Below are 111174 nucleotides of genomic sequence, written 5' to 3' on the forward strand. Positions count from 1 at the left end.
CGTGCCGATCCGCCGCACCAACGCCTTCGCCGATCCGGGCCTGGGCGCCAGCCCGGTGTGGCACGCCTTCGCGATCGACCAGACCGGTATCGCGTTCACCGATCAATTCGGTGTCGTCGGCGATCAGCGCATCCGGATCGACCTGTCCGCGCTGCGTCGTCTCGGAGACGGCTTGGCGTGGGCGCCGGGCTCGTTCTTCGATCAGGACGGCACGGAAGTTCCGGAGTGCAGCCGCGGAACGCTGCGGCGCATCGAAACCGCACTCGCCGCGGCCGGCCTCGAGGCGATGGTCGGCCACGAGATCGAGTTCCTGCTCGTCGCACCGAACGGTCACCGGCTGCCCCCGACCGTCTGGTCCCAGTACGGGCTGGCCGGTGTGCTGGAGCACGAGGCCTTCGTGCGCGACGTCATCGCCGCCACGTCGCTGTCCGGGATCGCGCTCGAACAACTACACCCCGAGTACGGGACCAACCAGTTCGAGATGTCACTCGGGCCGCAATCACCGGTCGCCTCAGTCGACGAGTTGATCCTCACCAAGATCGTCGTCAGCCGTGTCGCCCGGCGCTATGGGATGCGGGTCAGTTTCTCCCCGGCGCCGTTCGTTGACGGCGCCGGATGCGGCGCCCACCAACACTTCTCGATGACAACGGCGGCCGGGCCGATATTCTCCGGCGGTGCGGGCGCCCGCGGGATGACGAGCAAGGGTGAGAGCGCGGTCGCCGGATTGGTACGCGGTCTGGCCGAGGCCCAAGGCATGTTGTGCGGTTCGATCGTGTCCGGATTGCGGTTGCGTCCCGGCAACTGGGCCGGCACTTACGTCTGCTGGGGCACCGAGAACAGGGAAGCGGCGCTGCGTTTCGTCGTCGGCGGTCCGGCCAACCCGCACGGCGGCAACGTAGAGGTCAAAGCTGTCGACCCGTCAGCCAACCCGTACTTCGCGACCGCCGCCATCCTGGGGTTGGCGCTGGACGGTATTCGGGCCACACTGCCGCTGCCAACCGAGATCACTGTCGATCCAGCGACCTGGAGCGAGAACGACCGACGCCGCGCCGGCCTCGCGTCGCTGTCGACGTCGCAGGCGCACACCATTGCAGCGCTGGACGAATCCCGACGGCTACGTGACATCCTCGGCGACCCTGCCGTCGACGCCACAGTCGCGGTACGCCGCTTCGAGCAGGAGCACTACGCACACCTCAACCGCGAACACCTGGCCGACAAGTTCCGGATGGCGTGGAGCGTGTAGTGGAGTCGGCACTGGCGCGGCACATCGCGGCCGTGACGCTGATCGACCAGCACACGCACGGATGCTGGACGGAGTCGGGGGACCGCCGTCGGTTCGAGAACGCACTCAACGAAGCCAACACCGAACCGCTGGCCGAGTTCGACTCCGGATTCGACACACAACTCGGCTTCGCCATCCGCGCACACTGCGCGCCGTTGCTGGGTCTGCCCAAACACGCTGAAGCACAAGACTACTGGCGTCACCGGAGCCAGCACACGGAGGCGGAGCTGGCCCGGTTGTTCCTGGGCGCGGCGGGCGTCGGCGCCTGGCTGGTCGACACCGGCTACGCGGACGGCGTCGCGGACGTCGCGCAGGTCTGCGAGTGGTCCGGCAACCGTGCCCGCGAAATAGTCCGACTGGAACAGGTGGCGGAGCAGGCCGCGGCCGCACCCGGCGACTACGCGTCGTCATTTGAGAACATCCTGCAGCGGCGAACGGCCGACGCGGTCGGCACCAAATCAATACTGGCCTACCGCGGCGGATTCGCCGGCGACCTGAGCGAGCCGACCAGCGCCGAGGTCGCCACTGCTGCGGCAAGCTGGCGCGACAGTGGCGGCGTGCGACTGACCGACCGGGTGCTGCTGCGCTTCGGCCTGCACCAGGCGCTGCGCGTGGGCAAGCCGCTGCAATTCCACGTCGGCTTCGGCGACCGGGACTGCGATCTGCGTGACGCCAATCCGCTGCACCTGCGTGAATTTCTGCAGTGCTCCGGCCAGACGCCGATCGTCTTGCTGCATTGCTATCCCTACGAGCGCGAGGCGGGTTATCTGGCCCAGGCGTACAACAACGTCTACGTCGACGCCGGCCTGAGCATCAATCACCTGGGCGCGCGGGCACCGGAACTCATCGCTCGATTCCTGGAACTCGCCCCGTTTCGCAAGATTGTGTACTCCTCGGACGGATTCGGCCCGGCCGAACTGCATTATCTCGGCGCGGCATTGTGGCGCAACGGGATTCACCGCGTGCTGGGCGGCTTCATCGAGAACGGGCAGTGGAGTCTCCACGACGCCATCCGGGTCGTCGACCTGATCGCTCACGAGACGTCAAACCGCATCTATCGCCTCGGCGAGGTGTGACGCAGGTCAAATCCGGGTACAGCCGCGCTATGGCGACGACGCTGGGCGGGATCAAGGACTGGGTGCGAGAGCAGGTCGCGTCCCGCGTCCCCAAAGCCGACCTGGACCAACGCGACCCCGACTACATTCGCGATCAGCTGCCCAGAACGTGGCTGCTGGCCTCGCTGTACTTCCGCGCCGACGTCCAGCACCTGGATCGGATCCCTGCCGAGGGTCCCGTTCTGCTCGTCGGCAACCACAGCGGCGGCAACGTCCCGCCGGACACCTTCGTCTTCACCCTGGCGTTCTGCTCGTACTTCGGTGTCGAGCGGCCGTTCTATCAGTTGGCCCACAACCTGGTCGTCTCAGCGCCACCGCTGGGGTGGTTGCGCAAATTCGGCACCGTCGCCGCCAACCCCGACAACGCTCGACTCGCGCTGGAATCCGGGGCGGCCCTGCTGGTCTATCCCGGCGGCGACTACGAGGTCTTCCGACCGTCGTGGGAACGCCACAAGGTCGATTTCGACGGGCGGATGGGCTACGTCAAGTTGGCCCGGGAAGCCGGCGTCCCGATCGTGCCGGTGGCCAGCGTCGGCGGCCAGGAGGCCGCGTTGTTCATCTCCCGCGGGCAGTGGCTGGCGAAGCTGCTGATGGCGGATAAGCTGTTGCGGCTCAAGAGCATTCCGATCTCGCTGGCATTTCCGTGGGGCCTGAACGTGAGCGACCTGGCCGGGCATATCCCATTGCCCACCAAGATCGCGATCGAAGTGCAGCATCCCATCGAGGTCGACGGCGACGACCAGGCGGTGCACGACAAGGTGATGGCCAGCTTGCAGGACGGCGTCGACCGGCTCGCCTCGCGGCGGCGATTCCCGGTGATCGGCTGATGCGCGTCGACCGCAGCAGCGTCATCGCTGCTGACCGTGACGTGGTGTGGAAGATCGTCAGCGATCCAGACCGCTATCCGTCGTTCATGGCTCGACTGGAGCGCTGGGAGAGCGCCAATGATCAGGCGCTCGGCATCGGTGCCCGCTACAACGTGCACTGGAAGATCGGCTCCGTGCCGGTCGGTGGCCTCATGGAAGTGGTGGAGTTCGACGAGCGGCGCGACCTCGCCTGGGTCGGCATCACCGGAATCACGTTGCGCGGTCGAATTCGGTTGCGCGACGCGGGCAACGGCCAGACGAAGGTGACGTTCCGGCTGTCCTACCAGGCGCCGGGTGGGATCTGGGGTTACATCGCCGACCGGGTTGCGGTGGGACAGGTGAACCGGATCGTGGGCGATACGCTCAAGCGGCTCAAACAGATCGCCGAACTCGGCGGCTAGACCGATCGCGGGGGAGCCGCCGCGATTCTGGTCCGCCTTCACGACCGCACCGGTCGACGATCGATTCAGCTGCGGATCAGGTGCGCGCAGCACATCAACGCTCCAGCCACCAGCTTTGACCCGCTCCAGAGTTCATCAGCATTTGCTGACGACCGTCATTGACGATCGTCAGCAATTGGGCGTAGCGTGACCACGTGCCCACCTCGAGCGCGTCGCCTACGGCCGAGTCGTCCGCCGCGTCGGGCGTTCGCGAGGTGCGCCGACGTGAAACCCGGAGACGCCTGTTCGATGCCGCGCTGACCGAGATCTCGCGGCGCGGCTTGGCCATGGCCGATGTTGCTGCCATCGCGGCCTCTGCGGGCGTGGTTCGGGGAACGTTCTACTTCCATTTCCCGACCAAGGAGCACGTCTTGGTCGAGTTGGAGCGCAACGAAGAGGCCCGCATCGTTGCCGAACTCGGCGACACCGACGGCGACCTGACGTCGGTGCTGTCACAGCTGATAGGTCATGTGCTCAGCGCTCAGGACCGCTTGGGTCCGAACGTTTTTCAGGACATGTTGGGCCTGCACTTCTCCTCGACGCGTCCCGGCGAAGACGAGCTGGCCCAGCACCCGCTTGCCGAGCACTTGGTCGAGGTCCTCGACCGCGCTCGATCGACCGGCGAAATCGACGCCGGTGCGGATGCGCGGGAGCTCGCGACGTTCTTCCTTACCGGGCTCTTCGCGTTGCTGGCCACCGGCGTCGATGACGCCGCGCTGTTAAGTCGTTACGTGACAACGATTGTCAAAGGAATGGAGAACCGATGAACGGCACGGTCGAAGGCTACCGGGAGTTTCTTGCCCAACGCGACGGGGAAGCCGATCTACTCAACAGGCAACTGGCCAACCGCGAGCAATTCTTTCACGACCTCGAGGCGAACCCAGTCCGTTCGGCACGTCCGGCAGACCGGCAAGTGTTCCTACGCAATCTGCGCCGCCGCCGACCCGAGTCCGGCTTGGACGACAAGATGCTGTTCCTGCTGGCGACCGCGAAGTTGAATCAGGCCGAACGGTTCGGGGTCGGACTCGGAGAGACCTACGGACGTAACAGCGACGAGAATCTGCCGCCGGAGAACGTCTACCTGGAGCTCGAGGAGCATTACCACACCCGTCTGCTGGCCTACGCGCTCGACGTCTTCGATCTGACTTTTCAGGTAGTGCCGCCGCCGTTTGTGATGCGGCAATTCGTCAAGACGGGCGTGTTCATCCCGCCGCGCCTGGGGTTCCTATTCGTCGGGGCCGCAGAGATGGCCGGCTGCATTATGTTCGACGAATTGCGACGCGTCGGCCTCAGGCTGTTCGCCGACGAGCCGGCGGTCTCCGAGCGCATCGAACTGCTCTACAGCGAAATCCTCACCGACGAAATCGGACACGTGGGCTACTGCGCTTCACGCTGCACCGCCGCGGAGCGGGCGGCCATGCGGCGGATATATCCCTACATCGGAAGGCTTTTCGCCCGCCAGACCGCGGAAATCAGCCTGCTGATAGACCCCGTCGCTTTACGCGCACGACTGGACCGGCCATTCAGGATCGAAGACCTCTCCAAGGGCCTTGCCAACGAAACGTATTGCGTCACTCATCCGTGAGCCCGCGGTTCGGCTGAGGCTCAGATCAGCCCGGTCGCGTCGAAGATCCAGGACGTGTCCGCTTTCCCGAGGTCTTCCATCCACGTCGCGGGGGCGTGGTTGGTCAGGCCACCCATGTCCCAGTAGTCCTTCCACAGCGTCACTTTGCCGCCATCCACCCGGTGCACCGAAACGAATTGCAGCACAGCGGTTTCGCCGCTGGCCCAGTTCCACGTCTCGGAATGCTCGTACATCACGTCGGAGCCGTTGGACAGCAGCACACCGTCGTGGTTCTCGTATCCGGCCAGCGGTTCGAGCCCGACCTTGAGTCGCTTGACGATGTCGTCGGGTCCGCGCGCGGCCAGCGTCGGCCCCACCGGCATATCGACGTAGACGCAGTCATCGGACAAGTACGTCTTGACTCCGTCCCAGTCGCGGCCCGAGAGGGCTTTCCAGAGACCGAGCACCGCTTCGTCGACCGACATGAACCAAGGCTGACAGGCAACCCCCGTGCCAGGCAAGGATTCGCGCCTCTTTACAGTCTGCCCAGGCAACGAGGCGCGCCAGGAGGTAGGGATGCCAAGGCTGCGATCACGACGCAGACGAGCCCGCGAGACCAGCGCGTCGCCGTTCTCGCCGGACTGGACACCGAGAGCGGCGCACTACGGCGTGGGCATCCGCCACAACGTCGCGGTGCCGATGAGCGACGGCGTCCAGCTGCGGGTGGACATCCATTACCCCACCGACCGCGACTCCGGCGAGCCCGCGTCCGGACCGTTCCCGGTGTTGATGTCGTTGACCCCGTACGGCAAGAAGGCCCCGCCGCCGGCCGCCCAGATCGGCGGTGGCCCGACCCCGTTTCTGATCAAGCGGGGCTACATCGAGGTGATGGTCGACGTCCGCGGCTGCGGCGTCTCCGAGGGCGCGTTCCAGATGTTCGGCGAACGGCAGGCCCAGGACGGGGTAGAGCTGGTCGAATGGGCCGCGAAGCTGCCCAACGCCAACGGACGGGTCGGCATGTTCGGGGTGTCCTATCTCGGGATCAACCAGCTGTTCACCGCCGCCGCTGTCGGGCCGAATTCGCCGCTCAAAGCGATCTTCCCGGTGATGGCCGCGCGTGATTTCTACCGCGACGCGGCCGCGATGGGCGGAGCGCCGCACCTGCGCACGGTACGTGCCTACGGCGGGGTGTACCGGCTGCTCAACGTCGTCAACCCGGCGCTGGAGGTGATCAATCGCGGCAAGCATGCCCGGCCCCGGGCTGGCGGTATCGCCGGGGTTCGCCGGCGTGGACGCGCGCAGCGCGGTTACTTCCGCCCGTTGATCGCCGACGCGGTCGCCGGCGGAGAGACAGCGTTCGACGAGGAATTCTGGGAGGCGTTGCGGCCCGCCACGGTGCTCCCGCAGATTGTCGCCAACAAGGTGGCGGTCTTCCTGGTCGGCGGTTGGCATGACGCTTTTCAGCGCGGCGTTCCGCTGAACTATGCCGCGCTGCAGCGCGCCTTCGCGGGCCATCCCGACGAGCAGCCGATGCAACCCGGGCAGCCGGTCTCGGAGAATCTGCGGCTGCTGATGGGCCCCTGGTATCACGTTTCCAATTACGGTGGCCTGCATCTCCAGTCGATACAGTTGCGCTGGTTCGACCACTGGCTGAACGACGACGCCGATGCGGAGATCTCCGGCGCTCCCTTCACCTTCCAGCCCGTCGGTAGCTCGCGTTGGTTCCACGTCCGCAACTATCCGTTGGACCAGGCGACCCCGACCCGGTTCTTTCTGTCCGAGGGGGGCCACCTCACCGCCGACAGTTCGGCGGAAACCTCTACGGCCACAGTGAAATACGTCGGACGCGGTCCGGTGGCCGGCCGGAGCGTGGAGCAGTGGACCCTCGGGATGGCCAGCTTCATCCGCAGCCAACGAGGCAAGAACATCCGCTACGACCAGGACAACCGGCGGTTGCAGCGTGGCGCGCTCACCTACACCACCGAGGTCTTCGCGACGCCGACGCTGATCGCCGGGCCGATCACCCTGACCTTGCACGCCACCGCCGACACCTCCGAGTCGCTGTGGGTGGCCCATATCGACGACGTCGCACCGGACGGCTCCTCGCGACCGCTGACCCAGGGCGCGCTGCTGGGCTCGCATCGCGAGCTGGACCCGGATCGCACCTGGTATCTACCCGACGGCACGGTTCTCAAGCCGCATCACATCAGCACTCGCGCTGCGGTCAAACCCGTCGTCCCAGGCGAGCTCACGCGGTACGACATCGAAGTCTTCCCGACCGCGGCCATGCTCGAATCCGGTCACCGGTTGCGGTTGACCGTCACCACTTTCGACTTTCCGCACCTCGTGCCGACCGTGCCCGCGCGCCGCGCCCTGGCGGGAGGCACCTACCGACTGCACCAAGGCGGCGCGACGCCGTCGCATCTGCTGGTCCCGGTCGCCGACCCGAGCGGCGTCGACTGACGCAGTGCGGCAGCGTCATCCGCGCGCGATGGCAGGTTTTGGCGCATACTCGCGTTGATGACGTCACTACAGCGATACATCGCCGAAGAGATCGCCACCGACCACGTCGATGGGTTGCTGACCAGACGCGAAGCCATGCGCCGGCTGGCACTGCTCGGGCTCGGCAGCAGTGCCGCGGCCGCGTTGATCGCCGGCTGCACCGATCACGAAACCCGACCGCTGCATTCGAGTTCCGCCGAGGGAATCGAGGCGCCGGGAGCAAAACAGGCGCTGCCCACCGAGCCGATCACCTGGGACGGACCCCGCGGAGAACTGCGGGGTGCGTGGGCGCAGTCGCACAACGCCCGCCGCGGAGTGTTGGTGATCCATGAGAACAAGGGCCTCACCGATTGGGTCCATTCGGTCGCCGAGCGGTTCGCCGGGGCGGGTTACTCGGCGCTGGCCATCGACCTGCTGTCCGAAGAAGGTGGCACCGGCACGTTCACCGATCCTGCCAAGGCCACCGCGGCGCTGGCCGCCGCGCCGCAGGACCGATTCCTCGCCGACCTGAACTCCGGCATCACGGAGCTGCAGAACCGCGTTCCGGGCGGCAAGATCGCGGTCGTCGGTTTCTGCTTCGGCGGGGGGCTGGTGTGGCAGTTGCTGGCCTCCCACAACGCCCGGCTGTCGGCGGCGGTCCCGTTCTACGGCCCGCTGCCCGACAGCCCCGACTTCAGCGGCGACAAAGCCACCGCGGTGCTGGCGTTCTACGGCGCGCGAGACAAACGCGTCACCGATTCGGAGCCGACGGCACGGGCCGCGCTCGAGCGCGCCGGCCTGATCCACGACATCGTGATCGAACCGAACGCCGACCACGCGTTTTTCAACGACGGCGGACCGCGCTACAACGCCGCCGCGGCCGCGGACGCCTGGCATCGGGTGCTGGAGTGGTTTGGTCGCTATCTGTCTTAGCGGCATGATGCGTGCGTGACCTCTCCGCCCGTCATCACGCTGCGCCAGATCCTCGACTCGCTCGATCTCGAGCAAGTCAACGCGGAGTTCTTCGTCGGACAGCAACTCGACGAGATCGCGCACCACATCTCCGGTGGGCACATCGCGGCTCAGGCGCTGATGGCGGCCGGCCGAACGGTGACCGACCGCTTGCCGCACAGCATGCACATGTATTTCCTGCGGGCCGGCGACGCCCGGCGGCCGGTCGACTTCGAGGTCACCACGCTGCACGACGGCGGCACGTTCTCGGCGCGACGGGTGACGGCACGCCAGTTCGGTTCGATCCTGCTGGAGGGGGTCGTATCGTTCAGCAAATCCGTCGAAAGCATTGTCTACCAGCAGCTTCCGCCGGATCTTCCGGATCCTGAGTCGGTGCCGGACTTCGCCGAGCAACACCGCGGCATCGCAGACGAGCGCGATGGCTGGTGGGTCCGGGAGCAACCGATCGACTACCGGTACGTCGACCCGTCGGCCCGCCTCGCCGCGGACGTCGATGAGCCGCCGCCCGCGCGCCTTCGAATGTGGTGGCGTCCCAACGGGGTCGCCCCGGCAGACCCGGTGGTCGCCGACTGTCTGGCCGCCTTCGTCGCGGGTCGCACGCTGTTGGAGTCGGCGATGATCGCACGCCGCACCACACCATTGGGACCGGGCTTCTCAGCCCTGATGGATCTGGCGATGTGGTTTCACCATCCGCCTGATCTGTCGGATTGGCTACTCTACGAACAGCATTCACCCAGCGGTATCGGTGGTCGCGGATTGGCGCAGGGGACCATGTTCAACCGCAACGGCCAGCTGGTGTGCACCACGGCGCTCGAATGCTACTTCGGCGGCAACAAGAGCGGCTAGCGCGCGGCCATCGACCTGGCCTGCCCCAGCGCGACCGGCAGAGCCGACCAGCCGTGCAACACCCGGGTGTCGCGTCGACTGCCCGCCCCGGCGGAGCGCACGTCGGGGAAGCGATCGAAGAACGCCCGCAGCCCCACTTCGCCTTCGGCGCGCGCCAAGGCCGCACCCAGGCAGAAGTGCCGACCACCGGAGAACGCCAGGTGTTTGCCGGCGTTGTCCCGTTCGATGTCGAATGCGTTGGGATCGGCGAAGACCGCCGGGTCGCGGTTGGCCGCGGCGACGTAGATGATCACCAGCTCGCCCCGGCCCACCGGTCGGCCCGCAACCTCGGTGTCGCTCAGCGCTATTCGCGCGGTGAGTTGGACGGGGGACTCCAGCCGCAGGATCTCCTCGACGGCGGTCGGCCACAGCTCGGGGCGCTCGCTGAGCGTGTGTAGGTGTTCAGGCTTGTCGAGCAACATTCGGATTCCGTTGCCGAGCAGGTTCACCGTCGTCTCGAATCCTGCCGCCAACACCAAACCGGCGACCGCTCGCAGCTCGTCATGGTCGAGATAGGTCTCCGGCGAACCGCTTTCGGCCTTGCGGATCAGCTGGCTCATCAGGTCGTCGCCGGGGTTGCGACGTAGCTTGTCCAGGTGCGTGTCAAGCCAGAAGTTGAACCCGATGAGACCCCGTTGCACACGCTGATACTGAGGCCAGGGGAGTCCGAAATCCAGACTGGGCGCTGCCAATTCACCGAATTCGAGAATGCGCTGCCGGTCGACTTCGGGCACGCCGAGGATGTCGCTGATGATCGCCACCGGCAACTGCGAGCAATACCGGTCGACGATGTCGACGACACCCGGCTCGTGAGACAGCTCGTTCAGCAACGACTCGGCGGTCTGTTCGACCCCGTCGCGTAGCGCGCCCACCGCCCGATGGGTGAACACCGACGACACCGTCTTGCGGTAGCGGGTGTGGTCGGGCGGCTCGACAGCCAGCAGAGACGGCGGGCGCAGCGGGTGCAGCAGTTGGTCGCGGGTTCGCAGCTCGAGCCAGTTCAGCGGCGTGGGCAGATTCGACCCGATCGAGACCACCCGGAATTCGTCGGATCGCAGCAGTTCGTGCCCGATCGCGTGGTCCGCGGTGATGTGGCCGAGGCGGGTTCGCACCAGCGGGCCGCGGGACCGCACCTCCTCGTAGAACGGCACGGGATTCGCTTTGACCGACGGGTCGGCGATCAATCGGGCCTGCAGATCACCCCGCCGTGCGCCGAGCGACGCGGCACCGCGGACGAAGCCGTGCAGCGACAGCCAATGCAATCTCTGTTTCAGTTCGATCGCCACGGTCAGGCCTCCGCATCGTTCGGGCAGTGCTGGCGCCCAGCCTACGACCCGGCGCGGCGGTGCGCCGTCAGCCCAGCTCCCACTTCATGGTGTTCGCGAACGCCAGGGCGTCGTCGGTGGCGGTGCCCATTGCGTGACTGCGCTCGACGTACGAGCGCACCATCGGCAGGAAGTTCATCGGGTTGTAGGCGTCTTCCTCGTAACTCCAGAGGTTGTCGCCGGCGTATTTGAGCACCGACAGATTGGCCGCCTGGTGGACGCTGCCGTCGCCGGGGTCGCGCATCCGGTTCTGGAATTCACAGAACACCCAGCCGCGGTCGACATCGATGGAGTGCCAGGACGTCGGGTAGAACGGCATCTCGCTACCGGGAAAGACGCTCATCGTCGACACGATCCAGTCGCGAATCTGCTCGCGGCCGTGCAACGTGCCGTAGGTGTGCTCGACGTAGGTCGCTTCCTCGGTGAACTGGTCGGCGAACCGCGACCAGTCCCAGCTGGAGCCGATCTCGACGACGACTTGCTTGTGGTGTTCGAACGCCGAGTCGATCTCCTCGCGCGACCACTGTCCGCTCATGCCTCAGCCACGTCCTTGATCCGGTTCAACGTCTTGGTCATGTCCCGCACATTGCGCCGCTGCCTCAGCCAGCCGCCGAACAGCCAGTAGTAGACGCCGACGAACGGCGACGACGCCATCCGGAACGACTCGGTGACATCGGTCCCGTCACCGGCGGGCGCCAGCCGGTAGTGCCAGTTGTTGACCGCCCGGTCGCCGACGAGCACCTCGAAGCCGAACTCGCGGCCGGGCTCGCAGGCGGTGACACGGCAGACCGTCCAGTACACCGGGCCGAGCTCGTTGCGCTTCACGTGGCCGCGGAAACGGGCGCCGAGCGTGGGTCCGCCGGCGCCGTCCAGCCATTCGGCTTCGAACACTTCGGGGGAGTAGCGGCCGATGCTGTCAACGTCGGTGATCAGTTCCCAGATCTGATCCGCCGGTGCCGCCATGTGAACTGTCGCAGAACCCTGCATGGGCTGATCCAAGCATGTCCGCGGGCCGGCGGTGCGCGGAAACGACGATGTTCAGCGGGTCGCTGCGAGCAGCTCCTCCAGGGCGGCCGGCACGTTGTCGGCCAGGTCCCAGATGTCGGGGAGCAGGTGCGGGCAGCACACCAAGCCGATGTCGAGGCTGCCGTTGAGCGACATCATGCTGACGTTGAGCCCGACTCCGTTGAACGGCGGCCCCAGCGGGTACATCGCGATGATCCTGCCGCCCATCAGGTATCGCTGAACAGGGGAGAGCGGCACGTTCGAGATCGACATGTTGTAGGGCGGCCGGCGCTCGCTGAGTGCGCTGCGCGCGTAGAGGCCCATGATCGTGCCGAGAACGCCGGGCGCGACGTAGTTTGCCCAGTCCTGCAGCAGGGTGGTGCGGCGCTCCGCGCCGTGCTCCTTGCCGATCGAGGCGGCCTCGGCGATCGCCTTCAACCGGTGTGCCGGGTCGGCGATCTCGGTGTGCAGCGGGGTGAACATCGCGGTCATGTTGTTGCGGCCCATGTCGTCGGCCGTCTCCAACACCGCCGCGATGGGCGCCATGGCGATCAGTGACTGCTCGGGAAGGGCGCCGCGCTCGACGAGGTACTTCCGGACCGCGCCCGAGACCACCGCCATCGCCACGTCGTTGACGGTGACCCCGAACGAGTTCTTGACGGTCTTGACATCCGCGAGGTCGAGCTTGACGTAGCCGACGTTGCGGGGGCCGTGCACCTTGCCGTTGAACGAGGCCTTCGGTGCGGTGAACGTGCGCGGCATCGCCCGTCCCGACGCGGTGCGTCGAATGGCTTGGGCGGCAACCCGAAAGTGTGCGGGCAACACCTTCGTGAGCAGGTACCAGGGTCGCAGCACAAACCTCAGCAAGCCGTCGAGCACGATGTCGCGTCGACTGATCTGGGGAAAGCCGGGGAGCGGCTGCGGATCGGGCGCATCGACCTGATCGCTGCTCAGGCGCAACCACATCGCCGGCCCGCTGGTTCCGTCGAGGACGGCATGCTGCATTTCGAAGAGCACGACGATCGCACCGCCGTCGCGCGGATCGACATCCGCGACGCCCTCCAGCACCCACATGCGCCACAGCGGCTTGTCTCGATCCATCTGTGTCGCGATGAGTTCACCTGCAAGAGCGGATATTTCGCGTCGCGTGCCCGGCGAGGGTATGCGAGCGCGCCGTAGATGGTTGTCGATGTCGAACGCGCCGTCCTCGACCCACACCGGAGTGCCGAGGTTCAACCTGCTGTCGGCCAGCTTCGCGCGGAGTTCCGGGATCGCCGTGAGCTGGCGCCCGAGGTGATCCCGGAATCGCTCGAAGCTGTACCCGTCCTTCATCGTCGTGGTGTCCACCTCGATGGCCCCCGCGACATTCATCGGCACGTCCGGTGTCTCAAGGTGCAGCAGGCTGGCATCGAAACCGCTGAGGCGCTGCGTCGTGGTCTTCATCCGCGGCGTCGCTCCATCTCCAGCAGCGCACCCCGGCGCGGCTCGGGGGTGATTCCCCGATAGCGACGACCCTCGTCCGGCGCGGTGGAGGCGCGAATGTTGATCTCACGCAACAAGACCCGCAGTGTCACGTTCTGGTGCATGTTGGCGAACACCGCGCCCACACATCGCCGGACTCCGGCACCGTAGGCCAGCCACGAAACGCTTTCCGGCGGGCTTCCGACGAACCGGTCCGGGTCGAACTTCTCGGCGTCGGGGAAGCTCCGCTCGGCAGCATGTGCGCCTGCGATGTCGACCAGAATCATCGAGTTCTCCGGAATCACCCAGTCGCCCAACGTGATCGGAGCCAGCGTGGTGCGAGCGATCATCTCGATCACCGGACGCGTCCGCTGCACCTCCCAGATCGTCGCCTGGCGCAACTCGTGGCCGTCGGCGTCGCCTTCGGCCACCAGCCGGGCCAGCACATCCGGATGCCGACGCAACCGCTCCACCGCCCAGGAGATCGAGGCCGAAGTGGTCTCGTGCCCCGCACCGAGGAGCGCGAACAGTTCGTCGGCGATGTGCGCATCCTCGATGGGAGTGCCGTCTTCGTATCGGGCCTGCAGCAACGTGCCCATTACGTCGCTGCGCTCCGTCAGGCCGGGATCGCGGCGGGCCGATGCGGTCAGCGACGCGATGATCTCCTCGTAACGTCTTTTGTCCCTCTGCAGACGGCCCCATGGGCTGCGCGGTCCGAGATCGCGGCGGACGGCGGGCGGCATGACCGCAAGGCGCGACGTCCAGAGTGACAGCCGGGGAATGATCTCTCGAAGCTCGTCGAGATCGCCACCTTCGGCGTGGAAAACGGCCCGCAGCAACGCATTCAACGTCAGTCGTCTGATCGAGGGCGCACAGGCGAATTCGCGGCCCTGCGGCCATGCGGCGATCTCCCGCAGCACCTCTTCCTCGATCATCGCCTCGTGATTGCGCATGCGGCGTCCGTTGAACGAGGGGGCGAGCAGTTTGCGCCGCCGGCGGTGCTCGTCCCCGTAGAGCCGCACCATCGAACCTGCCGGCAGCACCGTGTCCAGACCCGACGAATTGTCGACGAGCTCACTGTTGGTGGACAGCAGTTCCTTGATCAGCTTGCCGTCGCCGAGCACCAGCACCTTGCCCCAGACCGGCACGTTCGCCGAGAAGCACGGGCCGTACCGCCGGTGCGCCGCCGCCAGCGCTTTGTGCCGGCCCGCCACGAAGACGAGGCCCTGCACCAGCTTTGGCGCGCCGGGACCCGCCGGAAAACGCGCCGGATCCGTCGCGACGCCGTGACCCACGTCCACCCCCGATTGTCGGCTAGTCCGACTACCAATCGAAGTATGCTTCGGGCGATGAGTCAACCGCCGAGCGTCGTCATCACGGGCGCGTCGCGCGGCATCGGCCTGGCCTGCGCTGTCCACATGTACCAGCTGGGGTGGCGCGTGGTGGCCGCGGTCCGCTCACCGGATGCCGCACGTGCGGCGTTGCAAACAGCGACCGGCGCGCGCAGCGACGACCCCCGCATCAGCGTCGTTCACCTCGACCTCACCGACGCTCCGACCATCGTTGCCGCCGCCCGTTCCATCGAAGCGGCGGTGGGCCCGCCGGACGGCCTCGTCCACAATGCGGGCATCGCCGCCGCGGGATGTTCCGAAGAACTGCCGATGGCGGTGTGGCAGCAGATGTTCGCCACGCATGTGTTCGGGCCGGTGGCGCTGACCACTGAGTTGCTGCCGGGGATGCGCGCAACAGGGCGTGGTCGCATCGTCGTGGTCTCCAGTCAGGCCGGGGCACGGGGACTGCCGGAGACCACGCCGTACTCGGCCGCCAAGAGCGCGCTGGAGCGCTGGGCGGAGGGGCTCGCGAACGAGATCGCTCCGTTCGGCCTGGGCGTGACGGTGTTGGTGGCGGGAACGTTCGACACCGACATGGTCACCGACGCGAGCCCGGTGTATCGCGACGAGACCGGGCCCTACGCCGACCTGCACGTCCGGATCGACCGCAACGGTCGCCGTGCCGTCCGGCTGCTCAAGCGGCACCCTCGGCGATTCGCACCACGGCTGGCCCACGCCCTCACCGAGACTGCCCCGTTCGCGCGGCACGGCGTCGGCCTCGATGCCCGAACGAATCTGATCGTCAACCGGCTGCTGCCGGTGCCGCTGTTGCACCAGGTGGGCCGGCTGTCGCTCGGCCTGCCGCGGCACGGATCCCTGCGCGATGGCACCATCGCGGACTAGCTACCACTGACGATTGAGATGGGAAGTGCGAGTTGGACTTCGACCCGTACTCAGCTGAGTTCCTGGCCGACCCGTACGAGGTCTACCGGCAGCTCCGCAACGACTCGCCGGTGTACTACAACTCCGAGCTCGACTTCTACGCACTCACCCGCCACGCCGACGTAGCGCAGGCCTACCGCGATCACGGCACCTACTCGTCCGCACGCGGCTACGACCTCGCCATGGTGAAGTCCGGCGAGGTGCCGCCCAATCTGATCCTGTTCATGGATCCGCCGGATCACCGACGGATGCGTGCGCTGGTCAACCGGGCCTTCACCCCGCGAGCGATCTCGAACCTGCGTGCGGCGGTCGTCGGCATCGTGCGGAAATACCTCGATGCCGCGGAGCCCGGCCGATTCGACGTGGTCCGCGACTTCTCCGCGCCGTTTCCGGCGGAAGTCATCACCCAGATGGCCGGGGTCCCGGCGGAGTCGGCGCAGCGGGTGCGGCTGCAGGCCGAACAGACGATGAGTTCTCGCGCAGGCGACGAGGACTTCACGACAACGCTGCTGGAGGTGTTCGGCTTCTATCACAATCTCGTTCAGGAACGCCGGCTGCAGCTTGCCGACGACATGATCAGCACCCTGATCGGCGCCGAGGTGACGCGGGACAACGGCGAGGTGAGCAATCTCGACGACCTCGAGATCGCGAGCTTCGTCATGCTGCTGGGCGGCGCCGGCGCCGTCACCGTCACCAAGCTGATCGGCAGCATGGTCGCGCTGCTGGCACGGAACCCTGACCAGTGGCAGCGATTGCTCGACGACCGCTCGAAGATCGGTGCGGCGGTGGAGGAGGGGCTCCGGTTCGACGGACCCATTCTCTACAACGTCAGGTGCACGCTCAATGAGGTGACGCTGCACGGGGTGACGATTCCGCCGAACAAGCCGGTGTTGCTCTGTAACGCCGCGGCGAACCGGGATCCCGAGGCGTTCAGCGACCCGGACACCTTCGACATCGACCGCGACAGCACCCAGGCTCAGCATCTGGGCCTCGGATACGGCGTGCACAGCTGCCTGGGCGCCGCCCTCGGGCGACTGGAAACCGCCGTCGCGTTGGATCACCTTCTCGATTTCATGCCGCGCTACGACGTCATCTGGGACGACTGCGTTCGGATGAACCTGTCGAATGAGGCCGGCTGGTCTCAGCTGCCGGTCAAGGTGTTGTGACAAGGGCGAAACCTTGTCCGGAGGATCGATCCGCGCTAGCGTTTTAGCGTTTCGAAGCCTTCACAGTCACCGTTCAGACGGAGTGATCACCATCGACGATTACCACAGCACGAAGCGGTCCAAGAACGACGGCGGACCGGATGACGGCGAAGCGCCCGTCATCGTCAGCTTGGTCGAGGCGGCGATGCAGATGTTCTCCGCCGCCATCGACGCACTGCCCGACACCAGCGACCCGGAGTTCACCGGTCGCGCCAACGTGATCCTGTCCGGTCTGCGCAAGCTGCAGACCGCACTGACCAAGGCGGCGACGCGCGGTCGCGCGACACCGTCGGTCATCGTGTCGCTCAGCGGAGTTCGGACCCGTTATGACGACCTGATGGCGCTGGCCTCCGAGGCGCCGGGGGCCACCTTGGGTCAGCAGCTCTACGTCGTGCGGCGGCGGGCGAAGCTTTCTGCACAGGAGACCGCCAACGGCGCCGGGCTCACACCCGAGCTCCTCGACGCCATCGAGGCCGAGGAAACCCCGACCGACGACGAAGCCGCCCGGATCAAAGAGCTGCTCGCGGCGCTCGGGGGCTGAGGCCGGCACGGCGCTCACCCGGTGCGGGACCGACCATGAATGACCCGCCGTCGGAACCGCGCTCACCGGCAGGACGGGCCCTGACCGTCGCCCTGTTGTCGACGGCCGTGCTCATCGGCGGCGTGTACCTGGCGATCGACCGGTTGCACGCCTCGGCGAACGACGCCGTCGAGCACCCCGGCCCGCCGGCCAGCGACGCGCAAACCCAAGCCGAAGTCGTCGAGCAGGCTCGCGACGTGGTGGCGATCACCGACCTGCGCCTGCCCTCGGCGGGCTACCTGCTGATGTCGTGCAAGAACCGCGACGATCCGCCGTATCAGGGCGCGGTCTACATGAACTTCCAGTTACCGTCCGACGTCACCGCCGACCAGTACCTGCGCGCCGCATCCGCCGCGCTGGCCGCCCATGGCTGGCGGGAGGGACGGCCGTCGAATCAGCACCTCGTCGAACGGAACCTGTCGAAGGACGGCGTCAACGCGATCCTGTATTCCGATGCCGACACTCCGACCCGGGGTGTGGCGCGCATCTACGGCCGGTGTCGCGACGTCACCGATCACCGCGGCACGAAAGCCGGGTGGACCGACGTCACCGACCGCCTGCACTGAGCTGCTCCACACAAAATACTGCGCCCGACGGGATTCCGTCGGGCGCAGTATTTGTCAGATGTCTAGCTGGAGTGCGCCCCGAGGGTGCCCTGCAGATCACCCTTCATGGCGTTCAGCTGCTGGCCCCAGTACTCCCAGCTGTGTGTGCCGGAAGGCGGGAAGTTGAAGACGGCGTTGTGACCACCGGCCGCGGTGTACGCATCCTGGAACTTCTTGTTGCCGCCGATCATGAAGTTGCTCTCCAGGAACTTGGCGGGCAGGTTGTCGCCACCCAGTTCGTTCGGCGTGCCGTTGCCGCAGTACACCCAGAGCCGGGTGTTGTGGGCGACCAGCTGGCCGACATTGACGGTGGGGTCGTTGCGCTGCCACGCGGGGTCGCTGTCCGGCCCCCACATGTCTTCCTTCTTGTAACCACCGGCGTCACCCATCGCCAGACCGATCGCGCCCTGCCCGGTCGAGGGGCTCAGGTAACCGGACAGCGAACCGGCGTAGATGAACTGCCCCGGGTGGTAGATCGCCAGGTTCATCGCCGACGACCCCGCCATCGAGATGCCGACCGCGGCGCTGCCGTTGGCCTTCACGCTCTTCTGCGCGGACAGATATCCCGGCAGTTCGCTGGTCAGGAACGTCTCCCACTTGTACGTCGAACAACCGGCCTTTCCGCAGGCCGGGTTGTACCAGTCGGTGTAGAAGCTGGACTGACCACCGACCGGCATGACGACCGAGAGGCCCGAGTTGTAGTACCACTCGAAGGCCGGGGTGTTGATGTCCCAGCCGTTGTAGTCGTCCTGGGCCCGCAGTCCGTCCAGCAGGTACACCGCCGGCGAACCGCTGCCACCAGTCTGGAACTGGACTTTGATACTGCGACCCATCGATGCCGATGGAACCTGCAGGTACTCGACAGGAAGCCCGGGCCGGGAGAATGCACTGGCCGTCGGCGAATCGCCGATCAGGCCAATCAGCCCTGGTAGGGCGGCTGCTGTTGCGGCGGCGACCATAAGTCGTCGCGCCCAGCCGCGCATCTTGTCGCTTACATATGCCATATCAGGCCCCTTGTCGACGGCGTCACGCACTACGGCGAAATTTACAGTGCGGCTGTCGATATGTCGATCAGGACGCAAAGGTGTGGCGGATTCGCAGCAACGCGCGCGACCTGCGCAGAGCCCGCGCCAGCGGCGAAAATCGGTCCGTTCTGGCAACACTCGACGGAACTGGGCCCTGGTTCAGCCCCCGGTCCCCGGGTCGCAAAAGCCCGTGTTGACCGCGTAGGGTGACCCGAGGTTAGACCGACGAGACCACGCAGTCCCGGTCCTTCCGCCGCCCGCGAGCCAGCGTTTTGATTCTCATGGTCGCCGGCTGCGGCGCTCGGGCTTCGGGCCGCGATTGAGGTGCAGATTTGGATACGGTAGTTGGACTGTCGCTGACATCGACGTCAGTCGGATGGGTCTTGGTGGACGGCCACGAGGCCGATGGCGCCATCCTCGACCACGACGACTTCGACGTTCACCCCACCGCCGGCTTACAAGCGGTGTACACCTCCGAGCAGGCCAGCGCCGCGGTGTTGGACGCGCAGTCCGCGGCCGCCGGGTTGGACCAACACCTGCACGTCGTTGGCGTGACCTGGAGCGATGAATCCGCCGCCGAGGCGGCATTGCTGGTGGAGTCGCTGACCGACGCCGGATTCGACAACATCGTTCCCGTCCGCTTGCACGATGCGTGCGACATGCTGGCCCGTGCCATCGCCCCGGTCGTCGGCTACGACCAGGCTGCGGTGTGCGTCCTGGATGGCGACTCGACGATCGTGGTGATGGTCGACGCCGAAGACGGCGAGCCGCAGACGGCGATCAAGCAGTTGAGCGGCGGGCCCGGGCATCTGATCCACTGGCTGAACGCGCTGTTCGACCGAAGCTCCTGGCAGCCGGGTGGCGTCGTGATCGTCGGCGCCGGCGACGAGGTCGGCGCGCTGTCGGCGCAACTGCAGTCGTTGCCCGTTCCGGTGATCACCCAGGTGGGCGCCGAGTTGGCATTGGCGCGGGGAGCCGCGCTCGTGTCGGCGCAGAGCACCGAGTTCACCGACACCGAAATGCTCGAGACCGTCAACAGTTGGCGGCAGGACCACGAGGCGGCCCGGCGTCGTTCCTATGCCGGGGCAGTGACGATGTTGGCCGCCGGCGCAGTCACGTTCGTGGCATCGCTGTCGCTGGCGCTGGGCCCGCACCTGGTGCCCCGCCACGCATCAGACCCGGCCCGCCCGGTGGCGCACGCCGCTCACGCACCGATCGCCGAGGCTCCCGCTCCGCCCCCGGCCGCACTTCCCAAACCCACCGCCCGCCCGGCGCCGCAGCCGGTACCCGTGCAGGAGCCGGTCGTCGAGCAACCGGTTGTAGCGCAGGCGCCGGTCCAGGTCCCGGCTCCGGTTGCGCCTGCGCCCGTGCCGCCGCCGGTGGCACCGCCGCCGCCCGAGCAGCCCAACCCGCACCCCCTGCTCACCAAGCTGCTGCAACGCCTACATGGACAGGACCCAGACCAGCAGCCGCCTCCGCCGCCCGGAGCACCGGCTCCCTAACTCGGGAATTCCGCGGCGATGTCGGCCGCGGCGGTCAACACGCCGAGATGCTGGTCGACCGAGGCCAGCCCGGCGTTCATGGTGTTGATCGCGACATGCGAAGCGCCCGCGCCGGCCCACGCCCGCAGGCCCTCGGCGAGATCCTCGGTGCGGCCGTTCCACAAAACCTGACCCTGCATACCGATCAGCGCAGGGTCCCGGCCCACCTCGGTCGCCGCCTGTGCCACCAGCTGCCGGGCCTGCTCGAGCTTGGGTCCGGGACCCACCATCGGAAACCAGCCGTCGCCGAGTCGGCCGGCCCGCCGGAACGCCCGCGGTGAGGAGGCCCCGAACCACACCGGAATCGGCCGCTGGATCGGTAATGGCGCGATACCGGCGCCGGTCACCTGGTGATAGCGGCCGTCGACGGTGACGCTCGGCTCGGTCCACAGCTTGCGCAACAGCTCGACCTGCTCGTCGCAGCGCCTGCCGCGCGTCGAAAAGTCTTCTCCCAGAGCCTCGTACTCGACCGCGTTCCAGCCGAGGCCGACACCGAGGCGCAGTCGTCCGCCGCTGAGCAGGTCGACTTCGGCGGCCTGCTTGGCAACCAGCACGGTCTGACGCTGCGGCAGGATCACGACTCCGGTGACCAATTCAAGGGTGCTGGTCACCGCCGCGAGGTAACCGAACGTCACCAGCGGCTCGTGAAAGGTGTCGTGCATGTCGTACGGCCCGGTCCAGCCCGGGTGCACCGACGTATCGGCACCCACCACGTGGTCGTAGGCGAGCAGGTGGGCGAACCCGAGCCCCTCGACCTGCTCGGCGTACGCCCTGACCGCGCCCGCGTCGGCGCCGATCTCGGTCTGCGGGAACACCACTCCGATCCGCATCGAGATCCCCTTCCGTCACGCCCGCTTGGCACGTTTCGCGGTGAGGGCCACCACGACGTCATCGGCGACCTTGAGCGAACCCAGCAGTTGCGAGTACGGCTTGATCCCGAAATCCGACTGCCGCACCGAAGTCTCGCTGGACAGCCACCAGTTGACTCCCTGGTCGTCGGTGTGCACGTCGACGACCTGCTCGCGGGACGTGCCATGGATGGTCAGCGTTCCGGTCAACCGGTAGCCGTCTCCGGTCTTGTCAATAGTGTTGGCCTCGAACGTGATTCGAGGATGAAGTTTCGCGTCCATCGATCGCAGCGCGTTCTTGCGCACCAGGATCTTCTCCGGCCCGGACAGTGGGGTGACACCGCCCTTGCCGCGGACGACCGCCAGCGAAGCGGTCTCGACGGTCAATTCCGCGCCCACCAGCTCGTCGGCCGCCCACCGCGCCGTCGCGCGCCAGTGCCGCATCGTCAGCGTCAGCCGATGTCCTATCGCGGCGGCCGGGCCCGCGACGCCGGTGCGGATCAGCAGGTCGCCGTCGGAGCCGTCGAGGCTCCATTCGACGTTGGGGACGCCTTCGGTCACACCGTCAGCACCGTGCGGTAGTGCGCGCGACCCTCTTCCAGCGCCGCGTACCCCTCGGCGGCCTGCGACAGCGGAAGCTCCTCGATCCAGGCCCGCACCCCGGTCTGCACCGCGAAATGCATGGTGTCCTCGATCTCGCTGGCAGTGCCCGACGGGTGACCGACGATGCTGAGCCCCGGCGTGATCAGCTGCAGCGGGCTGATCGGCAACGGCTCGGGCGTGACACCGATGGTGATGAGCTCGCCGAAGGGAAGTAGGCCGCCGACGGTGGCGGCCATCGCCTTCGAGGCTCCGGCGGTGCCCAGCACCACCGCCACGCCACCGAGGTCGTTGAGCGCCTCGGCAACATCACCGTCGGTCGCGTCGACGTAGTGGTGCGCGCCGAGTTCGAGCGCATCCTTCTGCTTCGCGGTGCCGCGGTTGATCGCGATGGTCTCGAAACCCATTGCGCGGGCGAATTGAATCCCCAGGTGGCCGAGACCGCCGACACCGAGGATCGCCACCCGGTCGCCCGGCAGCGCCTTGGTGTGCCGCAGCGCGTTGTAGGTCGTCACACCGGCGCAGCCCATCGGCGCGGCCTCGGCGTCGGAGAGCTCCGCGGGGATGCGGGCCAGCGCGGTGGCGGGAACCGTCGCCGACTCCGCGTATCCGCCGGGGTAGTGCCAGCTCGGCACCTTGCCGTTCAGGCAGGTGATGAACTGGCCCTTACGACACTGGGCGCAGTGGTTGCAGTTGCCGCCGAACCAGCCGACAGCGACACGGTCACCGACGGCGAATTCCTGGACATCAGGCCCGATATCGGCGATGGTGCCGGCGATCTCGTGTCCCAGGGTGAGCGGCCAGGACAAGCCCGGAAAATCACCGGAGACGAAGTGGGCGTCGGTCCCGCAGATTCCGCAGGCTTTGACGCTGATGCGCACTTCGCCGCGGCCCGGCGGTGTTGTCTCGACCTCCGCGAGCTCCAACGCTGCGCCCGCGGATTTGACGTGAACTGCTTTGTGTGACGGCATATCCGTAGCCTAGTGCGCGACAGGGTGTTTGGCCGCGGCATCGCTGTGGTAGTCGACCTGCCAGTGTTTGATCCCGTTCAGCCAGCCCGAGCGCAGCCGCTCCGGTGTGCCGACCGACTCCAGATCGGGCATCGCGTCGGCGATCGCGTTGAACATCAGGTCGATCGTCATGCGCGCCAGGTTGGCCCCGATGCAGTAGTGCGCACCGGTCCCGCCGAAGCCGACATGCGGGTTGGGGTCGCGCAGGATGTTGAAGGTGAACGGGTCGTCGAACACCTCTTCGTCGAAATTGGCTGAGCGGTAGACCATTACGACCCGCTGGCCCTTCTTGATCTGCACTCCGGATAGTTCGTAGTCCTGCAGCGCGGTCCGCTGGAACGACGTGACCGGGGTGGCCCAGCGCACGATCTCGTCGGCGGCGGTCGCGGGACGCTCCTTCTTGTAGAGCTCCCACTGGTCGGGGAAGTCGGTGAAGGCCATCATGCCCTGGGTGATCGAGTTGCGGGTGGTCTCGTTACCGGCGACAGACAGCAGGATGACGAAGAAGCCGAATTCGTCGTCGGAGAGTTTGTGGCCGTCGACGTCGGCCTCGATCAATTTGGTGACGATGTCCTCGCCGGGATTCTCGGCACGGTCGGCGGCCATCTGCATCGCATACATGATCAAGTCGACCGACGCGGTGATCGCGTCATTGCTCTCGAATTCCGGATCCTGGTCGCCCACCATCTGATTGGACCAGTGGAACAACTTCATCCGATCTTCCTGCGGCACTCCCAGCAATCCGGCGATGGCCTGCAGGGGCAGCTCGCACGACACCTGTTCGACGAAATCGCCGGACCCGTGCGCGGCCGCGTTCCGCACGATCTGGTGGGCCCGCTCGCGCAGGTCGTCGCGGAGTTGTTCGACCGCCCGGGGCGTGAAGCCGCGGGAGATGATCTTGCGCAGATGGGTGTGCTGCGGTGCGTCCATGTTGAGCAGGACGAACTTGCCCCGCTCGATCTGCTCGCCGACCGTGCCGTCCTTGTAGCGCGGCAACGCGGTCTTCTGCAGGCTGGAGAACACATCGCTGCGCCGCGAGATCTCCTTGACGTCCTTGTGTTTGGAGACCACCCAGTAACCGCCGTCGTCGAATCCGCCCGCGCCCACCGGCTGCTCGTTCCACCAGATCGGGGCGGTCCGTCTCAGCTCGGCCAGCTCCTCGACCGGGAGGCGTTCGGCATGGACGTCGGGATCGGTGAAATCGAATCCGTGCGGAAGATTCGGAGTCGGCATCGGTGGCACTCCTAGGGTGAGAACGGCTTGCGATACGAGGCGTTCTGGCTCAGTAAAGCACCGTGACCGCCGAGACGGAACGGCTCTCGGCCGATTGCCGAGGGATGGATTGGAACGTGTTCTCGTAACCGTCTGCGATGACTTTCGACTCGGTTCGCGGTCTGAGTTACTGCCGGGTAAAGACCAGGAAAGGCCGCACGCATGCGCATAGTCATCAGCGACTTCATCAGCCTCGACGGAGTGGTGCAGGCACCCGGCGGTCAGGGGGAGGACGACGACGGCGACTTTCGGCACGGCGGGTGGTCGATGCCGTACTTCGACCCGGACACCATGGGTCCCGCGGTCGGCGAGCTGATGGACGCGACCGAGGCGCTGTTGTTCGGCCGACGGACCTGGCAGGCGATGGCGGCGGCATGGCCGGAGCGGGCGGGTGACCCGTTCGCCGACCGGATGAACGAGATCCCGAAGTACGTCGCGTCCCGGACGTTGAGCGACGACGACCTGAGCTGGCCCCACTCGACACTGCTTCCGGCCGACGACACGATCGGCGCCATCCGCGACCTCCGGGCGCGCGACGGCGGAGTGATGCAGGTGATGGGCAGCCCGTCGCTGGCCGCGCAATTGGTGGCGGACGACCTCGTCGACGAGTACCGGCTGATGATCGAACCGATCCTGCTGGGTGGCGGCAAACGACTTTTCCCGGACGACGGCGCCGCCCGTGCGCTCGAGCTGGTCTCCACGACGACCACCGCCACCGGCGTCCTGATCTGCACCTACCGGCCCTCTCGCCGCTGAGCGGACCGTCGCGCGAAACGGCCTTGTGGCACCCGGGGTACTGACTATGCTTGCGTCCAGTCGCGGGCCCGCGGAATGGCCCGGTGACGCAACACCGAAGGTGGGTCATGATTCGCGAACTGTTCGTCGCCGCTGCGATCACCGGCGCCACCGTCGGCTCGGTCCCGGTTGCCCTGGCCGACAACGGGCACTTCGACGGCGATGTGCCGGGGATGAATTACGACGCGACGCTCGGCGCGCCCTGCGACAACTACGAGCGGTTCATCTTCGGGCGCGGCCCCGGCGGCCAGGCCGAGGCGTGCCACTTCATCATCAACCAGTTCCCGGCAGCGCAGACGGGATACTGGGTGATCACCTACCCGCTCTACGGAGTGCAACAGGTCGGCGCCAAGTGCGACAACCCGCGCGGGTCCTCGGCTCAGAGCCCCGATGGGCAGCCGATGCTCTGCACCGAGCACGGGTGGCAGATCGGTCAGCTGACCGGCGGTGGGGCCCCCAACGGGCAGGGCGGCGGGTTCCCGTCCGACACGAGCATCACGCACTTCCCCTAAACACTCAGGAGACAGCCATGGCCATCAGGCCGAAAGATGCGATCGACGCCGCCCGCGACATCGTCACCAACGCGGTCGAGCGGTCCGCGGACATCGTCGAAAACGCCGGCCACATCATCAAAGGCGACATCGCCGGCGGTGCCGGCGACATCGTGCACAACTCGATCGACATCGCCACCTACGCGGTCGAGCGCGCCAAGGAAGTCATCACCGGCGCCGTCGACGACGAGTAATCAGACCGACGCGGCCTCGTTCAGTTCGTCGAGCTTGTTGGTCGCTTCGAGGTACTCCTGCACCCAGCGTTCGATGACGGTCGACGTCTTCTCGACCTTGGAGAACTGCCCGACCACCTGACCGACCGGGTTGAACGCCACGTCCACGGACTCGTTGGGGTAGCGGTTGGTCGCCCGTACCGCCATCCCGGAAACCATGTACTGCAACGGCATTCCGAGCGGCTTCGGGTTGTCCGGCGCCTCCCACGCTTCGGTCCAGTCGTTGCGCAACATCCGGGCCGGCTTGCCGGTGAACGAGCGGCTGCGCACGGTGTCCCGGCTGCCGGCCTTGACGTAAGCCTGTTGCTGCACAGGGGTATTCGACGATTCCTCCACCATCAACCACTGCGAGCCGGTCCACGCACCCTGGCAACCGAGCGCCAGCGCCGCGGCGATCTGCTGGCCGCTGCCGATGCCACCCGCGCCCAGCACCGGGACCGGCGCGACCTCCTTGACCACCTGCGGCCACAACACAATCGAGCCCACCTCGCCGCAGTGACCACCGGCCTCACCGCCCTGGGCGATGATGATGTCGACGCCGGCGTCGGCATGCTTGCGGGCCTGCGACGGAGAGCCACACAACGCGGCGACCTTGAGTCCCGCTTCGTGAATGTGCTTGATCATCTCCGGCGGCGGGGTGCCCAGCGCATTGGCGATCATCTTCACCTTGGGGTGTGTCAGCGCCACCTCGACCTGCGGGGTGGCCGTCGCCTCGGTCCAGCCCAGCAACTGCAGGCTGTCGCCATCGCTGTCCTCGATCGGCACACCGTGGTCGGCGAGAATCTTCTTGCCGAAGTCCAGGTGATCCTGCGGCACCATCTTGCGCAGCGATTCGGCCAGATCCTCGGCGGACAGGTGGGAGTCCATGCCCTCGTACTTGTTCGGGATAACGATGTCGACACCGTAAGGGTGATCGCCGATGTTCTCGTCGATCCACTTGAGCTCGATCTCCAGTTGCTCAGGGGTGAATCCGACCGCGCCCAGCACGCCGAAACCGCCGGCCTTACTCACCGCGACGACGACATCGCGGCAGTGCGTGAACGCGAAGATCGGAAACTCGATGCCGAGTTCGTCGCAGAGGGAAGTGTGCATGCGCGAGATCCTTACCTGGTTGCTTACAGCGGCGTAGGCGAACTGGAACGTGTTCTAGTTTAGTACGGAACCGGCTCTCTGGACCACCCGGGTGAAAGTGAGCATTTACCGGGACCTGATTGCCCGAAGGTGGAACAGGTTCTAACCGCCGAATCGGCTGCTGTAGCGTGACGCGGCATGGGACGCGTGGACGGAAAAGTTGCACTGATCAGCGGTGGCGCTCGGGGGATGGGCGCCGCCCACGCCCGGGCCCTGGTGGCCGAAGGCGCCAAGGTCGTCGTCGGCGACATTCTCGACGATGACGGCAAAAAACTCGCCGACGAGATCGGCGAGGCCGCACGCTACGTCCACCTCGACGTCACCCAGCCCGACGAGTGGGAAGCTGCGGTGGCCACCGCGGTCAATGATTTCGGCAAGCTCAACGTCCTGGTCAACAACGCCGGCATCGTCGCGCTGGGCCAGTTGGGCCAGTTCAATGTGGACAAGTGGAACAAGGTGATCGACGTCAACCTCAACGGCACCTTCCACGGCATCCAAGCCGTCGTCGAGCCGATGAAGGCCGCGGGCGGGGGCTCGATCATCAACGTCTCGTCGATCGAAGGACTCCGCGGCGCCGTCATGGTGCATCCCTATGTCGCGTCCAAGTGGGCCGTCCGGGGACTGACCAAATCCGCCGCCCTGGAGTTGGCATCGCAGAACATCCGGGTCAACTCGATCCACCCCGGGTTCATCCGCACCCCGATGACCAAGCACTTCCCGGACGACATGGTCACCGTGCCGCTCGGCCGCCCCGGTGTCTCCGAAGAAGTCGCCAGCTTCGTCCTGTTCCTGGCCAGCGACGAGTCGTCGTACTCCACCGGCGCCGAGTTCGTCATGGACGGCGGCCTGGTCAACGACGTCCCGCATAAGTTCTGACCGCCGACTAGCGGCACTTCGCGATCACGGTGTCGGCGAACCGCTCGATGGCGGCGCGGCAGCCGTCCCGGTTGCCCGGCTCGACGCCGTCGCCGATCCAGGGAGCACACATCACCGCGGTGATGCCGAGATCTTCGGCGCGCCGGAAGAGGTCGACGGACGGCACCTCGAGCAGCGCCAGCATGATCTCGAAAGGCTCACTGCCGCGGCCGTATTCGCGCCGCAGCGCCGCCAGCTTCTGCACGTAGCGGACCGCGTCGTCCCACCCGTAGGCGGTGCCGACCCAGCCGTCGCACAACCGCGCGGCGCGGCGCAGCGCCGACTCCGATTCGCCGCCGCACAGAATCGGTACCGGCGACGGTGGATGGGGCTCGAGCATCAGCTCGGGCACCTGGTAGTAGTCACCGCTCCACGACACCCAGCCACCCCGCCACAGTTGCCGCAGCGCCGGGATCATCTCATCGAGCCGCTTGCCGCGATTGCCGAAATCTTGCCCCAGCAGGTCGAATTCCTCGCGCATCCAGCCGGCGCCGACGGCCAGCGACACTCGGCCCCCGGAGATCACCGATGCGGTGGCCACCTGTTTCGCCACTTCGACGAGCGGTCTGGACGGCGCGACATAGATGGCGTTGGAGAAGCGCAATTGCCTGGTGGTCGACGCCATCGCACCGATCATGATCCACGAATCGGGCCACGCCGTTTCGGGCTGCCACGGCGGCACCCCGGCCGGTGACGGGTAGGGCGAGGCCAGGTTGCGTGGGTAGATCAGGTGATCGGCACAAATCACCCCGTCGTAGCCGGACTCGTCGAGCATTCGGGCGATCGCCAACGCGTCGACGGTGTCCATGAACGGTGTGCCGGACCAGAATTGCATCAGGCACCTCTCGATGCCGAACGGGTCGCGCTGACGTACTCCGAATGCATGATCGCGTCGAGTTCCATGTCGACGCGAGACGGCGTGCGGCCGTATTCGCGTTGCAGTTCCGGGTTGGTCCGCACCGGATCGACCGCCCAGCCTCGAGCGGTAAGCGATTGCGCGGGACTGGTTTTCGTGGTGTCGTCGTAGGTCAACGTGGAGAAGTTGACGTCGCCGGAAACGTTGAGCCCGGGATAGCTCTCCTCCAGCGCCGTGAGCCGTTCCTGGTCGAGGCGGGAGCCCAGTGCGCCGATCGCCACCCGACTGCCCGGCGCCGAGAGTTCGGTGATGCGGCGCAGCAGGGTGTCCTGCGCATCGCCGGTCAGGTAGGGCAAGATGCCCTCCACCGACCAGGCGCTCGGCTGGGTAGCGTCGAAACCCTGTTGCCGCAACGGTATCGACCAGTCACCACGCAGGTCCGCGGCGACGTCCCGCCGCTCGGCAGCGGGCCTTACCGCGTGTTCCTTCATCACCCGAGCCTTGAACTCGAGGACCCTCGGCTGATCGATCTCGAATACGGTTGTGCCGTCCGGCCACTCGAGTCGATAAGCCCGCGAGTCGAGGCCGGCCGCCACGATCACCGCCTGCCGGATGCCTTGGTGCGCGGCGGCGTCGAAGAACTCGTCGAAGAACCGCGTCTGGACTCCGTACAGCCGGGGAAAGGTCGCGGCGCCCTCGGAAGGGCCCGGGTCGGCGAGAGCGTTGTTGAGAAACGAGTCGCCCGACGCCACGATGAAATGCCTCGCGTAGTCGTCGCGCACCAGCGGCCGGTCGCCGGCCGCGTGCAACGCCCGCCACCCGGCCACCAGTAATGCGGTGTAACCCACGCCGGTGACGATGTCCCAGGTGTCGTCGTCGGTGCGGTCGCCTGCCCACTTGTCAGTCATCGAATCTCCTTGTCACAGTTCGAGAAGAACGGTCACCGGCCCGTCGTTGACCAGTTCGACCCGCATGTCGGCACCGAAGAGCCCGGTTTCGACGTGGGCGCCCAGACCCCGAAGCGTCCGCGCGAACTCCTCGACCAGCGGCTCGGCCAGCGCTGCCGGCGCGGCGGCGTTCCACGACGGTCGCCGGCCCTTGGCGGTGTCGGCGTAGAGGGTGAACTGACTGACCACCAGGATCGGCGCGTCGATGTCGGAGGCGGACCGCTCGTCGTCGAGCATTCGGAGTTGCCAGAGCTTTTCAGCCAGCCGGCGAGCTTTGGCCGCGTCGTCGTCATGCGTCACCCCGACGAGTGCCAGCAGGCCCTGGGTGGCGGGCCGGATCGCGCCGACCACCCGGCCGTCCACCGACACGCTTGCCGATGCGACCCGCTGCACCAGAACCCGCATGGCCCGATGCTGCCATGGGACCCGCACCGCGGGGCCGTGGGTACGCTCGCCTGATGTCTGTGCTGGTCGCGTTCTCGGTCACGCCGCTCGGAGTCGGTGAGGGTGTCGGCGAAATTGTCGCCGAAGCCGTCCGGGTGGTCCGGGCCTCCGGGCTGGCGAACAAGACCGACTCGATGTTCACCGTGATCGAGGGCGACAGCTGGGGTGAGGTGATGGCCGTCGTCGAGCGCGCGGTCGAGGCGGTGAAAGCCCGGGCCGAACGGGTGAGCGTCGTGATCAAGGCGGACTGGCGATCCGGCGTCAGCGATGCGATGACGAGCAAGGCCGCGACGGTCGAGCGGCACCTGGCCACGGAACCGGACGGTCGCGCCTAAGGTCGTAGCAGTGAGCGCACGCGCAGGCATTGTCGTCACCGGAACCGAGGTCTTGACCGGGCGGGTGGCCGACCTCAACGGTCCGTGGCTTGCCGACCAGCTGCTCGAGCTGGGCGTCGAGCTCGCCCACATCACCATCTGCGGCGACCGCGCCTCCGACATCGAGGCTCAGCTGCGCTTCCTGGCCGACGAGGGTGTCGACCTGATCGTCACCAGTGGCGGGCTCGGACCCACCGCCGACGACATGACGGTCGCCACGGTCGCGCGGTTCTGCGGGCGCGAACTGGCGCTGGACGTCGAGCTGGAAAACACCATCGCCGAGATTTTGAAGAAGCTGATGTCCCGCCTGGGTTCCGGCGATTTCGAGTCGATCCGCGCCGCCAATCGCAAGCAGGCGATGGTCCCCGTCGGCGCCGTGGTGATGAAACCGGTCGGCACCGCGCCCGGCGTCGTCATTCCCGGCACACCAACCATCGTCGTCCTGCCGGGTCCGCCGCGCGAACTGCAGCCGATGTGGAAGACCGCCGTCCAGGTCCCCGAAGTGCAGCAGGCGATCGCCGGCCGCACGGTCTACCGCCAAGACACCGTCAGAATGTTCGGACTGCCGGAGTCCGGACTGGCCGAGACCCTGCGGCAGGCCGCACACGATGTGCCCGAGTTCGCCGCGTTGGAGATCACCACCTGTCTGCGCCGCGGCGAAATCGAAATGGTGACCCGTTACGAGCCCGGCGCCGCCGACGCCTACCGGCAACTGATCGAGCTGCTTCGCGGGCGTCACGGCGCGCAGATTTTCTCGGAGGACGGCGCGCGGGTCGACGACCAGATCGCCCAACTGCTGACCGGACGCCGGATTGCGACGGCCGAGTCCTGCACGGGAGGCCTGCTGGCGGCTCGACTCACCGAACAGCCGGGCTCCTCGGTCTATGTGGCCGGGGGACTGGTGGCCTACGCCAACGAAGTGAAAGCCGAGTTACTCGGGGTGGATCCAGCACTGATCGAGGCGCATGGCGCGGTGTCCGAACCGGTGGCCGAGGCCATGGCCACGGGAGCGCTGCACCGCTTCGAGGCCGACACCGCGGTGGCGATCACCGGGATCGCCGGGCCGGGTGGCGGAACCGAGGACAAGCCGGTCGGCACCGTCTGCTTCACTGTCGCGCTGGCGGGCGGCGCCCCCACGACCCGAACACTGCGGCTGCCGGGGAACCGCAACGACATCCGGGAACGATCCACGACGGTCGCCATGCATCTGCTGAGAGAAGCGCTGAGTAAGGCCGCCGGACACCGTTAACATGGCCGAGTGTCCTACCTGCTTCGGCCATTTGCGCTGGCGTGGAGGTATTGGCCGCAGATAGCGGCGTGCTATCTGGTCGGGATGCTGGTCCGTAAGGGTGCGGTCGAGTGGGCCGCCTATGTCGGCCACGACCACGCGTTCTGGGCCGCGATGATCATGCCGTTCGCCGGGCTGGCCACGCTGGGGTCGTACGTGGCGATGTTCCTGGTGGTCCGCCGGGGAGTGCCGGTGCTGGCCGATCTGCCGAGCCCCTCGCTTCGCGGCGCTGAGCTGTTCTCGTCGATCGTCGCGCCGTTCTTCGCGATCTACCTGGCGTGGCAGCTGTTCAAGGAGGACTGGCTGGCGTACATGGCGCGCTCGCTCGACTACCAGATAGAAGAGGCGTTCAGCGGCGTGGCAACCCACGCCTTGCAAGTGCCCAAGACCACCTTCTTCGTCATCGGCGGTGCACTGATCGTCCGCTACCCGCTGCGCTACTTTGCCGGCCGGCTACCGCGCTGGCTGACCGCGGTACGCCTTTACATCGACTCGCTCTGGGTCTTCCTGGTGCTGAGCTATTCGCTCTCGGCCGGATTCACCTTCTTGGTCAACCCGGCCGGCTGGCTGGCCAAACGTCGAATCGTCGTGTGGTTCACCAGCACCCGCGCCGAGCTGTTCAGCCACGTGAAGCCGCTGCAGGTCGGCTGGCACGGCCTCACCTGGGCGGTGAAGACGGCGTTCGGCGGCGCCGGGGTGCCGCTGATGTGGCTGGCCGTCATCGGCATCGTCTACGGGGTCTCGACGCAAGCCGACTGGCGCGCCGCGGCACGCCGAACGGTGGGCGAGCGGAGCACGGCATTCCTCGAGAGGATGTTGCCGGCGCGACGGTTCGAGCGACGTTGGTCGGGCATGCCGACGTCGTTGCGCGGCAAAGTGTCTGATTACGCGAAGTCGAAGACCGGGCGGTATCAGCCGATTGTCGACTCGGCCAAGCTGATCCTGCACGGCGGTCCGATCGCGCTGGCGTGCTACGTGCTCGCGTATGTGGTGCTGGCCTGGCTCGACGTGGTGGGCAGCTTTTACGGCCCCTCTAACAATCACGGCTACCTGGTCCGCGGCATGGAATGGGTGATCGGCCCGCACGATTGGGGGTTTTGGACGGCGTTCATGCCGACCCTCGACCTGATATCCCAACTCATTGTGGTGCCTCTGCGAATAGCGTTGATTGCCACGGCTTTCGGCTACTGCTGGACACATGCCACCCGGGCGCAGCTGGCCGAGCAGAACGCGCGCCTAGAGGGTGATGCGCAGCAGGATGGCCGAGTTCGCGTCGGTGATGTCGACGGCGGTGGGGGTGGCGTCGCTGGGCAGCAGGAAGTTGAACTGCACCGGGCCGGGCTGGCTACAGAATGGAGTGGCACCTCGGCTGACGGGGTAGGAGACCCCGGAGTTCGTCTGGTCTCTCCACCGCCGCCGCCCGTCGGTGAGGAAACCGACGCACAGTCGGGGGCCGGGGCTACCCGTCCGCTCGATCGTGACGACGGTTAGCACCGCGCCTTTCGGTATCGACGGCCTGTAGAGGCTTTTCGGCAGGGTGCCGGTGCGGTGGACCGCACCGAGATGCCAGGACTGCCCGGACAGTTCCGCGCTGCCGCCGCGTCCGATGACGCGCTCCGGCTCGACGGTTCGCCGATACGACGACCACTCCGGGTACAGCTCGACCACGCACAGCACGACCAGCGCGGCGACGACGACCGCGAGACCGATCAGGTTCCGGACCCAGAGTCGGCTCATTCGGCCGTACCGATCACGGAGGGCTTCACGGTGACGAAGTCAGCACGGGCCGGGGGTTGGCTGTCGAGATCGACCACGATGCGACTGGTCAGCCGTTCCTCAGCGTCGGGCCACACCCGCAGTTGAAACGGCTTGGCAACCGACGGCTGGATCAGCTCGGGCGCCACCTCGAACACCCAGTAGCCGTGCTGCGGTAGGCCCGGGTCGATCCGGACAGCGAAGCCAGCCGCGGGGCGCAGGGACACCGAATAGGTGTTGGTGCCCAGCACCAGATCGGCCGAGACCAGGGTCGACGACCTGTCCGCCGAGACTGTCGCCTCGACCACCAACCACAGTCCCGCCGCCGACATAGTGGTCGTCGAATGCGGTCCGAGCGGGAATTTGGCCTTCGGGGCAATCCGCACATCGGTGGCGGTGACGGCCAGTGCGCGCCCCCGCACCTGGCTACCCAGCTTGCCGTGTACGTCGAACGGCGCGTAGATCTGGGTCGGAACCGGCAGGTGGTGCCACAACATCGCGGCAGCGGCGACCAGTACCGCCGTCAGCGGCAACACCGCCCGCCGCGCGATCCTGTCGCGAACGCTGCTCATCGCTTCACCACCGGCAAGGTGATCTGCGCGTAGCTGGTCTCGCTGGACAACCAGTCCTTGCCGTACGTGACGATCATCTCCCTTAATTCTTTCTTCCAAACCCGCAGTGTCACAGAGGAACCGGGCTTGACCTCACCGTTCGGCAGCTTCCAGACGAACAACAGATCGTCGGATATCTTGGGGCCCAGAGACGAGACGATCGACGCGTCGGCGATCCGGAATGCCCCGACGTACTCCTTGTGCGGCTCCCGCAGGTCGAACTCTTCGTCGCGCGCGCCCATGCTCAGTCCGCCACGGATCGGTCCGTCGTTGCGGACGGTGCTCGCCACCGCGAGGTAGTTGTATCCGGGCTTGGCCGCTGCGACCACGTGTTTGCCCGCGCGAATCTCGTCGAACAGCAGCGCCTTCTTGACCGTGAGGGTGAACTCGCCGTCGCTGTAGGACTGGCCGACGTTGAACACGATCGGTTTGGCTTCCACGTCATCCAGGCCGCCGAACAGTGCGGCCACCGCGATGACCGCACCCGCGACCAGGTGCCACAACTGCGGAAGTTTCAGCGCGGCCAGTTCGCCGCGAATGAAGCCTGTGAGCCCGCCGGACATACCGCTGAGCCTATCGGCCGTCCACCACCGCGGTCGCGCTACTTTCGCCACTGCCGAACCGGATTCCGGTGGCGTCTTTGCCGATCGCCGTCAACACAGCGACGGCGATCAGCACGGGTCCGATGGTCGCGGCCAACGCGAAGGGGTAGCCGTGCGTCTCGGCCAGCCGCTCCTGAATCGGCAGGTTGAACGCCGCCAGCAGGTTGCCCAGCTGGTAAGTGACACCGGGATAGAAGCCGCGAATCGCATCCGGCGACATCTCGGTCAGGTGCGCGGGTATGACACCCCAGGCGCCCTGCACGGCGAACTGCATCAAAAACGAGCCCAGGCACAGCATCGCGGCCGAATGCGAGTAGGCGAACAGCGGCACGATCGGCAACCCCAGCACCGCGCAGAACACCACGGTGTGGCGCCGCCCGTAGCGCTGCGACAGTGAACCGAAGATCAGCCCGCCGATGATCGCACCGATGTTGTAGGTCACCACAATCCACTTCGCGGTCGCATGCGACAGTCCCGCGCCCGCGTCGTGAGTGGCGGACAGAAACGTCGGATAGACGTCCTGGGTGCCGTGACTCATCCAGTTGAACGCCGCCATCAACAGCACCAAATACACGAACCGCCGGACCACGGCGGCGTTCCGGAGCACATCGCGAATCCGGGTGCGCGTCAACTTCATTCGGTCCTGCTCAGCTTCCCAGACTTCCGATTCCTGCACCCGGTAGCGGATGATCAGGCTGATGAACGCCGGGATGATGCTCAGCCCGAACAGCCAGCGCCAGGACAGCCCGAGCTGATCGACCACGAGCAGCGACGCCACCGTTGCCAGCAGGTACCCGAACGCGTAGCCCTCTTGCAGTAGGCCGGAGAAAAATCCCCGGCGCTCCACCGGCACCTTTTCCATCGCAAGTGCGGCGCCCAAGCCCCATTCGCCACCCATCCCGATGCCGTAGAGCAGTCGCAGGACGACCAACACGGTGAAGTTCGGGGCGAATGCGCACAAGAAACCGACCACCGAATAGAAAATGACGTCGACCATCAGCGGAAGGCGCCGACCGACCCGGTCGGCCCAGAGCCCGAACAGCAAGGCACCCACCGGGCGCATCAGCAGCGTCGCGGTGGTCAGGAACGCGACTTCGGCTTTGGTGTGGTGGAACGTCTTTGCGATGTCGGCGTAGACCAGAACCACCAGGAAGTAGTCGAAGGCGTCCATCGTCCAGCCCAGCAGTGCGGCGATGAATGAGTTGCGCTGGTCTTTGGTGAGCGGCTGGTTGGCAGGCACTCGCACCGTTTACCACATGGCGTGCGACAGCGTGACTCGCACGCGGGAATTCACTTCTTTTCGATGCTGTCCCACAACTCGATCATCGAGCGCAGGATTTCCTCGGCGAAACCGAGTCCGGCGAGATGACTTTCACCCGGCAGCGTGTACAACTCGGCGTCAGGCAGCCCGCTGACGACGTGCTGTCCATGGGCGAACGGCACGATGTGGTCGCGGTCGCCGTGCCACCAGCGGACCGGGATCTTCACTTGGTCGAGCCGGAAGCCCCAGTCCTTGGCGAACACAACGATGTCGGCGAACGGTGCCGCCAGCTGTTTGCGCGACCCGTTGAGCAGATCGTCGAGGAACATCGCCTTGAACTCCGGCCGCACCAGCAGCCGGCGATCACCCACCGGCGATACCCCGGCGTAGAGGTACAGCGCGGGCTCGGCGACAGGCTTCAGCAGCCGGATGAAACCGGCCGCAGCCAGCCGGATCGGAAGCCCGGCAACGGACAACAACGGCGCGACGTAGGAGCCCAGCGCCATCAACCCGCCGCCGATGGCTTCGGGACCGACAGTCGGGGCCACCCCACCCAGCACACCGACGGCGATCACCCGCTCGGGCATCGCCGCGGCGCACGCCAGCGTGTAGGGACCGCCCCCGGACAAGCCGATCACCGTCATCTTGTCGATGCCGAGAGTGTCGGCGGCGGTCCGCAGATCGTCGGCGAAGGCGAGAACGTTCTCGTATTGATGGGGGGTGGACGATCCGATGCCCGGCCGGTCGATGCCGATCAGCCGGATGTGGTTGTCCTCGGCATAGGAGCGGGCCTCGGCCGGAATCTGTCGGCGGGCGCCGGGAGTGCCGTGCAGCCAGAAGATCGGCCGCCCCTGCGGATCGCCGAATTCGGCAAACCCCAGCTGCCGATCGTCGCCGACCGCGATGTTGCCCTCCAGCTTGGGGCGAGCAATCGAATATGCCATTACGGCAGTGTTACACGGGCCCGCCGCACTGATTCGGGTTACCCGCGTTCTGGCACTCACCGAGGTAGACCTGCCGGACAACTGGGAGCGAACTACTGTTGTCGAGTCAACGCTGTTACCCATAACCTCTTCCGAGCAGCCGTCGGAGCGGAAGCGGTGGCAGCCTGTCGCGGACTGAGCGACCACCGTCGAAGAGTTGAGGGGTTATGGGCGAATTCGATCAGCACGAAGGCGAAGCGCAGACCATCGTGAATCTCGCCGACGCGGCGATGCACATGTACCGGGCGGCGATCGACTCGCTGCCTTTTCCGGAAGACAAGAAGTTCCACAAGCGCGCTGAAATCGTGCTCTCCGGCATGCGGAAGCTGCGGGCCGCTCTGACCGAGGCGGCCAGCCACAGCAGGCCCACCCCGACCGTGATGATGGCGCTCAGCGACGTCCGTCGCCGCTACGACGACCTGATGGAGCGCGCGGCCGATGCCCCCGGATCGACTCTGGGACAACAGCTTTACAACGCCCGCGTGCACGCCAAGCTGTCCTCGCACGAGGCGGCCAACGGCTTCGGGCTTCGGCGTGAACTGCCCGACGAGCTCGAAGCGGGCGGCACGCCCACCGCTGCGGAGACGCCGCTGGTGGAGCAGCTGATTGCGGCGATCCGGGTGGTGGCCGGGCTGGACGACGGCGAGTTCGAGGCCGAGCCGCCGGCTGCCGAGGAGCATGCCAAAGAAGGCACCGAGTGGGATGAAGCGCTGGCCCTCAACGGCGCCGGCGAGGAGGCGCACGCCGCTCACTAGCGGCCGGCATCACCGGATCGGCAGACCCGTCAGGGCCCGGCCGATCACCAGACGCTGAATTTCGCTGGTGCCCTCGAAGATCGTGAAGATCTTGGCATCCCGGTGCATCCGCTCGACCGGATAGTCGCGGGTGTAACCGTTGCCGCCGAGAATCTGGATGGCTTCGTCGGTGACGTACACCGCGGTCTCGCTGGCGTAGAGCTTGGCCATCGACCCCTCGGCCGACGTGAACGCCTTGTTGTTGCGCTGCATCCAGCTAGCCCGCCACACCAGCATCCGGGAGGCGTCGATACGGCTCTTCATGTCCGCCAATTTGAAAGCAACAGCCTGGAATTCGGCGATCTTGCGGCCGAACTGCTCGCGCTGACCCGAATATTCCAACGCGTACTCGTAGGCGGCGCGGGCGATGCCGAGTGCCATGGCGCCCACTGTCGGTCGAGTGCGCTCGAAGGTCATCATCGCGGCCTGGCTCGAGGTGCGGTGCCCCTCCTTGATCCTGGCGATGCGGCCCTCGAATTTCTCGCGGCCACCCAGGATCAGCTCACCGGGCAGGCGGACGTCGTCGAGCACCACCTCGGCGGTGTGCGATGCCCTGATGCCGTGCTTCTTGAACTTCTGCCCCTGCGACAAGCCCTTGGTCCCGGGCGGCACGATGAACGTCGCCTGACCTCGGGTGCCCAACTCGGGTTCGACCGACGCCACCACGACGTGGACGTTGGCGATTCCACCGTTGGTGGCCCACGTTTTGGTCCCGTTGAGGATCCACTGATCGGAGGCCTCGTCGTACTTGGCCCGGGTGCGAACCGCGCCGACGTCCGAGCCGGCGCCGGGCTCCGACGAACAGAACGCCGCCAGTTGGGGGTCACCGGGGCTGCCGAACATCTGCGGTAGCCACTCGCCGATCTGTTGCGGCGTCCCGTTGGCCGCCAGGGCCGCCGCGGCCAGGCCGGTGGCCATGATGGACAACGCGATGCCCGCGTCACCCCAGAACATCTCCTCGAACACCGTCGGCATGCCCAGCCCGCTGGCCTCGCCGGCCATCTGCGCGAACAGATCCGGAGTGTAGAGCCCGACCTTGGCGGCCTCTTGGATGATCGGCCACGGTGTCTCTTCCCGCTCGTCCCATTCGGCGGCCGCGGGCCGGATCACCGTGTCGGCGAACTCATGCACCCAGTCGCGAACTTGCACTACTTCGTCCGGCAGTTCCAACGAGAAGGTCGCGTCCATCAGGCTCCTATCAGGCGTTACGCCCGCATCCAGGTCACGGCCAACCAGTTCAGCCACTGGCAAATACAGTAAACGTTTGTATACTGAGCGGACAAACCGGCAGCTCAGGGAAGAATCCAGGTCAGGGTTTGAGCAGCTAGCGAGGGTTGCCAGGCCATTTTGACATCTGTCGACCCAAGAGGGAGTCATATGCAGCGCAGCGATATCCGTGCCGTCGGCGACCTGGCGGGGGAGGCCTCGACGGTGCTGACGGCGTTGGTGCGCGGAATGCACTCCGGCATCGCGACCCGCGTGTTCGATTCGATCGGACCCACCGCGGCTCCGACCAGGGCGATCCACGACGGATTGTCCCGCGCGATCTACACCGGCGTGGACCGGGGACTGCGTGGCGCTAGCCGCGTCGCGGGTCTGGTGGCCGCAGAGCTCTGGGGCAACGAGGTCGACGAGGCGCTGGAGTCCCGCGGCGACTCCATCGGCGCGGCACTGGCAGCGGTGAACGGCATCTACGGCGACGAGCTGGCCGACCACGAGAACCCGCTGGCCGGCGCGATGGTGGTCCGCTGTGACGGCAAATCGGTTGCCTTGACCAGCGACGCCCTGGCGGCGGCGTATCCGGACGCGACCGGGCGGGTGGTCGTCTTCGTGCACGGCTGGTGCATGACCGAACGGGCGTGGTCACGCGCGCCACGCGAAACCGACGACGGCCGCAGCTACGGTCAGCGGTTGCACGACGAACTCGGGTATAGCCCAATCCTGTTGCGCTACAACAGCGGACTGCACATCTCCGTCAACGGCCGCACGATGGCCGGCGTTCTGGACCTTCTGCACGCGCAGTGGCCGGTCCCCATCACCGAGCTCGTGCTGGTGGGCCACTCGATGGGCGGACTGGTCGTGCGCAGTGCGTGCCATTACGGCGCTGCCCAACAGCACGCCTGGGCCGACGAGGTGACCCGGGTGGTGTGCCTGGGGTCGCCACATCTGGGAGCCGACCTGGAAAAAGGTGTCAACATCGCCGCGTGGGCCCTGGCCAAGTTGCCCGAAACCCGGGCCATTGCGAACTTTCTGAATGCCCGTAGCGATGGGGTGAAGGATTTGCGCTTCGGCGCCTGCCTGGACGAGGACTGGCTGGACGCCGATCCCGACGAATTCCTGCGGGACCGCTGCCAGGAGGCGCCGTTCCTGCCGCACGCGACGTATCACTACGTGTCGACCACCGTGTCCCCGCGGCTGCTCGGGCTGCTCGCCGGCGACCACCTCGTTCGATCGAAAAGTGCTGCGGGCGTTGGCAGATCGCGTCACATCCCGTTTGCGGCGGAGCAGGGATTGACGCTGACCGGGTTGAATCACTTCGACTTACTGAACCACCCGCTGGTGTACGCGAAGCTGCACGACTGGCTGTCGCAGTCAGTCGCCCTGCCGGCCGGCATCGGCAATACGCCCCGCTACCTCGGCGGCGACGGCTAGCGACTGCGCGTCGGTCGCGGCGTGATAGCTCCCGGCCTCCGAGTCATACGCCGCGCCGGCGATCGACCCGTGGTCGGCGGCCATCTCGACCACGCTCACCGGCCAGTTGGAGCTCCGCAGTGCCGCGGCGAAGTCGTCGGCCACCGAGACGGGGATCACCCGGTCGGCTGATCCGTGCAGCAGCGTGAACGGGGTCGGCTGCGCAGCGTCCCGGAGCTGAGCTGCCGGGAGCTCGTGGAAGATCGGGTCGGGCACCATGAAAGCGCCGGCCAGGCAGACGGTGTGGGCGAGGGTGACGCCGAGCTCGGAGGCCCTGATCGTCAGCGCCGCCGCCGCGAGACCGCCCATCGACCAGCCGACGAGCACCAGAGCGTCAGGCTCGGCAACGCGGTCCCGGGTGAATTGCAGCGAAGCCAGTAGATCGGACCGGCCACCGTCGGCGGCGTGCGAATTCCAATCGGCGGCCACCACGCAGCGTCCTTGCGCGGCAATCAATTCGGCGAGAGACCGCACCGACGAACGCGCGTCGGCCTGCTGCCCGTGCCAGAGCAACACAGCGGGCTGCGACGGTTGGCCGAAAATGTCCGCCAGGCGACCGGCGGTGTACTCGACGGTCTCCATATGTTTTCGAACGGCCCCGGAACTACTTCGGCGGTGTCGCCGGCGCCGGGCCGGCAGGCGGCGGCGGCGTGTTACCGCCGCCGATCAACGAGTTGAGAATGCCCAGCGACAAGCCGGCCTGCTCCGGCGGCTTGCCCGGGTCGGGGACCGCAGCGTCGTTCTTCTGCCAGGCTTGGCAGCCGGTCGTCTTGAACGTTTTGTCGGTGGCTTCGATCCGCACGATCTGCGGCTTCTTGCTCATCGCGTTGTCCAGCGGCTGCTTGGCATCCTCGCCAAGCCGCTTCCAGTAGCAGACGCTGTTCGGGACCGGACCGGCCGACGTGTAGACACCGGGCACGATGTCGGTGCCGACGTTGTAGACCCCGTCGTGGTCGATGGTCGTCTTCGGGGCGGCTGGAGCTGCGGCTGGGGCGCCCGCGTGTGCGGGAGCCGGGGATGGTCCGGGCGGGGCGGGGGTGGGGTCGGCGGCGACTGTGCCAACCGACGCACCCCATGCCAGAGCCGTCAGCACCGAGGCGGTGGCAAGAGCCGACTTAGACGTCACACATAGCAGCATACGGACTCTGCGAACCGTAGGTCGCCGCGCGAACGCGCGACTAAGCGGTTTTGTTGAAGAGCGGCAGCAGTAGACGACGACGGGCACTGGTGGCGTCGGCGAAGTACTGCAATGCCTCGTGGACCGTTGCCGCGGTCGGGAAGCTGACGTCCTCGTGCGTCACCAGCAGCGTCAGGCTGACTGCCTGGCTGGGGATGACCGCCCATTCCAAACCGGCGGCGGCGCAGGCGGCGTCGACCGCGTACAACAGCCGCACGGCCTGCGGACCGAAAGTCTCCAGACCCGTGAGGTCGAGAACGAACGGCTTGTCCGGAAGATTGAAGCGCTGGGCGTAATCGATGACCTGATCGACGTTGCTGGCGTCCACGGCACCGGTGATCGTGACCACCGTCGCGAGGTGGCGGCATTGCGCGCGCACAGCGGCGCCGTGGCAATTGACGGGAAGATGGGCGTGTCGCGGCGCCAAATACGAAGCTGGCGTGATAATCGGGTCCTTCATCAACACTTCCCCCATCTCAAACACTGCTACTGCGATGTCAGGATCTGCGACGACCCCGATCTATTTGAGACGCTAATTGCCTACTCTAAGGTCACTGGGTGCAGCCTTTAATACTTTGCTAAGAAACGATTTCACCGGCCCGCAACATAACCGGGCTAAGTCAGCTTTCGCCCCAGCCATCCCAGAACGTGACGGACTCGGCGGGCGGCCGAGCGGCCGGCCGGAATTCGCTGCCGATCGTGTACGCAACGGGGAACAACGCGGCCTGAGTGACCGTGTCGGGGATGCCCAGTAATTCGGCCACTTCTCGTTCCCTGCCCAAATGCATTGTGGTCCAGACGGATCCGAGACCACGGGAACGCAGGGCGAGCAGAAAGCTCCAACCGGCCGGAATAATCGACGCCCACGCCGACGAGGCGACGACCAGATCGTTGCCGTCGAACCGGCGCTGCAGACAAGGAATTACGAGCACCGGCACATCGGCGAGTGTCTCGGTGAGGCTCAGCGCGCTGCGCAGCACCCGCTGAGTCTGTGGATCAGACTCCGACGCCGCCAGCCGCGGCAGGTAGTGCTCGCCGATGCTCCGGTAGATCTCGGCGATCGCCGCGCGCTTGCCGGGATCGGTGATCACCAGCCACCGCCAGTCCTGCGCGTTGCTCGACGTGGGCGCCTGCATCGCGATCTGCAGGCACTCCATGATCACTTCCCGACTGACCGGTCGGGTCAGGTCGAGACGTCGACGCACCGAGCGGGTGGTGGTCAGCAATTCGTCGACCGATGCCAGATCCATCACGGGTCAACCCCTCTTCACGAAGTCGGCGGAATGGCCGAGGACGAGCTCGGCGCGCGACACGATATCGGCAACTATGTCCGCGGCCGGCCGGACCGCGTCGACGAGGCCGATCGACTCGCCGATCAGGATGGCAGCGACCGCGAAATCCTCTGCGGCCACGCCGGCTTCGAAAGTGTCGACCGCGTCGGACAACGACGCGAGAAGTTCGGCCTCGTTGCCATGCCACTCGTCGACGAACGGGTTGCTCAACGCCCGCTCGGTGTATTCGGACGGCCAGTCCAGTCGCCGCACGTAGTCGTAGACCCGGGTGCGGTAGGTGCTGTCACCGCTGGTGCCGATGGCCCGCGCGTGCGCACCGGGCGACACCAGCGCCTCGGGGGAGGCCCAGAATCTGGTCCCCACCACCACTCCGTCGGCGCCGAGCATCAGAGCCGCCGCAAGCCCGCGACCGTCGGCGACTCCGCCAGCGGCCAGCACCAGCGTTTCCGGCGCGCGTCGGGCGACCAGATCGACCACTTCGGGAACCAGGGTGAATGTCGACCGTGCCGTCATGCCGTGTCCGCCCGCCTCACCGCCCTGGGCCACCACGATCTCGGCGCCCGCGTCCAATGCCTGGCGCGCCTGCTCGAGCGTCTGGATCTGCGCCATCAGCGGAACGCTCGCGGCACGGACGCGCTCCGCGAACGGGTGCAGTTCGCCGAACGACAGCATGACCGTCGCCGGTTGCCGCTCCAACGTCTCGTCCAGGAGAGCGGGTGTGCGCGCCAAGCTCCAGGTGATGAAGCCGCACCCGACCCGCGCCCCGCCGGCCAGACCGAACTCGCGCTTCAGCCAGGCCGCGTCGCCGTAGCCGCCGCCGATCAGACCCAGTCCACCGGCAGAGGTCACTGCCGCGGCGAGCCTGCCCCCGGAGACGAGCGCCATCGGCGCCGAGACGATCGGGTGCTCGATACCGAAGCGTTCGGTGAGGCGTGTCCTCATCCTCGGCTCTCGGCACGATCGACGGGTGACTGTGGCACGGCCTCTCCTGAGTGTCGGGGCGATGGAGTCGGTGCTGACGCTAGCCCTGTCAACGCGCCCGGGGAATGCTCACTTCCATGTCTCTGCCTGCGAATTCGCTGCGAGGCGCACCGGGCGGGCGACTCGCGATCACCTCGGTGCACTGATACCCTGCCAACGCCGTAGTAACCGGCGCAGCGGCGAACGAAACGCTTGTGATCTCACGGAAAGATTCTTGTGCGCAGCGGAGAAATCAAGGCCCTCACCGGACTTCGAATCGTCGCCGCCGTCTGGGTCGTGCTGTTCCACTTCCGTCCGCTGCTCCGCGATGCGATTCCCGGGTTTCGTGACGCGCTCACGCCGGTGCTCAACTGCGGCGCCCAGGGTGTCGATCTGTTCTTCATTCTCAGTGGGTTCGTGCTGACCTGGAATTACCTCGATCGGATGGGCGGGTCCTGGTCGACGCGCGCCACCCTGCACTTCCTCTGGCTGCGACTGGCCAGGGTGTGGCCGGTGTATCTGGTCACCTTGCACTTGGCCGCGCTGTGGGTCATCTTCACGCTGCACGTCGGTCACGTGCCGTCCCAGGAGATCTACCGCTTCACCGCGATCAGCTACGTGCGCCAGGTCCTGATGGTCCAGTTGTGGTTCCAGCCGTTCTTCGACAACTCCAGCTGGGACGGGCCCGCGTGGTCGATCAGCGCCGAATGGCTGGCCTACCTGCTGTTCGGACTCCTGGTGCTGGTGATCTTCCGGATGGCGCGGGCGACCCGGGCCCGCAGCCTGATGTGGCTGGCGATCGCCGCCTCGTTGCCTCCGGTGGTGTCGCTGCTGGTGACCGGCCAGTTCTACACCCCCTGGAGTTGGCTGCCACGCATCGTCATGCAGTTCACCGCCGGAGCACTGGTCGCCGCAGCGGTCAGCAGGCTGCGGCCGACCGATCGTGGTCGCCGCGCCGCCGGCTGCGCGTCGGTGCTGCTCATTGCCGGAGTGGTGGGTTTCCTGTACTGGTCCGACGCACACCCGCTGCACGGCGTCACCGACACCGGCGGCCTGGTCGACATCCTGTTCGTGCCGCTGGTGCTGACGCTGGCGATCGGCACCGGCAGCTTTCCCGCGCTGCTGTCCACCCGGCCCATGGTGTACGGCGGGCAGATCTCGTTCTGCCTGTACATGGTCCACGAACTGGCGCACACCTCCTGGACGTGGACAGCCGAGCAGTTCGAGCTGACGCTGTTCGGCACCGGCGGCAAGCTGCTGCTGGCCGCGGTACTTGCGATCACCCTCATCGCTGCGGCGGTGCTCTACCACGCCGTCGAAGAACCGGGTCGCCGCTGGATGCGCAGGATGGTCGGTGACGGAAAACCGCAGACCGGAACCGACGCCGCCGCCCAACTCGCCGGTGGCAAATTGCAGTCGGTCGACGGCTCGCACGAAGGCCGCCCGAAATCCATTTCGGCGCGGGCCGGCTGAGGTCGCAGTGACGCGAGCGATACTGCGCCACACGACGATCGAGTACGATCCCCATGGCGCGAGGACGTTGGCGTCCCGCGCTCCGTCGACGTGACAGGGCTCTCGTAACCTGACCGGCTTCCACGCGGTACCCGCTCGGATGCCAGCGCGTCGACGGCGAATTCCAGCGTCGGGCTTTTACGATTCCGCTTGTACGGATGTGACACGCGGCCGAGGTGGTGGGCAGTGCAGGTAACGGTAGGTCCTCTGGCCACAGTTGTCGTCGCCGCTCTCGCGGCCGGGATGGTCACCCATGGTCCGGCAACGCCGCGCCCGGTCGAGACCATCGCCCGCGGAACGCCGATCGACCACGTCGCGGTGATCGGGGACTCCTACACCACCGGGACCGACGAAGGCGGCTGGGGAGCCAATACCTGGACCAGTCGCACGTGGTCGACGCTCGCCCGCCAAGGTGTTCAAGTCGCGCCCGAAGTCGCCTCCGAGGGCAGGGCCGGTTACGTCGTTCGCGGTGACCACGGCAGCGTCTTCGAGGACCTCACCAACCGTGCCGTCCATCCCGACGACGCGCTGGTGGTGTTCTTCGGTTCGCGCAACGATCACGGCGTCGACCCGATGCAGATGACGGCGATGGCGCACGACACGCTCGACGCTGCCCGACGGATCGCGCCGGCGGCGAAGCTGCTGGTGATCGGCCCACCCTGGACCGACTCGGACCCGCCCTTGGACGTCCTCTATATCCGCGACATTCTCAGCGGGCAGGCCCACGACTTCGGCGCAACGTTCATCGACCCGATCAGCGACGGCTGGTTCGTCGGCCGGCCGGAGTTGATCGGCCCGGACGGTGTACACCCCAACGACGCCGGGCACGCGTACATGGCGGAGAAAATCGCTCCGCTGATTCATGCCCAACTGTCCCGCAGAGGCTGATATCGGGACGGAATCGAGGCGTTTCGAGCGCGTCGGTCACGGGTACCTCGGGGTCACAAGACGACAGTTGGGATTGCACATGAAGTCTGCGCGGATGTCCATGACGCTATTTTCCGGCGCTGCCATACTCTCGTTGGCGGTCGGATGCGGCGGCGACCACGACAAGGGTGGGCCGTCGAGCACCACGACGACGACCACGACACCCTCGTCGAGTGTTGCCCCGACCGGGGCGCCCGGCGGCGGAGCTCCCGGCGGTGGCGGTGGCACCGAGGGCGGCACCGGTGCCGGTGGACCCAACGGCGGCGGCGGCAGCATTCCCGGCGGACCGACCGGCGGCGGTGGGCCTAACGGTGGTGGCGGCGTCATCCCCGGCGGACCCACTGGGAGCGGCGGCCCCAACGGTGGCGGCGGCAGCATCCCCGGCGGACCGACCGGTGGCGGCGGCCCCAACGGCGGTGGCGGCAGCATCCCGGGTGGACCGAGCGTCAACATCCACATCCCCTGACAGTCGCCGGGCCAAGCCCGGTGTGGTTCGCATATTCGCGGCTCCGACTCCTTAGTCCCGACGGTTGAACGGGACTAAGGTCGGAGCAACGCGACTGCTAGGGGACCGCTCATGGCCAAGCTCAGGTTCGGGTATTTCATCGCGCCGTTTCACCGCGCGGGCACCAACCCCACGCTGGCCATGCAGCGAGATCTCGAACTGGTCGAACACCTCGACGCCCTCGGCTTCGACGAGGCCTGGATCGGCGAGCACCACTCGGCGGGCAGCGAGATCATTGCGTCACCCGAGATCTTCATCGCCGCGGCGGCCGAGCGGACCAAGTGGATCAAGTTGTGCACGGGCGTCATATCGCTCGCGTACCACAACCCGCTGTGGGTGGCCGATCGGCTGATGATGCTGGATCACCTCACGCACGGGCGGGTGATCGGCGGAGTCGGTCCGGGGTCACTGCCGAGCGACTCGGCGATGATCGGGTTGACCCCGACCGACACCCGCGAGCTGCTCGACACCAACCTCGACATCCTCGTCCGGCTGCTGCGCGGGGAGACGGTGTCGGCCAAAACGCCGACCCACGAACTGCACGACGCCCGCCTGCAACTCGCGCCGTATTCCGAGGGCGGTGTCCCGCTGGCCGTAGCCGCGGTCGCCTCGCCGACCGGCGCCCGGCTGGCCGGCAAGCATGGCATCGGCCTGTTGTCGATCGGGGCGACGCTGACGGTCGACGGCTTCAACGCCCTGCAGTATCACTGGGACATCGTCGAGGAGCGGGCCGGGGTTTTCGGGACCACGGTCGACCGCAGGAATTGGAGTCTGGTCAGCCCGTTCCACATCGCCGAGACCGAGAAGCAGGCGCGCGAGGACGTGAAATTCGGCCTCGCGCCGTGGTTCAACTACTTCCAGAAGGTCGCGGCCTTTCCGCAGATGACCATGCCGGGCGAGCAGATCGACGAGATGATCGACGTGATCAACGACAACGGGGCCGGCGTGATCGGCACCCCGGAGCAGGCGCGCGAGCAAGTCCAGCGGATGTGGGACCAGTCGGGTGGTTTCGGCTGCATGCTGCAGATGGGCCACGAGTGGGCAAACCCGTCGGCGACGAAGCGGTCGGCCGAATTGTTCGCCGCCGAAGTAATGCCGCATTTCCAGGGCCAGGCACAGCCGACACTGGACGCCGCGACGCGGGCCAGCGAGGTTCGCGAAGGCCTCGCACAGTCCCAGATCGACGCCGTCGCGCACATGGCCAAGAAGTACGAGGACGAAATCCGGACGAATTAGCCGCTCGGCTGAACACTCAGCCGGAGATCCCGGCGGCGGAGGCGAAGGCGCGCAACTCGCGCTCGATGTCGGATCCCGCCGGCTGGTAGGCGATTTCGGTGACGCCGACAGCGGCGAGGTCCCGCACCCAGGCGGCGACCTGGTCGGGCGTCCCGGTCAGCGATGCGGCACTGGCCATCGGGATGAGGTCGGCGACGTACGGTTCGTCGCGGGCGTTGGCACGGACCAGATGTCCTTCGTGGATCGCCAGATGCCGTTCGTCGTCCGGTTCAGCCTCGATCGCCGCACGCCATTCTCGCCCGCCCGGCAGTCCGTCGACCGCGGCTGCGCCGCCCCGCTCGTAGATCGCGTGATACATCACCACCGCACCGGGTCCCGCCGCATCGGCCACTCGCGCTGACGTCACGTCCTCACCCTGGTCGAGGACCGTCCCGAAGGACAGCAGCGCACGCCAGTCGGCCGCCTGGACCGCGTCCGGTTGCGGTACCGCCGCCGAGAACACACCGTCACCCAGTTCGGCTGCCACCGCAAGGCCTTTCGGCCCGTCCGCGCCGATCAGAAACGGCACGTCGACGGGTCGCTCGGCCCCATACCCGGCCGGCTGCATCATCCGGATCTTGGCGCCCTCCCACTCGACGGTCTCGCCCGCGAGAAGCGATTTCAGGCAGCGGACGTAGTCGGCGACGTGCCGCCACGGCAGCGGACGCTTGCCCAATGAGAACCGGCCGGTGAAGCCGGAACCGACGGCCACCGCGACGCGCCCCGGTGCCTGCGCGACGAGCTCGGCGATGGCGGCCGCGTTGACCATCGGGTGCCGCAGGCTCGGGACGAGCACACCCGGCCCCAGCCCGATGCGCGATGTGCGCTCGGCACATCGCGTCAGAATCATCCACACATCGGGGTACAGCGCGGGGGAGTCGTAGAGCCAGGCGCGTTGATAGCCGAGGGTTTCCGCAAGCGCGACGTGCGCCGGAGTGTCCGACGAGGTGGCGAAAGCGCATGAGATATCCATAGCCGGACCCTAATCCAGAACGAACCGTCAGAAAGTGGCGTCGACGCCACCTGCCGACCGGAATCGGGCCATCTGATTTCTCGCCTGGGTAGGGTTCTCGCAGCCGCGGGTCGACGACAGGGGGCAACGAATGCCGGGTGTTGCTGAGCTGGTGCCGGTACTGCCCGCTCATCGCTTCGACGAAGCGGCGCTGGGTCGTTATCTGCGCGGCCGGCTACCCGAGTTCGACGGCCGGCTGGAGGTGCGCCAGTTTCAGGGCGGCCAGAGTAATCCGACGTTTCATCTGCACACCGCGGGTGGCGAGTTCGTGCTGCGCAAGAAGCCGCCGGGCAAGCTGCTGCCCCGCGCCCACGAGGTGGAGCGTGAGCACCGGGTGATGGCCGCCCTGGCCGAGACGAACGTCCCGGTGCCGCGCATGCGCCTGTTGTGCGATGACGAATCTATTTTGGGCACAACGTTTTTCGTTATGGATCACGTACCAGGACGGGTCTTTCCCGATCGGGTGCTGCGCGACGAGACCCCCGCGCACCGCGCAGCGGTCTACGAGGATCTGGCGCGGGTTCTGGCGGCGCTGCATGGCGTGGATTGGCGGGCCGTCGGACTCGAAGGTTTCGGTCGGCCGGAGGGCTATATGCGGCGCCAAGTGGCGTTGTGGACGAGGCAATGGGAAGCGGCGAGGACGGAGGACATGCCGGCAATGGACCTGCTGGCGTCGTGGCTTCCCGAACACTTGCCGCCGGACGACGAACCGGCGTGCATCGCACACGGCGACTACCGCTTGGGCAACGTCCTACTGCATCCGACCGAGCCGCGGGTGGTCGCGGTGCTGGATTGGGAGCTGTCGACGATCGGTGACCCGCTGGCCGACCTCGGATATTTCTGCGTGACGTATCACGTGCCCGGCGGACCCAGTGGACGAAGCGGCGTCCTCGGCGAAGACCTCACCGGCACAGGACTTCCCGATCAACGGGCATTCCTGCAGAGCTACTGCGCGCACGCCGGCCGGTCGCTCCCGGAATCGCTCGACGTCTTCGTGGTGTTCTCGATGTTCCGGTTGGCCTCGATCACCGCCGGGGTGTGGCGCCGGGGCCTGGACGGCAACGCGGCGGATTCGCGCGCGGGCACCGACGAGTATCGCGAGCGCTACCGACAGATGGCTGACGCCGCGTGGGAGTTGGCGCAAAAGCTCACCACCTGAACGGCTTTCAGGTCGGCGCCGGCCGCAGCCGACGATCTAGTCGGGCAGCGTGAACATGCGCGCCAGGAGATGGATCAACACCGAGCGCAGGGTGTCGTCGTCGATTCCATCGACCAGGGGGTTGATCACCGTGCCGGCGATCGCGCCGGAGAACATCGCCGCAGCGATCCGGGCCTCGGTGTCGTCGGATTCGTCGAGCAGGATCGCATACAGGCGGGTGGTGAGGTTGCGGAGCGGCGCGTGCTCGGCCAGCACCCGCATCATCGCCGGGTCGTTTTGCAGGCTCATCACCCAGCGGCGGCGCTCGACGGCCATCGTGACGACTTCAGTCAGCAACACCTTTCGGGCTCGCACCGAATCCGTCTGGGCCTCGGCCGCATCCAGCGCACCCTCCAGAGCCGCCATCTCCATCTCCGCGACGGCGGTCACGATCTCTTCCTTGGTCTTGAACTTGTGGTAGACGGCGGCCTTGGTGACCCCGACGGCGTCCGCGATCATCTGCAACGACGTTCCGCTGACGCCGTGATCGGCGAACAGCTCCAGCGCCGCGACGAGAATCCGGGTTTGGGCCGGAGTGCGCCGGATGCCGCTCAGCAGGCGTTCCGCCGGTAGCTGTGGGTCTGGCACGCGCTCAGGTTAGCCGAGCCGCCATGCCGTCAACCGCAATTCTTAGCCGCTCGGCTACCCCGACACCACCGTCGGCGTCCACCCGCTCATACACTGACTGATCGTGGGAATTTTGTTGGGTTTCGCGCCGTGGATCGTCTACTGGGTTCTGGTCGGCAACGCACCGTTGCTCGTCGCGGCTGCGGTCGCCTTCGCACTCGCCGTCGCCGGACTGGTCGCCGGATACCTCACCCGGACACCGCGACGCTCGCTGGAAATTGGTTCCGGCACAACGTTTCTGATCATCACGCTGGTGACCCTGCTGGCAAGCCGGCCGGTCCTGCTGGGCTGGGCGCTGCCGCTGAGTTTCGCGGGCCTACTGCTGGCCACTCTGGCCGGGCGGCAGTTCGGGGCCGCGTTCCCGCACGAGTACGCCGCAGCGAATCAGCCGCCGGCCGTGGTCAACAGCGATGTGTTCGGCCAGATCAGCACCCGGCTGACCTGGATCTGGGTCGCGGTGTTCGCCGGCATGACGGTGTCGTCAGCGGTTCCGCCGATCACGACCTCCGAAGCGTCGATCCTGAACGCGCACAGGCCGGTGGACTATCTCGGCTACTGGGTGGTGCCGTTCACACTGTTCGGCCTCGGGGCGCTGGCCACCCGGATCCTGCCCGACTGGATGACCGCCTCGGCCGGTGACATCGAACGCAAGACCACGTTCGTCGCCTATCACGAGGCGACCATCGACGAGCTGTACTACCTGGCCCAGGAGCACGCCAATCGCGAAGTCGGCGCAGGCGAAGAGGCGTACGCCGTCAAGGTCGGCGGCAAGGGCACGGCGCTGGTCGGCGACGAGAGCCGCCATTCGTGGCCGTCGACGTACAAGGTGCGTCAGTCGCGGCGCTGACCGGCAGCACAGGTCAGAAGACGCGCACCCAGTCGACCAGCATCTCGGCCGGGTAGCTGCCGGACGCGGGATCGCCGCCGCCCGAGCCGCCTACCGCGAGGTTCAGCACCGGGAACAAGTTGTAGTCCGGGTCGTTGAACGGCCATTTCCGAATGGGGTCGTTGAGATCTTCGATGCCGGTGGACGGCACGGTGAAATACGGCTCCTTGCCGTCGGCATAGTCTTCCCAGAAGTAGAAACCGCCCTGGTTCCAGGTCACCCGCCAGGTGTGCCAGCCGCCGTCCACGCCGATCGGTTGGGTCTCGAAGGCAGTGCCGTACGGATCGGCGTGCACGGTGGTGCCGGCGGGCCATTCCCCGTTGCCGTACCACTCCATCAGGTCGACTTCGCCCTCGCGGCCCGGAAAGTCATTGGACAGCCACCATGCCGGCCAGGCGCCACCGGTGAGGCAGTTCAGCTTGATCCGGGCTTCCCAGGTGGTGCCGATGCCGCCGCGCCAGTTGCCGCTGATCAGGCCGCCGAAGAACTTGTTACCGTCGTGGGTCGCGCGCAGCACCAGGTTCGAGTTGCCGTCGACGAAGACGTTCTCCCGGCTGTTGCGGTACTGGCCCCAGAACTCGGGCCGGTCGAAACCGACCGGATTCTTGATCGGCGTGCGGTTGGAAGACACCGCCCACTTCGACGGGTCGGGCGCCGAGCCGGCGGGGCCGTCGAACTCGTCGTGGAACAGGTAGCCGCCGGTTTGCGCGCCGGGTGCGGGTGCGGTCGGAGCCGGCACCCGCGGGGAGGTGTAGGCGCGGGCCTGGGGAGCGGGGATCGCGGCGGCGAGGGCGCCGGCCCCGAACGTCATCACGACGTTGCGTCGATTCATCTCTGGCACAGTCAGACAATATATAGAGACGACCCCGGAACCTGCAGCCCAACCCGCGTGGCGCGCGGCCGGTTCGACGTCCTTGGATCGGCCCCGACCCGACACCGCTTCGCGGTGGTTGGCAGACTGTGCGCATGGCACAGATAACTTTGCGTGGAAACACCATCAACACCGTCGGTGACCTGCCGGCCGTCGGAGCCCCGGCCCCCGCTTTCAATTTGACCGGATCCGATCTCGGCGCAGTCAACAGCGAGCAGTTCCAGGGTAAGCCGGTGTTGCTGAACATCTTTCCGTCAGTGGACACCCCGGTGTGCGCCACCAGTGTGCGCAAGTTCAACGAGAGTGCGGCCGCCGGCGGCGTCTCGGTGGTGAACGTCTCCAACGACCTGCCGTTCGCCCAGGCGCGTTTCTGTGGCGCCGAGGGCATCGAGAACGTCCAGACCGGGTCGGCATTCCGTGACAGCTTCGGTCAGGATTACGGCGTCACTATTGCCGACGGCCCGTTCGCCGGCCTGCTCGCCCGCGCCGTCGTGGTCATCGGGGCCGATGGAAACGTCGCTTACGAGGAATTGGTGCCCGAGATCGCCCAGGAGCCGAATTACGACGCGGCGCTGGAAGCGCTCAAAGCCTCATCCTGAATCGACCGGCGGCTACCTACGTTCGTGGGGTAGTCGCCGAATATTCACTGTCGCAACGGAATTGCCGTCAGGGCGGTTCGGTCGTAGGAACACAGTGCGACCAGCAGTGCTCCACCGGCGAATACCACTGCGGTGAGCCACGGAAAGTGCCCGTCCGGCGCGAATCCCTTCGCTGCCAACGATCCGAAGCCGTATGCGGTCATCAGCGCACCGGCTGGCACCAGCGGAGCGGCCCAGCGGCGGTTGGTGGCGGCAAGCTCGGGCAGGGGAGCGGCGAAGAAGCGTCGGCCCCACCACAACAACGCCAGCTCGGCGACGGTCACCACGCTCAGGATGCTCACCCATTCCAATCGGCCGAGCCACCAGTCAAGGCCGCCCTCGGCCGGTTGCGGCAACAACCCGGCCGGGTAAGCGACGACCGCCACCAACACCACCGGAATCATGTGCCACAGATACAGGGCCATCACGTTGTCATTGGCCGGCCCCAACACCCGCTGGATCGCCACCGGGCGCAGTGCGCGGTTGACCGCGGGCGCGAGGCTGATGACCAGCCCGGCCTGAGCGCAGCCGAACGCCAGCATCGCGGTCGAAGGCGGTTCGGTGTTCTGCACGGTTAGGCCGGGGACGCCGATCATGCTGACCGGGTAGGGGCCGATCCAGATCAGCAGCCACAGCGCGCACGCCGATCCGACGGCCAGCAGTAACGGCCTGCGACCTGCCAAAAATCCGCTTTGCCAGGCAATTCCGAGTTGGTAGAGCAGTCCCCAGCAGAGCAGGTAATTCAGCCAGTTCAGATACGGGACGTGGCCGGCCAGTGCGGCGGCGTCGACGGCGACGACACCCAGCCCGAGCCCAACCGGCACCCGGAGTCCCCAGCGACGTTGCGCCGCAATCGCTGTCGGCGTGGCCAGAACCATCACTACGTACATGGCGAGAAACCACAGGTGCATGGCCACGGCCCAACCCGCGTACTCGAGGAGCGCCCCCGCCGCGCCGGTGATCTCACAGCTGACCACGATTGCCGACACCACTGCGACGTAGACCGCCGACGGACCCAGAACCCGGGCGAGCCGATGCCGCACCCAACCGCGCCCCGACATCGCGTCGTCGGCCCGACGATGACCCCACGAGACTGCGGCCGCATAGCCGGCGACCACGAAGAACGTGGGCACCGCCTGGAAAACCCAGGTCAGCCACTGCGTCCACGGCTGATCCTCGAGCGGGTTCTGCCGACCGAAGGACCCGTCGCGATACGTCACCGATCCGGCCAGCCAGTGGCCCAGCACGATCAGGATCACCCCGCATACGCGGTACAAGTCCACCGCCAGGTTTCGGACCGGAACCCGTGTCATACTCGGAAAATACCCGGGCTACGCAAAGCTAAGTGTGACCTGTGAGGTTCATGAGTCCAACGCTCGACGAGGTTGGCGGGTGAATCCTTCCGCTAAACTGAGGATCTCGACGCCGAAGTTCGGCGGTTCGTAATCCGGAAGGTGTTCCACATATGGTCACGCGTTCAATGAGCAAACTGGCTGGTGTATTTGGGGGTCTGGCCCTGTCGGCGCTCGTAGGCGCAGGGATCGCGTCCGCGGACGGGCTGTCGGAGCAGGCAATCAACACCACCTGCAACTACAACCAGGTGCACGCAGCACTGGCCCAGCAGAACCCGAGCTACGCCAGCATGCTCGACAGCCACCCCGATGCACAGTCCTTCCTGCAGGACTACCTCGCCTCGGGACCCGATGCCCGCCGGGTGAAGGCCGACCAGCAGGCGGCCCGCCACCCAGGCCAGGCCAGCCTGTTCTACCCGGTGATCAACAACGTCGCTGCCACCTGCAACGGCTTCTGAGCTCAATCGATGACGGGGCGGACCTTCGGGTTCGCCCCGTTTTTCGTTGCTTGAGACCCGTCACCAGACCCGGATGTAGTCGACCAGCATCTGCGACGGATAGCTGCCCGGGCCGGGATCGCCGCCGCCGGACCCGGCGACTGCGAGGTTGAACACCGGGTAGACGGTGTAACCGGGTCCGTTGAACGGCCAATCCGGCAGTGAGTCCGCAGACGCTGAGAAATACGGCGCCGCGCCCTCGCTGTAGTCCTTCCAGAACCGGATGCCGGTTGTATCCCACTGGCAGCGCCAGGTGTGCCACGCGCTGTCGATGGCAATCCGCTCGGACACATGCTCGCCGCCGTTGGCTTTGGCGTGCACGGTGGTGGCCGGCAGCCAATTCCCGTTGCCGTACCACTCGACGATGTCGATCTCGCCCTGGTCGTCATTGCCCAGCCAATACGCGGGCCAGCTGCCGGCCGTCAGGCAGTCGAATTTGATCCGCGCTTCCCAGGTGTGGCCGACACCACCGCGCCAATGGCTCTGGATTTTCCCGCTGTAGAAGGTGGGCCCGTCCTTGGCGGCTTTGAGGACCAGATTCGACTTGCCGTCGAGGAAGACATTGCGACGGTCGTCACGGTACTGGCCGATGTTCTCCGGCAGTTCCCAGTGCGTCGGGTCCTTGATCGTCTCGCGGGCCTTGGCCACCGCCCACTTCGACGAGTCGGGCGCTGAGCCCGCCGGGCCGTCGAACTCGTCGGAGAATATGTAGCCGCCCGCGGGTGCCGTCGGCGGCCGGGGGTGGGCACGCGCCTCCGGGACCGGAACCGCGGCTGCCAGCACGCCGACTCCTGTCATCAAAAGCAGGGCGCGACGATCCATTTCCGGCATAGGCACAGGACCCTAGCAGCCGGATTCGGATCGGGGGCGAACGGTAGCTTCCGTTGTCCGGTCCGGTTACAGGTGCTCGAGCAGCCGTTCTGCGAACGCGTCGGGGTGCTCGCGATGCATGAAGTGGCCGCCGTCGACTTCTTCGACGACGTAGGCGCCGGTGAACATGCGGGCGGCGTGCCGGTAATCGGCCGGTTCGACGACGGGGTCGCCGCGCCCGGCGAACACCACCGTAGGCACGGCAATGCGCTTCTTCAGCGACGCGCTGGGGATCGGCGAAAGTTTACGGTAGTAGCCGAACGCCGCGTTCACACTCGCGCTGTCGGAGAAACTCGCCCGCACCGCCTCGAATTCATCCGGATCGGGACGCCACTGCGGCGACCACCTCCGATAGATCTCGGGCAGCGCTGCAAAGTCGTTGCGAGCGAACCTTTTCGGCGCGCCGGGCAGTTTGTACGTCACGAAATGCCGGGCACCCCAGAGCTTCCCGAGTGACGGCTTGAGCGCGGCCGGGTGCGGGATCCCGACGACGAACAGCTTCCTCACCCGTTCAGGCGCCAGAGCCGCGGCACCGTAGGCCGCCGAAGCTCCCCAGTCATGGCCGATCACGACAGCCTCGGTGGCCCCCAGCGCCTCGATCAGGCCGAGGGCGTCGTGCGCCAGCGTCTCCTGGTCCGCGTCGCGGGGCGGGATCGCCGTGGGCGAATACCCTCGCATGAACGGGCTGACCGCGCGATATCCCTTTCCCGCGATGCGAGCGCGCAGATCGTCCCACGTGTGCGCCGTGTCGGGAAACCCGTGCAGCATCAACACCAATGGTCCGGAGCCGTCTTCGAGGTAGGCGAAGTCGAGTCCGTTCGCGTCGACGTGCTGAATCGCATCGCTCATCGTTGTCGAACCTCACTGCTTCCGGTAGACGAGCCAGCGCAACTCGATTGGTGATTCTTCCCGCGCGACGTCGAATACATCGAGGCCGTTGGCCCAGCCGTCGAACCAACTCGTGGGTGGCCAGGCGCCGTCGGGGAGGTGCAATTTCTCGTATTCGTACGCCGAATCGTCCTCGGTGAGAGAGAGTGGCAAAGCGGTTGTCGCGGAGGCCAATTCGTCACGGGTGAAGATCATGGTGTTGCACTGCTGCCCGAGTTCGCGCGCCGCGGCGTCCGGGGTGTAGCCCTCTCGCGCCAGGAAAGCGTTGAACACCAGGTGTCCTCCCGGCGCCAGGCAGTCGGCGGCGAGTTCGAAGATCCCACGCAGCTCGCCGGTGGTCCGGAAGTCCGGGACCACCTCCGCCAGGACGACGAGCTGATAGTCGCGGCGCACCCCGTCCATCGTCTCGAAGACATCGCCGTTGAGCACGCGCACCTGCAGCGACTCGCGCTCGGCCGCCGCCCGAATGATCTCGGCGAACTTCGGGCTCATCTCGACCGCATCAACCGGATGACCGCGGCGCGCCAAGGCCAATGCGTTGCGGCCTGTTCCGGCACCGATGTCGAGTACCGGGTGACGACCGGGATCGGCCATCGCGCCGGCCAACGCCCACACCTTGGCGTCCGGCTCGGTACCGAACAGCGGCCCCTCACGGCTGTCCACCCAACCGTCGTACGCACCACCGAGGGTCACGGATTCCGTTGTGATCCGGTAGTTCATCCCGATGCCGAAGGGGGCGTGAAACGAGATCACGATGTTCGAACGCGAGGAGGCGGTGTAGGCCCTGAGTAACTCGGCGGACAGCACGGAGCGCAATTGCGCGGATTGCTCGTCGGTGTACCGCACACCTGAAGCGGCAAAGATGTTGTCGCACATCTTGATGTATTCGTCGATCAGGCTCGGCACCGCCGGCACCGTGATCTGCGCCGTCACCACCGCTCGACGATGCAGCCGACGGACCATCGCCTCGCGCAGCGCGGACGCATTGGCGGCCCCGACAGCCGGAACGTCCATCCAACCCTTGTACACGACCCGACCCCGGTTCCACCAGCAACCGAGTGCTATAACGCAACGTATGGCAGACGCCGGACATTTGATCACCCACGTTTCCGACACAGCCAGGTGGACGGCCCTGTACCGGGCAACCGAATCGGCGCGGCCCGATGCGCTCTTCCACGATCCGCTCGCCGACCGCCTCGCGGGGGAGCAGGGTCGCGCGATCGTCGCCGAAACGCCGAGGACGAGTCGCAGCGGCTGGTGGCTGGTCGCGCGGACCAAGCTCATCGACGACGCCATCGCCGCAGCGATCGCCGACGGGTGCGACCGGGTGTTGAACTTGGCAGCCGGCTTGGACACTCGCCCGTATCGGTTGGATCTGCCGTCGGACTTTCCCTGGATCGAGGCCGACCTCGCGCCGCTGCTGGGAGAGAAGACGGAGTTGCTCGCCGACCAGACACCGCGCTGCCGGTTGACCCGAACGGCCGTCGATCTGGCCGATCCGAAGGCCCGTCAAGCGTTCCTCGACGAGGCTCTCGACGGTGTCCACAAAGCTCTGGTGCTGACCGAGGGATTGCTGCACTACCTGGACGCCGATGACGTTGCGGCGCTTTCGGCCTCGTTCACACGCGATGAGGTGAAGTGGTGGATGCTGGACTTCGGCGGCGTGCGGTTGAAGCAGATGATGAACAAGAAGATGTCCGGAATGCTGCAGAATGCGCCGTTCAAATTCGCGCCCGAGAACGGGCTGGCCTACTTCGAGGACCTCGGCTGGACGGTGCTGGAGGCTGAGTCACTACTGTTGGCGGCCAACCGATTCCGCCGCCTGCCGTTCTTCATGCGGCCGGCCGCGTGGGGACCCCAACCCGATCCACGACACCCCGGCAAGCGACCGTGGAGCGCGGCCGCCTTGCTCACGCACTAGGCAGGCAGCGATGTTCTCGCGACGCGATCTGGCCAAATACGCTGCGGCACTGAGTATGGCCCCACTGGGCGCAACCCTCGGCGCGCCGACGGCCCGCGCCGACAATCCCAGGTTGATCGACTTCGCCGAGCGCCGCATCGCACCGGAGGAGATCAAATCCGCCGGATACATCGGTGTGGTGAACTACGTATCCGAGGCACGACCGGGTGCTCACTTCGAGGCCAAACCCTTGACCCGGGGGTACGCCGACTCCCTGCGCGGCGCGGGATTGCACATCGTCAGCAATTTCCAGTACGGGAAGCCGGGCGGGACCGCGCCGTCCGACTTCACCCGCGGATTCGACGGGGGCGCCGCCGACGCGCACACCGCATTGGGACTTCACAACGCGGCCGGCGGCAGCAACTCAGCGCCGATATTCTTCAGCGTCGACGACGATATCAACATCGATACCTGGAACAATCTGGCAGTCAACTGGTTTCGCGGGATCAACTCGGTGCTGGGGGCCCAGCGCACCGGCATCTACGGCCACGCGCAGGCCTGCCGCTGGTCGATCAACGACGGGGTGATCGGCCGATCGAGTACCCCGGGACACTGGTGGGCGTGGCAGACCAGGACCTGGTCGCACGGCCAGCGCGAGCCCGGCGCGGTGCTCTACCAGGAGATCGTCAACAGCTCATCGAACCCCGGGCCGCTGCTCGGCGGCATACACATCGACGTCGATGAGGTGCTGGCCGCAGATTACGGGCAGTGGGATCTGGATCGATGAGCTAGCCGGCGTCCGCGACGCTCTCTACGAGATCGGCGGCGCAGGAGGCGCTTTCGTGCGGTGTCATCATCTGGTTGGCAATATTGCGGGCCCGGGCGATGCACTCCGGCGTGAGGACGGCCGACAGATTGACGATCAGCGAATCCAGCGTGACCTCCGAAAAACTCTGCGCAGCACCGATCTGCAGTTGCTCGATCCCCGCGGCCCACACCGGTTGGTCGAGCCACAGCCACAGAATCAGCGACGGCACACCGGCACGCATCGCGGCCGCGGTCGTTCCCGCCCCGCCGTGGTGGACCGCCGCCCGGCAGGCGGGCAGGATTGACGCGTGGTTGACCGCACCGACGATTTTCACGTGGTCGAAGTGGTCGTATTCGGACAGGTCGTTGGGCCCCGCGCAGATAAGTAACCGCTCGTTCAACTGAGCGGTGGCCGCGATCATTGTCTCGACGATGTCGGCGGGGGGTGAGATCGGTGTGCTGCCGAGCCCGAAATAGATGGGGGCCGTACCCTCGGCGATCCACGACGACACCGCGTCGTCGTCCTGCGTCGACGCTTCCAGGGTGAGCGCCCCGGCGAATGGCTTGCCGGGCTCGGCCCATTGGGCAGGTTGACCGGGCAGGCAACGCTCGTCGTAGGCCTGGATCTCGAGCAAAGGCGCCGCCGGCTCCGCCGTCTCGGGCAAGTTCAGCGACTGGCGCAGCGGCTGCTCGCAGCGCGCTGCCAGCTGCGACCGCAGCACCCCGGCCGGATGAATGCGCGACGGGAAGAAATGCAGTGCTACCAACGGAATACGGCGGTATTCGGCGATATTGGTGGCAAGGCGCTGCTCGTTCATGCCGGCAACGAGTAGGTCGGCGTTCTCGGCCAGCGACGCCAGCGCCGTGCCCTTGTCCAGCCAGACGTGGCTGACTCGCTCCACGATCTCGGGCAACGCGCCGTAGGGGTTGCTGACGTGGCCTCCGAAGAAGCCGGCCGCGCCGTCGAGTTGCGCATGGGAGTCGGGTCCGTAGGCGACAGCGGAGAGCCCAGCCAGTTCGACGAAAGCGAGCAGGTTGGGCGGGACCGCGATGTGGACGTCGTGGCCTCGACGCTGCAGCTCCTGCCCGACTACGGCGCACGGTTCGACATCACCCCGACTGCCGTATGCCGCCAGCACACATTTCATCCCGGAACGCCCAGCGCCAACACGGCGACGTCGTCCTCCAGACCTGAACCGAAGCCATCCAGCAACGACTGAATCGCCGCCACAATCTCCGAAGCGGTGGCCGGCGCCTGCTCGGCAGCGAATTCCAGTAGTGCTCCGTGAAAGTCGTAACGCTCGGCGCCGCGGCCGACCCGCGCCTCGGTCAACCCGTCGGTGTACAGGACCAACGTGTCGCCCGCTCCGAGGCGAATCCGGGTATCCACGAAACGCGGCTCCATCGGTATCCCGACGGGATGCCCGCCGATGAGGTCGGCGTACCGCGCCGCGCCGTCCGCGCCGAGAACCAGTGGGGGAAGATGACCGCCACTGGCGAGGTGGACGTCGAATCCGCCCTCAGTCGGGTTGAGGATACCGAAAACGACTGTGGCGAATTGATTGACGGTGTCACGGAACTCCTGGCTGAGCACCGTGTGCAGGTTCTGCAAGACCACGATCGGGTCGGCGTCGAACGCCGCCGCGGCCCGCAACGTGTAGCGGGTCAGTGAAGTCACCGCAGCGGCACCGGCACCCTTGCCGCTCACGTCCCCGATGAAGAACGCCCATTTGTCGTGTGCCAGCGGGAACAGATCGTAGAAATCGCCGCCGACGTCGTCGGCAGAGGCGGCGTGGTAGAGGGCGGCCGCATTCAGCCCCTGCGGGGGTGAAAGCAAGGGCGGCAACAATGTACGCTGCAGGGTCCGAGCGAACAGCTGGACCCGCACGCGTTCGCTCTCGACCCGCTGACGCTCGTCGAGGAGTTCCCGCTCGTACGAACGACGGATGCCGGCGTCGTGAAACGTGATGCGCATCAGGACCGGTCGGCCCTCGCTGTCGGACTTGACGTTGGCGGTGACGAATACCGGAAGTCGACTACCGTCTGCGGTCTTCAGATCGACCGTAACCCCGGCAAGCTGGCCCTGCAGCTGCAACAGCGGCGCGAAGTGCGTCTCGTAGTGAATGAGACTACCCACCGCCAACAGATCGGTGAAAGGCTTGCCGATCAACGCGTTTCGCTCGAATCCGAGCCACGTCAACAGCGTGGTGTTCACATTGAGGATGCTTCGATCAGGGCCTGCCACCACATAGCCGCAGGGCGCGTTCTCATAGAGGTCCCCGGCGCTTTCGCTCAGGACCGGCTCCGACGTCACGTCGTGCCGGCGAACGCGGCGATGGCCTCGGCGGTGTCGTCCGGAGCACTGAGCTGGGGGCAGTGGCCGACGGCGTCGAGTGTGACCAGTTCGCTGCCTTCGATTCGTTGCTGGACGTAGGCGCCGACCTCGCGGGGCGCCAACGTGTCCTGTGCGCATTCAATTACCAAGGTGGGCAACGACACTCGAGGAAGATCGGCTCTGTTGTCGGACAGGAAAGTGGTCCTCGCGAATACTCGCGCGCACGCCGGGTCGGTGCGACAGAAGCTGTCAGTGAGCTCGTCGACGAGTTCAGGCCGATCCGGTGTACCCATGATCACCGGCGCCATCGACTTCGACCACCCCAGGTAGTTGCTCTCGAGCGAGTCCAGGAGGTCGTCGATGTCGGTGCGAGAGAAGCCGCCGCGATAGTCACCCTGGTCGAGGTAGCACGGTGAGGGAGTGAGCAGGACCAGTCGGGCGAAGCGGCTCGGATCGGTCGCGACGGCGAGCACCCCCATCATCGCGGCCACCGAATGACCGACGAATGTCACCTCGCGCACGTCCAGCTCGTCGACGATCCCGAGGATGTCGTCGGCGTAGCCCTGCAACTGCGCGTAACGCGTCGGGTTCCAGGCCGAGGGGTCCGATGCGCCACAACCGACGTGATCGAACAGGATCAGTGTGAAGTTCGATGCCAGTCGGGCTTCGACCAGCCGCCACAACTTCTGATCACACCCGAAGCCGTGAGCGAGCATGATCGCGGGACCGCCCTCGACTCCGGCGATCCGCACGTTGTTCCGCGCCAGCAGACTCACGCTCTCATAATGCCACCGCGGTATCCGGGATCCGTCGGCGCTGGTGTGCAGCGCCACAGCACTGCGCCCCACGAACCGAAGCTCGCGGGGCGCAGCGCCGTGCTGAACGATCGTGTCTACTTCAGGTCGAACCGGTCGTTGTTCATCACCTTGACCCACGCGGCGACGAAGTCCTCCACGAACTTGCCCTTGTTGTCGTCCTGCGCGTAGACCTCGGCCAGCGCACGCAGCACCGAGTTCGAGCCGAATACAAGGTCATTGGCGGTCGCGGTCCACTTCAGCGCACCTGAGGACCGGTCATGACCCTCGTAGACGTTCTCCGCGGATTCCGACGCCTTCCACTCGGTGTTCATGTCGAGCAAGTTGACGAAGAAGTCGTTGGTCAACACACCCGTCTTCTCGGTGAACACACCGTGCTTGCTGCCGCCATGGTTGGCGCCGAGTGCCCTCAGGCCACCGATCAGCACGGTCAGCTCCGGACCGGTCACACCGAGCAGGTAAGCCCGCTCGACCAAGAGCTGCTCCAACGGCGCCTTCTCCCCGGCACGCGCGTAGTTGCGGAACCCGTCGGCGCGAGGTTCCAGCACCGCGAACGACTCCACGTCGGTGCTGTCCTGCGATGCGTCGGTGCGACCCGGCGCAAAGTGCACCTCGATCTCATAACCGGCTTCCTTGGCCGCCTTCTCGACCGCCGCAGAGCCGGCCAGCACGATCAGGTCGGCCAGCGAGATCTTCTTGCCGCCGGCGGCGGAGCCGTTGAAGTCCTGTTGGATCCTCTCCAGCGTCGCGAGCGACTTGCTCAGCTCGGAGGGCTCGTTGACCTCCCAGTTCCGCTGCGGCTCAAGGCGAATGCGTGCACCGTTGGCGCCACCGCGCTTGTCGGTGTTGCGGTAGCTGCCCGCCGACGACCACGCGGTCTTCACCAACTGCGGCACCGACAGACCGGAGTCGAGGACCTTCTTCTTCAAGTCCGCGACGTCGTTGCCGTCAACCAGCTCGTGGTCGACCGCCGGTACCGGGTCCTGCCACAACTGCGGCTCCGGCACCCAGGGACCGAGGTAACGGGAGATCGGTCCCAGGTCACGGTGCAGCAGTTTGTACCACGCTTTGGCGAACGCGTCCGCCAGCTCGTCGGGGTGATCCAACCACCGCTTGGTGATCTCGCGGTAGATCGGGTCCTCACGCATCGAGACGTCGGTGACCAGCATCGTCGGGGCGCGACCCGGCCCACCGAACGGGTCGGGGATGGTGCCTGCACCGGCGCCGTCCTTGGCGGTGAACTGCCACGCGCCGGCCGGGCTCTTGGTCAGCTCCCACTCGTAGCCGTACAGCGTCTCGAGGTAGGTGTTGTCCCACTTGGTCGGCGTGGGTGTCCACACCACCTCGAGACCGCTGGTGATGGCGTCCTCGGCTTTACCGCTGCCATACGCGCTCTTCCAACCCAACCCCTGCTGCTCGATCGGAGCCCCCTCGGGCTCCGGCCCGACCAGTTCGGCATCGCCGGCGCCGTGAGTCTTGCCGAAGGTGTGCCCACCGACGATCAGCGCGGCGGTCTCTTCGTCGTTCATCGCCATCCGGCCGAACGTTTCCCGGATGTCGGTCGCGGCCGCGACGGGATCCGGCTTGCCTTCCGGTCCTTCGGGATTGACGTAGATCAGGCCCATGGTGGTCGCACCGTAAGGCTGTGCCAGATCCCGCTTTCCGGAGTAGCGCTTGTCGGTGCCCAGCCACTCGCCCTCTTCGCCGAAGTGGATCTCTTCCGGTTCCCAGACGTCTTCGCGCCCGAAGGCGAACCCGAAGGTCTTGAAGCCCATCGATTCCAAGGCCACGTTGCCCGCGAGCACCAGGAGGTCAGCCCAGGAGACCTTGTTGCCGTACTTCTTCTTGACCGGCCACAGCAGCCGTCGAGCCTTGTCCAGGTTGCCGTTGTCGGGCCAACTGTTCAGCGGGGCGAAACGCTGCAGACCCTGGCCGCCACCGCCACGACCGTCGTAGATGCGGTAGGTGCCCGCGGCGTGCCAGCTCATCCGGATGAAGAAGCCGCCATAGTGTCCGTAGTCGGCCGGCCACCAGTCCTGCGAGGTGGTCAGCACCGACACCAGGTCGGCCTTGAGCGCGTCGACGTCGAGGCCGGAAAACGCCTCGGCGTAGTCGAACCCGTCACCGAAGGGATTTGCCTGCGCCACCTGCGGATGCAGCCTCGAGACGTCGACCTGATCCGGCCACCAGTCCTGGTTCGTCAGTGGTGCATGCGATTTCGGCTCTGGCGCGGACAGTGCCGGGTTCTCGCTTTCGCTGCCCTTGTGGGTTACGTCGGATGACACAGTGTTCCTTTCAGCGGTGGGTGTGACGGGCTGTGATCACGGTTGTGATCGGGGGGAAGCAGTCGAACAGTTGGGGCACAGACCCCAGTAGATGACTTCGGCCTCATCGAGAACGAAGCCCTCCAAGACGTTGTCGTCGTCAGACGGCGTCAGACACGGCGCTTCGCCGACCGCACAGTCGATGTCGTTGATCACGCCGCAGGATCGGCACACGACGTGATGGTGGTTGTCGCCGACGCGCGACTCGTAACGGGCGACCATGCCCAGCGGTTGGATCCGTCGAACCAGTCCGACGGCGGTCAGCGCGTTGAGGACGTCGTATACCGCTTGGCGCGAGACATCGGGCAGGCCGCCGCGAACGGCCGACAGAATGGTCTCGGTGTCTGCGTGCGGATGTTCGTGAACAGCTTCGAGCACAGCGACCCGGGGTCGGGTCACCCGCAGGTCGGCCATCCGAAGCTGCGCCGGGTAATCCGTCGACGTCGACGACACGAACCCAAATATGCCGCGCTTATCTGGAGTCAGTCAAGACCTGATCTGGAGTTGGTCAAGAATTAAGCAGACCGATTAGCGCTCCACGCGCACAGAAGAAAAAGGCCTCCGCCCTCACCTTCAACATATAGCGGACCCGTGGGCTTGCCGCAAGACCGGGGTCGTGCTCCAAAATGGCTGGCCGAAGCCGAAACTCAGCACGTCGGAGAGGTTGCCAGTGAGCGTTGACGCAGGCCCGGAACATGCCGTGATCGTCGCCGGGGGAGGGCCGACGGGGCTGATGCTGGCCGGGGAATTAGCCCTGGCCGGCGTCGACACGGCGATCGTCGAAAGGCGGGCCAATCAGGATCTGACCGGTTCGCGGGCGGGCGGATTGCATGCACGCACCATCGAGGTTCTGGATCAGCGTGGGATCGCGGATCGGTTTCTGGCCGCAGGAAAGCCGGCGCAACTCGCGGGGTTCGCCCAGATCCGGCTCGACATCAGCGACTTTCCCACTCGGCATCCCTACGGACTTGCGTTGTGGCAGAACCAGATCGAGCGGATCCTGGCTGACTGGATCGGCGAGCTGGAGGTCCCGATCTACCGCGAATGCGAGATCGCCGGTGTCACGCAGGGACCCGACGGGGTCGACGTTCGGCTGTCCGACGAACGGCGACTGCGAGCCGACTACCTGGCCGGCTGCGACGGCGGACGCAGTGTCGTACGAAAGTCGACAGGCATCGGCTTTCTTGGATGGGACCCGACGATGAGCTATCTGCTCGCCGAAGTCGAGATGACCGTCGACACCGGGGGCGAACCCGAGTGGGGGGTTCGTCACGACGACGTGGGCGTGCACGCACTCAGCGAGCCGGCCGACGGGCAACCCGTTCGGGTGATGGTGACCGAAGAACACCTTGGCGGCGGCGATCCAACCCTGGCCGAGCTGCGTGAAGCGGTCGCAGCGGTATACGGGCCGCATTACGCAATCCACAGTGCCGCTTGGATTTCCAGGTCGACGGACATGGCCCGGCAGGCCGCGGCGTATCGCGACGGCCGGATCCTTCTCGCGGGCGATGCCGCACATGTGCATCACCCGATCGGAGGCCAGGGTTTGAACACCGGTGTCCAGGACGCGATGAACCTCGGATGGAAGCTGGCCCTGGTGGCCAACGGGTCGGCACCGGACAGTCTGCTGGACACCTACCACGCCGAACGTCATCCGGTTGCCGCGCGGGTGTTGCGCAACACGATGGCGCAGATGCATCTGCTGCGTCACCCCACCGATGATCGCGTAAAAGCGTTGCACGACATCATGTCTGACCTCTTGGCGATGGACGAGCCGCGTCGTCGTTTCGCCGCGATGATGTCCGGCCTGGATATCCGCTACGACCTGGGCTCTGAACATCCCCTGGTCGGTCGCCGGATGCCGGATCTGGACATCGTCACCAACAACGGCCCGGTGCGGGCCTTCACTCTCCTGCACGGTGGTCGCGCGGCGCTGATCAATTTCGGCGAGCCGGGCGGTCTCGATGCTTCCGGATGGATCGACCGGGTGGCCGTCGTCGACGCGAAATACGCTGGAGCCTGGGACATTCCGGCGCTCGGCGTGCTCGACAATCCGGCGTCGGTGCTGGTGCGGCCCGACGGCCACGTGGCGTGGGCCGGCAGTGACCGCGACGCGGGACTCGTCGCAGCGCTCAACAGGTGGTTCGGGCCACCGAGCTAAGCGTCGCCACGCTTGATCTTCAGGACCCGTTTCCGCAGGCCGTCGGTGGCCGTCTCCATCAAACCCTTGGCACCCTTTTTGATCAGGAATCCCGGGATCGGAATGGTCGGATCGACGGTCAGCTCGAAACTGACCCGGGTGGAATCGCCGTCGGCACTCAACGTGTAGCGGCCCTGCTGAGCGCGCTGCTGCTTCGAACTGACCAGCGTCCAACTGACTCCGTCGTCGTGAACCGAGTAGTCCAGCACCTGCTCATCGGTGACGCCCACGATCTTCACCACCTGACGCGACTTGGTCGGATGCCCCTGCTCGTCGCGCTCGAGCACCTCGACCTGCTGATGAGTCGACGACCACTCGGTCAACGACTCGAGATCGAACAGCACATCCATGATCTCGTCGGGCGATGCCTCGATGACGATCTCGCGAGATTCGGTGACAGCCATGCCGCCATACTGCCAGCCACCGACCGCCGATCGTGGATCAACCCTCGAGGGCGTCCTGCAGCTCCCGCACGTGGTCCTGCGTCTGCTGGAGCAACGGGCGAAGCGCCTCAGCCACGTCCGGCAGGCCGAGCTCGTTGGCTTCCACCACCCGCTTCCGGTACCGCTCCAGCTGGCGCTGTTCCAACTCCACGTCCGCCCTGAGGGCGGCAACACCGTCCGCAACGTCGGGCACCTCAGGCACCTTCACCGTCGGCTTGCCACCCAGGAAGTCGATCTGCTGGGCCAGGATCTTCGCGTGCTCGAGCTCCTGGGAGAGGTGGGTGTCGATTTCCTCGGCAATCGAGTGATACTCGGGTCCCTTGATCGTCGCCGCGTGCTGGATGTACTGCACAATCGATTGATACTCGGTGCCCAGATCCTCGTTCAGACTCTCGATGAAACCCGTCTTGTCCATGGCGTGAGGTATCACCCGAGACGTTGGTCTTGAAACCTGACCACTACGTTCGACGGTACGTGTCGGGGCAGCTTGACGGACCCGACTATCCAGCAACGGTGCTGATTGGATCTGAATCGGGAACAAGCACAAGGGAGACAACGTGGGCAAAACCGCGGCCATGCCCGAGTCCGACCGCGCGTGGATGATCGATACGCTGCTGGCTCTGCTGCAGACCCCGAGCCCGTCCGGGCGTACCGACGTGGTGATGCAGTTGATCGGTGACATCTTCAACGACTTCGGCGTGCCCTTCTCGTTGACCCGTCGCGGCGCGTTGATCGCCGAACTTCCCGGAAAGTCGGAGACCACCGACCGCGCAGTCGTCGTTCACGCCGACACCATCGGCTGCATGGTGCGCTCGCTCAAGGACAACGGGCGCCTCGAGCTGATCCCCGTCGGCACCTTCTCGGCGCGCTTCGCCACCGGTGCGCGTGTGCGCATCTTCAGCGACGACCCGGACGAGTTCATCACCGGCACGGTGATGCCGCTCAAGGCCAGCGGCCACGCTTTCGGCGACGAGATCGACACGCAGCCAACCGACTGGGAGCACGTCGAAGTCCGGATCGATCGCAAGGTGTCCTCGCGCAAGGACCTCGTCCGGCTCGGCATCGCGGTGGGGGACTTCGTCGGGTTGATCACCAGCCCTGAGCTCGCTGCCGACGGTTTCATCGTGTCGCGTCACCTGGACGGAAAGGCCGGGGTCGCGGTGGCGCTGACCTTGGCGCGCAACTTCTCCGAACGCAAGGTCGTGCTCCCGCATCGCACCACGATCATGGTCACGATCACCGAGGAAGTCGGCCACGGAGCCAGTGACGGGCTGCCGGCCGACGTCGCCGAGCTCGTCTCGGTCGACAACGCGGTGTGCGCCCCGGGCCAGCACTCCATCGAGGACGGCGTCACGATTCCGATGGCCGATCTGCACGGCCCGTTCGACTATCACCTGACCCGTAAGCTGTGCCGTCTCGCCGAGGAACACAAAATCCCTTACGCGCGAGACGTTTTCCGCTACTACCGATCCGACGCCGCGGCCGCGATCGAGGCCGGTGCGGGCACCCGCGCCGCGCTCGTCGGTTTCGGCCTCGACGGCAGTCATGGCTGGGAGCGCACCCACATCGAGTCCCTCGAGGCGACCTACAACCTGCTGCACGCCTGGCTGCAGACACCGTTGACGTTCGCGAAATGGGATGCTCAACCGTCCGGCCAGCTGCGCGACTTCCCGTCGTCGAAGCAGCCGGCGCCGACGGAGCAGTGGGTGCCATTGGCCCGCGGCGAACACGGCGAACCGGGCGACGTGTCCCCGGGCTCGCACTGGCCACCGCCGGACGTGCCCTAGGCCGACCTACCGCTGGCCGCGACCGACGACTCCACCGTCGACCACCTTCACCGGCTTGTGCGGAAAGCGCTTCTCCGCGTACTGCTTGGCGGCTGAGTTCGGCAGGACGTAGAGCGTTTCCCGCTTGTCCTGCAAGGGTTTGAGCACGCGATCCATGAAGTCCTTGCGGTCGTCGAGATACGGCTCGATGACGTCTTCGCCGGCCGGGCACACGGCAAGACAGTAAGCGGCCTTGTAGTTGGGCTTGAACGACAGGCTCTGCCACATCGAGGCGTTTTCGGAGTCGCTGACCCGAGTCCGGAAATCGTCCGCGTCGGCGCTGTCGGCGATCGTCTGCGCCCAATCGGTGAAGCCACCCATGAACTCCCGGTAGTTGTGCGTCGAGCAGGCGAAGAAATCGAATTCGCCGTCTTTGCCGATCGCCCCGACCGGACAGGCCGCCACGCACAGCTTGCACTCGAGGCACGGGGAGTAGTCGAGAGGCTGACCGTAGGAGCTGATCTCGGCGTCGACGAGAATCGTGCCGAGCAGAACGAAGTTGCCGAACTTCGGGTGGATGACGTTGCGGTGGATACCCATGACGCCGAGTCCGGCGGCGACGGCGACAGGTTTGTGAGCCACCACCCAGATGCGGCCCGGGAATCGATCCATCTCCATCGGAAAGGTGGCCGATGGATTGAGCGCGCGGTAGCGCCGATCCTCCAGGATGCGGGTGATGTCGCGCGCGGCCTCGTTGAGAATCTCGCCACTGCGGTGGAACTCCTGATTGGCCACGCTGCGCGCTGTCGATCGAACATTTTCGCGATTCATCTTGACTACCAAGGAGATATAACTTCGCGCGCCGGGCAGGGCTTGCTGAACGTGGGGAATCTCGGACGCCAGGTCGGGATTGTCCACCGACGCGAACGCCACGTCGTCGGCACCGGCTGCCAAGCAGATCGTTCTGAGCCAGTCGGCGTCGAGAACGTCGCTTCGTTGTGGTCGATCGGCCCGTTCGGCGATCACTTTCCGAACGGTCGGGTGCTCGGCGAGGCGGCGGGGCAGCGGTGGCGTCATGCTGGATATACTAGACTATACTCAGATCCGATGTGTGGTAGCGGAGCCAGCGAGCATGGGGTGCAGACATCGCCGGGGATTCTCGCCGCGGCATCTGTCCGGTCCGTGATTTGATGTGCATTGCCGCACTGTCAGCGGCTGTCTAGCCAGAAAGCACATAGATGGGCCGTCACCGCTTGATCGCGCTGCCGATGCTCGGCGTCATCCTGCTCGTGCTGGCCGGCTGTTCACACCCGCCCGGTCCGCAGGCGCCACGGGCCGCGGCGGACCCGAACCCACCGACCACCATGACGGTTGCGGCAGCGCCGAAGCCGCCCGAGGGTGCCCAGCCCCGGCTGGCGTCGAATCCCGGGCAGGCGGCCGACGATCTGGTCGCCGACGAACACACCCTGCGCGACCCGTCGTCCGGGGACGCCGCGCTGGTGGCGGCAGCACATCGCCAGCAAGCCGCCTACCGTGCGATCGGGTTGCACCCTGACTGGGACGCCGTCGCCCGACCGCGCATTCCTGCCGCGCTGCTCGACGTCTACGACCGCAACGTCGACGCTCGGCGTGCGCTCAACGCGATAACCCCGGCCCGCACGACGTTGCCGGCCTGGCGGATCGTCGCGCCGGCTCCGGCCGACCAGTTGTTGGGCTTCTATCACCAGGCGGAGTCGGACACCGGGGTGTCCTGGAACTATCTGGCCGCGATCAATCTGGTCGAGACCCGACTGGGCAGCATCGACGGTGTGAGCACCGCGGACGCTCAGGGACCCATGCAGTTCCTGCCGTCGACTTTCGCGGCCTACGGACAGGGCGGTGACATCCACTCTCCGCGTGACAGCATCAGTGCGGCCGGGCGGTATCTGGCTGCGAACAATTTCGCCGGCGACCGGGACCACGCCCTCTACCGCTACAACCACGCCGCCGAGTACGTGCGCGCCGTCAATCAGTATGCGGCGCTGATCGGCGGCGATCCGGCCGCGTTCAGCGGCTACTACCGGTGGGATGTCTATTGCCGGACCACATCGGGAGATGTGTTGCTGCCCATCGGTTATGCTGCCGCGTCGCCGATCCCGGCCGCCGAATACATCGCGTCCCACCCGCAGTGATCAGGTCGATCGGTCGGCAGTGCCGACCGGCGTAGTGTGCTGGAGTGTCCATCTACGCGCTGAACTTGTTCGACGTTGCTGATCGTGCCGAATATCTGGAATATGCGCGTCGCTCACCGGAACACGTCGGTGCGCACGGCGGCCGCGTTGTCGCGCTCGGGCAATTCCAGGAAGCGATCCTCGGCGACGTCGAGCCCCGCCGGGTGCTCATCCTCGTGGAGTGGGAGTCCAGGGCGGCCTTCGACTCGTATTGCAACGACCCGCAATTGACCGATCTTCATGCGCATCGCGAAAACGGGTCCTCGAACTACGTCTGGCACTTGTTCGACAGCTTGGAAAGCCTTCGGCCCGTTCTCACATAGCGCCACCGAGCCGGCGCTCAGCTTCCGGCGGTGAGGATCTTGATCGCGAAGATGAGGCTGTCGCCCTTCTGTATTCCCGCCTGCGGCTGACCTTCGGGGTATCCGTCGGCTGAGCTCATCGCCACGGCGACGGTGGAGCCGACCTTCTGTCCGGCGATCGCCTTCTGGAAGCCCGGAACGACTCCGTCGAGCGGGAATTGGGCCGGGGTGCCGCGCTCATACGCGCTGTCGAACACCTTGCCGTCGCGCCCATCGACACCCATGTAGCAGACCGAAACGGTGGCTGTGGGCGCCACGACGGGGCCGTCTCCGGCACGGAGCGTGTGCACCTCGGTCTCGGTCACGCTGAACGGTTGGGTCACAGTGATCCGAGGAGCGGCTTTGTCCGTGGACCCGGTCACGCCGATGCTGCCGGTTGCACCACTGAAGGTCCACTCCGGGTTGCCCTCTTCGCCAGGCGCCTGAGTGGGGCAGCCGGAGTCGGCGGTTGCCGGCGGTGATTCGGCGGCGGTCATGGCCGGTGCGGCGAAAGACGACGTGCTCGGCGACGACGCCGGCTTGTCGGAACTGCATGCGGCCACTGCGAGGACTGCTGCTGCGGCGCAGGCAGCGAGCCCAACCGAGGAATACATCCGGGAGACATTCACGGTGGTCACGTTACATCCGGACGAGAGAACAGCTCGTCCACCCTGCGTTTCAGCTACATGCCATGGGTTGGGCCGGCGATGTCACCGGTCGGCCTCGGTCGTTCTGGCGGCAGTCGGTCGCGATCTGCGGGCACGCCACGCCGACCACGCCCCGGTGGACCACAGCGCCCACAGCACCAGCAGCGGCTGAAACACCAGACGGATTCCGCGGGCGAGGTCGGAGTCCAAGCCGAAAGCAGCTGTGTGGGTGAGGAATTGAGAGATGTTGCCGGGGAACACCAGGACAAAAAAGGCGGCAACGATCCAGCCGACCGGTACCCGCCACCGCGTCAGTGCCATCAAGCCGACTCCGAGCAGGATCTCGACGACGCCCGAGGCGATGATGACGAAGTCGGCGTCAATCGGCAGCCAGGGTGGCACCTGTGCACGAAAAGTGGCACGGGCGAAACTCAGGTGGCTGATCCCCGCGAAGGTCAGAAAGGCGCCGAGCAGAAGGCGTGCGGTCGCGCGCGCCGGTGACTGGCTCATCAATTAGCTTGTCGCCAGCAGTGTTTGAGCCATGCCGAAGCCGTGGGCTCGACGGTGTCGCTGGATGCTGAATCCGGCTGACTCCAGCGATCGGGAAAGGCCGTCGCCACAAACACCTTTCGCGTGCCCGGGCTCCATCACGGCGAGGTAGGCCGAGCTGAGCAGACTGGCGGGGAACGGAGGCTGGTCGAGGTCGACGGTGGCGAACAGACCGCCGGGACGAAGCACCCGCATCGACTCCGCGATCGCCGAACTGCGGGCAGGCTCGGGCACCTCATGCAGGCCGAACACCGACATCACCGCATCGAACGACGCATCCGGAAACGGCAGCTCGGAAACGTCACCGACCGTCAACGTCACGTTCGACACACCTGCGGCGCGCAGCTTTTTCCGGCCTACCTTGATCATCTCCGGCGAGATGTCCACTCCGACAATCGAGTTCGCGGGGCGCAATCGCGACAAGAGTCGCGACGCAAAGCCTGTCCCGGCACACAATTCCAGCACCTCGAGTGATGGACCTGAAGCTGCCACCAGGTCGACGACGCGCCGGTGCGGGCGCCCCGGCAAGAGCGGGTTGGCGGCCTCGAGAACCTCTCCCGCCAGCGCGAACTTCACCCGATTGCTCCACGAAGCCGCCATGCCGCCAGGGTAGCCACAAACCAGTCCGGACGGGCGTCCACGAATACCCGATGTTTCGAACGTGTGTGCGACGGCTATTCCGTGGCCGGAGGTGATCGCGACATGAGCGACAACGCACAACAGGCACCCAAGGAAACCGCGGAGAAGGACCCCGCCGACTGGGTCACCGGAGACGAGCCGATGACGGGTCCGCAGCGGAGCTATCTGCACACGCTGGGCCAGGAGGCCGGCCGGGAGATCCCGGACAGCTTGACGAAAGCCGAGGCGTCCAACCTGATCGAAGAATTGCAGCAGACCAGCGGGCGCGGTGTCGACTGAGTCAGCCTCAGGCGGCTGACTGATGGCCGAACCGGAGATCACCGATGACGGGCGGTACATCGTGGTCAACGGTCGCAAGTGGCGTGCCACCGATCCCTCGATCCCGGAGGATCGGCGAACCGAACTCGTCCACATCTTGATGGCGTGGCGGCGCGAGGTGCGGCGAACGCAGGGGACACCGCGCGAGTCGTCGGCACGCGCGGGTGTGCACGCCACGAAGGTCGCCTTGGGGGAGCGTGGCAGTCCGCCGTGGTGGGAGCAGACCGACGAGCAACGGCGCAGTCGTTGGCAGGCGGAGATATCCGAGCCCGAGTGAACGGCATCGATGTCGCGCACCTGCGCGAATCACAGCTTCGACACGCCGGATTTATGCCTTTGGCCTGAGCGTCGCCACGGCCGTTGATAACGACAACCATTGTCATTTATCGTTTCGGCGACCAGTGGATCTCTCCAGCCCAGGAGCTGCCGGATATGACGTTGCCGACCAGAGTCGCGCCGATCGCTGGGCGCAGTGCGGACTTTTGCTTATGACCGCACCGGTCTGGATGGCCTTGCCGCCCGAGGTGCACTCAACTCTGCTCAGCAGCGGCGCGGGGCCGGGGTCTCTGCTGGCTGCCGCCGAGGCATGGAATTCGATGAGCGCCGAATACGCCTCGATTGCAGACGAACTCAGCGCGGTCCTGGCGTCGACGCAGGCCGCGACGTGGCAGGGGCCGAGCGCTGAAAGCTATGTAGCTGCACATACCCCGTATCTGGCGTGGCTGACCGAGGCAAGTGCGCAAAGCGCGGTGGCGGCCGCCCAACACGAGACCGCCGCGTCGGCGTACACCGCTGCCGTCGCCGCGATGCCGACCCTGCCGGAATTGGCGACCAACCACATCGTCCACGGTGTCCTTCTTGGCACGAATTTCTTTGGTATCAATACGATTCCGATCGCGGTCAACGAGGCGGACTATGCCCGGATGTGGGTCCAGGCCGCCACCACCATGACCACGTATCAAGCCGTCTCGAGCGCAGCCGTAGCGTCCACACCGGAAGCCGAGCCGGCGCCGCCCATCTTGAAGGCCGAAGCCGACGATCACGACCATGATCACGATGGCGACGACGACCACCATGACCACGACCACGGGTTCGACAGCCCGTTCAACCGGCTCATCGCCCAGATGCTGCGACTGGTCGACCTCGAATACGACCCGCTCGAGGGGACGCTCAACGGCGTGCCATTCCATGAGTACACGGATGCGGCGGACCCCCTCTGGTACGTCGTCCGATCGCTTGAGCTGAATTCGCAATTTCAGCAGTTCGGGTCGCTGTTAGCCGAAAATCCCACGGCCGCTTTCCAATTCATCGCCGAAGTCACACTGCTCGACTGGCCCACTCACATTGCGCAACTCACCAGTCTGCTTCCGGCGCAGCCAGGGTTGTACCTGGTGCCGGCGCTCCTCGCCGTCGCCCCGTTGGGCGCACTGAGCGGATTCGCGGGCCTGGCCGGGCTCGCACCGCCGCCCGCGCCCTCAGGTGTACCGGCCGGGTCGCCGACGCCGGCCCCGCTCAGCCCGGTCGCGTCATTCGGCGCGGCCCCCGTGACTGCACCCGGTGCCGCTCCCACGCCGACGTCCGCACCGGCACCGGCAACCGGCACGGTCGCGAGCACAGTGCCGGCCGCCCAGCCTGCCGTGGGGACGTCGCCCTTCATCCCTCCCTTCGCCGTCGCACCGCCCAGCATCGGATTCGGTTCCGGAATGGGCACGAGCGCCGCGGCCGGAGCGAAAAAGACCGCGACAGAGCCTGATTCGATCGCCGCCATCGCGGCGGCCGCTACCCGCCAGGCCGGGAGGACACGTCGGCGGCAGCGGGCGCAGCAATCAGACCATGGCGACGAGTTCATGGATATGAACGTCGGTGTCGATCCGGACTGGGCTGTGCCGAGAGCAGAGGCCTCCGATCACGGTGCAGGGACGGTCGGATTCGCCGGCGTTACGTCCAAGCGAACGGCCGCGGCGGCGGGTCTGACGACGATTGCCCACGGTGAGTTCGGCGGTGGGCCCACGATGCCGATGATTCCGAGCGGCTGGGGCCCGGGGGAGACGTCGGGCCCGTCCTGAGTCTGACCGGGACTGCCTCGCGAATCTCGCAGCGGAGTGCAAGGGAAATCCCTGTATCGCTTGCCGGGGGTGTTCGCGACAATTCTGCGGAAGAGCGGCCGGTTTTCTCACGTGGAGCACGCTCTGGCAGCTGCGCAAACGTGATGGGAAACGACGATGGCAGGGTCGCTGAGCGGTGTCCGGACGACCTTCGTCAACGCCGCGAGTGCACTCGCTTTCGTGTCGTTGTTCTACGCCGTCGCGGCTGCCGTGCCGGTTGCATCGCCCGCTGCGGTCATGCTCTAGATCGGCAAATCCGCTCTCGAAGCCAAGAGTGCAGCAGGCCTGTACGGCGACCCCGCTGCCGCGGCAGCCCATTGGCAGCTGCAGCAAGGGTTCGACTGTGGCGAAGTCGCAGTGGCTGATGTGGTGGGCGAGATCACCGGGCACCAGCCGACCGGACAGCAGATCGATGAATTGGCTCAAAGCATATCCAGCACAACGTATTCCGGACCGATCTGGCGGCCTTCAGGCTTCACAGACATCCGTGACCTCCCGATACTGCTGAGGCACTACGGGATTCGGGCTCGGTCGGCACAGACCAACCTTGACGACCTCAAGCGGACGTTGGGGATGGGCGGCAAGATCATTGCGATTGTCAATGCCGAGACTTTGTGGAACCGACCGGGCGACAGAAGATGGGGAGATCACTTCGTCGTTGTGACCGGCGTTGACAGCCGGTTCGGCATCGTTCACCTCAACGACAGCGGCATCAGCACCGGGCGTGACGAACAGATTGCGATCGCAGTCTTCGAGCGGGCTTGGGCGACCAACTTCCACTCCGCCGTCATGATCCGCTGACGCAGGTGCTGTGATCAAGATGCGGCGTCTGGCAACGGGGCAGGGTCGAGCGCCGTAGGGTCGTGCCAATGGCACTGAAAACCGACATCCGAGGCATGGAGTGGCCCTACCCCCATCCGTTCGTCGTCGGTCGGGAAGACGTCCGCGTCTTCGCGCAGGCGGTGAAAGCAACGGACCCTGCCAGCCACGATGACGCCGCCGCTGCGGAATTGGGCTACTCCGCTGTCGTTGCCTCACCGACGTTCCCGGCGGTGTTCGCGGCGCTGATCCAACGACACTTTCTTAGTCATGTCGACCTGGGCATGGACGAGATCCAGATGATCCAGGTCGACCAGAGCTTTCGCTATCACCGGCCGATCGTCGCCGGTGACGTACTCCGCGGGACGATGTACGTGGAGTCGGTCAACGAGCGATTCGGTGCCGACATCGTCACGACCCGAAGTGTCTGTACGGACGAGGACGGTACGACGGTCCTCGAAGCGACCACCACCATGATGGGACGCCACGAGGACATGTCGGAGTATCTGACCTGGAATGCCGCTACCGGCCGACACGTACGCACCCCGGGGTGGGTGGGATCGAACGGTGTTGTCGCGTCGGGAGCCGACGCCACCGGATGACGCTCTACCGGTATGCCCCGGCGCCCTGCCTCGGCGGGTGTGCCGCGTCGTAAGTTGGTTCGCAGCGACGAAGGCCACGACCGCGCGCTCGGACCGGGCGAGGGGGTCTGGCGCACCTTGGCCCGCACCACGCACGACGCGAGAGGAATCCCATGAGAACAGCCGCATACCGCCACGCCGCTGTCGTCGGCCTGACCACGGTTGCGTTGATCGCTTCGGGTTGCGGCAACGACAAGAGCGTCGACGCCTCGAAACCGCCTCAGGCCGGAGCGAACGCCACCGCGACGTCGACAGCCGCAGCGCCGCCGACCGCGCTGAAGCTCATCGGCGAGAGCAACGTCGAAGTGACCCTGACGGGGCCGATCGCCGCCAAATACTCATCGGCAACCGACAACCAGAAGGACGCTCTGGGTAAGCCCCTCACCGGTGACCGCAATGCGGGGACACGGGAGAGCGGCCTGGTTTTCCAGCAGTTCCAGGGCGGCGTGATCACCGCCAAAGACGACAAGGCCGGCACTCCCGCCTACATCACCACCGGGAAGATCCGGGAGGCTTGGAACATCCAACGCGCCCCGGACGGCGCACCCGAGGTCACCGGTGAAAACGGGTCGGCAGGTCCGTTGGGCTTTCCCGTCAGCGACGTCGTCGCCAAGGGCGATCTGCTCGTGTCTGATTTCGAACACGGCAAGATCGAGTACGACACAAAGTCCGGCCAGGTCGAGGTGACGGTCAACGGCAAGGTCGTCCCGTCCGGGCTGTAACGCACTGGGTCAGGGGAGTTGTCCGACCAGTAATCGGGGGTTCGGCAGGGCAAGCGTGAGCTGCCGGCGACCGTATCGGTGACCATGCTCAATCGAGCGGGCTGTGGAAGTGGCAGAGGTGGCTCTCTGCTCAGTGTTTGAAGACGTCGAAGGTGCCGATGACGGCGTGGCTGACCTTGGTCCGTTCGCTGAGTAACCAGGTTCCGTTGTCGTGGCGTGTCCATCGATCGCGGTACTCGCCGAGGGTGGAGAAGGTCTGGTCGGCGACGTCGCCGCGGCCCATGTGGAGGTCTTGGACGTAGCAGGTGCTCGTTGTGGTGGTGGGGGTGCTGTCCACCAGCACGTTGCCGATGAGGTGCTGGGTAGGGCCGCAGTAATCGAGGAAGGAGCGCATTTGGGTGATGAGTGCGTCACGGCCGCGAAGCGCGCCGATACCGAAGTCGGCAATGACGTCGTCGACGACGAGCTCGCCGACGGTGACCCAATCGCGCCGATCCATGGCCAGGGCGAATTGGAACAGGCGCCGACTGATCTGATGGTGAATCAGCATGTCGGCGTTGTCAGAGTTCACTGAGGATCTGAACCCGGATGCGGACAAGTCGTGCCGTGGCGATGTGCCATTGGCCGTCCTGCTTGATGTATTCGTCATAGTAGTGGCCGACCCCGGTGATGCCGACTCGCTCGCCCGAGGCGGCTCGGGGCCACTCGACGATGCGCTTACCGCGGCGGTGTTCACCCCCATGGACAGCTTTCAGATAGGGACGCTCGGCGACCGGGTGCGCCGCACGGCACAAGACATTGAAGCGCGCATCGCCGGCAACCCTCGTACAGTTGTTGTTTGATTGCCACGTCGGCCAGGGCGTGAGCGGGCTGTCCAGTCTCGTTGTTCCTGGCGGTAACAAACCTGGTAGTCGTCATCTCAAATGAGACCGTCGGATGGCAGACTGTCTCATTCATTACGGCGCTTCCGTGGCCTGAGCGTTGAAATCATATGTCAGCGAAAACTTCCAAATCCGTTGCCACGGCACCGCACAGACCGGTTATTCGAGTCGACAGCCCTTCGGTATGGCCGGCAGACGGTCGGCCACGCGGGCGCCTTGCACACTGGTTGCGCCCCACCGGAATCGGGTTAGGCGACGCTGTTTTGGTCCTCCCACACTGCTCGCCAGTCACGTTCCTCGTCCTGCTTGTCGTGGTGCAGGGTTTCCGACGGTGGGCTGAGGTGGATTGCAGGGTGGGGCATCGTGAAGAAATCACCCTGCCCGAGAGCGGAATTGCCCTCGCCGGTGTCGACGTAGCAATAGCCCTTTCCTGACAGCGCGGTAACACTCTCGGTCAGGCCCAGGTGGTGCAGCGCGTTGAGCGCCGCGGCTCTGGCGCCGTTTTTGGCGAAGATCGCCGCCTTGGGCAGCGGCCGCCCGGAGGGGGAGGCGATGGCAGCGGCGTCGCCAATGGCGAAGATGCCGGGGTGGCGGGTTTGCATGGTGATGGCATCGACGCTGATCCATCCCGGCCCGTCCAGGGTGACGGCGGGTTCGTGCGGCGGGATGAAAACCAGCAGGTCATAGACTTTTGTGCCGCCGTGCTGGAAGTGGATCTGTCGACGGTCCGGATCGATCCGGTCGACAGCATGGTCGCCGAAGAACGCGATGCCGTGGCCGTTGAGCAGTTCGACAAGTTCTGGTCCGGCGAAAGGTCCGGCCGACGGCATGGGGTACTTTTCCGGGCTGTACACCGATATCGCTGTGTGCGAACGTATTCCGTTGTCGCGAAGCAAGTCTGCGGCCAGCAGCGAACCTTCATAGGGTGCGACCGGGCACCGATAAGGCTGCGAGGTGACCAGGAAGACAAGGTCACCGCCGGCGAAGGCGCGAAGCGCCTGATTGGCGCGCGTTGCCGCATCGGCGCTGTAGTAGTGCACCGCGGTGCCGGCGGCCATGGCGTCGCTCAGACCCGGAACGGCGTCGATCGCGTTTCGCGCTCCGGTCGCGATTACGAGCGCGTCGAAACCCAGCTCGGTTCGCCCGGCCAACGTGACAGTGCGCCGTTCGGGGTGGATCGCTTGCACGGTTCCGGTGACCTTCCGAACCCTTGCCAGAGCGGCAGCGCTGGGTCGGATGGGCACGCTGTCACGGTCGCGCCAGCCGCGCATCACCCAGGGCAACGTGAAACCCAGGAAGTGGGCGAAATCTTCGTCGACGACCGTGATGTCGAGGTCGTCGAGACTCACGCCGGACTCCCAGATTTCCTTGATGACGCTCAATCCGCCGATTCCGGCGCCGAGGATCAACAGCTTCTTGCTCATGTGCGCACCTTCATTCTCAAGGGTCTTCTGACTCGCCACCGTCGAATTAGCCTGTGGTGCGGCGGTGACGAGCGGTGACGTGATCTAGGGGTGGGTGCGCGGCCGCTGCAGCTGGGCGAACTGTGGAGTGGCCACCAGCGCCGCCACTGCCTCAAACACCGGCAGTGTGCGGTCGGGGTCGGGTACTGCGCTCAAGACCGGACCGAACACGGTATGCCCGCCGATCGTGATCAACGGGCTACCACCGACGTCTCCGAGCGCGCTCTGGCTGGCTTCGTGGGCAAACCGGACCGCACTGTCCCAAGCGGCGTCATCAAGGACGGTGCCGGCGATACGCTGCGCGCGCGCTGCACTCGCCACCTCCTGTACGAGACGACTGTCGACGGGTGCTGACTGGTCGAAGTACCGCTGGCCGAACGTGAAATACGCTGCGGCCAACGCGGCCGGGGGGACCTCCTCGCGAACCGCGGCCATCAACCGGCCCACGGCGCGCGAATCGTTCATGCGTGCCTGCTGGGGAGGCGGCAGCTGGCGACCCTCGTTGAGAACAGCCAGATTCATCAACCGCAATTCAACGCCGAACCCGACCTTGTCGGCGGCGTCTGTCAACCAACGAGCGGTATTCCAAGAAAACGGGCACACCGGGTCAAGCCACAGCGTCACCACATCGTCAAGGCCATCCATTGATTCCGTGTCGATCATCATTGTCCCTTACTCCAAGATTGCGAAACTGGTTGAAATCCTCTTGCTGCGCGATGATTTCGCGGCATCAGTACCGCTCAGTTCGGTAATGATGTTCCGGTCCGGTTGCCACTTAATACTATACCCCCTACCGTATACTCGGGATGTCGGAACGGCAACGGGTCTCACGACGCCGCCCAGCCTCATACCCCCCGGGGTAATATGAGGGAGCCCGCACCTTATTGGAGGACTACATGATTGACGACACTGAACGCATCGACGCGGTGCTCAGCCGACTACGCCGAGCCCAGGGACAACTCTCCGGCGTTATCACCATGATCGAGCAAGGCCGTGACTGCAAAGATGTCGTCACCCAACTCGCCGCGGTGTCCAAAGCGCTCGATCGAGCCGGCTTCAAAATCGTCGCCTCTGGTATGCGTCACTGCATCACCGGCAAAGGCTCCGGTCCGCGCCTCACCGAGGACGAACTCGAGAAGCTGTTCCTTTCACTTGCCTGACCACTGCCGCGGACCCCGGCACCTTGCGGGGCCTACCGCCGCCTTGCGAGCACGACATGGCGTTCTCACGGCGTACGGTCGTCGCATGCATCGAACGGCTCTGCTGTCAGCGTTATCCCTGTGGGCGCTGGGCGTAGCCGTCGAAGCACCAGCGCTCGCGTCGCCGACGGCCTTTCCTGACGTCGATGCTCGTCACCCGGTCGTGGCAGACGAATACCGAGTCCTGGGCGCGCATCCAAGTTCGTCCGGTTGGGCCTTCTCCACACCTGGCGGACAACGTTGCCAGGACAGCATGATCGCCGAACTGGGCGTGATGTGCTGGGGCCCAATGCAAGGCGCGCCAGCGGGGTCGAACAGCATCGCTGTGTCGTTGACCAAGCAGGGGACACTCGATCGAACCACCACAGACATCGACGCGCAGCCAATCTCGTACCCGACTCTTCCGGTGGGGAGCAAACTCGCCACCGATAACGGCGTCGTCTGCGCCGTTCTGACCACGGACTCGTTCGCTTGTCGAGCCCGCAAACCAGCGACTTGGGCCGCTGACACTCCTGATCCTCCCGATCGGCACTACGCCGAGCACGGGTTCGTGGTCGCCCCGCAGGGGAGCTGGACGTACTAGACGCTCACGCACGAATTTCGTGCGGGCTGACGCTTTAACAGCGTCGCAGCGTGCAGTCCGTGGACATGTGCCGACTCATTGCCCGAAGCACGTCTTGTGACGTCTCGCCCAACGCCGCGAGGCGCCGCACCAAACCGCGCTTTTCCATGCGGGTGAGCTGATGGGACAGCCGGCTCTTTTCCCACAGGGGACGGACGACGATTCGTCTGATGCAACTTGCAGTGGTTGAGTTGACATAATGTAGCTTATCGGCACAATGCTGACCGGTCCATTGCTGCGAAAACACCTCCAACCAGTGAATTCCCGCTGTGGAGGAGCCCCCGACATCTGCCACCCACTCCACGACACACTGGCCAGATACGACGGATGCGCGATGGTCGTTAGACGCGTTCGGATCGCGCTTTGCCGCGCTTTGCGCGCTTTGCGGCGGTACCCCACGCAGCACTGCCGCGACCATCAATACGTCACTGTGACGAATAGCCCTGCGGCGCAGTGCGATACACCGGCCTCCGTGCCGGAAATTCCCGCGTCGACCGATGCGATCTTCCGGTTAGTGTGAATCTGATGTCAGGCACGCCGCCGTGACAGAGAGACGGGGACGCTCAATGGCCACGGTGACCAACAAAGTCGTTCGACTGGCGGCAGCCACGCTCGGGGCCGGCGTGCTGATGGCCGGCGCCGCCGGTACCGCATCAGCCTGGCCGATCCCGATCACACCGGAACAACAGCGGTTCATCAACGAAGCGCGCGGTGCAGGATTTCCCGGCGACGATGACGCAGTTCTGCAAGCAGGTATGCAAGCATGCCGCGCGCTCTACACCGGGCAAGGCACGCAAGGCGCTATCGGCACGGTCGCCGCACAAGCCGGGGTGAACCCGGATCAAGCCGCGGCGGTAGTCCACCTTGCCCGCGGCACCCTCTGCACCCAAGCGCCGGGATAGAACACTTCCCCACCACACCACCGGGTGGCTGCGGTAAATACGTCACAGTGACGAAATCATGTCTCCCGCAAGGCCATTGGGCCACCGGTCGGTGCATCACTGAGACGGGACGTAAATTGCTTGATTTAATCGATGAGTGCCGGCGGAGCTTCGCCCCGTGGCCGTAATCGGAGGAACTCTTCGTGGCAACTGATGACCGCTCGTCCACTCAGAATGAGCAACTGGTTCTCGACTTCGTCCACGCCGCCTACGGCGAGACGATGAACGTCGATGCGATGACAGCCAAGTTGCACGACGATTTCGTCTGGCAGCTCAACGTCCCGTTGTCACCCGTCGTCCGGGGTCGCGACGCCGCCCGGGCGGCCTTGCTGCAGCAGTCCGGATTGTCCTCCGGCATGGTCGACGGCAGTGAAATCCGCGCGGTCGTTTCCACCGGCGACACCGTCGTCGTAGAACGGGTCGACGTCAACATGATCGGCGGAAAGCCGGTGACCTTCAACGTGGCCGCCATCTTCGAGGTCACCGACGGACTGATCTCCTGCTGGCGCGAGTACTGGGACACCGGGCACATCGCCAAGCAACTCGGCATCGACCCGCTGCTGATGTTCGATCAGCTGGATTCGTAAAGCTCGCCGCGCTGACCGGAGTCCTTCCGGCCCCCTAGATCACAGTGGAGTGCCGACGCTTCAGCCGTAAGACAAGTCACGGCCGCGGTTGCTCGGAGATGTCCGCTTGACGGTCTACGATTCGTGCGAAACCTCAGTGCTGCAGAGCGAATCGCCGGTGAAAATCGGTGCGTTCGGTCCGCCCCGATTTACCCGAAGGAGAGCGACCAGCAGTGAGCTACACCGCCGCCGACATCACTGAACTCGACGATGTCCAGCACACTCGCCTGCGGCCGGCGGTGAACCTCGGTCTGGACGTGCTCAACACCGCGCTGCGCGAGCTGGTGGACAATGCAATCGAAGAGGTCGCCGATCCCGACCACGGTGGATCGACCGTCACCATCACCTTGCATGCCGACGGCTCGGTCAGCGTCTCCGACGACGGGCGTGGCCTGCCTGTCGACTCCGACCCGGTGAACGGTAAGAACGGCATCGTCAAGACGCTGGGTACCGCGCGGGCGGGCGGTAAGTTCTCCGCGCACACCGACGCGGCCAGCACCGGCGCCGGCCTGAACGGAATCGGGGCCGCCGCAGCGGTTTTCATCTCCGCCCGAACCGATGTGACGGTCCGCCGGGGCGGGAAGACCTACCTGCAGAGTTTCGGCGGCGGCTACCCCGGAGAGTTCGAAGGCAAGGACTTCGACCCGACCGCCCCGTTCAGCCGCGCCGACACCCAGAAGTTGCGCGGCTCCGGCAATCGCAAACCGGACGCCCACGGCACCACGGTGCGCATTCTGTTCGACGCGGCCGTGGTGCCGGACTCGACGGTGGACATCAACGAGGTGCTGCTGCGAGCCCACGCCGCGTCGCGGATGTCCCCCGGTGTGCACCTGATCGTCACAGACGAAGACTGGCCCGGGGACGCCGTGCGGCCCGAACTGCTCGAGCCGTTCAGCGGACCGTGGGGCAGCGAAACCCTGCTGAACCTCATGTGCGTCGCCGCCGGCACCCCCGTGCCCGGTGTGCGCGCGGTGGTGGAGGGCCGCGGCGACTACACGACCGGCCGTGGCCCGACCCCGTTCCGCTGGTCCCTGACGGCGGGCCCTGCCGAACCGGCCACCGTCGCCGCGTTCTGCAATACCGTCCGCACCCCTGGTGGCGGATCGCATCTGACCGCCGCAGTGAAGGGTGTGTCCGAAGCGCTGGCCGACCGTGCATCCCGCATCCGCGACCTGGGCCTGGCCAAAGGCGAAGAAGGCCCGGAGCCACAGGATTTCGCAGCCGTGACCGCGCTCGCCGTGGACACCCGCGCACCCGACGTGTCCTGGGACTCCCAAGCCAAGACCGCGGTGTCGTCGCGCTCACTGAATGTGGCGATGGCTCCGGACGTGGCGCGCAGCGTGACCATCTGGGCGGCCAACCCCGGCAACGCGGACGCGGTGTCGCAGTGGACGAAGTTGGCCTTGGAATCTGCCCGCGCGCGGCGCAGCGCCGAGGGCGCCAAAGCCCGGTCCCGAGCCGCATCGAAGGCCAAGGGTCTGGGGACGAATCTGTCCCTGCCGCCGAAGCTGCTGCCCAGCCGGGAGACCGGCCGCGGCTCAGGTGCCGAATTGTTTCTGTGCGAGGGCGATTCGGCGCTGGGCACCATCAAGGCCGCCCGCGACGCCACGTTCCAGGCTGCTTTTCCGCTGAAGGGCAAGCCGCCCAACGTCTTTGGGTTCACCGTGAGCAAGGCGCGGGTCAAGGACGAATTCGACTCGATCGAGCGCATCCTGGGCTGCGGGGTCCGCGACAACTGCGACCCAGAGTCGTGCCGGTACGACCGCATCCTGTTCGCCTCCGACGCCGACCCCGACGGCGGCAACATCAACTCGAGCCTCATCTCGATGTTCCTGGACTTCTATCGACCGCTCGTCAAGGCCGGGATGGTCTATGTGACTCTGCCGCCGCTGTTCGTGGTCAAGGACGGCCAGCAGCGGATCTACTGCCAAGACGAATCCGAACGCGATGCTGCAGTAGCCCAGATGAAAGCCACCTCCAAGCGGAAGGTCGAGGTCCAGCGGAACAAGGGTCTCGGTGAGATGGACGCCGACGACTTCTGGAACACCGTGCTGGATCCCCAGCGCCGCACCGTCATTCGGGTGCACCTCGACGACGGCGACCCGAAGTTGCACCACACTCTGTTCGGTGGGCCGCCCGAGGGCCGGCGCACGTGGATGGCAGACGTCGCCTCCCGCGTCGACACCGCCGCCCTCGACCTCGACTAGGAGTACGACGTGACCGCCATCGTCGAACAGAACCCCGATTTGGTGCTCGACCAGAGTGCCGACGACTACTGGAACCACTACCAGCTCACCTTCGCGCTCTACAGCGTCAGCGATCGTGCCATCCCGTCGGCTTTCGACGGGCTCAAGCCAGGCCAGCGCCGACTTCTCTACCAGATGCACGACTCCCGACTGTTGCCCGGGAACAAGCCGCAGAAGTCCTCCAAGGTCTGCTCGGCCGTCACCGGCAACCTGCACCCCCACGGTGGCGCGTCGATGTACGGCGCGGCGGCGCTGATGGCTGCTGAGTTCCAGCGCGTGAAAGTCATTGATGGGCAAGGCGCTTTCCCACGAATCCAGGGCGACCTCCCCGCCGCCGACCGCTACACCGAGATGCGACTGTCGGCACCTGGTGCCGCACTGACCGCCGAACTCAACGACCACGCCGTTCCGATGGTCTCGACGTTCGACGGCGAATGGATCGAACCGACTGTGCTGCCGGCTCAGTGGCCGGTGTTGCTCTGCAACGGCGCCGTCGGCATCGCCGAAGGCTGGGCCACCAAAGTCCCCGCGCACAATCCCCGCGAGATCATGGCGGCCTGTCGGGCCCTGCTGAAGACCCCGAACATGACCGACGACAGGTTGATGAAACTCATCCCCGGACCCGACTGGGGCTGCGGGGCCACCGTGGTCGGCACGGCCGGACTGCGGGAGTACATCACCACCGGGCGAGGGCAGCTCACGGTCCGCGGCACGGTGTCGGTGGACGGCAAGAACGTCATCGTCACCGAACTGCCACCGGGCGTCGCGAGTAACACTGTGCAAGAACGGATCCGGGCTCTGGTCGAATCGGGCGAGATGTCCGGGGTGGCCGACATGTCCGACCTGACCGACCGCCGCAACGGCCTGCGCATCGTGGTCACCGCCAAGCGCGGGCACAGCGCCGAGACGATCCGCGACCAATTGCTCGCTCTCACTCCGCTGGAGTCGACGTTCGCCGCCAGCCTGGTCGCACTCGATGAAGACCGGGTGCCGCGATGGTGGACGGTGCGGGAACTGATCGGCGCTTTCCTGCACCTGCGCGACGCAGTTGTGTTGCGCCGCAGCGAGTACCGGCTGGAAAAGGTCACCGCGCGGCGCCATCTGGTGGCCGGCCTGATGACCATCCACCTCGACATCGACGCCGCGGTCGCGGTGATTCGTGGATCCGACACCGTCGACGACGCCCGGCAGGGGCTGCAGGATCGGTTCTCGATAGACACCGAACAAGCCGACTACGTTCTGGGGCTGCAGCTGCGGCGGTTGACCAAACTCGACGTCATCGAGCTGCAGGCCGAGGCGGAGAAATTGGACGCCGAGTTCCTCGAACTGACCGAATTGGTGTCGAATCCCGACGCGCGTCGGGTGGTGATCGATCAGGAATTGGTGGAGACGGCAAAACTGTTCAAGGGTCCCGAATTCGACCGTCGCACCGTGCTGGATCTCGAGGCGACACCCGTGTCGTCCGGCGTCGACGAGGACGGGCCGCGTGAGCGGAAGGTCAACGCCGCGTGGCGACTCGACGACCGCGGCGTGTTCTCTGACAGCCACGGCGACCTGCTGACCTCCGGTCTGGGTTGGGCGGTGTGGACCGACGGACGAGTCAAGTTCACCACCGGCAGCGGTCTGCCCTCCAAGATCCGTGACATCCCGGTGGCGCCGGACATCACCGGGCTGGTGCGTTCAGGGGTGCTCGCCGACGGCCAGCACCTGGCACTGGTGACCCGGCGCGGGAAGGTGCTGCGGATCGACCCGTCCGCGGTCAATCCCCAAGGCGCGGCGGGCAACGGGGTCGCAGGTGTGAAGCTGGCGGCCGACGGCGACGAGGTGATCGCCGCGTTGCCACTCACGTGTGAGAACGGCGAAGCCATCCTGTCGATCTCCGAAAAGGGCTGGAAAGTCACCGAAGTCGCCGACATTCCGGTGAAGGGTCGCGGTGGCGCCGGCGTCGGTTTTCACCCCTTCGTCAACGGCGAAGCTGCGCTACTCGCGGCGGCGGTCTCGCCGACTGGCTTCGTGCGGGGCACGAAAGTGGTCCGGGCCGAAAAGCGCGCCAAGGCGTCGGTCAAAGGATCCGGCCAGGACGTCACGCCCGCCACGTAGACGGCAGGCAGGGCGTTATCGATTGGCTACTTCGGACGCGGGGGCAGCACTGCAAGCCACGAGTCCGACAGCAGCTCGAGCAATTGACCGTCCGGATCGCGGATCATGGCTGACTGGTCGGAGACACTCTCGGCGACCACGGATCCGCCGAATTCAGCGACGTTGGCCAGCACGGCGCCGAGGTCTGACACTGACAGTGACAGGTGGGTGAGACCGACTTGATCCAGTACCCGATGCGATCCGGCCCGCAGCACGCGGTGGGAGTACGCCAGCAACTCGAGCACCAGACCATCGCGAACGAGATACGTGGCGTGTAGTCCGATCGGTGGATTCAGTTGCAGCAGTTGGCCGGTGCCCTCATCAGGCGGTGTGAGTTCCCACCAGAACGTGAAATCCAGCAGGCCCTCGTAGAAGCGGCGTGACCGGGCGGTGTCGGCTACGCACAAACCGACATGGTTGAACACTGTTCGCTGACGGGTCATGGCAACCTCCTGCGAGTGAACGCTCTAGGGAATCTTCAGGGGAAACGGGTCATTGGCGAAGTCGATCTGAGCGTCGGGATTGGCGACGGCGGTCGTCATGCCGGATCCGAAAGCTCCGGCTGTGTCGAACAACGTCGCCGTGCCGACCGCCACGCCGTCGGCGGCCCAGTGTGAATCGGCCTGAACGCCGATCCAATCCCCGACCGGCAGCCTCGCCAATCCCACCGTCAAATCGCCGTTGATGTAGCCCACTCCGCGGGTGCCCAGATTCGTGACCAGGCTTGTTGCCTCCGCAACCATCACCGCGCGAGTGAACTGGGTGTTGGGTTCTCCGGCCACGACGTCAATGGCATTGTTGTAGAAGCGTTTTCGCGATTCGTTCTGATGTTCACCCGGCGATCGGCTCCAGTCGGCATCGTCGCTGTGTACAGCCGTCTGCGCCCCGTCCTCGAGCGCCGGCGGAAATGGAATCGATGTCGGCACGCTCCACAGGTCCCCCGGCGGCGCCTGAGAACGTCGGTATTGCAGCAAGCTTGCGCGAGCGACCAACCGGCCGTCCTGGACGACTTCGCACTCCGCGCTACGCACGCGTCTGCCGTCGCGCACCACCCGAACGTTGACCGCGGTCGGGATGCCTCGCGCTGCCCGGAACAAATCAACCGTCAGTCGGGTGGGCATGAAGTCATCTGATCCACAGTGGCTTTCGAGCACATGAGCTGCCAGTCCGACGACGGCCGGCCCGCTGAGGTGGTCGTCACCCCAGTGACTTCCCGCGAATGATGTCGGCTCGAACGCACCACCTTCGAGCAGCGTGAAGTGCGCAGGTTTCACGACCACTACACCATCATCGTCGCTAGGCCGCGCGGAGAATGTTCACGGCCTTGACCAGCATTCCGCTCAGCAGCCCTTCCGCGTCGGGATTCCCGGGAAGAATGCCTTCGGCGGTGACGGCCACGGTCTCGCTGAGGAACGCCGCGAAGACAAAGGACTTGGCTGCGCCCTTGGCGGTGACCGCAGTCGACTCGGTGGTGACGATGCCGTCGATCGGAGGCCCGGGTTGCCGGGTGACGTCGGAGACCACCAGCTGGCCCTGAACCCGTTGGGTGACCGAGACCTGCTCACACCCTTTGGGGACGACAGCCTTGCCCAGCGACTTCGGCGAACTCACGGCGCCGACCAGGATCGCACCCTGCCCGAGCCCGCCGATCATCGTGTACTGAGCCTCCGGTGGCGGTCGCACCGGTTGGAGAACCGACCGGCACAACGGCGGATCGATCTTCACGATGTCACCGACCCCAACGGCGAAGAACTTGTCGGCGTCGGGCCCCAGGGTGGCGATGGTCGTGTTCTGCACGCGGTCGAACCCTGGCGGGAATTGCCCTTCCAGCTGGCTCAGCCGGCTGATGTCGTAGTAGGTGGACCGTGGTGGCGGAGGGCTGTTCTTCGTCGGTAGCGAAGGCGGCGGGAATGCGGTGGCGGCGTCGGACGGGCTCACCGGCGTGCCGTCGACGGAGCGTGCGCATCCCGGCACGGCAAGGCAGGCGATGAGCACGGCGAGTGCGGTAGACCGCCGGAGACAAAGGCTCACTGGGCTGCCGGCTTGTTCCAGGTGAAGCTGTTCACCGAATTGCCCAGAAGTTGCGCGATCATCATGTTGACCGCCGAAGGATGCGCCGATGTGCGCGGTGTGAACCGGACCATCGGGCCCTCGGCCACCGCCACGAGAGCCAACCCGTTCTTCACGGCGGTCATCACGAGAAGGCGACCGCGGGTGGATGCGGCGTTGGGGTTCTCCAGCGAAAAGTCATCCACTTCACCGTAACCCGGTTCGTAACCGACCATCGCGTTGGGAATCTGATACGCAGTCTGCGCGGTCCGGTAATTCTTCTGGATGTACTGCTCGACGATCTGGCGCGGTGTGCGATTCTGCGCCGGTGTTCCGAACAGCCGGATCTCGCCGTCCATCCGGCCGAACGTCACAGTGATGCCGTCGTCGCTTTTCGTCACGTCGGCAGCCGGTAGGTAGGCGACCGAGAAAGCGCCGTCTTTCGAGGTGAACCGGGGGTAGGTCTGCACCGCGACCGGCCGCTGACTCGGCGGCGTCACGTCCGGGGGCTCCGGCGCCGGCCCCTGACCCGGCTCAGCACCGACCGGTGGGCCGATCGGCGGCCTTCCGCAATCCGGGGGGCACGCGTACTGCGCAGCGGCCGGAGTCACCGTCACGGAAATAGCCGAGACGGCGGCGACCGCCACGGCCAGTGCCGCCGCCACCGCGACGGTCAGCCCAGCCGGCGACGTCACCCGCGGCAGTGGCGCGCTGTACGCACCGGGCGGTACGCCGTAGCCGGGATACTGCCCGCCCGGTGACCGGCCGGCCGAGGCGTCGACGGCAGCGCCGCGGGCACCGCGCGCGGCCCTGCTCGCGGCGCGCGCCGCCGCCCCGCAGTTCGGGCAGAACGGCAGGTCTGGAACCGCGTGGCGGCAGTGAAAGCACAACGCCGCCCGGCCGTGCGACGCGTCGGGCTGTTCGTGCAGTAGCGCTGTGTGCACGCCAATTCTCAACAAGATCAAGGCAATAGCCGCGACAATCAGGTGCAGTCCAAGCTGAACCGTGGGCGTGAGGCTCGCGATGTCCACAACCCCCAGGACCGCGTAGATGACGACTCCCACCGCCGACGCCGCGAGGACAGCGCGCCGATCCGGACCAGGCTGGGGCTGACCGCGCCGGCTGAACCACAGCGCAACGCCGATCAGACCCCCGACAGCCGCCGCGGTCAAAGGCATTGCGACACCCTGAACTCCGGCCTGCATGAGTAGGACCGCGACGGGTTTGTGGCGCGCGACAAGCCCGTTGGAGAGCTGAGGGGCAGCGCGAACAGCGACGGCGGCCGCGGTGAAAAGCAAGGCTGCCCGCGCGCCGATCGCGTAGCCGTCGAGTGACTCTCGAGTGGCGGGCCGCAGAAAGCGTGCAAGAACCACCGGCACGACCATCACGATCGCGCCGAGCACGGGGATGCTCAGGCCCTGTGCGAGCAGCCGTAGACCGCTGTGGCCGGGTCCCAGCACGTTGAGGTACGAATCAGCCAGCTGCCGGCCCGTCAGATAGGCCCAGCCCGCGCCGAGCGCCAGCCCGGCCGCCGATGTCATTGCGACGGTTCGCAACCCGAGGTCGCTACGGACGCCGGTCTGTCGGAGATACGCGATGAAGAGCACCGGTACACCGACGACGCTGATCGCGACGAGTGCGGCTTGCCATCGCAAGAGCGCCACCACGATCAGCGCCACGATGAGCAGGCTCAGCGCTGTCCGAAATGCTGTCCGTGACCGCGGTAGCACGTGCGGAAAGAGCGTGCTGATCAGCGACAATCGGACCAGCTGTTCGTTCGGCTCGGCCACGTACGCGTCGGGACGCAGGCGATCGGATCCGTTGCCGGGTTGCTGGTAGATGTGGACGCCACAATAACCGCAGAACGCCCCGTCGGGAACGTCACTCTGACACACCCTGCATCGCACGATCTCTGAATGCTGTTGGGCGGCAGCACTACTCGTTGTCATTGCTGCGGGCCCTTCTGGATGTCGAGAATGTCGTGCGCCAAGTTGTCGGTGTCGGGAGTGCCCAGCCCGGTCACCAGGTCGTAGCCCGGGACCGCGATGTGCACGGCGTTTCCTCCGGTCACGACGTCGTGGAACGCCGGGCGGGCGGCGCCCGCGGCGACTCGGTAGAGCAGTGGGTTGATGTCGCCGACCGCCCGGCCTCCATTGGCCTCGAGGAATTGGTTGATCAGCGCGGTCAACGCCGCCCAGATCGGCGCGGACTGCGAGGTTCCTCCACCGGCCATCCAGCGACCGTCGACCAGGATGCTGACACCGCTGTAGGGGTCGGCGTCAGCGGCGACGTCAGGGGTCAACCGGTGGGTGGAGTCCCACGCCGAGGAGACATTCTTCTGCCACGAGGGTCGGGGGAACAGGCGCGATACTCCCCCGCCGGTGCCTTGCGACATCGGCGAGTCGAACCAACTGACTTCGGAGACCCAGGCGCCCTTGGCATCGGTGCTCAGCGTCGTTCCCCCGACATCTGTCATCGCGGGAACCGAGCCGACAGCGTTCACTCCCTGGTCGTTCTCGCCGGGCGGTGTCGACCAATCACCGTTGAAATCAGCACATTCCAGGCCGCCGGAATCACCGCTCGACATGAACGCCGATGTACCGTGCGACTCCGCGATCTGGACCGCGGCCTCGACCGGCGCAAGGTCGGCGGCGGTGGCCATCCGGTCACAACCGATGCCGAGCGAGGTACTCCACACCGCGCCCGGGAACTGCCGGTCGGCAAGCTGGTACATCTGGCCCGCCTGCGCGTAACTGGTCGAACCACCGAAGGCCAACGCGTTGACGACCACCAGCTTGGCGTCGGGCGCAATGGCGTGAACGACCTCGAGGTCCATCTCGGTCTCGCCGAGAACCTTGCCCGGCTGTCCACCGATGAGAACCGGGGTGAAGCGCGGCGAGCCCAGCTTGTCGGCCCAATGGTCCAGATCGGCCTGCTTGTAGCCGTCGATCTCGAAGAAGACGATGGTCTGCCCCCGGCCGGTGAATCCGGCGCGCGCCAGCGGCTCGGCGTTGTAGGTGCGCAGCAGCGCCGGCGGCCGCAATCCACCGCGGGGAACATCGGTCGGGATGTTGAGTGGTTGCGCGCGGTGCATCAGTTGGTATCCCAGGATGCTGCCGAGTTCGCTGACCTCGCCGGTCAGCGAGGCTGGGATCGACGGTTCCTGCGCTGCGGCATAGAAGACCTGGCCGCTGCGACTGCGGTAGTCGTGGATTGCCACGTCGAACGCGGTCGCGAGATCGGCCGGCCTGCCCTCGATGTAGGCCCAGCCGGCGCCCGGCTGCCACCGCACACCCAGGTGATGGTGCTGCGTCCAGCTGATCAGCGCGTCGGGACGCGCCGCATGTCGAAGCGACGCGGCCAGCGTGATGCGCTGCTGATGCGCCGGGCCCACATCGGCCGAGGCATCAAGCAGCCACGTCATCGGTCCGGAAGTCAACGTCGGGTGGGTGGCCCTGACCGGCCCCGCTCCCATGGCCAGGACCAGGTACACCGCGATTGACAGGGCCGCCAGACGCGGGCCCACACGGCCGGCGAAGCGACTGGCTTCGGCCCCGGCTGAGCGCGACAGTCGAATCACCGCTACTCCCTCGACTCATGATTGGGCAGGCGTGCCGGCCATCGGCAAAAGTACTTCACTTCCCAACCGTCTCAGCGCTTAATCGGTGAATTTTGCTTACGCCCCTGCCGTTTACGCTAGCGCGAGCCAACTCATATGAATCACACAAATTTGTTCAGCAGGCTAACATCAGCCTGCTCCCCGCTTGGTACGACGAGAGGACCGCACCGATGATGCTTGGACGACGGCGTCGATCCCTGGCGGTGGCCAGCGCCGCGGCAATCATGCTGGGGCTCGCGGGTTGTGGCACTCACACGACAGCCGGCGTTCCGGTGCAGGCCAAGAAGGTCACTTCCGAGCACTCTCCGGACGCTGCTCCCGAAAGTCCGGCCCCTCCGCCAAAACCCTTGTCTGCCAACAGCATCAAGAACCTTCAACTGTCGACCGAAGACGTCGAGGAGTTGGCCGGACTGCCGCTCGACAAGCGGACGGAATACGCGTCGCCGGGAATGGCCGCGAGTGACTACGACAAGCCGGAATGCTCCTTGGCCATGGGCATCACCAAAGATGCCCTCGGAGAGGGCGAGTTCACCGCTTACCGCGGGGCGCGCAGCGAAGGCACCAAGGGCGACAGCCTCATCGGATCGTTCACTCAGCACGTCGCCACATTCGAGACCGCCGAAAAAGCCAGCGAATTGTTCCACAATGCCTACAAGACGTTGGGCAAATGCAACGGAACAACAATCTCGCGCAAATCGAGTACCACGGTGTGGAAGTTGATGACTCCCGGCCCATTCGACGGTGATTCGGTGAAGTTCGCTGAACTTCAGCAGACCGACCAGCAACAAAATTACGGATGGCGTTGTGATCACCAAGCACGTGTCAAGAACAATGTCATCATCGAAGCATTCTTGTGCGCGTGGGCGAATGGCAGTCCGGCAGCGGCCGCGGCCGTCGATCAGATCAGCGCTCGGATTCCACCTCCGGACAAGCCCGCCCCCAAGGCGCCGTCGGACTTTCTCGGTCCCGACAAAATCAAGTCCGTCATCGTGGGCGTTCCGCAGGTCAGCAAAATCCTCGGCGCGAATTTGGGCGCAACCGGCACGTACTATTACCCGCCGGACCCCCTGGATTACGGCGACAAGTCGCATTGCAGCCCGCTCGTCGGCCTGAACACGTCGTCGTTCGGAGCCAACGTCGAGTACACCGCATTTCGCGAGACCGACTCACGGGAGTCCAAGGACAGTTTTCAGCACATCGTCGACCAGAAGGCCGCCACCTACGTGGATGCCGGCGCGGCGTCGGCGGCATTCCAGAACGCGCTGAAGGGCCTGGTCGGTTGCGACGGCGCTCGAGTGCCCACCCCACAACCCGACAAGCAGTGGCAACTGCCCAACCCTTCGATCAACGGCAACTCCGCGCAGTGGGCGGTCATCGAGCTCACCAAGGGCCAGCCTGACACGTGGCGCTGTGCCGTCGACTTTCGCGCGCAGAGCAATGTGCTGCTGGCCGCCAAAGTCTGCCAATACGGCAATCCGGCGGACGTCGCCCGGCAGGTTGCCGACGAGATGGCCGATTCGATCCCCAAATAGTTCGATCACCCGTGGGATGAACGCCGCCAGGCGAGTGTCTCGGACGTGTTGGCCGAAAGTTTCGCACAATGTGCCCGCGAGCTGCGGGAATGGTCGCTAGGCTCCGTGTCGCGGGGCGTCCGAATTGGTGCGGTAGGTCGGTGCGCGTGGCCGTTAGGGTTTGAGATCAAAGGAGGTAAGTATCTCGATGAAACGCGAACTTCTCACACTCGGCTGTGCCGGGCTCACTGTGCTGATGGGTGCGACGCCGACAGCGGTGGCTGACTCGTCGGCCGCTTCGGTCACCGGATCCAACATCGACTCGGTCCTGCTGTCCGCCGACACCGTCGGCGACATTCTGGGCACCAATCTGCCGGTCCAACTCAAAGGCAAGCGGCCGTCCAAAGAAGTGCAGCTCGACCAACACCAGGAGTGCGCCCCGCTCATCACCCAGGGCACCAAGTTCTACGGTTCGGACCTGAATCTGTTCCGTATCAACATGTTCGAGGACGACAAGGAATCGCCGGACTACATTGTGCTCCAGTCCGTAGCGACTTTTCCGGACGCGCAAACCGCGCGCAGCGTGTTCACCAAGGGCATCGAGCCGACCACCGGATGCAATGCGGTCGTGGTGGTGACCGAGAGCCCCAACAAGCCGTCATGGCAGCTCTCCGCGCCGAAGGTCTCCGGCGACGACGCGAAGTGGCATCAAGGCCAGCTGTATCAAGGCGATCCGATCGGGTGGAACTGCTACGTCGACCTGCATGCCGCCGAGAATTCGATCCTGCGGGCCCAGGTCTGCCAGATGGGTAATGCGGGGCCGGCGGTGAGCCAGATGATGGACCAAATGGTGGGCGGACTCCCGTCTTGAGTCGCGACGAAGTCAACCGCCGAACGCAGGATTTGAACGAAATGAAAGGGCCGATTCAATGAAGCGGGTCAAACTTGTCTCCACGTGTGCGGGCCTCCTTGTGCTGACCGCCGTGGGCTGCTCTCACCCCAAGAACGACGAAGACACCATCGATCCGACGGTCAACAAGCCGGCGCCGACGGCCACCTCACAGCAGGCGGCAGCGGGTGATCCCACCGCTCCGGCAGCCGCGCCGTCCTCGACACCGGCCGCCCCGGCCACCCCCGCACCGCCGGCGATTGTCGTGCCGGGCAAGGTGGACGCGCTGCTGCTACCTCTCGACGAGACCGGCGGAATCATCAGCGCGACACTGAATTACGAGCAGAAGTTCAAGACCCCGCTGCAGCCGTACGCCCTGGGCAACCAATCGGTGTGTGCATCGCTGTTCGGACTCAACACCACGGCCGTCGGCAACGACTTCACCACCTTCCGCGCGCTGCGCCAGCAGGAGAGCAAGGACAACTTCACGCACGTCGTGGAGCAGGAAATAGCAACCTATGCCGATGCCGCCACCGCGACGGCGGCGTTCCAGAACGCCTTCAAGTCCGTGGACCAGTGCAACAACGTCACCGTGCACCGGCCTACCGACAATGCCGCCACCACATGGCAATTCCAGGTCCAGAACGGCGATCCCGCCAGCGCGAACTGGCACAACACCGAGCTGACCAACAACAACGCCGACGGCTGGGGTTGCTCGCACGGTGCACGGGTGAAGAACAACGTGATCTACGCGGCCCGGGTGTGCCAGCGTGGCGACACCGGCGCCGCCGTGCCCACCATCTTGGACCGAGTCGGGACGCTGATTCCCGCCTAGCGCGTCGTCGCGGTCGCCGGCGTCAGAGCAGCCGGCGACCGTCGACACCGAAGAAGTGCACGTGCTCCGGTTGCGGTTCCAGGCGAATCCGGGCACCCCGCTGCGGCGGATCCTGACCGTCGACCCGGGCAACGATCTGGTGATCAAATGCGCTCTCGGCCGCGGTGATCCGACCGTACAGGTAGGCGTCCGCGCCGAGTTCCTCGACGACGTCGACCTCCATCTCGACCCCGGTTGCACCGATCTGCAGATGCTCCGGCCGAATACCGATCACGAGCTCGCCTGTCGCCGTGTCGATTCCACGCGGCACCGCGATCGACCAGTGACCCAGCGCGATGTGCTGATCGACGACGGGAACGGTCAACAGATTCATCGCCGGCGATCCGATGAACTCCGCGACGAACATGTTGGCCGGGTTGCGGTACAGCTCGCGGGGCGCCGCGCACTGTTGCAGGACGCCGTCACGCATCACCGCAACGCGATCGCCCATCGTCATCGCCTCGACCTGATCGTGGGTGACATAGACAGTCGTGGTGCCGAGACTGCGCTGCAGCCCGGCGATCTGATTACGCGTCTGCACCCGTAATTTCGCATCCAGGTTCGACAGGGGCTCGTCCATCAGAAAAACCTGGGGCCGACGGACGATCGCGCGGCCCATTGCCACCCGCTGACGTTGGCCGCCGGAGAGCGCTTTCGGCTTGCGATCCAGATAAGGCTCGAGGTCGAGTAGTCGAGCCGCGGTCACCACTCGCTCCCGGATCTCGCTCTTGGGCACACCGGCGATCTTCAGCGCGAAACCCATGTTCTGCGCGACCGTCATATGCGGGTACAACGCGTAGTTCTGGAAGACCATCGCGACGTCGCGGTCCTTCGGATCGTCATCGGTGACGTCGTGGGCGCCGATCAGGATCCGCCCGGAGTCCACCGTCTCCAGCCCCGCGATCATCCGCAAGGACGTGGTCTTGCCACACCCGGAAGGCCCGACCAGCACCACGAATTCGCCGTCGCCGACGCTGAGATCCAAGCAGTCGACCGCGGGCCGGGCGGCACCGGAGAACCGCCGCGTCGCCTGTTCGAACGTCACCGGGGCCACGCGCTAGCCACCCAGTCCGGTCACGGCGATGCCACGAATGAAGGCACGCTGGGCGATCGCGTACACCAGCAACAGGGGCAGCAGAATCAGGATGGACGCCGCCATCAACACCGGCCATCGCGATACGTATTCACCCTGCATCCGCACCAGTCCCAGCGTGAGTGTCGCGATACTGCTGCGCTGAATCATCAGCAGCGGCCAGAGGAAATCGTTCCAGACATTGACCCAGGTGAGCACCGCCAGCACCATCACCGCGGGCTTTGCGTGTGGGAGCAGTACGCGCCAATAGATCTGCCACGGGGTACAGCCGTCCAGGATCGCCGCCTCTTCGAGTTCGTCGGGCAGCGTACGGAAGAACTGCCGCATCAAGTAGGTGCCGAACGCACTGCCGAACAGGCCCGGCACGATCATGGCCCACGGTGTATCGGTCAATCCCGCGATACGCATCAAGATGAACTGCGGAATCACCGTGACCGTCAGCGGGACCATCAGGGTGCCCAGATAGAGCACGAACAAGGTATCGCGTCCCCGAAATCGCAACCGCGCGAACGCATATCCGGCCAACGAGCAGAAGAACACCTGACCGGCGCTGATACAACCGGCATACAGCACCGAGTTGAAAAACATCCGCCAGAACGGCATGACGGCGAAGACCTCGCGATAGTTCGACCACTGCGGATCCGCGGGAAACAGTGTCGGCGTGCTGATCTCACCGGTCCGCTTCAGCGAACCGGATACCGCCCACAGGATCGGGACGAGAGCGCAGGTGGCGATCACGGTCAACGCGACGTACACCGCGACACCGCGAACGACACCGGGTTTGATCACCCGCCCGGCTACGCCCACGACGTCTCCTCCTGGGCTGCTCGACGACGTCCCAGTCGCAGCTGCACCACGGTCAGCACCAGCAGGATGGCAAACATCACCCATGCCAGAGCGGAGGCGTAGCCGAATTCCAGGAACGCGAAGGCATGTTGGAACAGCATGATGCCCAGGACATAGGTGGCCGTCTCCGGGCCCCCGTAGCGTCCGGTGAGGACGTAGACGAGGTCGAACGCCTGAAACGCATGGATGACCGAGATGACGACGACGAAGGAGACCGCTCCCCGGATCAACGGCACGGTGATCGACACGAACTGGCGGAGCTCCCCCGCACCGTCGAGCCGGGCCGCCTCGTAGAGGTTTTCCGGCACGCCCTGCATCGCGGCCAACAGGATGACCGTCGCGAAAGGCACGCTGCGCCAGACGCTCACGATGCACAGCGACGTCATGGCCCACTTCGGATCCACCAACCACGGAATGGGACTTATCCCGACCCAGCCGAGGACGATGTTGAGCAGACCGTTGTTGGTGTTGAAGACGAACTGCCAGACGACGGCGATCACCACCGACGACACTGCCAGTGGCAAGAAGATGACGGTACGAAAGATGGCTATGCCCTTGATTTTCCGGTTGAGCACGCCGGCCACCGCGAGGCTGATGAGAACAGTCGGAACGACCGTGCCCAGCACATACACAACGGTGTTGCGCATCGCGATGCTGAACAGCGGGTCTTCGGTGAAAAGGCTTCGGTAGTTGGCCAGTCCGACGAATTTTGCCGGGGTGAACATATCCCAGCTGTGCAAGCTCATGTACAGCGAGAATCCGAGCGGGAACAGCATGAACACGGCGACCGCGGCCAGGTTCGGCGCGACGAACAAGCGCCCGGCTCGGGCGCGTCGTGCCGACGGCCGGCGGCGTCTCGGCACGGGAGCGGCGACTGTGTCGAGCTGGCTCATGGCGTTCGGAGCACCTCGTCGATGTGGCGGGACAGCCCGTCGGACAGTGACGTCGCGGGGCGCGCACCGCGGAGCACGGGGCTGACGTTACGGTCCAGCAGCGCGGCGATCTTGGGCCAGGCGGGGGTCACCGGTAGACCCGCGGCATGAGCCGGCCCACCGGTCAGCACGGTGAGATTACCGATCCGCTTGTGCGCCTTGGCGAAACCCTCCGAATGAATGGCCGATTTCAGTACCGGGACGAACAGGCCCGATTCGGCGATCACCGCTTGGCCAACCGGCCCGGTGGCGAACTTGACGAACTTCCACGCTTGTTCCTTCCGGCTGCTACTCGACGCGATCGCCAGCCCGGTGGTCCCGATATTGGTGTGCGCGGCACGGCCTTTCGGCCCGGTCGGCAACACACCGAGATCGAAATCCAGGCCCTTGGCCCTGTCGAGGGTCTGGTATCGCCAATGCCCGCCGAATGCCATCGCCGCGTGCCCCGACGTGAATAGATCCGTCGTGGACATCGACTGCGCTTCCGACGCGGTGGGTGCGACGCGGTGGCGGTTGGCCAGATCGGCGTAGAACTGTATGCCCTCGATGAATGCGGACTCATCGAAATTGAGATGCGTCGGGTTGATCCGCGGATTCGACCACGGCACACCGTTGTTCATCCCGAAAATCAGGGCCGAGTAGTACGGAGCCCAGGTATCGACGAACCCCCACTGCGTGCCCCGGCCCGATCGGTCCCGCCTGGTGAGAGCCTTTGCTGCGTCCAGAAACTCGTCGAAGCTCCACGGCTGGTCCCACCGTCCGGGTGGTGGGCGCACACCGGCCTGAGCAAACAGGGATTTGTTGTAGAACAAGAAGTTTCCCGACCATTGCTCTGGAAAAGCGTACTGGCCTCCGTTGTAGCTGAATGTTTGATACAGCGAGGGCACGCTGTCAGCTGAGAGTTCGGCCGCGAACATCTTGTCGTGCGCCAGCATCGTGTTGAGATCGAGCAGTACGCCGCGCTCCGCCAACCCGGAGTAGGTGAACTCCCACGCCATCAGCACGTCCGGACATTTGCCGCCGGCGCAGTAGATCGACACGTGTTGCAACGCGTCCGGACCGGACAGCAACGTGCGCACTTTGATGTCGGGGTGGCTGCGCTGGAAGGCGTCGACAACACGCAGCCTGGCCTCGGCCTCCTCGGGATTGGCCGCGAAGAAGAACGTCAGAGCATCATCGTCCTGGCTGCAGGCGGCGGTCGGCCACGCCGCCACCGACGCCGCGCCGATCGCGCCGGCACCGCGCAGCAGTGTCCGCCGATCGAAAGGTCTACCGCGACCAAGGGTGGTGTTCGTGGTGTCTCTCCGGCTCGCAGTGATGGATGCCTGCTTCACAGGTTGCGTTTTCAGTGGGGGCGTCACTGCGGGAAGTAGCGCACCTGCCGAATCCCGGTGCCACGCCGCTCCACATCGGCGAACAGGACACCGCGCCAGTGCCCCGCCCCAATCGACGCAACGACGGTCGTCCCGGAGGCGATCACCTTCGTCGCCATAGCCCCCGGACATCGAGCGATGAGCTCGGCCACGTCGGAAGCGTCATCGTCGCCGAATGTGAGTGTCGCACCGGACAACAATGACTGCAGAGCGCCGAACCTGTCCCCTCGTCCCACCGCGTTCACAAATGTGTCGACCAGTGTTTTCTGCCGCGAGCCCACGCGCCGGAAGCCCTCGCCGAAGCCGAGCGCGCCGCGCAGGCCTTGATTGCGCATCAGACCCCCGGCCAACTGAATGCCGGCCGGCAGCGCCGATGCGCCGTTGCGCGCGAACTGCACGACCATCGCCGGCAACTCCCAATAGGCGCGCAGCCGCGCAATCTTCCAGTCACCGTCGACCCGGCTCAGGTCATAGCGCAGGAACGCCGGAATCGTCATGGTGACGCCCGAGCCCATCACAACCTCGAGTTCGAGATCGCGGATCACCGACGTGCCGCGCACGACGTCGAGGTCCCGACGGAACCCGATATCGCGTGGCCCGATGAACGTGTCGTAGAACCGGCCGATCTCGTCCGGGCCGGTGTGCGGCCGCGAGCCCACCGGGTCTTCGACACGACCGTCTTCGCTGAACAGACCCACCCAACCGGCGCGATCGTGCGCGGCGGCGGCGGCCGGCGATTGCTCCACAGCGGCCAGCAGTGCCGACTCCGTCGGGCCGGTCACCGGGCGGGCACTATCGCGACGCCCACGGCGCGGAGGGCATCGAAGGCCGCGGCGGTGGACTCCCGCTCCACACCCACCGTGAGGTCCGTCAGTACCCGGGTGGCGAAGCCCTGTTCCGTCGCGTCTTCGGCTGTCCGCCGCACGCAGTAGTCGGCGGCGATGCCCACCACGTCCAGGCGGTCGACATCCCTGCTCCGCAGCCAATCGGCCAGCGGCGTGCCGGTGTCGTCATGGCCGCTGAACCCGCTGTACCCGGCGTCGTAGGCACCTTTGCTGAAGACCGCCTCGAAGTGGCCGGTGTCGAGCGGGGAATGGAATTCAGCGCCGGCGCTGCCGGCGCGGCAGTGCGGCGGCCAGGACGAGATGTAATCCGGGTGAGCGGAAAAATGGTCGCCGGGATCGATGTGCAGATCCCGCGTCGCCACCACATGGTGGTAGTCGGCACCGTCGGCCAGGTAGCCGGCGATGGCACCCGCCAGGTCGGCCCCGCCGGCGACGGCCACCGAGCCGCCCTCGCAGAAGTCTCTCTGAACGTCGACGACGACCAGCGCGCGCATGACACCACGTTATCGCCGACCGGTCCGGTGCCCCTGTCACTGCGATGATTCGGCTGGGTAGGATCGCCATCGCCAGCGCCACGAGCAGCGCGTTGCATCAGGTAGTTTGTCAAACTATAGTCCAGACACGTGTCCAGAAAGTCCGTTGACGCGTCGCCCGAACCCTTCCTCGTGCCGGCTCTCGGCACCTCCACACCAGATCGGGCGTGAGTATGCGGATTGCGCTGTTGTCTTATCGCAGCAAGCCGCACTGCGGTGGCCAGGGCGTTTACGTACGGCACCTCAGCCGGAGCCTGGTCGACCTCGGACACCATGTCGAGGTGTTCTCCGGCCAGCCCTACCCCGAGGAGCTCGACCCGCGGGTGGTGCTGACAGAGGTGCCCAGCCTCGACATGTACCGCGAGCCGGACCCCTTCCGCATCCCGCATCCCCGGGAGATCCGGGATCGAATCGACCTCCTGGAATTGGCCGGCGTCTGGACCGCCGGCTTTCCCGAACCACGCACCTTCAGCCTGCGGGCCGCGCGGCTGCTGGCCGATCGGCACGATGACTTCGACGTCGTGCACGACAACCAGAGCTTGGGTGTCGGTCTACTCAAGATCGCGGCGAACGGCCTGCCCGTGGTCGCGACGGTGCACCACCCGATCACCCGCGACCGGGTGGTGGATCTGGCCGCGGCGCGCTGGTGGCGCAAGCCGACGTTGCGCCGGTGGTACGGCTTCCTGGCAATGCAGGAGCGGGTGGCGCGCAGCATCCCCGAACTGTTGACCGTGTCTTCCTCGTCGGCGACCGACATCTCGACGGACTTCGGTGTACGGCCCGAACAGCTGCACGTGGTACCGCTGGGCGTCGACACAGAGTTGTTCACGCCCGTGAGCGCGCCGCGAGTGCCTGGCCGCATCATGGCGATTGCGAGCGCCGACGTCCCGCTCAAGGGTGTCGGGCACCTGCTGCACGCCGTCGCCAAGCTGCGCCATGACCACGACGTGGAGCTGCAACTGGTCGCCAAGCTCGAGCCCAACGGCCCCACCGAGAAGCTGATCGCCGAGCTGGGCATCTCCGACATCGTTCGGATTTCCAGCGGACTTTCCGACAGCGAATTGGCCGGGCTGTTCGCTTCGGCCCAAGTTGCTTGTATCCCTTCGCTTTACGAAGGTTTTTCACTCCCTGCCGTCGAGGCGATGGCGAGCGGTACGCCGATCGTGGCGAGCCGGGCGGGTGCGTTGCCCGAGGTCCTGGGCGCCGACGGGGGCTGCGCCAGACTGGTCCCGCCCGGTGATGCGGCCGAACTGACCCGTGTCCTGGGCGAGCTGCTGAACTCCCCCGACGAGCTCGAACGGCTCGGTGCGGCCGGTCGACGGCGCGCGGTGGAAGTGTTCAGCTGGGAATCGGTGGCTGCCCAGACCGTGCGCGTCTACCAGCAGGCCATCGCCCGCGCCGGAACCGTCCGCGATCCGAATCCGGCGGTGGGCGAGCTGTGCTGACGGTCGACTTCGATCGACTTGGTGTCGGTCCGGGCACCAGGGTCATCGACGTCGGTTGCGGCGCCGGTCGGCACAGCTTCGGGGCATACCGGCGGGGTGCCGACGTGGTGGCATTCGACCAGGACGCCGGTGAGATCAGCGACGTCGCCACGATGTTCCGGGGCATGGCGGACGCCGGCGAGGTACCGGCGTCGGGTCGGGCGGAAGCCGTCGTCGGCGACGCGCGGTCGCTGCCCTACCCCGACCAGAGCTTCGACTGCGTGATCGCTTCGGAGATCCTGGAACACATTCCGGCCGACGACGCCGTCATCGCAGAGCTGGTCCGGGTACTCAAGGTCGGCGGCAAGCTGGCGGTCACCGTGCCGCGCTGGCTTCCCGAGCAGGTCTGCTGGCTGCTCTCCGAGGACTACCACAGCAACGAGGGCGGCCACATCCGCATCTACCGGGCGAACCAGTTGCGCGGCAAGATCACCGATCGCGGAATGACCTTCCTCCACACCCACCACGCACACGCCTTGCATGCCCCCTTCTGGTGGCTGAAATGTGCTGTCGGGGTGAATAAGTCGGACCATCCTGCCGTAGCCGCCTACCACAAGGTGCTGGTGTGGGACATGATGCAACGCCCACTTCTGACCAGGTTGGCCGAGTCGACATTGAACCCGCTGATCGGCAAGAGCGTCGCGTTGTACTTCGAGAAGCCGGTGTCTGCCGTTGAGCTGGTCTGAAATTCCGGGCGTCGACGGCGTCCTCTCCCCCGAGCAATGCCGTCAGACGGCGGAATCCATTGCAGCGCTGCAGTATCCGTCTGGAGAGATTCCCTGGTCCGATGGTGGCCACACCGACCCGTGGGACCACGTGGAATGCGCGATGGCGCTCACCGCAGCAGGCCTGATCGAACCCGCGCGACGCGCCTTCGACTGGTGTCGCCGCCGCCAGCGCGCGGACGGGTCCTGGCCGATTCAGTTGCGCGCCGGGGTGGTCGAGGACTCCAACAGCGACACCAACTTCTGCGCATACGTCGCGGTCGGCGTCTGGCATCACGTGCTGGTCACCGGTGACGCAGCGTTCGCGGCCGCCATGTGGCCAACCGTCCGCGCGGCCATCGATTTCGTGCTGGACCTCCAGCTCGAGGGTGGCGAGATCTGTTGGGCGCGAAGCCCTTCCGGCCCGCTGCCCGAGGCTCTGCTCACCGGCTGCGCGAGCATTTACCACAGCATTCGATGTGCACTGGCGCTGGCAAATCTGGTCGACTCGCCGCAACCGGACTGGGAGATCGGCCTGGGCCGACTGGGCCATGCGATTGCGGTGCATCCGTCGGCTTTCACCGAGAAGCCGCACCATTCGATGGATTGGTACTACCCCATCCTCGGTGGTGCGCTGCGTGGCAGCGCAGCGAAGGCCCGGATCGCCGAGCGCTGGGGCGATTTCGTCGTCGACGGATTGGGCATCAGGTGCGTCGACGACCGGCCGTGGGTGACCGGTGCGGAAACCTGCGAACTGGTGCTGGCGCTCGACGCGATGGGTGACCGCCAGGCCGCGCGGACCCAATTCGCCGCCATGCAGCACCTGCGGGAGAAAGACGGTTCGTACTGGACGGGGCTGGTGTTCAGTGACGGAAAGCGGTGGCCCGTCGAGCGCACCAGCTGGACCGGCGCCGCGGTGATTCTCGCCGCCGACGTGCTGTCACGCACCACCGCCGGCAACGGCATATTCCGTGGCACCGATCTGCCGCGCGGCCTGGAAAGCGACTACGACTGCGAGTGCGCCGCGAGTCAGTCGGATCGCTAAACCGGCTCCCCGGCGTCACCGTCGGTGCGCTCGAGCACCCGCATCGACCCGGTCGCCGACTTCTCCGTGAATGCACCGCTTTCCAATGCGCGGCAATAGATCTCGTACGGGGGCCGGCCGCCGTCACGCGGATCCGGGAAGACGTCGTGGATGACGAGCGCGCCCCCGGCGCCGACCCACTTCGCCCATCCGTCGTAATCCCTGCGTGCCGCTTCCTCACTGTGACCACCGTCGATGAACAGAAATTGCAGCGGCGAGCGCCAGCCCCGCGCCACCACACTCGACTTGCCCACCACCGCGACCACGTGGTCGTCCAGCGACGCCTCGTCGAGCGTGTGACGTAACGACGGCAGCGTGTCGAAGAGCCCGGTGACGGGGTCCACCAGCGATGCGTCGTGGTACTCCCAGCCGGACTGGTGCTCTTCGGAACCGTGGTGGTGGTCGATCGTGTACAGCACGCTGTCGCGCGCCCGCGCCGCTGCGCCCAACAGCACGGTCGACTTGCCGCAGTAGGTTCCGATCTCCACACCGACGCCGTTGTCGAGATAGCGCGTCGCCACGTCGTAGAGCACCTGCCCCTCGTCGGCGGGCATGAAGCCGGTGACCCGGTCGGCCAGCGCGAACAATCGGCTGGTGATCTGGTCGGAGGCTGCACTATTCGAGGAAGGCGTCATCGCGTGAAGGTTAACGCAATCGCGGATAAGGCATTCGCACCGTTAGACTTCGGTGATGTTCAACCGCTCGTTGAAATGGGTCTCACGTGGTGGCTGGATCACGAATTTGCGCCGCCGATACCCACCCGCGCCGCAGAAAGACCGGATCGAGGCCATTCTGGCCGCCAACCACGAGCGGCTGGGCCGGCAACCGATAGCCGCCGAATACGATCTGCCGGACGCCAGGTTCAGCCCGCGTGATGTCAGTTCGCCGTCTTTTCAGGGCGACCTCTACGCATGGCTGGTGACGCAGCGTCGACCGCAGACGATCGTCGAATTCGGTTCGGGCTTCGGCGTGTCCGGTATGTACTTCGCGGCCGGCCTCGAGGAAAACCAGTTCGGGCATCTGTACAGCTACGAGATCAACGAGGACTGGGCGCAGATTGCCGAACGTGCCATCGGCGAGGTGTCGGCGCGCTTCACCTTGACGCGGGGCGCCTTCGAAGACCACATTCGTGACCTTCCGGGACGAATCGACCTGGCGTTCGTCGACGGCATTCACACCTATGACTTCGTGATGAACCAGTGGCAGATACTCCAGCCGTTGATGGCACCGGGCGGTCTGGTGTTGTTCGACGACATCAGTTACGGCCAAGGCATGCGCGAGGCGTGGCTGGAGATCGCCGGCTCACCCCTCGTCGCGGGCGCCGCGGAATTCCGCAACCGACTCGGCCTGCTCGAGTGCGTCTGACCTGCCACTCGGTCCCGCGCGATTGACGTAGCCGGACCGTTGCGGCCGTGTTCGAGCGGCCAGGAATGCGCGCCGCGGCAACCGTTGCCGCCCCCACCGGGGTGTAGTAGTGTCCGGACACGTGTCCAACCCGGTGGCTCGGGAATCGACCAGACGTCGACTGACCGCCAAGCAGGCCGACACCGTCGACCGCCTCGGTAACGCTGCAATTGATGTTCTGAGCCGAGAAGGCTTCTCCGGCTTGACGATTCGCATGGTCGCTGCGGAGGCGGGCGTGGGCGCAGCCACGGCGTACACCTACTTCTCTTCCAAGGAGCACCTTGTCGCGGAGGTGTTCTGGCGGCGATTGGCGTCCAGTGCTGTCTCGCCGACCGATTCGCCGAACACGGCGGAGCGGGTGATCGCCGTACTGCGCCAGATCGCGCTGCTGGTTGCCGACGAGCCGGCGTTGGCCGGCGCGGTGACCAACGCGTTGCTCAGCACCGACCCCGAGGTCGAGCATCTCCGGTTGCGGGTCGGACGCGAGATACATCAGCGCTTGGTCACCGCCGTAGGCGATGAGCACAAACCTGAGCTGGTCGAATGCCTCGAGTTGCTGTACGCGGGAGCACTGGTGCGGGCCGGCATGGGCTATGCGTCGTATTCAGAGATCGCTGACAGGCTGGAGGCATCGGCGCGACTCCTGTTCGCCGAGAAGCCATAGCAAGACCCACGTGCTGGCATGATCGACGCTCATGGACGTCGTCGACCACCCTGAACGCGATCAGGCCTGGGACAGCACGGCGCGATCAGAGACCGAAACCCAACGGTTGGACCGCAATTGGCTGAGTCTGCTTCAGGAACTACGAGTCGTCCAGACCGGTGTTCAGTTGCTGACCGGCTTTCTGTTGACGCTGCCGTTCCAGCCCCGTTTCGACGTGTTGAGCACCACGATGCGTCTGGTGTATCTGGCGACGGTGGGCTGTTCGGTCGGCGCTACCGTCCTGCTGGAGGCGCCGGTCGGAATGCATCGCATGCTGTTTCGCCGCCACCGAACCCAGTTCCTGGTGTCGGCGGCACACCGGTTCGCCTACGCCGGACTGCTGTTGATGGGCTTGGCACTGACCGGGGTGACAGTGATCATTTTCAGCGCGGTGGCGGGCGCAAGCGCCGGCGTCGTCGCCGGTGCCTGCGCGATTGCGGGACAACTCGGATTCTGGGTGGTATTGCCGCTCTGGGCACGGCGCCGGGCGGTCCCACCAGGGCCGTAAGTCCGTTCAGCGGGGCGGTTTGCCGACGGCGGAAGCTGGGAACACCCCCGCCATGTTGATTCGTAGAATCGCGCGTCCTTTGCTGTCCGCAGTGTTCATCGGCCAGGGCATCGAGACGTTGCGCAACCCGTCGATCACCCTGGAAGCAACGGAGCCGACCGTCGCAGCGCTGCGCAATCTGCCGGAGCCGTACGGAGACAAGGTTCCGTCGAACCCCGAGACGGCCGCGCGGATCAACGCCGCCGTCCAGGTCGGCGGCGGGGTGCTGCTGGCCACCGGAAAGCTGCCGCGAATTGCCTCGGCGGCGCTCGCATTCACTGTCATTCCGGGCAGCCTTGGCGGACACCTCTTTTGGACCGAGAGCGACCCGCAACGCAAAACGGAAAAACGTCGCGCCCTGCTCACCGACCTGAGCCTGCTGGGCGGTCTCATCATCGCGTCGGCCGACACCGCCGGCAAGCCATCCCTGGGGTGGCGTGGACGGCGCGCCGCCAACCGGCTGACTGAGGCAGTGTCCTCGAAGCTCCCACTGAGCGGTTCCGACGACTCGCTGCTCGATTCGGAACTGGCTGAGCGGATCTCGCACGGCCTGCACGCCGGTGCCGAGCGCGGTCGCGAATTGGCCAGCGCGGCGGCCGAGCGTAGCGCGCCAGTCGTCGAAGCTGCCCGTAAGCGCGGCGAAGAACTGGCCAGCACGGCCGCCGAGCGCGGACGCGAACTAGCCAGTGCGGCGGCCGAGCGCAGTGCGCCGGTGGTCGAAGCAGCCCGCAAACGCAGTGAAGAACTGGCCAGCACGGCCGCCGATCGCAGCGCCGATCTCGCCAGCACCGCCGCCGAGCGCGGTGCCGACTGGGCCCAGACCGCCGCCAAGAAAAGCAAGCCGGTGGTTAAGAAGGCCCGTAAGCGCGCGCGCAAACGCGGCGAGGAACTCGCCGAGACCGTCCGCGACCGCAGCACCGAATGGGCCGACATCGCCCGTGACCGCGGCGCCGAAATCGGTGAACGCGCTTACGAACGCGGCAGCGAGCTGGCGGAAGTCGCCCGCGAACGTGGCAGTGAGTTGGCGGATGTCGCCCGCGAACGCGGTACCGAGCTGGCAGAAGTCGCCCGCGAACGTGGAGAAGAGCTGGCTCACCGTGGACGGAAAAAAGCGCGCCGCTGGAGCTGACCGGCGCCATCGACGGGCCGAATTGACCCGGGTACATTGGCGGCCACCGCAGCAAGGAGCCCGTCATGACATCACCTGATTTCGACCCCGGATACAGCTACCCGGCGCAGGCATCGGGTGCCCGGGCCGGCGGGCTCGGCGCGCGGTTCCTCGCCCGGCTGATCGATGGCGTCCTGGTCAATGTCGTCGTGTTCCTCGCGTCCTTACTGCTGCTCGACGGGGACTACTGGTGGCTGGTCACCGGACTGTTCTCGGGTGTGCTGATGTTCGCCTACTTCGTGTTGTTCGAAGTCAGCCAGGGCGCCAGTCCGGGCAAACGGCTGCTGGGGTTGTCCGTCCACGGCCCGGCCGGTGCCGCCCGACCCGACGTCACCCAGTCGGCCATCCGCAACTCGTTCACCTTGCTGTCGGTGGTGCCCTACCTCGGCCCGTTGTTGGCGTTCATCGCCTACGTCGTGATCGCCGTGACGATCAGCGGCAGCCCTACCAAGCAGGGCAAGCACGACGAGCTTGCCGGCGGCACCCAAGTGGTCAGGTCCTAGCCGACAGATACCGCACGAACGAGTCGACGACGGCGTCGACGCTCTGCCCGACCTCGATGGTCAGGCCGCGTTCGTCATGGCCGAGGGGTTCCAGCGCCTCGAACTGCGACAGCACCAATGACGACGGCATGAAATGTCCGGCCCGTCCGGCTTGCCGGCGACCGATCAGTTCCAGTGAACCGGCAAGATGCAGAAACTCGATACCGGTTCGGTGCGAACGTAATTGGTCACGGTATCGGCGT

At 66.0% G+C, this 111174-nt stretch carries 121 protein-coding genes (2 of these 121 only partly in view); 62 read left to right on the plus strand and 59 right to left on the minus strand.

Annotation, left to right across the window (positions count from 1 at the left end; genetic code table 11):
• The 6 genes from ACZYW1_RS19140 to ACZYW1_RS19165 form a co-directional block, all read left to right on the plus strand.
• Positions 1 to 1243, plus strand: partial view of a type I glutamate--ammonia ligase gene (locus tag ACZYW1_RS19140; protein ID WP_463788057.1) — the 3' portion only. It extends 110 nt beyond the left edge of the window; the window shows 1243 of its 1353 coding nt (coding positions 111-1353); the start codon falls outside the window, past its left edge; the stop codon is at positions 1241 to 1243.
• The gene (locus ACZYW1_RS19145) at positions 1243 to 2358 is read left to right on the plus strand and encodes an amidohydrolase family protein (RefSeq protein WP_463788058.1); all 1116 of its coding nucleotides are present in this window, start codon (positions 1243 to 1245) and stop codon (positions 2356 to 2358) included. Before ACZYW1_RS19140 ends, ACZYW1_RS19145 begins: the two co-directional genes overlap by 1 nt.
• A gap of 29 nt (positions 2359 to 2387) precedes the next feature.
• Positions 2388 to 3224 (plus strand): lysophospholipid acyltransferase family protein, encoded by an 837-nt coding sequence (locus ACZYW1_RS19150; protein WP_463788059.1) that lies wholly within the window; start codon positions 2388 to 2390, stop codon positions 3222 to 3224.
• The gene (locus ACZYW1_RS19155; protein WP_463788060.1) at positions 3224 to 3664 is read left to right on the plus strand and encodes an SRPBCC family protein; all 441 of its coding nucleotides are present in this window, start codon (positions 3224 to 3226) and stop codon (positions 3662 to 3664) included. Before ACZYW1_RS19150 ends, ACZYW1_RS19155 begins: the two co-directional genes overlap by 1 nt.
• 194 nt (positions 3665 to 3858) lie before the next feature.
• Positions 3859 to 4470 (plus strand): TetR/AcrR family transcriptional regulator, encoded by a 612-nt coding sequence (locus ACZYW1_RS19160; protein WP_463788062.1) that lies wholly within the window; start codon positions 3859 to 3861, stop codon positions 4468 to 4470.
• Entirely contained in the window at positions 4467 to 5288 is an 822-nt protein-coding gene (locus tag ACZYW1_RS19165) for a hypothetical protein (protein WP_463788064.1), read from the plus strand. The genes ACZYW1_RS19160 and ACZYW1_RS19165 overlap by 4 nt, the downstream gene beginning before the upstream one ends.
• A gap of 20 nt (positions 5289 to 5308) precedes the next feature.
• Here ACZYW1_RS19165 and ACZYW1_RS19170 read toward each other — a convergent pair whose 3' ends face one another.
• A complete protein-coding gene (locus ACZYW1_RS19170; RefSeq protein ID WP_463788065.1) occupies positions 5309 to 5752 on the minus strand; it encodes a nuclear transport factor 2 family protein in 444 nt (147 codons plus the stop codon).
• A 184-nt stretch (positions 5753 to 5936) separates the two neighbouring features.
• Between ACZYW1_RS19170 and ACZYW1_RS19175 the strand changes: the two genes are divergently transcribed.
• From ACZYW1_RS19175 to ACZYW1_RS19185, 3 genes are read left to right on the plus strand one after another with little or no spacing between them, the layout of a single operon-like run.
• Complete coding sequence (locus ACZYW1_RS19175; RefSeq protein WP_463788792.1) at positions 5937 to 7730, plus strand: CocE/NonD family hydrolase; 1794 nt, start codon at positions 5937 to 5939, stop codon at positions 7728 to 7730.
• 57 nt (positions 7731 to 7787) lie between these two features.
• Positions 7788 to 8681, plus strand: a complete 894-nt coding sequence (locus ACZYW1_RS19180; RefSeq protein ID WP_463788066.1) for a dienelactone hydrolase family protein — start codon at positions 7788 to 7790, stop codon at positions 8679 to 8681.
• Between the two features lie 15 nt (positions 8682 to 8696).
• Complete coding sequence (locus ACZYW1_RS19185) at positions 8697 to 9566, plus strand: acyl-CoA thioesterase (RefSeq protein WP_463788067.1); 870 nt, start codon at positions 8697 to 8699, stop codon at positions 9564 to 9566.
• On the opposite strand, the gene ACZYW1_RS19190 is transcribed toward ACZYW1_RS19185, so the two are convergent.
• The 5 genes from ACZYW1_RS19190 to ACZYW1_RS19210 form a co-directional block, all read right to left on the minus strand.
• Positions 9563 to 10879 carry a cytochrome P450 gene (locus ACZYW1_RS19190; protein WP_463788793.1) on the minus strand — a complete coding sequence of 439 codons (1317 nt, stop codon included), beginning with the start codon at positions 10877 to 10879 and terminating at the stop codon, positions 9563 to 9565. The genes ACZYW1_RS19185 and ACZYW1_RS19190 overlap by 4 nt on opposite strands.
• Positions 10880 to 10958: 79 nt before the next feature.
• Positions 10959 to 11465 carry a nuclear transport factor 2 family protein gene (locus ACZYW1_RS19195; RefSeq protein ID WP_463788068.1) on the minus strand — a complete coding sequence of 169 codons (507 nt, stop codon included), beginning with the start codon at positions 11463 to 11465 and terminating at the stop codon, positions 10959 to 10961.
• The gene (locus tag ACZYW1_RS19200) at positions 11462 to 11917 is read right to left on the minus strand and encodes an SRPBCC family protein (protein ID WP_463788069.1); all 456 of its coding nucleotides are present in this window, start codon (positions 11915 to 11917) and stop codon (positions 11462 to 11464) included. Before ACZYW1_RS19200 ends, ACZYW1_RS19195 begins: the two co-directional genes overlap by 4 nt.
• A gap of 51 nt (positions 11918 to 11968) precedes the next feature.
• A complete protein-coding gene (locus tag ACZYW1_RS19205) occupies positions 11969 to 13378 on the minus strand; it encodes a WS/DGAT/MGAT family O-acyltransferase (protein ID WP_463788070.1) in 1410 nt (469 codons plus the stop codon).
• On the minus strand, positions 13375 to 14691 hold the full coding sequence (locus ACZYW1_RS19210; protein ID WP_463788071.1) for a cytochrome P450: 1317 nt from the start codon (positions 14689 to 14691) through the stop codon (positions 13375 to 13377). Before ACZYW1_RS19210 ends, ACZYW1_RS19205 begins: the two co-directional genes overlap by 4 nt.
• 54 nt (positions 14692 to 14745) lie before the next feature.
• On the opposite strand from ACZYW1_RS19210, the gene ACZYW1_RS19215 reads away from it, so the two are divergent.
• From ACZYW1_RS19215 to ACZYW1_RS19230, 4 genes are all read left to right on the plus strand, one after another.
• On the plus strand, positions 14746 to 15630 hold the full coding sequence (locus ACZYW1_RS19215) for an SDR family NAD(P)-dependent oxidoreductase (RefSeq protein ID WP_463788072.1): 885 nt from the start codon (positions 14746 to 14748) through the stop codon (positions 15628 to 15630).
• Between the two features lie 32 nt (positions 15631 to 15662).
• Entirely contained in the window at positions 15663 to 16835 is a 1173-nt protein-coding gene (locus ACZYW1_RS19220; RefSeq protein ID WP_463788073.1) for a cytochrome P450, read from the plus strand.
• A 184-nt stretch (positions 16836 to 17019) separates the two neighbouring features.
• Positions 17020 to 17415, plus strand: coding sequence for a hypothetical protein (locus tag ACZYW1_RS19225; RefSeq protein ID WP_463788794.1), 396 nt, complete (start codon positions 17020 to 17022; stop codon positions 17413 to 17415).
• Between the two features lie 35 nt (positions 17416 to 17450).
• Positions 17451 to 18020: a hypothetical protein gene (locus tag ACZYW1_RS19230; RefSeq protein WP_463788074.1), complete on the plus strand. Its 570-nt coding sequence runs from the start codon at positions 17451 to 17453 to the stop codon at positions 18018 to 18020.
• A 62-nt stretch (positions 18021 to 18082) separates the two neighbouring features.
• On the opposite strand, the gene ACZYW1_RS19235 is transcribed toward ACZYW1_RS19230, so the two are convergent.
• On the minus strand, positions 18083 to 19063 hold the full coding sequence (locus ACZYW1_RS19235) for an esterase family protein (RefSeq protein ID WP_463788075.1): 981 nt from the start codon (positions 19061 to 19063) through the stop codon (positions 18083 to 18085).
• 353 nt (positions 19064 to 19416) lie between these two features.
• Between ACZYW1_RS19235 and ACZYW1_RS19240 the strand changes: the two genes are divergently transcribed.
• Positions 19417 to 20586: a DUF7159 family protein gene (locus ACZYW1_RS19240; RefSeq protein WP_463788076.1), complete on the plus strand. Its 1170-nt coding sequence runs from the start codon at positions 19417 to 19419 to the stop codon at positions 20584 to 20586.
• On the opposite strand, the gene ACZYW1_RS19245 is transcribed toward ACZYW1_RS19240, so the two are convergent.
• Genes ACZYW1_RS19245 through ACZYW1_RS19260 form a run of 4 tightly spaced genes read right to left on the minus strand, consistent with a single transcriptional unit; the run spans position 20583 to position 24316 of the window.
• A complete protein-coding gene (locus tag ACZYW1_RS19245) occupies positions 20583 to 21455 on the minus strand; it encodes an LLM class F420-dependent oxidoreductase (RefSeq protein WP_463788077.1) in 873 nt (290 codons plus the stop codon). The two genes, ACZYW1_RS19240 and ACZYW1_RS19245, sit on opposite strands and share 4 nt — an antisense overlap.
• A 15-nt stretch (positions 21456 to 21470) precedes the next feature.
• A complete protein-coding gene (locus tag ACZYW1_RS19250; RefSeq protein WP_463788078.1) occupies positions 21471 to 22034 on the minus strand; it encodes a YceI family protein in 564 nt (187 codons plus the stop codon).
• Positions 22031 to 23044 (minus strand): alcohol dehydrogenase catalytic domain-containing protein, encoded by a 1014-nt coding sequence (locus tag ACZYW1_RS19255; protein ID WP_463788079.1) that lies wholly within the window; start codon positions 23042 to 23044, stop codon positions 22031 to 22033. Before ACZYW1_RS19255 ends, ACZYW1_RS19250 begins: the two co-directional genes overlap by 4 nt.
• A gap of 9 nt (positions 23045 to 23053) precedes the next feature.
• Positions 23054 to 24316 carry a cytochrome P450 gene (locus ACZYW1_RS19260; protein WP_463788081.1) on the minus strand — a complete coding sequence of 421 codons (1263 nt, stop codon included), beginning with the start codon at positions 24314 to 24316 and terminating at the stop codon, positions 23054 to 23056.
• Between the two features lie 201 nt (positions 24317 to 24517).
• Here ACZYW1_RS19260 and ACZYW1_RS19265 point away from each other — a divergent pair, with 201 nt between their 5' ends.
• From ACZYW1_RS19265 to ACZYW1_RS19275, 3 genes are all read left to right on the plus strand, one after another.
• Positions 24518 to 25111, plus strand: a complete 594-nt coding sequence (locus ACZYW1_RS19265; protein ID WP_463788082.1) for a dihydrofolate reductase family protein — start codon at positions 24518 to 24520, stop codon at positions 25109 to 25111.
• Between the two features lie 107 nt (positions 25112 to 25218).
• Positions 25219 to 25662: a hypothetical protein gene (locus tag ACZYW1_RS19270; RefSeq protein WP_463788083.1), complete on the plus strand. Its 444-nt coding sequence runs from the start codon at positions 25219 to 25221 to the stop codon at positions 25660 to 25662.
• 17 nt (positions 25663 to 25679) lie between these two features.
• Complete coding sequence (locus ACZYW1_RS19275) at positions 25680 to 25895, plus strand: Rv1893 family protein (RefSeq protein WP_463788084.1); 216 nt, start codon at positions 25680 to 25682, stop codon at positions 25893 to 25895.
• Here ACZYW1_RS19275 and ACZYW1_RS19280 read toward each other — a convergent pair whose 3' ends face one another.
• Positions 25896 to 27026: a nitronate monooxygenase gene (locus tag ACZYW1_RS19280; protein ID WP_463788085.1), complete on the minus strand. Its 1131-nt coding sequence runs from the start codon at positions 27024 to 27026 to the stop codon at positions 25896 to 25898.
• Between the two features lie 177 nt (positions 27027 to 27203).
• On the opposite strand from ACZYW1_RS19280, the gene ACZYW1_RS19285 reads away from it, so the two are divergent.
• Positions 27204 to 27941: a glucose 1-dehydrogenase gene (locus ACZYW1_RS19285; protein ID WP_292989287.1), complete on the plus strand. Its 738-nt coding sequence runs from the start codon at positions 27204 to 27206 to the stop codon at positions 27939 to 27941.
• 7 nt (positions 27942 to 27948) lie between these two features.
• Here the strand turns inward: ACZYW1_RS19285 and ACZYW1_RS19290 are convergent, their stop codons facing one another.
• Genes ACZYW1_RS19290 through dtd form a run of 3 tightly spaced genes read right to left on the minus strand, consistent with a single transcriptional unit; the run spans position 27949 to position 30188 of the window.
• Positions 27949 to 28815 (minus strand): TIGR03619 family F420-dependent LLM class oxidoreductase, encoded by an 867-nt coding sequence (locus ACZYW1_RS19290; RefSeq protein WP_463788086.1) that lies wholly within the window; start codon positions 28813 to 28815, stop codon positions 27949 to 27951.
• The gene (locus ACZYW1_RS19295) at positions 28815 to 29744 is read right to left on the minus strand and encodes an SAM-dependent methyltransferase (RefSeq protein WP_463788087.1); all 930 of its coding nucleotides are present in this window, start codon (positions 29742 to 29744) and stop codon (positions 28815 to 28817) included. Before ACZYW1_RS19295 ends, ACZYW1_RS19290 begins: the two co-directional genes overlap by 1 nt.
• A gap of 12 nt (positions 29745 to 29756) precedes the next feature.
• Positions 29757 to 30188 (minus strand): D-aminoacyl-tRNA deacylase, encoded by a 432-nt coding sequence (dtd, locus tag ACZYW1_RS19300; protein WP_463788088.1) that lies wholly within the window; start codon positions 30186 to 30188, stop codon positions 29757 to 29759.
• Positions 30189 to 30241: 53 nt separating this feature from the next.
• Between dtd and ACZYW1_RS19305 the strand changes: the two genes are divergently transcribed.
• Genes ACZYW1_RS19305 through ACZYW1_RS19315 form a run of 3 tightly spaced genes read left to right on the plus strand, consistent with a single transcriptional unit; the run spans position 30242 to position 33380 of the window.
• Positions 30242 to 30562, plus strand: coding sequence for a thiamine-binding protein (locus tag ACZYW1_RS19305; protein ID WP_463788089.1), 321 nt, complete (start codon positions 30242 to 30244; stop codon positions 30560 to 30562).
• 10 nt (positions 30563 to 30572) lie between these two features.
• Positions 30573 to 31850 (plus strand): competence/damage-inducible protein A, encoded by a 1278-nt coding sequence (locus ACZYW1_RS19310; RefSeq protein WP_463788090.1) that lies wholly within the window; start codon positions 30573 to 30575, stop codon positions 31848 to 31850.
• 9 nt (positions 31851 to 31859) lie between these two features.
• A complete protein-coding gene (locus ACZYW1_RS19315; RefSeq protein ID WP_463788091.1) occupies positions 31860 to 33380 on the plus strand; it encodes a hypothetical protein in 1521 nt (506 codons plus the stop codon).
• A gap of 242 nt (positions 33381 to 33622) precedes the next feature.
• Here ACZYW1_RS19315 and ACZYW1_RS19320 read toward each other — a convergent pair whose 3' ends face one another.
• The 4 genes from ACZYW1_RS19320 to ACZYW1_RS19335 are packed head-to-tail and all read right to left on the minus strand — an operon-like array spanning position 33623 to position 37062.
• Complete coding sequence (locus tag ACZYW1_RS19320; protein WP_463788092.1) at positions 33623 to 34216, minus strand: hypothetical protein; 594 nt, start codon at positions 34214 to 34216, stop codon at positions 33623 to 33625.
• Positions 34213 to 34818, minus strand: a complete 606-nt coding sequence (locus tag ACZYW1_RS19325; protein ID WP_463788093.1) for a DUF4352 domain-containing protein — start codon at positions 34816 to 34818, stop codon at positions 34213 to 34215. The genes ACZYW1_RS19320 and ACZYW1_RS19325 overlap by 4 nt, the downstream gene beginning before the upstream one ends.
• Positions 34819 to 34828: 10 nt before the next feature.
• Positions 34829 to 36097 (minus strand): MFS transporter, encoded by a 1269-nt coding sequence (locus tag ACZYW1_RS19330; protein WP_463788094.1) that lies wholly within the window; start codon positions 36095 to 36097, stop codon positions 34829 to 34831.
• 50 nt (positions 36098 to 36147) lie between these two features.
• The gene (locus tag ACZYW1_RS19335; RefSeq protein WP_463788095.1) at positions 36148 to 37062 is read right to left on the minus strand and encodes an alpha/beta fold hydrolase; all 915 of its coding nucleotides are present in this window, start codon (positions 37060 to 37062) and stop codon (positions 36148 to 36150) included.
• 206 nt (positions 37063 to 37268) lie between these two features.
• Between ACZYW1_RS19335 and ACZYW1_RS19340 the strand changes: the two genes are divergently transcribed.
• On the plus strand, positions 37269 to 37856 hold the full coding sequence (locus ACZYW1_RS19340; RefSeq protein ID WP_463788096.1) for an XRE family transcriptional regulator: 588 nt from the start codon (positions 37269 to 37271) through the stop codon (positions 37854 to 37856).
• Positions 37857 to 37865: 9 nt separating this feature from the next.
• On the opposite strand, the gene ACZYW1_RS19345 is transcribed toward ACZYW1_RS19340, so the two are convergent.
• Entirely contained in the window at positions 37866 to 39083 is a 1218-nt protein-coding gene (locus tag ACZYW1_RS19345) for an acyl-CoA dehydrogenase family protein (RefSeq protein ID WP_463788097.1), read from the minus strand.
• A 189-nt stretch (positions 39084 to 39272) separates the two neighbouring features.
• On the opposite strand from ACZYW1_RS19345, the gene ACZYW1_RS19350 reads away from it, so the two are divergent.
• Positions 39273 to 40547, plus strand: coding sequence for an esterase/lipase family protein (locus ACZYW1_RS19350; RefSeq protein ID WP_463788098.1), 1275 nt, complete (start codon positions 39273 to 39275; stop codon positions 40545 to 40547).
• Here ACZYW1_RS19350 and ACZYW1_RS19355 read toward each other — a convergent pair.
• The 5 genes from ACZYW1_RS19355 to ACZYW1_RS19375 form a co-directional block, all read right to left on the minus strand.
• A complete protein-coding gene (locus ACZYW1_RS19355) occupies positions 40488 to 41168 on the minus strand; it encodes an alpha/beta hydrolase (protein ID WP_463788099.1) in 681 nt (226 codons plus the stop codon). The genes ACZYW1_RS19350 and ACZYW1_RS19355 overlap by 60 nt on opposite strands.
• A gap of 22 nt (positions 41169 to 41190) precedes the next feature.
• Positions 41191 to 41712: a hypothetical protein gene (locus ACZYW1_RS19360; RefSeq protein WP_463788100.1), complete on the minus strand. Its 522-nt coding sequence runs from the start codon at positions 41710 to 41712 to the stop codon at positions 41191 to 41193.
• 52 nt (positions 41713 to 41764) lie between these two features.
• Entirely contained in the window at positions 41765 to 42223 is a 459-nt protein-coding gene (locus ACZYW1_RS19365) for an STAS domain-containing protein (RefSeq protein ID WP_463788101.1), read from the minus strand.
• Between the two features lie 160 nt (positions 42224 to 42383).
• A complete protein-coding gene (locus ACZYW1_RS19370; RefSeq protein WP_463788102.1) occupies positions 42384 to 43013 on the minus strand; it encodes a nitroreductase family protein in 630 nt (209 codons plus the stop codon).
• 6 nt (positions 43014 to 43019) lie between these two features.
• A complete protein-coding gene (locus ACZYW1_RS19375) occupies positions 43020 to 43997 on the minus strand; it encodes an NAD(P)H-dependent flavin oxidoreductase (protein WP_463788103.1) in 978 nt (325 codons plus the stop codon).
• A 255-nt stretch (positions 43998 to 44252) separates the two neighbouring features.
• Between ACZYW1_RS19375 and ACZYW1_RS19380 the strand changes: the two genes are divergently transcribed.
• The 4 genes from ACZYW1_RS19380 to ACZYW1_RS19395 all read left to right on the plus strand — a co-directional run bounded on the left by ACZYW1_RS19380 (position 44253) and on the right by ACZYW1_RS19395 (position 48195).
• Positions 44253 to 45488: an acyltransferase family protein gene (locus tag ACZYW1_RS19380; RefSeq protein ID WP_463788104.1), complete on the plus strand. Its 1236-nt coding sequence runs from the start codon at positions 44253 to 44255 to the stop codon at positions 45486 to 45488.
• A 225-nt stretch (positions 45489 to 45713) separates the two neighbouring features.
• Positions 45714 to 46415 (plus strand): Rv0518 family GDSL lipase, encoded by a 702-nt coding sequence (locus ACZYW1_RS19385; RefSeq protein ID WP_463788105.1) that lies wholly within the window; start codon positions 45714 to 45716, stop codon positions 46413 to 46415.
• A gap of 94 nt (positions 46416 to 46509) precedes the next feature.
• On the plus strand, positions 46510 to 46920 hold the full coding sequence (locus ACZYW1_RS19390) for a hypothetical protein (RefSeq protein ID WP_463788106.1): 411 nt from the start codon (positions 46510 to 46512) through the stop codon (positions 46918 to 46920).
• Positions 46921 to 47031: 111 nt separating this feature from the next.
• Positions 47032 to 48195: an LLM class flavin-dependent oxidoreductase gene (locus ACZYW1_RS19395; RefSeq protein ID WP_463788107.1), complete on the plus strand. Its 1164-nt coding sequence runs from the start codon at positions 47032 to 47034 to the stop codon at positions 48193 to 48195.
• Positions 48196 to 48211: 16 nt separating this feature from the next.
• On the opposite strand, the gene ACZYW1_RS19400 is transcribed toward ACZYW1_RS19395, so the two are convergent.
• Positions 48212 to 49207 carry an LLM class flavin-dependent oxidoreductase gene (locus ACZYW1_RS19400; protein ID WP_463788108.1) on the minus strand — a complete coding sequence of 332 codons (996 nt, stop codon included), beginning with the start codon at positions 49205 to 49207 and terminating at the stop codon, positions 48212 to 48214.
• A gap of 130 nt (positions 49208 to 49337) precedes the next feature.
• On the opposite strand from ACZYW1_RS19400, the gene ACZYW1_RS19405 reads away from it, so the two are divergent.
• Positions 49338 to 50405, plus strand: coding sequence for a phosphotransferase family protein (locus ACZYW1_RS19405; RefSeq protein WP_463788109.1), 1068 nt, complete (start codon positions 49338 to 49340; stop codon positions 50403 to 50405).
• Positions 50406 to 50441: 36 nt separating this feature from the next.
• On the opposite strand, the gene ACZYW1_RS19410 is transcribed toward ACZYW1_RS19405, so the two are convergent.
• The gene (locus ACZYW1_RS19410) at positions 50442 to 51032 is read right to left on the minus strand and encodes a TetR/AcrR family transcriptional regulator (RefSeq protein WP_463788110.1); all 591 of its coding nucleotides are present in this window, start codon (positions 51030 to 51032) and stop codon (positions 50442 to 50444) included.
• A gap of 103 nt (positions 51033 to 51135) precedes the next feature.
• Here ACZYW1_RS19410 and ACZYW1_RS19415 point away from each other — a divergent pair, with 103 nt between their 5' ends.
• Positions 51136 to 51918: a hypothetical protein gene (locus ACZYW1_RS19415; RefSeq protein WP_463788111.1), complete on the plus strand. Its 783-nt coding sequence runs from the start codon at positions 51136 to 51138 to the stop codon at positions 51916 to 51918.
• Positions 51919 to 51931: 13 nt separating this feature from the next.
• Here the strand turns inward: ACZYW1_RS19415 and ACZYW1_RS19420 are convergent, their stop codons facing one another.
• Positions 51932 to 52804 carry a glycoside hydrolase family 16 protein gene (locus ACZYW1_RS19420; protein ID WP_463788795.1) on the minus strand — a complete coding sequence of 291 codons (873 nt, stop codon included), beginning with the start codon at positions 52802 to 52804 and terminating at the stop codon, positions 51932 to 51934.
• 119 nt (positions 52805 to 52923) lie between these two features.
• Between ACZYW1_RS19420 and tpx the strand changes: the two genes are divergently transcribed.
• Positions 52924 to 53427, plus strand: coding sequence for a thiol peroxidase (gene tpx, locus ACZYW1_RS19425; protein ID WP_463788112.1), 504 nt, complete (start codon positions 52924 to 52926; stop codon positions 53425 to 53427).
• A 44-nt stretch (positions 53428 to 53471) separates the two neighbouring features.
• Here tpx and ACZYW1_RS19430 read toward each other — a convergent pair whose 3' ends face one another.
• Positions 53472 to 54779, minus strand: a complete 1308-nt coding sequence (locus tag ACZYW1_RS19430) for an acyltransferase family protein (protein ID WP_463788113.1) — start codon at positions 54777 to 54779, stop codon at positions 53472 to 53474.
• Between the two features lie 167 nt (positions 54780 to 54946).
• Here ACZYW1_RS19430 and ACZYW1_RS19435 point away from each other — a divergent pair, with 167 nt between their 5' ends.
• Positions 54947 to 55276 carry a hemophore-related protein gene (locus ACZYW1_RS19435; protein WP_463788114.1) on the plus strand — a complete coding sequence of 110 codons (330 nt, stop codon included), beginning with the start codon at positions 54947 to 54949 and terminating at the stop codon, positions 55274 to 55276.
• A gap of 60 nt (positions 55277 to 55336) precedes the next feature.
• Here the strand turns inward: ACZYW1_RS19435 and ACZYW1_RS19440 are convergent, their stop codons facing one another.
• The 3 genes from ACZYW1_RS19440 to ACZYW1_RS19450 form a co-directional block, all read right to left on the minus strand.
• Positions 55337 to 56146 carry a glycoside hydrolase family 16 protein gene (locus ACZYW1_RS19440; protein WP_463788115.1) on the minus strand — a complete coding sequence of 270 codons (810 nt, stop codon included), beginning with the start codon at positions 56144 to 56146 and terminating at the stop codon, positions 55337 to 55339.
• A gap of 66 nt (positions 56147 to 56212) precedes the next feature.
• On the minus strand, positions 56213 to 57034 hold the full coding sequence (locus ACZYW1_RS19445; protein ID WP_463788116.1) for an alpha/beta fold hydrolase: 822 nt from the start codon (positions 57032 to 57034) through the stop codon (positions 56213 to 56215).
• A 12-nt stretch (positions 57035 to 57046) separates the two neighbouring features.
• The gene (locus ACZYW1_RS19450) at positions 57047 to 58087 is read right to left on the minus strand and encodes a class I SAM-dependent methyltransferase (protein ID WP_463788117.1); all 1041 of its coding nucleotides are present in this window, start codon (positions 58085 to 58087) and stop codon (positions 57047 to 57049) included.
• Between the two features lie 61 nt (positions 58088 to 58148).
• Between ACZYW1_RS19450 and ACZYW1_RS19455 the strand changes: the two genes are divergently transcribed.
• Entirely contained in the window at positions 58149 to 58994 is an 846-nt protein-coding gene (locus ACZYW1_RS19455; RefSeq protein ID WP_463788118.1) for a class I SAM-dependent methyltransferase, read from the plus strand.
• A gap of 10 nt (positions 58995 to 59004) precedes the next feature.
• Entirely contained in the window at positions 59005 to 59760 is a 756-nt protein-coding gene (locus tag ACZYW1_RS19460; RefSeq protein ID WP_463788119.1) for a DUF1906 domain-containing protein, read from the plus strand.
• A 1-nt stretch (position 59761) separates the two neighbouring features.
• On the opposite strand, the gene ACZYW1_RS19465 is transcribed toward ACZYW1_RS19460, so the two are convergent.
• The 5 genes from ACZYW1_RS19465 to ACZYW1_RS19485 all read right to left on the minus strand — a co-directional run bounded on the left by ACZYW1_RS19465 (position 59762) and on the right by ACZYW1_RS19485 (position 65668).
• Positions 59762 to 60928 (minus strand): glycosyltransferase, encoded by a 1167-nt coding sequence (locus ACZYW1_RS19465; protein ID WP_463788120.1) that lies wholly within the window; start codon positions 60926 to 60928, stop codon positions 59762 to 59764.
• A complete protein-coding gene (locus tag ACZYW1_RS19470) occupies positions 60925 to 62094 on the minus strand; it encodes a SpoIIE family protein phosphatase (protein ID WP_463788121.1) in 1170 nt (389 codons plus the stop codon). The genes ACZYW1_RS19465 and ACZYW1_RS19470 overlap by 4 nt, the downstream gene beginning before the upstream one ends.
• Positions 62091 to 62831 (minus strand): alpha/beta fold hydrolase, encoded by a 741-nt coding sequence (locus tag ACZYW1_RS19475; RefSeq protein ID WP_463788796.1) that lies wholly within the window; start codon positions 62829 to 62831, stop codon positions 62091 to 62093. Before ACZYW1_RS19475 ends, ACZYW1_RS19470 begins: the two co-directional genes overlap by 4 nt.
• A 176-nt stretch (positions 62832 to 63007) precedes the next feature.
• Complete coding sequence (katG, locus tag ACZYW1_RS19480; RefSeq protein WP_463788122.1) at positions 63008 to 65215, minus strand: catalase/peroxidase HPI; 2208 nt, start codon at positions 65213 to 65215, stop codon at positions 63008 to 63010.
• 36 nt (positions 65216 to 65251) lie between these two features.
• The gene (locus ACZYW1_RS19485) at positions 65252 to 65668 is read right to left on the minus strand and encodes a Fur family transcriptional regulator (RefSeq protein WP_463788797.1); all 417 of its coding nucleotides are present in this window, start codon (positions 65666 to 65668) and stop codon (positions 65252 to 65254) included.
• A 256-nt stretch (positions 65669 to 65924) separates the two neighbouring features.
• On the opposite strand from ACZYW1_RS19485, the gene ACZYW1_RS19490 reads away from it, so the two are divergent.
• Complete coding sequence (locus ACZYW1_RS19490; protein WP_463788123.1) at positions 65925 to 67415, plus strand: FAD-dependent monooxygenase; 1491 nt, start codon at positions 65925 to 65927, stop codon at positions 67413 to 67415.
• Here the strand turns inward: ACZYW1_RS19490 and ACZYW1_RS19495 are convergent.
• Together ACZYW1_RS19495 and ACZYW1_RS19500 are read right to left on the minus strand one after the other, a co-directional pair.
• On the minus strand, positions 67412 to 67858 hold the full coding sequence (locus ACZYW1_RS19495; RefSeq protein ID WP_463788124.1) for an SRPBCC family protein: 447 nt from the start codon (positions 67856 to 67858) through the stop codon (positions 67412 to 67414). The genes ACZYW1_RS19490 and ACZYW1_RS19495 overlap by 4 nt on opposite strands.
• A 37-nt stretch (positions 67859 to 67895) precedes the next feature.
• Complete coding sequence (locus tag ACZYW1_RS19500) at positions 67896 to 68312, minus strand: ferritin-like domain-containing protein (RefSeq protein WP_463788125.1); 417 nt, start codon at positions 68310 to 68312, stop codon at positions 67896 to 67898.
• Between the two features lie 142 nt (positions 68313 to 68454).
• Here ACZYW1_RS19500 and ACZYW1_RS19505 point away from each other — a divergent pair, with 142 nt between their 5' ends.
• The gene (locus ACZYW1_RS19505) at positions 68455 to 69684 is read left to right on the plus strand and encodes an osmoprotectant NAGGN system M42 family peptidase (RefSeq protein ID WP_463788126.1); all 1230 of its coding nucleotides are present in this window, start codon (positions 68455 to 68457) and stop codon (positions 69682 to 69684) included.
• 6 nt (positions 69685 to 69690) lie between these two features.
• Here the strand turns inward: ACZYW1_RS19505 and ACZYW1_RS19510 are convergent, their stop codons facing one another.
• Positions 69691 to 70740: an epoxyqueuosine reductase gene (locus tag ACZYW1_RS19510; protein WP_463788127.1), complete on the minus strand. Its 1050-nt coding sequence runs from the start codon at positions 70738 to 70740 to the stop codon at positions 69691 to 69693.
• Positions 70741 to 71027: 287 nt separating this feature from the next.
• Here ACZYW1_RS19510 and ACZYW1_RS19515 point away from each other — a divergent pair, with 287 nt between their 5' ends.
• The gene (locus tag ACZYW1_RS19515; RefSeq protein ID WP_463788798.1) at positions 71028 to 71834 is read left to right on the plus strand and encodes a lytic transglycosylase domain-containing protein; all 807 of its coding nucleotides are present in this window, start codon (positions 71028 to 71030) and stop codon (positions 71832 to 71834) included.
• Positions 71835 to 71878: 44 nt separating this feature from the next.
• Positions 71879 to 72196, plus strand: a complete 318-nt coding sequence (locus ACZYW1_RS19520) for a DUF1330 domain-containing protein (protein ID WP_463788128.1) — start codon at positions 71879 to 71881, stop codon at positions 72194 to 72196.
• Between the two features lie 17 nt (positions 72197 to 72213).
• Here the strand turns inward: ACZYW1_RS19520 and ACZYW1_RS19525 are convergent, their stop codons facing one another.
• The 3 genes from ACZYW1_RS19525 to ACZYW1_RS19535 all read right to left on the minus strand — a co-directional run bounded on the left by ACZYW1_RS19525 (position 72214) and on the right by ACZYW1_RS19535 (position 74010).
• Positions 72214 to 72843 carry an FKBP-type peptidyl-prolyl cis-trans isomerase gene (locus ACZYW1_RS19525; RefSeq protein ID WP_463788799.1) on the minus strand — a complete coding sequence of 210 codons (630 nt, stop codon included), beginning with the start codon at positions 72841 to 72843 and terminating at the stop codon, positions 72214 to 72216.
• Positions 72844 to 72924: 81 nt separating this feature from the next.
• Entirely contained in the window at positions 72925 to 73371 is a 447-nt protein-coding gene (locus ACZYW1_RS19530; protein WP_463788129.1) for a DoxX family protein, read from the minus strand.
• 3 nt (positions 73372 to 73374) lie between these two features.
• The gene (locus ACZYW1_RS19535; protein WP_463788130.1) at positions 73375 to 74010 is read right to left on the minus strand and encodes a class I SAM-dependent methyltransferase; all 636 of its coding nucleotides are present in this window, start codon (positions 74008 to 74010) and stop codon (positions 73375 to 73377) included.
• Between the two features lie 102 nt (positions 74011 to 74112).
• Here ACZYW1_RS19535 and ACZYW1_RS19540 point away from each other — a divergent pair, with 102 nt between their 5' ends.
• From ACZYW1_RS19540 to ACZYW1_RS19570, 7 genes are all read left to right on the plus strand, one after another.
• The gene (locus tag ACZYW1_RS19540; protein ID WP_463788131.1) at positions 74113 to 74328 is read left to right on the plus strand and encodes a DUF3072 domain-containing protein; all 216 of its coding nucleotides are present in this window, start codon (positions 74113 to 74115) and stop codon (positions 74326 to 74328) included.
• 22 nt (positions 74329 to 74350) lie between these two features.
• Positions 74351 to 74644 (plus strand): hypothetical protein, encoded by a 294-nt coding sequence (locus ACZYW1_RS19545; protein ID WP_463788132.1) that lies wholly within the window; start codon positions 74351 to 74353, stop codon positions 74642 to 74644.
• 211 nt (positions 74645 to 74855) lie between these two features.
• Complete coding sequence (locus tag ACZYW1_RS19550) at positions 74856 to 76433, plus strand: PPE domain-containing protein (RefSeq protein WP_463788133.1); 1578 nt, start codon at positions 74856 to 74858, stop codon at positions 76431 to 76433.
• Positions 76434 to 76589: 156 nt separating this feature from the next.
• Positions 76590 to 76718, plus strand: coding sequence for a hypothetical protein (locus ACZYW1_RS19555; RefSeq protein WP_463788134.1), 129 nt, complete (start codon positions 76590 to 76592; stop codon positions 76716 to 76718).
• Positions 76719 to 76829: 111 nt separating this feature from the next.
• Positions 76830 to 77273 (plus strand): cysteine peptidase family C39 domain-containing protein, encoded by a 444-nt coding sequence (locus ACZYW1_RS19560; RefSeq protein WP_463788135.1) that lies wholly within the window; start codon positions 76830 to 76832, stop codon positions 77271 to 77273.
• Between the two features lie 68 nt (positions 77274 to 77341).
• Positions 77342 to 77893, plus strand: coding sequence for a (3R)-hydroxyacyl-ACP dehydratase subunit HadC (hadC, locus tag ACZYW1_RS19565; protein WP_463788136.1), 552 nt, complete (start codon positions 77342 to 77344; stop codon positions 77891 to 77893).
• A gap of 152 nt (positions 77894 to 78045) precedes the next feature.
• Positions 78046 to 78654, plus strand: coding sequence for an LGFP repeat-containing protein (locus tag ACZYW1_RS19570; RefSeq protein ID WP_463788137.1), 609 nt, complete (start codon positions 78046 to 78048; stop codon positions 78652 to 78654).
• A 130-nt stretch (positions 78655 to 78784) separates the two neighbouring features.
• Here the strand turns inward: ACZYW1_RS19570 and ACZYW1_RS19575 are convergent, their stop codons facing one another.
• Positions 78785 to 79204, minus strand: a complete 420-nt coding sequence (locus tag ACZYW1_RS19575) for a nuclear transport factor 2 family protein (protein ID WP_463788138.1) — start codon at positions 79202 to 79204, stop codon at positions 78785 to 78787.
• Between ACZYW1_RS19575 and ACZYW1_RS19580 the strand changes: the two genes are divergently transcribed.
• Positions 79203 to 79496: a hypothetical protein gene (locus ACZYW1_RS19580; protein ID WP_463788139.1), complete on the plus strand. Its 294-nt coding sequence runs from the start codon at positions 79203 to 79205 to the stop codon at positions 79494 to 79496. The two genes, ACZYW1_RS19575 and ACZYW1_RS19580, sit on opposite strands and share 2 nt — an antisense overlap.
• Before the next feature lie 287 nt (positions 79497 to 79783).
• Here the strand turns inward: ACZYW1_RS19580 and ACZYW1_RS19585 are convergent, their stop codons facing one another.
• Both ACZYW1_RS19585 and ACZYW1_RS19590 read right to left on the minus strand, forming a co-directional pair.
• Positions 79784 to 80959, minus strand: a complete 1176-nt coding sequence (locus ACZYW1_RS19585; protein WP_463788140.1) for an NAD(P)/FAD-dependent oxidoreductase — start codon at positions 80957 to 80959, stop codon at positions 79784 to 79786.
• An 84-nt stretch (positions 80960 to 81043) separates the two neighbouring features.
• Entirely contained in the window at positions 81044 to 81661 is a 618-nt protein-coding gene (locus tag ACZYW1_RS19590) for a mycothiol-dependent nitroreductase Rv2466c family protein (RefSeq protein ID WP_463788141.1), read from the minus strand.
• 233 nt (positions 81662 to 81894) lie between these two features.
• Here ACZYW1_RS19590 and ACZYW1_RS19595 point away from each other — a divergent pair, with 233 nt between their 5' ends.
• The 6 genes from ACZYW1_RS19595 to ACZYW1_RS19620 all read left to right on the plus strand — a co-directional run bounded on the left by ACZYW1_RS19595 (position 81895) and on the right by ACZYW1_RS19620 (position 88732).
• Positions 81895 to 82158, plus strand: coding sequence for a metal-sensitive transcriptional regulator (locus ACZYW1_RS19595; protein ID WP_292989175.1), 264 nt, complete (start codon positions 81895 to 81897; stop codon positions 82156 to 82158).
• A gap of 85 nt (positions 82159 to 82243) precedes the next feature.
• Complete coding sequence (locus ACZYW1_RS19600; protein WP_463788142.1) at positions 82244 to 82780, plus strand: hypothetical protein; 537 nt, start codon at positions 82244 to 82246, stop codon at positions 82778 to 82780.
• Between the two features lie 614 nt (positions 82781 to 83394).
• Positions 83395 to 83721 carry a DUF732 domain-containing protein gene (locus tag ACZYW1_RS19605; RefSeq protein WP_463788143.1) on the plus strand — a complete coding sequence of 109 codons (327 nt, stop codon included), beginning with the start codon at positions 83395 to 83397 and terminating at the stop codon, positions 83719 to 83721.
• A 182-nt stretch (positions 83722 to 83903) separates the two neighbouring features.
• Positions 83904 to 84347: a limonene-1,2-epoxide hydrolase family protein gene (locus tag ACZYW1_RS19610; protein ID WP_463788144.1), complete on the plus strand. Its 444-nt coding sequence runs from the start codon at positions 83904 to 83906 to the stop codon at positions 84345 to 84347.
• Positions 84348 to 84559: 212 nt separating this feature from the next.
• A complete protein-coding gene (locus ACZYW1_RS19615) occupies positions 84560 to 86593 on the plus strand; it encodes a toprim domain-containing protein (protein ID WP_463788145.1) in 2034 nt (677 codons plus the stop codon).
• 9 nt (positions 86594 to 86602) lie between these two features.
• Positions 86603 to 88732, plus strand: coding sequence for a DNA gyrase subunit A (locus ACZYW1_RS19620; protein WP_463788146.1), 2130 nt, complete (start codon positions 86603 to 86605; stop codon positions 88730 to 88732).
• A gap of 26 nt (positions 88733 to 88758) precedes the next feature.
• Here ACZYW1_RS19620 and ACZYW1_RS19625 read toward each other — a convergent pair whose 3' ends face one another.
• The 5 genes from ACZYW1_RS19625 to ACZYW1_RS19645 are packed head-to-tail and all read right to left on the minus strand — an operon-like array spanning position 88759 to position 94400.
• Positions 88759 to 89214 (minus strand): VOC family protein, encoded by a 456-nt coding sequence (locus tag ACZYW1_RS19625; protein WP_463788147.1) that lies wholly within the window; start codon positions 89212 to 89214, stop codon positions 88759 to 88761.
• A gap of 24 nt (positions 89215 to 89238) precedes the next feature.
• Positions 89239 to 90051 (minus strand): acyl-CoA thioesterase domain-containing protein, encoded by an 813-nt coding sequence (locus tag ACZYW1_RS19630; protein ID WP_463788148.1) that lies wholly within the window; start codon positions 90049 to 90051, stop codon positions 89239 to 89241.
• Positions 90052 to 90067: 16 nt separating this feature from the next.
• Positions 90068 to 90766: a hypothetical protein gene (locus ACZYW1_RS19635; protein ID WP_463788149.1), complete on the minus strand. Its 699-nt coding sequence runs from the start codon at positions 90764 to 90766 to the stop codon at positions 90068 to 90070.
• 32 nt (positions 90767 to 90798) lie between these two features.
• A complete protein-coding gene (locus ACZYW1_RS19640) occupies positions 90799 to 92715 on the minus strand; it encodes a zinc ribbon domain-containing protein (protein ID WP_463788150.1) in 1917 nt (638 codons plus the stop codon).
• A 50-nt stretch (positions 92716 to 92765) separates the two neighbouring features.
• On the minus strand, positions 92766 to 94400 hold the full coding sequence (locus ACZYW1_RS19645) for a S53 family peptidase (protein ID WP_463788151.1): 1635 nt from the start codon (positions 94398 to 94400) through the stop codon (positions 92766 to 92768).
• A gap of 209 nt (positions 94401 to 94609) precedes the next feature.
• Between ACZYW1_RS19645 and ACZYW1_RS19650 the strand changes: the two genes are divergently transcribed.
• The 3 genes from ACZYW1_RS19650 to ACZYW1_RS19660 all read left to right on the plus strand — a co-directional run bounded on the left by ACZYW1_RS19650 (position 94610) and on the right by ACZYW1_RS19660 (position 97674).
• The gene (locus tag ACZYW1_RS19650) at positions 94610 to 95971 is read left to right on the plus strand and encodes a sensor domain-containing protein (RefSeq protein ID WP_463788152.1); all 1362 of its coding nucleotides are present in this window, start codon (positions 94610 to 94612) and stop codon (positions 95969 to 95971) included.
• Positions 95972 to 96158: 187 nt separating this feature from the next.
• Positions 96159 to 96821: a sensor domain-containing protein gene (locus ACZYW1_RS19655; protein WP_463788153.1), complete on the plus strand. Its 663-nt coding sequence runs from the start codon at positions 96159 to 96161 to the stop codon at positions 96819 to 96821.
• Between the two features lie 112 nt (positions 96822 to 96933).
• Positions 96934 to 97674, plus strand: coding sequence for a sensor domain-containing protein (locus ACZYW1_RS19660; protein ID WP_463788154.1), 741 nt, complete (start codon positions 96934 to 96936; stop codon positions 97672 to 97674).
• 22 nt (positions 97675 to 97696) lie between these two features.
• Here ACZYW1_RS19660 and ACZYW1_RS19665 read toward each other — a convergent pair whose 3' ends face one another.
• The 6 genes from ACZYW1_RS19665 to ACZYW1_RS19690 are packed head-to-tail and all read right to left on the minus strand — an operon-like array spanning position 97697 to position 103296.
• Positions 97697 to 98767, minus strand: a complete 1071-nt coding sequence (locus ACZYW1_RS19665; RefSeq protein WP_463788155.1) for an ABC transporter ATP-binding protein — start codon at positions 98765 to 98767, stop codon at positions 97697 to 97699.
• 3 nt (positions 98768 to 98770) lie between these two features.
• Positions 98771 to 99613: a carbohydrate ABC transporter permease gene (locus tag ACZYW1_RS19670; RefSeq protein ID WP_463788156.1), complete on the minus strand. Its 843-nt coding sequence runs from the start codon at positions 99611 to 99613 to the stop codon at positions 98771 to 98773.
• Positions 99604 to 100545 (minus strand): carbohydrate ABC transporter permease, encoded by a 942-nt coding sequence (locus ACZYW1_RS19675; protein ID WP_463788157.1) that lies wholly within the window; start codon positions 100543 to 100545, stop codon positions 99604 to 99606. The genes ACZYW1_RS19670 and ACZYW1_RS19675 overlap by 10 nt, the downstream gene beginning before the upstream one ends.
• Positions 100542 to 101903, minus strand: a complete 1362-nt coding sequence (locus ACZYW1_RS19680) for an ABC transporter substrate-binding protein (protein ID WP_463788800.1) — start codon at positions 101901 to 101903, stop codon at positions 100542 to 100544. The genes ACZYW1_RS19675 and ACZYW1_RS19680 overlap by 4 nt, the downstream gene beginning before the upstream one ends.
• Before the next feature lie 38 nt (positions 101904 to 101941).
• The gene (locus tag ACZYW1_RS19685) at positions 101942 to 102739 is read right to left on the minus strand and encodes a ketosteroid isomerase family protein (RefSeq protein WP_463788158.1); all 798 of its coding nucleotides are present in this window, start codon (positions 102737 to 102739) and stop codon (positions 101942 to 101944) included.
• Entirely contained in the window at positions 102736 to 103296 is a 561-nt protein-coding gene (locus ACZYW1_RS19690) for an isochorismatase family protein (RefSeq protein WP_463788159.1), read from the minus strand. Before ACZYW1_RS19690 ends, ACZYW1_RS19685 begins: the two co-directional genes overlap by 4 nt.
• Before the next feature lie 212 nt (positions 103297 to 103508).
• On the opposite strand from ACZYW1_RS19690, the gene ACZYW1_RS19695 reads away from it, so the two are divergent.
• The 3 genes from ACZYW1_RS19695 to ACZYW1_RS19705 are packed head-to-tail and all read left to right on the plus strand — an operon-like array spanning position 103509 to position 106568.
• Positions 103509 to 104780: a glycosyltransferase family 4 protein gene (locus ACZYW1_RS19695; protein ID WP_463788801.1), complete on the plus strand. Its 1272-nt coding sequence runs from the start codon at positions 103509 to 103511 to the stop codon at positions 104778 to 104780.
• Positions 104774 to 105505, plus strand: coding sequence for a class I SAM-dependent methyltransferase (locus tag ACZYW1_RS19700; RefSeq protein WP_463788160.1), 732 nt, complete (start codon positions 104774 to 104776; stop codon positions 105503 to 105505). The genes ACZYW1_RS19695 and ACZYW1_RS19700 overlap by 7 nt, the downstream gene beginning before the upstream one ends.
• Positions 105492 to 106568 carry a prenyltransferase gene (locus ACZYW1_RS19705; protein WP_463788161.1) on the plus strand — a complete coding sequence of 359 codons (1077 nt, stop codon included), beginning with the start codon at positions 105492 to 105494 and terminating at the stop codon, positions 106566 to 106568. The genes ACZYW1_RS19700 and ACZYW1_RS19705 overlap by 14 nt, the downstream gene beginning before the upstream one ends.
• Here the strand turns inward: ACZYW1_RS19705 and ACZYW1_RS19710 are convergent.
• Entirely contained in the window at positions 106565 to 107242 is a 678-nt protein-coding gene (locus ACZYW1_RS19710) for a class I SAM-dependent methyltransferase (RefSeq protein WP_463788162.1), read from the minus strand. The two genes, ACZYW1_RS19705 and ACZYW1_RS19710, sit on opposite strands and share 4 nt — an antisense overlap.
• Before the next feature lie 55 nt (positions 107243 to 107297).
• Between ACZYW1_RS19710 and ACZYW1_RS19715 the strand changes: the two genes are divergently transcribed.
• From ACZYW1_RS19715 to ACZYW1_RS19735, 5 genes are all read left to right on the plus strand, one after another.
• On the plus strand, positions 107298 to 107972 hold the full coding sequence (locus ACZYW1_RS19715) for an O-methyltransferase (RefSeq protein ID WP_463788163.1): 675 nt from the start codon (positions 107298 to 107300) through the stop codon (positions 107970 to 107972).
• 121 nt (positions 107973 to 108093) lie between these two features.
• A complete protein-coding gene (locus ACZYW1_RS19720) occupies positions 108094 to 108675 on the plus strand; it encodes a TetR/AcrR family transcriptional regulator (protein ID WP_463788803.1) in 582 nt (193 codons plus the stop codon).
• 31 nt (positions 108676 to 108706) lie between these two features.
• Complete coding sequence (locus tag ACZYW1_RS19725) at positions 108707 to 109222, plus strand: DUF6328 family protein (RefSeq protein ID WP_463788164.1); 516 nt, start codon at positions 108707 to 108709, stop codon at positions 109220 to 109222.
• A 52-nt stretch (positions 109223 to 109274) separates the two neighbouring features.
• Entirely contained in the window at positions 109275 to 110390 is a 1116-nt protein-coding gene (locus tag ACZYW1_RS19730) for a DoxX family protein (protein ID WP_463788165.1), read from the plus strand.
• A 65-nt stretch (positions 110391 to 110455) separates the two neighbouring features.
• Positions 110456 to 110932: an RDD family protein gene (locus tag ACZYW1_RS19735; RefSeq protein ID WP_463788166.1), complete on the plus strand. Its 477-nt coding sequence runs from the start codon at positions 110456 to 110458 to the stop codon at positions 110930 to 110932.
• Here ACZYW1_RS19735 and ACZYW1_RS19740 read toward each other — a convergent pair.
• A protein-coding gene (locus tag ACZYW1_RS19740) for a gluconokinase (protein WP_463788804.1) crosses the window boundary here: on the minus strand, positions 110922 to 111174 show its 3' portion. It continues 221 nt past the right edge of the window; only the last 253 of its 474 coding nucleotides appear in the window; its start codon lies beyond the right edge, outside the window — the gene reads right to left on this strand; it ends in the stop codon at positions 110922 to 110924. The genes ACZYW1_RS19735 and ACZYW1_RS19740 overlap by 11 nt on opposite strands.

It is taken from the genome of Mycobacterium sp. IDUB_36, assembly GCF_055419225.1.

Excerpts from the sequence above, each read along its gene's own strand:
- ACZYW1_RS19150 (WP_463788059.1), top strand. The coding sequence starts at position 2,388 with ATGGCGACGACGCTGGGCGGGATCAAGGACTGGGTGCGAGAGCAGGTC.
- ACZYW1_RS19155 (WP_463788060.1), top strand. The coding sequence starts at position 3,224 with ATGCGCGTCGACCGCAGCAGCGTCATCGCTGCTGACCGTGACGTGGTG.
- ACZYW1_RS19165 (WP_463788064.1), top strand. The coding sequence starts at position 4,467 with ATGAACGGCACGGTCGAAGGCTACCGGGAGTTTCTTGCCCAACGCGAC.
- ACZYW1_RS19170 (WP_463788065.1), bottom strand. The coding sequence starts at position 5,752 with ATGTCGGTCGACGAAGCGGTGCTCGGTCTCTGGAAAGCCCTCTCGGGC.
- ACZYW1_RS19180 (WP_463788066.1), top strand. The coding sequence starts at position 7,788 with ATGACGTCACTACAGCGATACATCGCCGAAGAGATCGCCACCGACCAC.
- ACZYW1_RS19195 (WP_463788068.1), bottom strand. The coding sequence starts at position 11,465 with ATGAGCGGACAGTGGTCGCGCGAGGAGATCGACTCGGCGTTCGAACAC.
- ACZYW1_RS19200 (WP_463788069.1), bottom strand. The coding sequence starts at position 11,917 with ATGCAGGGTTCTGCGACAGTTCACATGGCGGCACCGGCGGATCAGATC.
- ACZYW1_RS19205 (WP_463788070.1), bottom strand. The coding sequence starts at position 13,378 with ATGAAGACCACGACGCAGCGCCTCAGCGGTTTCGATGCCAGCCTGCTG.
- ACZYW1_RS19215 (WP_463788072.1), top strand. The coding sequence starts at position 14,746 with ATGAGTCAACCGCCGAGCGTCGTCATCACGGGCGCGTCGCGCGGCATC.
- ACZYW1_RS19225 (WP_463788794.1), top strand. The coding sequence starts at position 17,020 with ATGCAGATGTTCTCCGCCGCCATCGACGCACTGCCCGACACCAGCGAC.
- ACZYW1_RS19230 (WP_463788074.1), top strand. The coding sequence starts at position 17,451 with ATGAATGACCCGCCGTCGGAACCGCGCTCACCGGCAGGACGGGCCCTG.
- ACZYW1_RS19235 (WP_463788075.1), bottom strand. The coding sequence starts at position 19,063 with ATGGCATATGTAAGCGACAAGATGCGCGGCTGGGCGCGACGACTTATG.
- ACZYW1_RS19245 (WP_463788077.1), bottom strand. The coding sequence starts at position 21,455 with ATGCGGATCGGAGTGGTGTTCCCGCAGACCGAGATCGGCGCCGACGCG.
- ACZYW1_RS19255 (WP_463788079.1), bottom strand. The coding sequence starts at position 23,044 with ATGCCGTCACACAAAGCAGTTCACGTCAAATCCGCGGGCGCAGCGTTG.
- ACZYW1_RS19260 (WP_463788081.1), bottom strand. The coding sequence starts at position 24,316 with ATGCCGACTCCGAATCTTCCGCACGGATTCGATTTCACCGATCCCGAC.
- ACZYW1_RS19265 (WP_463788082.1), top strand. The coding sequence starts at position 24,518 with ATGCGCATAGTCATCAGCGACTTCATCAGCCTCGACGGAGTGGTGCAG.
- ACZYW1_RS19270 (WP_463788083.1), top strand. The coding sequence starts at position 25,219 with ATGATTCGCGAACTGTTCGTCGCCGCTGCGATCACCGGCGCCACCGTC.
- ACZYW1_RS19275 (WP_463788084.1), top strand. The coding sequence starts at position 25,680 with ATGGCCATCAGGCCGAAAGATGCGATCGACGCCGCCCGCGACATCGTC.
- ACZYW1_RS19280 (WP_463788085.1), bottom strand. The coding sequence starts at position 27,026 with ATGCACACTTCCCTCTGCGACGAACTCGGCATCGAGTTTCCGATCTTC.
- ACZYW1_RS19285 (WP_292989287.1), top strand. The coding sequence starts at position 27,204 with ATGGGACGCGTGGACGGAAAAGTTGCACTGATCAGCGGTGGCGCTCGG.
- ACZYW1_RS19290 (WP_463788086.1), bottom strand. The coding sequence starts at position 28,815 with ATGCAATTCTGGTCCGGCACACCGTTCATGGACACCGTCGACGCGTTG.
- ACZYW1_RS19295 (WP_463788087.1), bottom strand. The coding sequence starts at position 29,744 with ATGACTGACAAGTGGGCAGGCGACCGCACCGACGACGACACCTGGGAC.
- dtd (WP_463788088.1), bottom strand. The coding sequence starts at position 30,188 with ATGCGGGTTCTGGTGCAGCGGGTCGCATCGGCAAGCGTGTCGGTGGAC.
- ACZYW1_RS19305 (WP_463788089.1), top strand. The coding sequence starts at position 30,242 with ATGTCTGTGCTGGTCGCGTTCTCGGTCACGCCGCTCGGAGTCGGTGAG.
- ACZYW1_RS19320 (WP_463788092.1), bottom strand. The coding sequence starts at position 34,216 with ATGAGCAGCGTTCGCGACAGGATCGCGCGGCGGGCGGTGTTGCCGCTG.
- ACZYW1_RS19325 (WP_463788093.1), bottom strand. The coding sequence starts at position 34,818 with ATGTCCGGCGGGCTCACAGGCTTCATTCGCGGCGAACTGGCCGCGCTG.
- ACZYW1_RS19335 (WP_463788095.1), bottom strand. The coding sequence starts at position 37,062 with ATGGCATATTCGATTGCTCGCCCCAAGCTGGAGGGCAACATCGCGGTC.
- ACZYW1_RS19340 (WP_463788096.1), top strand. The coding sequence starts at position 37,269 with ATGGGCGAATTCGATCAGCACGAAGGCGAAGCGCAGACCATCGTGAAT.
- ACZYW1_RS19345 (WP_463788097.1), bottom strand. The coding sequence starts at position 39,083 with ATGGACGCGACCTTCTCGTTGGAACTGCCGGACGAAGTAGTGCAAGTT.
- ACZYW1_RS19350 (WP_463788098.1), top strand. The coding sequence starts at position 39,273 with ATGCAGCGCAGCGATATCCGTGCCGTCGGCGACCTGGCGGGGGAGGCC.
- ACZYW1_RS19355 (WP_463788099.1), bottom strand. The coding sequence starts at position 41,168 with ATGGAGACCGTCGAGTACACCGCCGGTCGCCTGGCGGACATTTTCGGC.
- ACZYW1_RS19365 (WP_463788101.1), bottom strand. The coding sequence starts at position 42,223 with ATGAAGGACCCGATTATCACGCCAGCTTCGTATTTGGCGCCGCGACAC.
- ACZYW1_RS19370 (WP_463788102.1), bottom strand. The coding sequence starts at position 43,013 with ATGGATCTGGCATCGGTCGACGAATTGCTGACCACCACCCGCTCGGTG.
- ACZYW1_RS19375 (WP_463788103.1), bottom strand. The coding sequence starts at position 43,997 with ATGAGGACACGCCTCACCGAACGCTTCGGTATCGAGCACCCGATCGTC.
- ACZYW1_RS19390 (WP_463788106.1), top strand. The coding sequence starts at position 46,510 with ATGTCCATGACGCTATTTTCCGGCGCTGCCATACTCTCGTTGGCGGTC.
- ACZYW1_RS19395 (WP_463788107.1), top strand. The coding sequence starts at position 47,032 with ATGGCCAAGCTCAGGTTCGGGTATTTCATCGCGCCGTTTCACCGCGCG.
- ACZYW1_RS19400 (WP_463788108.1), bottom strand. The coding sequence starts at position 49,207 with ATGGATATCTCATGCGCTTTCGCCACCTCGTCGGACACTCCGGCGCAC.
- ACZYW1_RS19405 (WP_463788109.1), top strand. The coding sequence starts at position 49,338 with ATGCCGGGTGTTGCTGAGCTGGTGCCGGTACTGCCCGCTCATCGCTTC.
- tpx (WP_463788112.1), top strand. The coding sequence starts at position 52,924 with ATGGCACAGATAACTTTGCGTGGAAACACCATCAACACCGTCGGTGAC.
- ACZYW1_RS19430 (WP_463788113.1), bottom strand. The coding sequence starts at position 54,779 with ATGACACGGGTTCCGGTCCGAAACCTGGCGGTGGACTTGTACCGCGTA.
- ACZYW1_RS19435 (WP_463788114.1), top strand. The coding sequence starts at position 54,947 with ATGAGCAAACTGGCTGGTGTATTTGGGGGTCTGGCCCTGTCGGCGCTC.
- ACZYW1_RS19440 (WP_463788115.1), bottom strand. The coding sequence starts at position 56,146 with ATGCCGGAAATGGATCGTCGCGCCCTGCTTTTGATGACAGGAGTCGGC.
- ACZYW1_RS19445 (WP_463788116.1), bottom strand. The coding sequence starts at position 57,034 with ATGAGCGATGCGATTCAGCACGTCGACGCGAACGGACTCGACTTCGCC.
- ACZYW1_RS19450 (WP_463788117.1), bottom strand. The coding sequence starts at position 58,087 with ATGGACGTTCCGGCTGTCGGGGCCGCCAATGCGTCCGCGCTGCGCGAG.
- ACZYW1_RS19455 (WP_463788118.1), top strand. The coding sequence starts at position 58,149 with ATGGCAGACGCCGGACATTTGATCACCCACGTTTCCGACACAGCCAGG.
- ACZYW1_RS19460 (WP_463788119.1), top strand. The coding sequence starts at position 59,005 with ATGTTCTCGCGACGCGATCTGGCCAAATACGCTGCGGCACTGAGTATG.
- ACZYW1_RS19465 (WP_463788120.1), bottom strand. The coding sequence starts at position 60,928 with ATGAAATGTGTGCTGGCGGCATACGGCAGTCGGGGTGATGTCGAACCG.
- ACZYW1_RS19475 (WP_463788796.1), bottom strand. The coding sequence starts at position 62,831 with ATGCTCGCTCACGGCTTCGGGTGTGATCAGAAGTTGTGGCGGCTGGTC.
- ACZYW1_RS19485 (WP_463788797.1), bottom strand. The coding sequence starts at position 65,668 with ATGGCCGACCTGCGGGTGACCCGACCCCGGGTCGCTGTGCTCGAAGCT.
- ACZYW1_RS19495 (WP_463788124.1), bottom strand. The coding sequence starts at position 67,858 with ATGGCTGTCACCGAATCTCGCGAGATCGTCATCGAGGCATCGCCCGAC.
- ACZYW1_RS19500 (WP_463788125.1), bottom strand. The coding sequence starts at position 68,312 with ATGGACAAGACGGGTTTCATCGAGAGTCTGAACGAGGATCTGGGCACC.
- ACZYW1_RS19510 (WP_463788127.1), bottom strand. The coding sequence starts at position 70,740 with ATGACGCCACCGCTGCCCCGCCGCCTCGCCGAGCACCCGACCGTTCGG.
- ACZYW1_RS19515 (WP_463788798.1), top strand. The coding sequence starts at position 71,028 with ATGACGGTTGCGGCAGCGCCGAAGCCGCCCGAGGGTGCCCAGCCCCGG.
- ACZYW1_RS19530 (WP_463788129.1), bottom strand. The coding sequence starts at position 73,371 with ATGAGCCAGTCACCGGCGCGCGCGACCGCACGCCTTCTGCTCGGCGCC.
- ACZYW1_RS19535 (WP_463788130.1), bottom strand. The coding sequence starts at position 74,010 with ATGGCGGCTTCGTGGAGCAATCGGGTGAAGTTCGCGCTGGCGGGAGAG.
- ACZYW1_RS19540 (WP_463788131.1), top strand. The coding sequence starts at position 74,113 with ATGAGCGACAACGCACAACAGGCACCCAAGGAAACCGCGGAGAAGGAC.
- ACZYW1_RS19545 (WP_463788132.1), top strand. The coding sequence starts at position 74,351 with ATGGCCGAACCGGAGATCACCGATGACGGGCGGTACATCGTGGTCAAC.
- ACZYW1_RS19550 (WP_463788133.1), top strand. The coding sequence starts at position 74,856 with ATGACCGCACCGGTCTGGATGGCCTTGCCGCCCGAGGTGCACTCAACT.
- ACZYW1_RS19555 (WP_463788134.1), top strand. The coding sequence starts at position 76,590 with ATGGCAGGGTCGCTGAGCGGTGTCCGGACGACCTTCGTCAACGCCGCG.
- hadC (WP_463788136.1), top strand. The coding sequence starts at position 77,342 with ATGGCACTGAAAACCGACATCCGAGGCATGGAGTGGCCCTACCCCCAT.
- ACZYW1_RS19570 (WP_463788137.1), top strand. The coding sequence starts at position 78,046 with ATGAGAACAGCCGCATACCGCCACGCCGCTGTCGTCGGCCTGACCACG.
- ACZYW1_RS19580 (WP_463788139.1), top strand. The coding sequence starts at position 79,203 with ATGTCGGCGTTGTCAGAGTTCACTGAGGATCTGAACCCGGATGCGGAC.
- ACZYW1_RS19575 (WP_463788138.1), bottom strand. The coding sequence starts at position 79,204 with ATGCTGATTCACCATCAGATCAGTCGGCGCCTGTTCCAATTCGCCCTG.
- ACZYW1_RS19585 (WP_463788140.1), bottom strand. The coding sequence starts at position 80,959 with ATGAGCAAGAAGCTGTTGATCCTCGGCGCCGGAATCGGCGGATTGAGC.
- ACZYW1_RS19590 (WP_463788141.1), bottom strand. The coding sequence starts at position 81,661 with ATGATCGACACGGAATCAATGGATGGCCTTGACGATGTGGTGACGCTG.
- ACZYW1_RS19595 (WP_292989175.1), top strand. The coding sequence starts at position 81,895 with ATGATTGACGACACTGAACGCATCGACGCGGTGCTCAGCCGACTACGC.
- ACZYW1_RS19600 (WP_463788142.1), top strand. The coding sequence starts at position 82,244 with ATGCATCGAACGGCTCTGCTGTCAGCGTTATCCCTGTGGGCGCTGGGC.
- ACZYW1_RS19625 (WP_463788147.1), bottom strand. The coding sequence starts at position 89,214 with ATGACCCGTCAGCGAACAGTGTTCAACCATGTCGGTTTGTGCGTAGCC.
- ACZYW1_RS19650 (WP_463788152.1), top strand. The coding sequence starts at position 94,610 with ATGATGCTTGGACGACGGCGTCGATCCCTGGCGGTGGCCAGCGCCGCG.
- ACZYW1_RS19655 (WP_463788153.1), top strand. The coding sequence starts at position 96,159 with ATGAAACGCGAACTTCTCACACTCGGCTGTGCCGGGCTCACTGTGCTG.
- ACZYW1_RS19675 (WP_463788157.1), bottom strand. The coding sequence starts at position 100,545 with ATGAGCCAGCTCGACACAGTCGCCGCTCCCGTGCCGAGACGCCGCCGG.
- ACZYW1_RS19690 (WP_463788159.1), bottom strand. The coding sequence starts at position 103,296 with ATGCGCGCGCTGGTCGTCGTCGACGTTCAGAGAGACTTCTGCGAGGGC.
- ACZYW1_RS19695 (WP_463788801.1), top strand. The coding sequence starts at position 103,509 with ATGCGGATTGCGCTGTTGTCTTATCGCAGCAAGCCGCACTGCGGTGGC.
- ACZYW1_RS19710 (WP_463788162.1), bottom strand. The coding sequence starts at position 107,242 with ATGACGCCTTCCTCGAATAGTGCAGCCTCCGACCAGATCACCAGCCGA.
- ACZYW1_RS19715 (WP_463788163.1), top strand. The coding sequence starts at position 107,298 with ATGTTCAACCGCTCGTTGAAATGGGTCTCACGTGGTGGCTGGATCACG.
- ACZYW1_RS19725 (WP_463788164.1), top strand. The coding sequence starts at position 108,707 with ATGGACGTCGTCGACCACCCTGAACGCGATCAGGCCTGGGACAGCACG.
- ACZYW1_RS19730 (WP_463788165.1), top strand. The coding sequence starts at position 109,275 with ATGTTGATTCGTAGAATCGCGCGTCCTTTGCTGTCCGCAGTGTTCATC.
- ACZYW1_RS19735 (WP_463788166.1), top strand. The coding sequence starts at position 110,456 with ATGACATCACCTGATTTCGACCCCGGATACAGCTACCCGGCGCAGGCA.